The organism is Rhizobium sp. FG96 (assembly GCF_057808655.1).
The window spans coordinates 115,344-201,953 of sequence record NZ_JBMDIL010000015.1; the positions used below are offsets into that span (position 1 = coordinate 115,344).

Annotated in this window: 80 protein-coding genes and 2 pseudogenes (1 of these 82 cut by a window edge); 33 read left to right on the plus strand and 49 right to left on the minus strand. The window is 61.9% G+C overall.

Going from position 1 to position 86,610, the window contains the following annotated elements:
- From xylB to ACODR6_RS25910, 5 genes are all read right to left on the minus strand, one after another.
- A protein-coding gene (gene xylB / locus ACODR6_RS25890; RefSeq protein WP_489025169.1) for a xylulokinase crosses the window boundary here: on the minus strand, nt 1–583 show its start. Its footprint begins 872 nt before the window's first position; only the first 583 of its 1,455 coding nucleotides appear in the window; its start codon is at nt 581–583; its stop codon lies off the left edge, out of view.
- An 18-nt stretch (nt 584–601) separates the two neighbouring features.
- On the minus strand, nt 602–1,627 hold the full coding sequence (locus ACODR6_RS25895; protein WP_489025171.1) for a LacI family DNA-binding transcriptional regulator: 1,026 nt from the start codon (nt 1,625–1,627) through the stop codon (nt 602–604).
- Between the two features lie 100 nt (nt 1,628–1,727).
- Nucleotides 1,728–2,720: an alpha/beta fold hydrolase gene (locus ACODR6_RS25900; protein WP_489025173.1), complete on the minus strand. Its 993-nt coding sequence runs from the start codon at nt 2,718–2,720 to the stop codon at nt 1,728–1,730.
- 91 nt (nt 2,721–2,811) lie between these two features.
- Nucleotides 2,812–4,401: a DHA2 family efflux MFS transporter permease subunit gene (locus tag ACODR6_RS25905; RefSeq protein WP_130282259.1), complete on the minus strand. Its 1,590-nt coding sequence runs from the start codon at nt 4,399–4,401 to the stop codon at nt 2,812–2,814.
- A gap of 22 nt (nt 4,402–4,423) precedes the next feature.
- Nucleotides 4,424–5,644: an HlyD family secretion protein gene (locus tag ACODR6_RS25910; protein WP_112719770.1), complete on the minus strand. Its 1,221-nt coding sequence runs from the start codon at nt 5,642–5,644 to the stop codon at nt 4,424–4,426.
- 155 nt (nt 5,645–5,799) lie between these two features.
- Between ACODR6_RS25910 and ACODR6_RS25915 the strand changes: the two genes are divergently transcribed.
- Complete coding sequence (locus ACODR6_RS25915) at nt 5,800–6,477, plus strand: TetR/AcrR family transcriptional regulator (protein WP_112719771.1); 678 nt, start codon at nt 5,800–5,802, stop codon at nt 6,475–6,477.
- A 149-nt stretch (nt 6,478–6,626) separates the two neighbouring features.
- A complete protein-coding gene (locus tag ACODR6_RS25920) occupies nt 6,627–7,376 on the plus strand; it encodes a TerC family protein (RefSeq protein WP_489025175.1) in 750 nt (249 codons plus the stop codon).
- A gap of 30 nt (nt 7,377–7,406) precedes the next feature.
- On the opposite strand, the gene ACODR6_RS25925 is transcribed toward ACODR6_RS25920, so the two are convergent.
- The gene (locus ACODR6_RS25925; protein ID WP_489025177.1) at nt 7,407–8,330 is read right to left on the minus strand and encodes a phytanoyl-CoA dioxygenase family protein; all 924 of its coding nucleotides are present in this window, start codon (nt 8,328–8,330) and stop codon (nt 7,407–7,409) included.
- A gap of 93 nt (nt 8,331–8,423) precedes the next feature.
- Between ACODR6_RS25925 and ACODR6_RS25930 the strand changes: the two genes are divergently transcribed.
- Nucleotides 8,424–9,254 (plus strand): helix-turn-helix domain-containing protein, encoded by an 831-nt coding sequence (locus ACODR6_RS25930; protein ID WP_489025179.1) that lies wholly within the window; start codon nt 8,424–8,426, stop codon nt 9,252–9,254.
- Here ACODR6_RS25930 and ACODR6_RS25935 read toward each other — a convergent pair whose 3' ends face one another.
- A complete protein-coding gene (locus ACODR6_RS25935; RefSeq protein ID WP_199628930.1) occupies nt 9,255–9,800 on the minus strand; it encodes a glutathione peroxidase in 546 nt (181 codons plus the stop codon).
- A 134-nt stretch (nt 9,801–9,934) separates the two neighbouring features.
- Here ACODR6_RS25935 and ACODR6_RS25940 point away from each other — a divergent pair, with 134 nt between their 5' ends.
- From ACODR6_RS25940 to lysS, 4 genes are all read left to right on the plus strand, one after another.
- Nucleotides 9,935–10,690 carry a bestrophin-like domain gene (locus ACODR6_RS25940; RefSeq protein WP_162708769.1) on the plus strand — a complete coding sequence of 252 codons (756 nt, stop codon included), beginning with the start codon at nt 9,935–9,937 and terminating at the stop codon, nt 10,688–10,690.
- Between the two features lie 92 nt (nt 10,691–10,782).
- Nucleotides 10,783–12,552 (plus strand): SLC13 family permease, encoded by a 1,770-nt coding sequence (locus ACODR6_RS25945; RefSeq protein ID WP_489025181.1) that lies wholly within the window; start codon nt 10,783–10,785, stop codon nt 12,550–12,552.
- A 191-nt stretch (nt 12,553–12,743) separates the two neighbouring features.
- Nucleotides 12,744–14,201 carry a glutamate--tRNA ligase gene (gene gltX, locus ACODR6_RS25950; protein ID WP_199628929.1) on the plus strand — a complete coding sequence of 486 codons (1,458 nt, stop codon included), beginning with the start codon at nt 12,744–12,746 and terminating at the stop codon, nt 14,199–14,201.
- A gap of 16 nt (nt 14,202–14,217) precedes the next feature.
- Nucleotides 14,218–15,714, plus strand: coding sequence for a lysine--tRNA ligase (lysS, locus tag ACODR6_RS25955; protein WP_449098060.1), 1,497 nt, complete (start codon nt 14,218–14,220; stop codon nt 15,712–15,714).
- Between the two features lie 73 nt (nt 15,715–15,787).
- Here lysS and ACODR6_RS25960 read toward each other — a convergent pair whose 3' ends face one another.
- Nucleotides 15,788–16,588, minus strand: a complete 801-nt coding sequence (locus ACODR6_RS25960; protein ID WP_199628928.1) for a hypothetical protein — start codon at nt 16,586–16,588, stop codon at nt 15,788–15,790.
- 179 nt (nt 16,589–16,767) lie between these two features.
- Between ACODR6_RS25960 and ACODR6_RS25965 the strand changes: the two genes are divergently transcribed.
- From ACODR6_RS25965 to ACODR6_RS25995, 7 genes are all read left to right on the plus strand, one after another.
- Nucleotides 16,768–17,679 (plus strand): LysR family transcriptional regulator, encoded by a 912-nt coding sequence (locus ACODR6_RS25965; RefSeq protein ID WP_489025184.1) that lies wholly within the window; start codon nt 16,768–16,770, stop codon nt 17,677–17,679.
- A gap of 119 nt (nt 17,680–17,798) precedes the next feature.
- Nucleotides 17,799–18,959: an ABC transporter substrate-binding protein gene (locus ACODR6_RS25970; protein WP_449098062.1), complete on the plus strand. Its 1,161-nt coding sequence runs from the start codon at nt 17,799–17,801 to the stop codon at nt 18,957–18,959.
- Nucleotides 18,960–19,153: 194 nt separating this feature from the next.
- Nucleotides 19,154–20,137, plus strand: a complete 984-nt coding sequence (locus ACODR6_RS25975) for an ABC transporter ATP-binding protein (protein ID WP_489025186.1) — start codon at nt 19,154–19,156, stop codon at nt 20,135–20,137.
- On the plus strand, nt 20,134–21,096 hold the full coding sequence (locus tag ACODR6_RS25980; RefSeq protein ID WP_489025188.1) for an ABC transporter permease: 963 nt from the start codon (nt 20,134–20,136) through the stop codon (nt 21,094–21,096). The genes ACODR6_RS25975 and ACODR6_RS25980 overlap by 4 nt, the downstream gene beginning before the upstream one ends.
- Nucleotides 21,086–21,901 carry an ABC transporter permease gene (locus ACODR6_RS25985; RefSeq protein ID WP_413710331.1) on the plus strand — a complete coding sequence of 272 codons (816 nt, stop codon included), beginning with the start codon at nt 21,086–21,088 and terminating at the stop codon, nt 21,899–21,901. Before ACODR6_RS25980 ends, ACODR6_RS25985 begins: the two co-directional genes overlap by 11 nt.
- 49 nt (nt 21,902–21,950) lie before the next feature.
- Nucleotides 21,951–23,378, plus strand: coding sequence for a gamma-aminobutyraldehyde dehydrogenase (locus ACODR6_RS25990; protein WP_489025191.1), 1,428 nt, complete (start codon nt 21,951–21,953; stop codon nt 23,376–23,378).
- Nucleotides 23,379–23,550: 172 nt separating this feature from the next.
- Nucleotides 23,551–24,648 carry a helix-turn-helix transcriptional regulator gene (locus ACODR6_RS25995; RefSeq protein ID WP_130282283.1) on the plus strand — a complete coding sequence of 366 codons (1,098 nt, stop codon included), beginning with the start codon at nt 23,551–23,553 and terminating at the stop codon, nt 24,646–24,648.
- On the opposite strand, the gene ACODR6_RS26000 is transcribed toward ACODR6_RS25995, so the two are convergent.
- Entirely contained in the window at nt 24,645–25,277 is a 633-nt protein-coding gene (locus ACODR6_RS26000; protein WP_489025193.1) for a YjbE family putative metal transport protein, read from the minus strand. The genes ACODR6_RS25995 and ACODR6_RS26000 overlap by 4 nt on opposite strands.
- A gap of 276 nt (nt 25,278–25,553) precedes the next feature.
- Here ACODR6_RS26000 and ACODR6_RS26005 point away from each other — a divergent pair, with 276 nt between their 5' ends.
- Nucleotides 25,554–25,727, plus strand: coding sequence for a DUF1328 domain-containing protein (locus tag ACODR6_RS26005; protein ID WP_112719786.1), 174 nt, complete (start codon nt 25,554–25,556; stop codon nt 25,725–25,727).
- A 25-nt stretch (nt 25,728–25,752) separates the two neighbouring features.
- Here ACODR6_RS26005 and ACODR6_RS26010 read toward each other — a convergent pair whose 3' ends face one another.
- Nucleotides 25,753–26,418 carry a DUF1345 domain-containing protein gene (locus ACODR6_RS26010; protein WP_489025195.1) on the minus strand — a complete coding sequence of 222 codons (666 nt, stop codon included), beginning with the start codon at nt 26,416–26,418 and terminating at the stop codon, nt 25,753–25,755.
- 92 nt (nt 26,419–26,510) lie between these two features.
- Nucleotides 26,511–27,476, minus strand: coding sequence for a transaldolase (gene tal, locus ACODR6_RS26015; protein WP_112719788.1), 966 nt, complete (start codon nt 27,474–27,476; stop codon nt 26,511–26,513).
- Between the two features lie 435 nt (nt 27,477–27,911).
- Between tal and ACODR6_RS26020 the strand changes: the two genes are divergently transcribed.
- A complete protein-coding gene (locus ACODR6_RS26020; RefSeq protein WP_489025197.1) occupies nt 27,912–28,892 on the plus strand; it encodes a sugar-binding transcriptional regulator in 981 nt (326 codons plus the stop codon).
- Here ACODR6_RS26020 and ACODR6_RS26025 read toward each other — a convergent pair.
- From ACODR6_RS26025 to ACODR6_RS26035, 3 genes and pseudogenes are all read right to left on the minus strand, one after another.
- Nucleotides 28,878–29,064, minus strand: a pseudogene (locus ACODR6_RS26025) (hypothetical protein); the annotation flags it as partial. The gene ACODR6_RS26020 and the pseudogene ACODR6_RS26025 sit on opposite strands and share 15 nt — an antisense overlap.
- The gene (locus ACODR6_RS26030; protein WP_489025199.1) at nt 29,039–29,911 is read right to left on the minus strand and encodes a methylated-DNA--[protein]-cysteine S-methyltransferase; all 873 of its coding nucleotides are present in this window, start codon (nt 29,909–29,911) and stop codon (nt 29,039–29,041) included. The pseudogene ACODR6_RS26025 and the gene ACODR6_RS26030, both read right to left, overlap by 26 nt.
- A gap of 69 nt (nt 29,912–29,980) precedes the next feature.
- On the minus strand, nt 29,981–30,478 hold the full coding sequence (locus tag ACODR6_RS26035; protein ID WP_489025201.1) for a DUF2244 domain-containing protein: 498 nt from the start codon (nt 30,476–30,478) through the stop codon (nt 29,981–29,983).
- Here ACODR6_RS26035 and nth point away from each other — a divergent pair.
- On the plus strand, nt 30,477–31,280 hold the full coding sequence (gene nth, locus ACODR6_RS26040) for an endonuclease III (protein WP_489025203.1): 804 nt from the start codon (nt 30,477–30,479) through the stop codon (nt 31,278–31,280). The two genes, ACODR6_RS26035 and nth, sit on opposite strands and share 2 nt — an antisense overlap.
- Here nth and ACODR6_RS26045 read toward each other — a convergent pair.
- The gene (locus tag ACODR6_RS26045; protein ID WP_489025205.1) at nt 31,245–31,820 is read right to left on the minus strand and encodes a TetR/AcrR family transcriptional regulator; all 576 of its coding nucleotides are present in this window, start codon (nt 31,818–31,820) and stop codon (nt 31,245–31,247) included. The two genes, nth and ACODR6_RS26045, sit on opposite strands and share 36 nt — an antisense overlap.
- Before the next feature lie 81 nt (nt 31,821–31,901).
- On the opposite strand from ACODR6_RS26045, the gene ACODR6_RS26050 reads away from it, so the two are divergent.
- On the plus strand, nt 31,902–32,339 hold the full coding sequence (locus ACODR6_RS26050; RefSeq protein ID WP_489025207.1) for a VOC family protein: 438 nt from the start codon (nt 31,902–31,904) through the stop codon (nt 32,337–32,339).
- On the opposite strand, the gene ACODR6_RS26055 is transcribed toward ACODR6_RS26050, so the two are convergent.
- The gene (locus ACODR6_RS26055) at nt 32,329–33,042 is read right to left on the minus strand and encodes a sulfate transporter family protein (RefSeq protein WP_489025209.1); all 714 of its coding nucleotides are present in this window, start codon (nt 33,040–33,042) and stop codon (nt 32,329–32,331) included. The genes ACODR6_RS26050 and ACODR6_RS26055 overlap by 11 nt on opposite strands.
- 237 nt (nt 33,043–33,279) lie before the next feature.
- Here ACODR6_RS26055 and ACODR6_RS26060 point away from each other — a divergent pair, with 237 nt between their 5' ends.
- A complete protein-coding gene (locus tag ACODR6_RS26060; protein WP_130282295.1) occupies nt 33,280–34,137 on the plus strand; it encodes a MurR/RpiR family transcriptional regulator in 858 nt (285 codons plus the stop codon).
- Here the strand turns inward: ACODR6_RS26060 and ACODR6_RS26065 are convergent.
- The 9 genes from ACODR6_RS26065 to ACODR6_RS26105 all read right to left on the minus strand — a co-directional run bounded on the left by ACODR6_RS26065 (nt 34,134) and on the right by ACODR6_RS26105 (nt 44,066).
- On the minus strand, nt 34,134–35,720 hold the full coding sequence (locus ACODR6_RS26065) for an FGGY-family carbohydrate kinase (protein WP_112719796.1): 1,587 nt from the start codon (nt 35,718–35,720) through the stop codon (nt 34,134–34,136). The two genes, ACODR6_RS26060 and ACODR6_RS26065, sit on opposite strands and share 4 nt — an antisense overlap.
- The gene (locus ACODR6_RS26070) at nt 35,720–36,403 is read right to left on the minus strand and encodes an HAD family hydrolase (protein ID WP_489025212.1); all 684 of its coding nucleotides are present in this window, start codon (nt 36,401–36,403) and stop codon (nt 35,720–35,722) included. The genes ACODR6_RS26065 and ACODR6_RS26070 overlap by 1 nt, the downstream gene beginning before the upstream one ends.
- Nucleotides 36,404–36,492: 89 nt before the next feature.
- Nucleotides 36,493–37,974 carry a mannitol dehydrogenase family protein gene (locus ACODR6_RS26075; protein WP_489025214.1) on the minus strand — a complete coding sequence of 494 codons (1,482 nt, stop codon included), beginning with the start codon at nt 37,972–37,974 and terminating at the stop codon, nt 36,493–36,495.
- Nucleotides 37,975–38,077: 103 nt separating this feature from the next.
- Nucleotides 38,078–39,076, minus strand: coding sequence for an ABC transporter ATP-binding protein (locus ACODR6_RS26080; protein WP_112719799.1), 999 nt, complete (start codon nt 39,074–39,076; stop codon nt 38,078–38,080).
- Between the two features lie 18 nt (nt 39,077–39,094).
- Nucleotides 39,095–39,925, minus strand: a complete 831-nt coding sequence (locus tag ACODR6_RS26085) for a carbohydrate ABC transporter permease (protein ID WP_112719800.1) — start codon at nt 39,923–39,925, stop codon at nt 39,095–39,097.
- A 1-nt stretch (nt 39,926) separates the two neighbouring features.
- Nucleotides 39,927–40,799, minus strand: a complete 873-nt coding sequence (locus ACODR6_RS26090) for a carbohydrate ABC transporter permease (protein WP_112719801.1) — start codon at nt 40,797–40,799, stop codon at nt 39,927–39,929.
- A gap of 139 nt (nt 40,800–40,938) precedes the next feature.
- On the minus strand, nt 40,939–42,249 hold the full coding sequence (locus tag ACODR6_RS26095) for an ABC transporter substrate-binding protein (protein WP_199628914.1): 1,311 nt from the start codon (nt 42,247–42,249) through the stop codon (nt 40,939–40,941).
- A gap of 145 nt (nt 42,250–42,394) precedes the next feature.
- Nucleotides 42,395–43,348 (minus strand): sugar-binding transcriptional regulator, encoded by a 954-nt coding sequence (locus ACODR6_RS26100; protein ID WP_130282301.1) that lies wholly within the window; start codon nt 43,346–43,348, stop codon nt 42,395–42,397.
- Nucleotides 43,349–43,487: 139 nt separating this feature from the next.
- A complete protein-coding gene (locus tag ACODR6_RS26105; protein ID WP_489025270.1) occupies nt 43,488–44,066 on the minus strand; it encodes an exopolysaccharide biosynthesis protein in 579 nt (192 codons plus the stop codon).
- A 267-nt stretch (nt 44,067–44,333) separates the two neighbouring features.
- Here ACODR6_RS26105 and ACODR6_RS26110 point away from each other — a divergent pair, with 267 nt between their 5' ends.
- Genes ACODR6_RS26110 through ACODR6_RS26120 form a run of 3 tightly spaced genes read left to right on the plus strand, consistent with a single transcriptional unit; the run spans nt 44,334 to nt 47,295 of the window.
- Nucleotides 44,334–44,993, plus strand: coding sequence for a response regulator (locus ACODR6_RS26110; protein ID WP_130282305.1), 660 nt, complete (start codon nt 44,334–44,336; stop codon nt 44,991–44,993).
- A complete protein-coding gene (locus ACODR6_RS26115; RefSeq protein WP_449098075.1) occupies nt 44,990–46,324 on the plus strand; it encodes a sensor histidine kinase in 1,335 nt (444 codons plus the stop codon). Before ACODR6_RS26110 ends, ACODR6_RS26115 begins: the two co-directional genes overlap by 4 nt.
- 59 nt (nt 46,325–46,383) lie before the next feature.
- Nucleotides 46,384–47,295: an ROK family protein gene (locus ACODR6_RS26120; protein WP_112719806.1), complete on the plus strand. Its 912-nt coding sequence runs from the start codon at nt 46,384–46,386 to the stop codon at nt 47,293–47,295.
- Between the two features lie 41 nt (nt 47,296–47,336).
- Here the strand turns inward: ACODR6_RS26120 and ACODR6_RS26125 are convergent, their stop codons facing one another.
- The 9 genes from ACODR6_RS26125 to ACODR6_RS26165 all read right to left on the minus strand — a co-directional run bounded on the left by ACODR6_RS26125 (nt 47,337) and on the right by ACODR6_RS26165 (nt 58,171).
- A complete protein-coding gene (locus ACODR6_RS26125) occupies nt 47,337–50,477 on the minus strand; it encodes an efflux RND transporter permease subunit (protein ID WP_489025219.1) in 3,141 nt (1,046 codons plus the stop codon).
- 24 nt (nt 50,478–50,501) lie between these two features.
- A complete protein-coding gene (locus ACODR6_RS26130; RefSeq protein ID WP_112719808.1) occupies nt 50,502–51,638 on the minus strand; it encodes an efflux RND transporter periplasmic adaptor subunit in 1,137 nt (378 codons plus the stop codon).
- Between the two features lie 49 nt (nt 51,639–51,687).
- Nucleotides 51,688–52,293, minus strand: coding sequence for a TetR/AcrR family transcriptional regulator (locus tag ACODR6_RS26135; protein WP_112719809.1), 606 nt, complete (start codon nt 52,291–52,293; stop codon nt 51,688–51,690).
- Between the two features lie 143 nt (nt 52,294–52,436).
- Nucleotides 52,437–52,868, minus strand: a complete 432-nt coding sequence (locus ACODR6_RS26140) for an OsmC family protein (RefSeq protein WP_112719810.1) — start codon at nt 52,866–52,868, stop codon at nt 52,437–52,439.
- Between the two features lie 121 nt (nt 52,869–52,989).
- Entirely contained in the window at nt 52,990–53,769 is a 780-nt protein-coding gene (locus ACODR6_RS26145) for an SDR family oxidoreductase (RefSeq protein ID WP_489025222.1), read from the minus strand.
- A 10-nt stretch (nt 53,770–53,779) separates the two neighbouring features.
- Nucleotides 53,780–54,649, minus strand: a complete 870-nt coding sequence (locus tag ACODR6_RS26150) for an aldose 1-epimerase (RefSeq protein ID WP_489025224.1) — start codon at nt 54,647–54,649, stop codon at nt 53,780–53,782.
- Nucleotides 54,646–55,596, minus strand: a complete 951-nt coding sequence (araH, locus tag ACODR6_RS26155; protein ID WP_489025226.1) for an L-arabinose ABC transporter permease AraH — start codon at nt 55,594–55,596, stop codon at nt 54,646–54,648. Before araH ends, ACODR6_RS26150 begins: the two co-directional genes overlap by 4 nt.
- 16 nt (nt 55,597–55,612) lie before the next feature.
- Nucleotides 55,613–57,118: an L-arabinose ABC transporter ATP-binding protein AraG gene (araG, locus tag ACODR6_RS26160; protein ID WP_489025228.1), complete on the minus strand. Its 1,506-nt coding sequence runs from the start codon at nt 57,116–57,118 to the stop codon at nt 55,613–55,615.
- Nucleotides 57,119–57,187: 69 nt separating this feature from the next.
- Complete coding sequence (locus ACODR6_RS26165) at nt 57,188–58,171, minus strand: arabinose ABC transporter substrate-binding protein (protein ID WP_489025230.1); 984 nt, start codon at nt 58,169–58,171, stop codon at nt 57,188–57,190.
- A gap of 212 nt (nt 58,172–58,383) precedes the next feature.
- Here ACODR6_RS26165 and ACODR6_RS26170 point away from each other — a divergent pair, with 212 nt between their 5' ends.
- Complete coding sequence (locus tag ACODR6_RS26170; RefSeq protein WP_489025232.1) at nt 58,384–59,139, plus strand: FadR/GntR family transcriptional regulator; 756 nt, start codon at nt 58,384–58,386, stop codon at nt 59,137–59,139.
- Nucleotides 59,140–59,193: 54 nt separating this feature from the next.
- Nucleotides 59,194–60,342 (plus strand): galactonate dehydratase, encoded by a 1,149-nt coding sequence (gene dgoD, locus ACODR6_RS26175; RefSeq protein WP_489025234.1) that lies wholly within the window; start codon nt 59,194–59,196, stop codon nt 60,340–60,342.
- A gap of 29 nt (nt 60,343–60,371) precedes the next feature.
- On the opposite strand, the gene ACODR6_RS26180 is transcribed toward dgoD, so the two are convergent.
- The 3 genes from ACODR6_RS26180 to ACODR6_RS26190 all read right to left on the minus strand — a co-directional run bounded on the left by ACODR6_RS26180 (nt 60,372) and on the right by ACODR6_RS26190 (nt 63,443).
- Nucleotides 60,372–61,037, minus strand: a complete 666-nt coding sequence (locus tag ACODR6_RS26180; RefSeq protein ID WP_489025236.1) for a methyltransferase family protein — start codon at nt 61,035–61,037, stop codon at nt 60,372–60,374.
- A gap of 105 nt (nt 61,038–61,142) precedes the next feature.
- Nucleotides 61,143–62,366, minus strand: coding sequence for an adenylate/guanylate cyclase domain-containing protein (locus tag ACODR6_RS26185; protein WP_130282321.1), 1,224 nt, complete (start codon nt 62,364–62,366; stop codon nt 61,143–61,145).
- A gap of 15 nt (nt 62,367–62,381) precedes the next feature.
- Complete coding sequence (locus ACODR6_RS26190) at nt 62,382–63,443, minus strand: LacI family DNA-binding transcriptional regulator (protein WP_489025238.1); 1,062 nt, start codon at nt 63,441–63,443, stop codon at nt 62,382–62,384.
- A 94-nt stretch (nt 63,444–63,537) separates the two neighbouring features.
- Here ACODR6_RS26190 and ACODR6_RS26195 point away from each other — a divergent pair, with 94 nt between their 5' ends.
- The 3 genes from ACODR6_RS26195 to ACODR6_RS26205 all read left to right on the plus strand — a co-directional run bounded on the left by ACODR6_RS26195 (nt 63,538) and on the right by ACODR6_RS26205 (nt 66,648).
- On the plus strand, nt 63,538–64,725 hold the full coding sequence (locus ACODR6_RS26195; RefSeq protein ID WP_489025240.1) for a phytanoyl-CoA dioxygenase family protein: 1,188 nt from the start codon (nt 63,538–63,540) through the stop codon (nt 64,723–64,725).
- An 88-nt stretch (nt 64,726–64,813) separates the two neighbouring features.
- Nucleotides 64,814–65,635 (plus strand): SDR family oxidoreductase, encoded by an 822-nt coding sequence (locus ACODR6_RS26200; RefSeq protein WP_489025242.1) that lies wholly within the window; start codon nt 64,814–64,816, stop codon nt 65,633–65,635.
- Nucleotides 65,636–65,736: 101 nt separating this feature from the next.
- The gene (locus ACODR6_RS26205) at nt 65,737–66,648 is read left to right on the plus strand and encodes an SMP-30/gluconolactonase/LRE family protein (RefSeq protein ID WP_489025243.1); all 912 of its coding nucleotides are present in this window, start codon (nt 65,737–65,739) and stop codon (nt 66,646–66,648) included.
- A gap of 3 nt (nt 66,649–66,651) precedes the next feature.
- Here ACODR6_RS26205 and ACODR6_RS26210 read toward each other — a convergent pair whose 3' ends face one another.
- The 6 genes from ACODR6_RS26210 to ACODR6_RS26235 all read right to left on the minus strand — a co-directional run bounded on the left by ACODR6_RS26210 (nt 66,652) and on the right by ACODR6_RS26235 (nt 72,063).
- Nucleotides 66,652–66,945, minus strand: a complete 294-nt coding sequence (locus tag ACODR6_RS26210) for a MurR/RpiR family transcriptional regulator (protein WP_489025245.1) — start codon at nt 66,943–66,945, stop codon at nt 66,652–66,654.
- Nucleotides 66,946–67,016: 71 nt separating this feature from the next.
- On the minus strand, nt 67,017–67,763 hold the full coding sequence (locus ACODR6_RS26215; RefSeq protein WP_489025247.1) for a ThuA domain-containing protein: 747 nt from the start codon (nt 67,761–67,763) through the stop codon (nt 67,017–67,019).
- Between the two features lie 14 nt (nt 67,764–67,777).
- Nucleotides 67,778–68,863: an ABC transporter ATP-binding protein gene (locus ACODR6_RS26220; protein WP_489025248.1), complete on the minus strand. Its 1,086-nt coding sequence runs from the start codon at nt 68,861–68,863 to the stop codon at nt 67,778–67,780.
- Nucleotides 68,864–68,882: 19 nt separating this feature from the next.
- Complete coding sequence (locus ACODR6_RS26225) at nt 68,883–69,794, minus strand: carbohydrate ABC transporter permease (RefSeq protein WP_489025250.1); 912 nt, start codon at nt 69,792–69,794, stop codon at nt 68,883–68,885.
- Nucleotide 69,795: 1 nt separating this feature from the next.
- On the minus strand, nt 69,796–70,683 hold the full coding sequence (locus tag ACODR6_RS26230; protein WP_489025252.1) for a carbohydrate ABC transporter permease: 888 nt from the start codon (nt 70,681–70,683) through the stop codon (nt 69,796–69,798).
- 87 nt (nt 70,684–70,770) lie between these two features.
- Nucleotides 70,771–72,063: an ABC transporter substrate-binding protein gene (locus tag ACODR6_RS26235; protein ID WP_489025253.1), complete on the minus strand. Its 1,293-nt coding sequence runs from the start codon at nt 72,061–72,063 to the stop codon at nt 70,771–70,773.
- Between the two features lie 199 nt (nt 72,064–72,262).
- Between ACODR6_RS26235 and ACODR6_RS26240 the strand changes: the two genes are divergently transcribed.
- The 3 genes from ACODR6_RS26240 to ACODR6_RS26250 all read left to right on the plus strand — a co-directional run bounded on the left by ACODR6_RS26240 (nt 72,263) and on the right by ACODR6_RS26250 (nt 76,719).
- Nucleotides 72,263–73,267 carry a Gfo/Idh/MocA family protein gene (locus ACODR6_RS26240; protein ID WP_489025254.1) on the plus strand — a complete coding sequence of 335 codons (1,005 nt, stop codon included), beginning with the start codon at nt 72,263–72,265 and terminating at the stop codon, nt 73,265–73,267.
- Nucleotides 73,268–73,380: 113 nt separating this feature from the next.
- On the plus strand, nt 73,381–74,370 hold the full coding sequence (locus ACODR6_RS26245) for a LacI family DNA-binding transcriptional regulator (RefSeq protein ID WP_112719830.1): 990 nt from the start codon (nt 73,381–73,383) through the stop codon (nt 74,368–74,370).
- 105 nt (nt 74,371–74,475) lie between these two features.
- Nucleotides 74,476–76,719 carry a glycoside hydrolase family 2 protein gene (locus tag ACODR6_RS26250; protein WP_489025256.1) on the plus strand — a complete coding sequence of 748 codons (2,244 nt, stop codon included), beginning with the start codon at nt 74,476–74,478 and terminating at the stop codon, nt 76,717–76,719.
- 4 nt (nt 76,720–76,723) lie between these two features.
- Here ACODR6_RS26250 and ACODR6_RS26255 read toward each other — a convergent pair whose 3' ends face one another.
- The 4 genes from ACODR6_RS26255 to ACODR6_RS26270 all read right to left on the minus strand — a co-directional run bounded on the left by ACODR6_RS26255 (nt 76,724) and on the right by ACODR6_RS26270 (nt 81,077).
- Nucleotides 76,724–77,839 carry an ABC transporter ATP-binding protein gene (locus ACODR6_RS26255; RefSeq protein ID WP_203427929.1) on the minus strand — a complete coding sequence of 372 codons (1,116 nt, stop codon included), beginning with the start codon at nt 77,837–77,839 and terminating at the stop codon, nt 76,724–76,726.
- 3 nt (nt 77,840–77,842) lie between these two features.
- Nucleotides 77,843–78,787, minus strand: coding sequence for a carbohydrate ABC transporter permease (locus ACODR6_RS26260; protein WP_199628891.1), 945 nt, complete (start codon nt 78,785–78,787; stop codon nt 77,843–77,845).
- Entirely contained in the window at nt 78,784–79,737 is a 954-nt protein-coding gene (locus ACODR6_RS26265; protein WP_112719834.1) for a carbohydrate ABC transporter permease, read from the minus strand. Before ACODR6_RS26265 ends, ACODR6_RS26260 begins: the two co-directional genes overlap by 4 nt.
- Nucleotides 79,738–79,820: 83 nt before the next feature.
- Complete coding sequence (locus tag ACODR6_RS26270) at nt 79,821–81,077, minus strand: ABC transporter substrate-binding protein (protein WP_112537114.1); 1,257 nt, start codon at nt 81,075–81,077, stop codon at nt 79,821–79,823.
- Nucleotides 81,078–81,391: 314 nt separating this feature from the next.
- On the opposite strand from ACODR6_RS26270, the gene ACODR6_RS26275 reads away from it, so the two are divergent.
- Complete coding sequence (locus tag ACODR6_RS26275) at nt 81,392–82,447, plus strand: LacI family transcriptional regulator (protein WP_489025259.1); 1,056 nt, start codon at nt 81,392–81,394, stop codon at nt 82,445–82,447.
- Here the strand turns inward: ACODR6_RS26275 and ACODR6_RS26280 are convergent.
- A complete protein-coding gene (locus ACODR6_RS26280) occupies nt 82,410–83,210 on the minus strand; it encodes an endonuclease/exonuclease/phosphatase family protein (RefSeq protein ID WP_203430055.1) in 801 nt (266 codons plus the stop codon). The genes ACODR6_RS26275 and ACODR6_RS26280 overlap by 38 nt on opposite strands.
- 68 nt (nt 83,211–83,278) lie before the next feature.
- Between ACODR6_RS26280 and ACODR6_RS26285 the strand changes: the two genes are divergently transcribed.
- A complete protein-coding gene (locus ACODR6_RS26285) occupies nt 83,279–84,247 on the plus strand; it encodes a lysylphosphatidylglycerol synthase domain-containing protein (protein ID WP_203427927.1) in 969 nt (322 codons plus the stop codon).
- Here ACODR6_RS26285 and ACODR6_RS26290 read toward each other — a convergent pair.
- Nucleotides 84,197–85,735 (minus strand): phospholipase D-like domain-containing protein, encoded by a 1,539-nt coding sequence (locus ACODR6_RS26290; protein WP_489025261.1) that lies wholly within the window; start codon nt 85,733–85,735, stop codon nt 84,197–84,199. The genes ACODR6_RS26285 and ACODR6_RS26290 overlap by 51 nt on opposite strands.
- Nucleotides 85,736–85,907: 172 nt before the next feature.
- Between ACODR6_RS26290 and ACODR6_RS26295 the strand changes: the two are divergent.
- Nucleotides 85,908–86,564 (plus strand): annotated as a pseudogene (locus tag ACODR6_RS26295) (TIM barrel protein); the annotation flags it as partial.
- Nucleotides 86,565–86,610 lie beyond the last annotated feature (46 nt).

Sequence of the window (86,610 nt, forward strand, 5' to 3'; positions counted from 1 at the left end):
GGCCGGTTGCGGCCAGAAGTTCCGAGGACCAGGCGCGCTTGCCGGTATCAAGCCAGGACGTACCGGCCGAATCCGACATCTCGGAAATATGCTCGCCGGTCAGCCACAGTCGCAGATAATCCTTCGGCAGCAGAACCTTGGCGACCTTGGCGAAGATCTCCGGCTCGTTCTTGGCGACCCAGACGAGCTTCGGTGCGGTGAAACCCGGGAAAACGATATTGCCGGTCAGCTTGCGGAAGCGCGGGTCGGCATCGAGCGCGGCGGCTTCATGATAGCTGCGCGTATCGTTCCAGAGAATGCAGGGCCGCAGCACCTTGTCGTCGGCATCGAGCAGGGTCGCGCCATGCATCTGGCCGGAAAGGCCGATACCCCTGACCGCCGCAAGTTCCTTCGGGTGCTTGGCCTTCAGACCGGCAACCGCTTCTTCGGTCGCGCGGATCCAGTGCGCCGGATCCTGTTCGGACCATCCGGAATGCGGACGCGAAACGTCGAGCGATCCGTTGGCCGAACCGATAATCTTCTGATCGCCGTCGATGAGCATCGCCTTGACGCCCGAAGTTCCGAGATCGAGACCCAGATACATGTCGTTCTCCCTTTGCCGTTACGGCAGGTTGTCTTTCAAAAAGATATCGAGGCGGATGCGCTCCTGCGCATCGATGACGGCAAGCCCGTCGGCCTTCGCCTTCAACACGCGAATGGCGCTGCGCACCTCATGACCGGCATCCTGATTGAGAACTGCGTCAATCGTTCCGTCGATCAATGCCGCCCGCGTATGCGGCGTGAGTTCATGGGCAACGACCGTGACCTGCCGCCCGGCGCCCTTGGCTTTCAGCGCCCTGATCAAACCGCGATTACCGGCGCCCAAGCTGTATATGCCGACAATGCGATCATTCTTCGAAAGCGCATCCGAAACCAGCATATGCGCCATTTCAGGATCGTCGCGCCCCTCGATGACAGGCAGGATGGAGAGGCCCGGAAACTCCTGCGCCATCAGCGCAGCAAAACCTTCCAGACGTTCGCGATGGTCGCGCACGAGCATGGAGCCGGCAAGCACCGCGATCTCTCCCTTGGCGCCACCGAGGAAACGGCCAAGCAGGCGAGCCGCCGTGCGCCCGGCCGCAATGTTGTCGACACCGGCATAGTGGTGGCGCAGCGACCCCGTGAGATCGGAAACTAGGGTGACGACAGGAATGCCATCGCGCACCAGGGCATCGACTGCCTCGGCAACCTCAGGCGCATCGGTCGCCACAAGCGCAATGCCGGCGGGCCGCTCGGCAGCGAGCTTGCGCAGCGCTTCGACCAGCGCCGCCGGATCGAAGGCCGGAACCTCGATCGTCTGGATCTGCGTACGCTCGACTGGAGAGCGGGCAACGGCCTCGCGGATCTCGCCGGTCAGCCCATGCATGAAGGAATTGTCGGATGCCGGAAGGATGAAGACCAGCGGATAGGTGCGGCCCTTGGCGAGGTTGGCAGCCGCCACATCCCTGACATAGCCGATCTCGCGAATGGCGTTTTCCACCTTCTCGCGCGTCACATGGCGCACGCCCGGGCGCTGGTTCAGCACGCGATCGACAGTCGCAAGGCTGACCCCCGCATGCGCGGCGATATCGTGAACCGTAGGCTTCATCGCTCCTCCTGACGAAGCCTTTACCGCCAATTCTGATGTACGTAAATCAGAAAATGCCGGATCGGCCGAAACTCATCTGGTCGCGTTTGAAAAACATGGATTATTTCTTGCCGTCGCCGGCAATACGCGCCTCGATCGCCTGCGCGATCCCTCGCAGATTGGGATGCTCGCCAGCCAGCGTTTCAATGGCGCCGACGGCAAGGTCGCTTGCGACGTAATCCGACTTGTGGCCGAGGTTATGGACGACGATCAGCCGCGCCCCTCGGATATCCTTTGCGAGATGCGCCGAGTGGATCGTCGGCGAAACGACGCTATCGGTATCGCCGGTTATGATGATCGTCGGCGCCTTGATCTGCCGGTAGCGCGGCGAGGCTTTCTTGGTCCATTCAAGCAGGTTGGCGACATCGGCGGCGTTGTTGTGAAACTCGGCCGGGCGCAGGGCGAGAAGCGTTCGCGCCTTCGAGATATACCCAGGAGGCCGCCGGTTCGGCGCAAATACGCTGCGCGTCGCACCATCGACCATCGCAAGGCCGACGGGCGGCACGACCAGCGCGCTGAAGAGCGGGCCGGTCAGCGGCGCCGTCGCGGCGTCATAGTACCAGGCAATGCCGCCCGGCCACGGATAGACGGCCGGCGACAGGAACACCAGACCGGCAACCATATCGGGATGATCGAGCGCAAAAGCGGCCGCAACGGCACCGCCGAAGGAATGGCTGACGATGATCGCCCGCCGGATGCCGCGCTTCTTCATCAACGCCGCAATCGCGTCGGCCTGCCCGTCCGGAAAGGCGTTCTCAGGACCGCCGCGGTCGGAGCGGCCGTGGCCCGGACGATCGACGAACAGCAGATCGACCTTGCCTTCCAGCTTTTCCCGGAACGACAGCATCGGGTCATAGAGATTGGCGCTGGCGCCATGAATGAAGACGATCGGCGGCAGCCTTGCCTTGCCGGAGACCGGGATGAAGACGCTGTTCAGCTTGTAGCCGCCGATGTCTATTCTCTCCTCCTCGGCGGCCGCCCGCGCGGATGCGGATGCAAAGAGGGGCAGGACGATGCAGAGCCAGGCGATTGCCCTGGCGGAAGACTGAAGCATGAAGCGGCATCCGGTCGAAAGAGATGCACGATATACGGAAAACGGCCGGCTTTGGTTTCCCAAGCCGGTCGTTATTTCGAACACCAGACGATCAGTGGCCGCCGCCACCGCCTCCGCCGCCTTGCGGCGCAGGCTTGGCAATCATCGCCACACCGAGAACCATGACCATGAACAGCACGGTCAGCATCAGGAAGATATCGCTGAAGGACAGGATGACTGCCTGCTTGGTTGCCATGCCGACCATCTGCTTGATCGCCACCGATGCGCCGTCCATCCCGTAGGAATTGAAGTTGGCGGTCAGGTTGTTCAATTGGTCGATCGCGGCCGGATGGCCCCAGTCCATATTCTCGCGCAAGCGCTCGTAATGCACGTCCTGGCGGTTGGTCAGAACCGTATTGATGATCGCAAGACCGACGGCACCACCGAGGTTACGGGTCAGGTTGAAGAGACCGGAGGCGCCACGCATACGGGCCGGCGGCATCGTGCCGAGCGCGATATTGTTGATAGGCACCATGCACATCATCAGGCCGAAACCGCGGAACAGCTGCGGGATCAGCAGTTCGTAGAAGTCCCAGTCATCGGTCAGCCCGGTCATGATATAGGTGCCGGCCGCAAAGCTGACGAAACCGATGACCATCATCAGGCGCAGGTCCATCTTCGTCGATAGACGTCCGGCGAGCGGCGCGGTGAAGAACATCGCAAGACCGGAGACGAACATCGTCTCGCCGATCATCAGCGAGTCGTAGCCGCGGATGCGTCCGAGATAGACCGGGTAGATGTAGGTCAGGCCGTAGAGACCGATACCCATGACGAAAGAGAAGACCGAGCCGAAAGCGAAGTTGCGGTTGGCGAAGGCTCTCAAGTCAACGACCGGAAAATCGACAGTGAACGCCCTGTAGAAGAAGACCACGCAGCCGATCGCCGATGCGATTGCACCGATGACGATATAGTTGTCGTTGAACCAGTCGTTCGAATTGCCTTCCTCGAGCACATATTCCAGCGCGCCCAGGAACACGCCCATCGAGATCAGGCCCCACCAGTCGAACTTCTTGAGAAGTGACAGCTCCGGTTTGTCGAAGTCGATGAAGTTCCAGGTAACGGTCGCGACGATGATGCCGGGGATGACGTTGACCAGGAACAGCCAGTGCCAGGAGAAGGCGTGGCTGAGATAGCCGCCGACGGTCGGGCCGATGGTCGGCGCCAGCGTAGCGATCAGGCCGATGATCGGCGAAACGACGCTGCGCTTGGAGGGCGGGAAGATCGTGAAGGCCGCCGCAAAGACCGACGGGATCATGCCGCCGCCGATAAAGCCCTGGATGGCGCGGTAGACGATCATCTGGTCGATATTCGTCGCCGTGGCGCAGAGCACGCTCGACAGCGTAAAGCCCGCCGCCGAGAAGGCGAAGAGGTAGCGCGTCGAGACGATGCGGGCGAGCGTACCCGACAGCGGAATCATGATGACTTCCGCGATCAGGTAGGAGGTCTGGACCCAGCCGATTTCATCCGAGCCGGCGGAAAGGCCGGCCTGGATTTCGGCGAGCGAGGCCGAGACGATCTGAATGTCGAGGATCGACATGAACATGCCGAGCACCATCGCAAAGAATGCGATGAGCTTGCGCGGGTCCATCCGTTCCTCGGCTCCTACGCCGGGAACGGTTCCTGCAGTGGTGGTCGCGGCCATTGGCCTTACTCCGGCTGGCTGATTACTTTGCCTGCTGTGCGTCCGGCGCCGTGCGCGTGTCGACATCGACGACGACGCTCAGGCCTGCACGCAGACGGCCGGTATCAAGCGCATCCTGCGGGAGCGCGATGCGAACCGGCACGCGCTGGATGATCTTGGTAAAGTTGCCCGTCGCATTCTCAGGCGGCAGCAGCGAGAAGACCGAGCCGGAGGCCGGCGAGATCGACTCGACGGTGCCGACGATCGCGTGATCGTCATAAGCGTCAACATGGACATTGACCTTCGAACCCGGAACCAGATGCTGGATCTGCGTTTCCTTGAAGTTCGCGTCGATATAGAGCTGGCGGGTCGGAACGAGCGCCATCAGACGCTGGCCGGGCGATACGAGGTCGCCTTCCTGAACCGAGCGATTGCCGACAACACCGTCATACGGTGCCTTCAGGATCGTAAAAGACAGGTCGCGGGCCGCCTTGTCGCGCTGCAGCTCAAGCGTACGGACCGAACCTTCGGCTTCCTTGCGCTGTGCTTCCAGGATCGTGATGTTGGCTTCCGCCGACTTGATGTTGGCATCGCCGCCAACAAGGTTTGCCTTGGCCTGATCGAGCGCGATGTTGGCGGTGTCAAGATCGGCAGCGGTGCCGACCGACTTTGCCTGCAGATCGCTCTGGCGCTTCTGGGTGATCTCGGCGCCGCGGACGGCGGCATCGAGAGACACCTTCTGGGCCTGTGCCTGGGCGAGAGCCGCCTTGGCGCCATCGACCTGAGCGTCGATGCGGCTCAGCGACAGCTTTTCGGTGGCGATCTGCGCTTCAGCCTGATCGAGAGCGTTCTGATAGTCGCCGTTATCGAGCGTTGCGAGAACATCGCCGGCCTTGACCAGCTGGTTGGCAACGACATTGACCTTGGCAACGTAACCGGTGACCTTCGGCGAGATCGTCGCGATATCGCCTTCGATATAGGCGTCATCGGTCGAGACCATGAAGCGGCCATTCGTCCACCATTCATAGCCGTACCAGCCGCCACCGGCGAGAATGGCGAGGGCGACGATCGGCAGAACGCGGCTGCGCTTCTTTTTCACCGGCGGCTGCTCGGCAACCTTTACCTCGGGTGCCGGCGCCTGCTGGGGAGCACTGCGAGCCTCCGCGGTGGGGGTATCCGCGGAGGCTGCAGTTTCCGGCTGAGCCGCTTCGGCTTCAGCGGAATCGCTTACGATGCGCGCAACATTGGTTTTCTGACTGGACATAGACGAACACCGCTTTGTGAAGTAGATTTAATCGAACTGAACGGTTCGGTTCAGTTGACATAGGCCCTTTTTGCATCCATATCAAGTCATATCGAACCGAGCGGTTCGATTTTAGTAAAGAATCTTCGCAAGTGCGAAAAATGGTTAAGGAGAAGATGACCGAAGTGTCCAAGGTTTCAGCCGCCGAAACGCCCGTGGCCACTGGCCGCTGGGCAGCCGGAGAAGACCCGGCCAAGCGCACGCAAATCCTCGAGGGCGCCAAGAGCGTCTTCATGAAGATGGGTTTCGACGCAGCGAGCATGAACGACGTGACCCGCGAAGCCGGCGTCTCGAAGGGCACTCTCTATGTCTACTTCGCCAATAAGGAAGAGCTCTTCACCGCGATGATCGAGACCGAGCGCGCCGCCTTCGTGGCCGCACTGCGCGTCGCTCTCGAACATCATGACAATGTCGAGGAAGGCCTGCACGATTTTGGCCTGAGCTTCATCTCGCATATCACAAGCGAGAAGGTGATCAGCGCCATGCGCACCGTTCTTGGCGTGCGCGACCGCATGCCGGAGCTCTGTCAGCGCTTCTTCAACGGACCGGAGAACCTGCGCACGGTGCTGCACTCGTATCTGACGCGCTACGTGAATTCCGGCAAGCTCGAGATCGCTGACGTCGATCTGGCAGCCGGGCAGTTCCTCGATCTCGCCAGCGGCAGCTTCTTCAAGTTCCGCCTCTTCGGCAGCATGCCGGAGCCGCCGTCCGAGGCGGAGAGAAAGCGCGTCATCGACGGCGCCATCCGCGTCTTCATGGCCGCCTATGGCGCCAAGCACAACGAGCCCGCCTGAGGGATCGGCGGCGTCCCCACTTCATTCTCCCCATCACCGGCGGAATAAATGCCGTCCGGCTTTCGTATACCCCTTGCGGCGCTTGCATCTCAGCGCCTTCACTCTAGATTTCGGCGTCGGCTGTCTGTGGCGCAAGGGAAAAACAATTCATGCAAGATATCATGATGCTGGTTCAGGACCCGGCTGCCTGGGTGGCGCTGGTGACCCTGGTCGTCATGGAAGTCGTTCTTGGTATCGACAACCTTATCTTCATCTCCATCCTCACCAACAAGCTGCCGCCCGAGCACCGTGAAAAGGCCCGCAAGGTCGGTATCGGCCTGGCGCTGATCATGCGCCTCGCCCTGCTCGGCACCGTCGCCTGGATCGTCAAGCTCACGGCTCCGGTCTTCGAACTCTTCGGCCACGGCTTCTCGTGGAAAGACATGATCCTGATTGCCGGTGGTCTCTTCCTGCTCTGGAAGGCGACGAAGGAGATCCACCACAATGTCGATCCGGCCGATCACAACGAGGATTTCATCGCCAATTCGGCGACAACGACCTTCGGCTCGGCGATCGTGCAGATCCTGATCCTCGACCTGGTCTTCTCGGTCGACAGCATCATCACCGCCGTCGGCATGACCCCGCATCTGCCGATCATGGTCATCGCCGTTCTGGCCGCCGTGACCGTCATGCTGGTCGCCGCGACGCCGCTTGCGAACTTCATCGAGAAGAACCCGACCATCGTCATGCTGGCGCTCGCCTTCCTGATGATGATCGGCACGACGCTGATCGCCGAGGGCATGGGCTTCCATGTTCCGAAGGGCTACGTCTACGCCGCCATGGCCTTCTCGGCACTCGTCGAGGTGTTGAACATGTTCGCCAGAAACGCCCGGAAACGAAAGAAGAGCGGGAGCCACTAGCTTCTGCAAAGGGCGCGGCTCCGGCCGCGCCTACAGCATGTCTCCCAGGCTCCAGTGATTGGCCCAGCGCGCGTCGATCTCGTCATCGACATTCTGGTAGCGGATATCGGTCGACAGACGTATCAGCCGCGCGGCGCTCTCGTTCGCCGTCGAGGCGTGGATCATGTAGGGACTGTGCAGCATCACATCGCCGGCCTCGTAGCCGGCGATCAGCCAGCGGGCGTCGAAGCGCTCGGCCATCTGGGGCAAATCTTTCGACACCCAGCCGCCCTCGGTCATGTTGCGATTATAGGCGCTGATCCGCTCTTCGGCTGAAAGTTCGGCGCTCTGCGCTGCGAACTCCCCTTCCATCTTTCTGCCGATCGCATGCGATCCCTCGAGATAGACAAGCCCGCCCATCTCGACCGGCACATCGCCGAGCGGGATCCATGCCGTGACGATGCGGTTGGTCCCACCGCGCAGATAGACGAGATCATAATGCGCCGGCGTCGCCGTGGCGCTGCCCGGCATCGTGTGGCGCATGATCTTGCGCTTGTGCAGATAGGAAATGCCGGACAGGAACTCATCCATGAAGGCCGCGAGCCGCGGCTGTGAACAGAAGCCCTCATAGGCCACGGATCGAACCAGCGACATGAGGATGCGGTTGGCCTGCTGCGGGTCCCCTCCTCCAGCGGCGGCCAGACCAAGATGCGGATCCGATCCCGGCTCGATCAGCCCTGCCCCGGCCAGATGTCCGAACACCCAGCCGCGAAACGCATTCACGGCATCGGGATCGAGAAACCGCTTCAGCCAGACATAACCATGCTCCTCGTAGCGCTCCCGGATCGCCGCGATGCCGATCGTCGGATCGGTGGGAACGAGATGGCCAAGCCGGTTCTCCGCTGTCGAGAGCACCTTGCCACCTGCCCTCAGCACCGGCATTTCAGTCGCCATCTTCACAGCCAAACTTGACATTTCGATCGCCATTCCCTTCGAATTCATGTGGCGACACTGCAGCTCCGGAGGGCGAATGACCATGGACAGAAAACACAGCTGGACTTTTCGCTCATGACTTCGCCGCCGCTCGCGCTCTACCGGTCGCCGCCATCGGTCAGCCCGCCCGCCTTGTCGGTGACCGGCTTCGGACGGCAGCGGATCGCCGTGCATGTCCGGCAGCGCCGGCTGCCATGCCATGCGGTGGTGCTGGTCGAAACGGGACGCGGCATGTTGGAAACCGAAGCGGCAGGCAGGCTTACGATCGAGGGACCGGCGCTTTTCTGGCTGGCGCCGGGCAGCCTGCATTCCTACGGGCCCACCGAGGGTGAAAGCTGGGAGGAGCAATGGGCGCTGTTCGAAGGGTCCTTCGCCTCGAGTCTCGTCCGGCAGCGCCTGATCTCGGAGACCGCACCGCATGTGGCGCTGAGCAATCTGCGCGAGACGCAGCAGCTCTTTGCCGCGCTCCGCGCCGATTTTACCGATGGCAGTGCATTGGCATTGAGCTCGGCCGCCGCCACGCTTCACCGCATCGTCGTCCAGTCAGCGAGGCAGGCGGATGCTGCCACCGATACTTTGGCTGGCGCCAGGATCGACGCAGCCGTTTCCGCTCTTGCCGAGCGCGCCTTCAGGGAAATCGACATGCAGCAGCTCGCCGCTGAATTCGACATGTCGCCGGCGACCTTGCGCCGCCGGTTCATGGCCGCAACCGGCCTCTCACCGAAAGCATTCCAGCTACGGCTGCGGATCGACCACGCCAAGCAATTGCTGACCACCTCCGATCTCCCGATCGAAACGATCGCGCGGGAGATCGGCATTGATGATGCCTTCTACTTCTCGCGGCTCTTCCAGAACCGCGAGGGACTGGCGCCGAGCGCCTTCCGCAGCCGTTACCGCAGGCAGTGATCAGGCCTTCGACAATTCCTTGTCGATCGCCGTCACCAGCCGCTGATCCTCGGCGGTCACGTCAGGCGCAAAACGCGCGATGATCTTGCCGTCGCGGCCGATCAGGAATTTTTCGAAGTTCCAGAGGATTTCCTTGCCGTCGTCATCGGCCAGACCACGATCGCGCAGCCGGTCACGCATCGGCCCTTCGCCGGTCGTCGGCACGGCTGCAGCCGTCAGCTGGCGATAGAGCGGATGCTTGTCGTCGCCCTTGACCGAGATTTTCGAGTAGATCGGGAATTTCACGTCATAGGTCAGCTGGCAGAACTCGACGATCTCGGCATCCGTCCCCGGCTCCTGGCCCTTGAAATTGTTGGCCGGGAAGGCGGCAATGACGAAACCGCGCTCGCGCTTGTCCTCGTAGAGTTTTTCAAGACCTTCATACTGCGCCGTCAGCCCGCATTTCGAGGCAACGTTGACGACGAGCATCACCTTGCCGCGATGTTCGTTGAGGCTTGTCTCGCGGCCATCGGCGAGCTTCACGGGGATGTCGAGGATCTCGGTCATGTCAGTCTCCATTCACGTCGGGCCGTGAAGCTATACCCGTGCCGCGCTTTGTCCAGCCTTCGAAACCGGCCTGATGCCAAAATCCTCAGCATGCGGTAACGTGCCTCACGGAGAGATGAGAGGGGAAATCTCGGGTGCGTGAGATCGTTGTCGCGGGATCGGTATTTGTGTGTCTGGCCGTCGCCTCGATCGGCACGATGATGATCTATCCACGGCTGCCGGCCCGCCATCGCGAGGAGGAAACGAACACGGTCGTTCGCCTCGTCGCCAACATCTTCGTGGTCATGACCTCGCTCGTCTTCGGCCTGATGATCAACTCCTCGAAGAACACCTTCGCCGGCATCGACGACAGCGTTCATTCCTTCGCCACCGAGATCATCCTGCTCGACCGCACGCTCCGAACCTACGGGCTGGAAGCCGATGACACCCGCGCCAGCCTGCTCCGTTACGTCCAACAGGCCCTGTCGGGCCCGATGCACGTCGTCGACCCCGTGCTGCAGAGCGATCCGAAATCCGAAATGGCACTCAACGCCGTTGGCAACAACATCGCCGTCATGATGCCGACCGATCCCAACCATGTCGCGCTCTGGACCGACGCCCGGCAGCAATACAAGACCATCGTCGAGCGGCGCTGGGTGATCGTCGAGCAATCAGAAGGCGTCATTCCAATGCCGCTGGTCTTCATGCTGATGGCCTGGCTGACGCTGATCTTCGCGAGTTTCGGATTCCGCGCGCCCAAAAACATCATCGTCATGTCGATGTTCCTGGTGGCCGCCTTTCTCATATCCGCATCGATCTATCTCGTGCTCGACATGGATATCCCCTTCGCCGGCATGATCCAGATTTCCGACGCCCCGCTTCGCCGGGCGCTCGCCGAACTGCAGCAATGATGCGCGTGCGGGATTGATAAGCGCAGGCGGCGTTACAGTTATTCCTGTCGCAGAGCATCGTCTGCGTTCGGAATTCCAGCCCCTGGAGCAGCATGACCACCCCGCAGATTCTCGCCTTCGGCGTCATTGGCCTGATGATGGCCGTCTTCATCTGGGACCGCTTCCGTTATGATCTCGTCGCCTGCTGCGCGCTGGTGCTCGCCGTCTGCGTCGGCATCGTGCCCTTCGACAAGGCCTTCTCCGGCTTCAGCGACGATATCGTCATCATCGTCGGCAGCGCGCTTGTCGTCAGCGCCGGCGTCGCCCGCTCCGGCATCGTCGACAGCGCCATCAAGCGCTTCTTTCCGAACCTGAACTCGCTGCATACGCAGCTCGCCCTGCTGCTGATCGTCGTCGCCGTGCTCTCCGCATTCATCAAGAATATCGGCGCGCTGGCGATCATGATCCCGGTTGCCTTCCAGTTTTCCCGCAAGACCGGAAAGTCGCCCTCGCTCTATCTTATGCCGATGAGCTTCGCCGCTCTGCTCGGCGGGCTCATGACCCAGATCGGCACCTCGCCGAACATCGTCGTCTCGCGGCTGCGCGAAGAAATCACCGGCAAATCCTTCACGATGTTCGACTTCACGCCGGTTGGCGCCACGCTGGCGCTGGTCGGCATCATCTTCCTGATCTTCTTTCACTGGCTGGTACCCGAGCGGCAAAACGAAAATCCGTCGCTTGAAGAAGCGCTCGATCTCAAGAACTATTTCTCGGAGGCAACGGTCGTCGAGGGCTCCGGCTTCGACGGCAAGATGTTGAACGAGATCCTGAAGCTCGGCGATGGCGAAGTGGTCGCGACCGCGATCCTGCGCGGCCATTCCCGCCTGTCGCCGATCCCCGACCTCGTCCTGAAAGTGGGCGACACCCTGCTTCTCGAAGGCGGTCCGGAACCGCTCGACCGCGTCGTGACCAATGCCAAGCTGAAGCTCGCCGGCAAGCAGATTCCCGCGGATACGCAGGATGGCGACATCACCTCGATCGAAGCAGTGGTCTCGCCGGAATCGACGCTGATCGGCTGGTCGGCACGGCAGTTGTCGCTCTTCAACCGCCGCCGCGTCAACCTGCTCGCCGTCAGTCGCCAGGGTCATCGCCTGACGGAGCGCCTCAGCGAGGTGACGCTGAAGGGCGGCGATGTGCTCGTGCTCCAGGGCAGCCGCAAAAACCTGCCGGCCTTCCTGCAGGAATTCTCCTGCCTGCCGCTGGCGCAACGCGACATCCTGCTCGGCACCCAACGCCGCGCCTATGTGCCGCTGATCATCCTCGCCGCCGCCATGGGCGCGACCGCCGCGGGTCTGGCGCCTGTGGCCGTCGCCTTTTTCTGTGCCGCGCTCGCCATGGTCGTCTTCCGAGTCATCCCGCTTGCCGATGTCTACAAGGCGCTGGATGGCCCGATCCTGATCATGCTCGCCGCCCTCATTCCCGTATCGGATTCGCTCAGGACAACCGGCGGCAGCGAGCTTATCGCCGGCTGGCTCGGCCATTTCGCAGCGCAGATGCCACCCTTTGGCGCCCTGGCGCTGATCCTGATCACCGCAATGGCGGTGACGCCGTTCCTCAACAATGCCGCGACAGTGCTGGTCATGGCGCCGATCGCCGCAAGCTTTGCGCAGACGCTCGGATATAAGCCGGAAGCCTTCCTGATGGCGGTCGCCATTGGAGCCGGCTGCGATTTCCTCACCCCGATCGGCCACCAGTGCAACACGCTGGTCTTCGGCCCGGGCGGATATCGCTTCAGCGATTATCCCCGCCTCGGCCTGCCGCTCTCCTTCATCATCATTCTCGTCAGCGTTCCCATGCTGCTCTACGTCTGGCCGGTGCGATGAGCGCTGATGCCCATTTTCCTTGACGCAAGCGGCCGAATATGGCCTTAAGGCCAGCCAAATGGACAATCGCTGGGGAAGTGCGCAATTTGCCCTTATCCGGCCGGTTTCCTGATCCAGTTATCTGCATTCTTCCCGCCGCACGCCGCTTTTGCCATCAAAAGCCGTCGGCATTCATTTGACGGGCACATAAAATGACAGCTTCCGGCGTCCGCGTCCGCATTGCTCCCTCGCCGACCGGCGAGCCGCATGTCGGCACCGCTTATATCGCACTCTTCAACTATCTTTTCGCCAAGAAGAACGGCGGCGAGTTCATCCTGCGTATCGAGGATACCGATGCGACGCGCTCGACCCCGGAATTCGAGCAGAAGGTGCTGGACGCCCTGAAGTGGTGCGGGCTCGAATGGAAGGAAGGCCCGGATATCGGCGGCCCCTACGGCCCCTATCGTCAGTCCGACCGCAAGGACATCTACACGCCCTACGGCCAGGAATTGCTGGACAAGGGCCATGCCTTCCGCTGTTTCTGCACCCCCGAGCGCCTGGAACAGATGCGCGAAGCCCAGCGTGCCGCCGGCAAGGCGCCGAAATATGACGGACTCTGCCTGAAATATTCGGCCGAGGAAGTCAGCGCCAAGATGGCAGCGGGCGAAAGCTCCGTCATCCGCATGAAGATCCCGACCGAAGGCTCCTGCGATTTCAACGACGGCGTCTATGGCGACGTGTCGATCCCGTGGGACAGCGTCGACATGCAGGTCCTGATCAAGGGCGACGGCATGCCGACCTATCACATGGCAAACGTCATCGACGACCATCTGATGAAGATCACCCACGTCGCCCGCGGCGAAGAGTGGCTGGCATCGGTACCCAAGCACATCCTGCTTTACCGCTATTTCGGCTGGGAACAGCCGGTGTTCATGCATCTCTCGCTGATGCGCAACGCCGACAAGTCGAAGCTGTCGAAGCGCAAGAACCCGACCTCGATCTCCTACTACTCCGCTCTCGGCTATATCCCGGAAGCGCTGATGAACTTCCTCGGCCTGTTCTTCGTGCAGATCGCCGAAGGCGAAGAGCTGCTGACGATGGACGAGCTCTCCGACAAGTTCGACCCGGAAAACCTCTCCAAGGCCGGCGCCATCTTCGACATCCAGAAGCTCGACTGGCTGAATGGCCGCTGGATCCGCGAGAAGCTGTCGGAAGACGAGTTCCAGGCCCGCGTCCTGACCTGGGCGATGGAAAACGATCGCCTGAAGGCCGGCCTCCGCCTGTCGCAGTCGCGCATTTCCAAGCTCGGCGAACTGCCGGAGCTCGCAGGCTTCCTGCTGAAGTCCGACCTCGGCCTCGACCCGTCGGCCTTCGCCAAGATCAAGTCGCCGCCGGAAGAGATCCTCGAGATCCTCAACACCGTGCAGCCGGACCTCGAAAAGATCCTCGAATGGAACGTCGAGACGATCGAAGCCGAACTGCGCGCCATCGCCGACCGCATGGGCAAGAAGCTGAAGGTCGTTGTGGCCCCGCTCTTCGTCGCCGTATCCGGCTCGTCGCGCTCGCTGCCGCTCTTCGATTCCATGGCGATCCTCGGCCGCTCGGTCGTGCGCCAGCGTCTGAAACTCGCCTCGCAGGCAGTCGCCTCTCTCGTCGGCCCGAAGAACTGAACCGGACATCTGCACCATGACCGAAAAGACCGAAACAGCGACCCTTTCTTCCGACGCAACCGAAGTGCGCGCCCAGAAGCTGAAGCTGCTGCGCGAACAGATCGGCGATGTCTATCCGGCGCATTTCCACCGGACCATCACCAATGCCGAGCTCGCCGAGAAGTACAAGGATCTCGAATCCGACGTCGAGACGACCGATGTCGTGACCGTTGCCGGCCGCGTCTATTCCTCGCGCAATTCCGGCATGTTCATGGATATCCATGACGCCGGCGGCAAGATCCAGATCTTCAGCCACAAGGACGTGACGCCGGAAGAAGCCCGCAACATGCTCGCCATGATCGACATCGGCGACATCATCGGCGTCACCGGCACCGTCCGCCGCACCAAGCGCGGCGAGCTCTCGATCAACGCCCGCGAAATCACCATGCTGACCAAGTCGCTTCTTCCCATGCCGGAGAAGTGGAATGGTATTGCGGATGTCGAGATCCGCTATCGCAAGCGCCACCTCGACATCATGAGCAACGAGGAATCGAAGCTCCGCTTCCAGCAGCGTTCGAAGATTGTCTCCGGTATCCGCCGCTTCATGGAAAGTGACGGCTTCATGGAAATCGAGACGCCGATGCTGCACTCGGTTTACGGCGGCGCGACTGCTGAGCCCTTCAAGACGCATCACAACACGCTGAAGCTCGACATGTACCTGCGCATCGCGCCGGAACTGTTCTTGAAGCGCACGCTGGTCTCCGGCCTCACCGACAAGGTGTTCGAGATCAACCGCAACTTCCGCAACGAAGGCGTCTCCACCCGGCACAATCCAGAATTCACGATGATGGAGTGCTACTGGGCCTATGCCGACTACGAGGACATCATGGACCTCGTCGAGCGGCTGTTCGAGACGCTCGCATTGTCGATCCACGGCAAGACCGAATTTGCCTTCGGCGACAAGGAAATCTCCTTCAAGGGTCCGTTCAAGCGCGTGCCGATGCCCGACGCCGTCAAGGAAGTGACCGGCATCGACTTCCTTGCGATGAAGACCGATGAAGAAGCCCGCACCGCCGCCAAGGCCGCCGGCTTCGAAGTCGAGAAGGACTGGACCTGGGGCGAATGCCTGGCCTTCATCTTCGAAGAGAAGGTCGAGGGCACGCTGATCCAGCCGAGCCACGTCACCCATTTCCCGAAGGACATCTCGCCCTTCGCCAAGGAAGTACCGGGCGAGCCGCGCCTCGTCGAGCGCTTCGAGACCTATTGCAACGCCTGGGAACTCGGCAACGCCTTCTCCGAACTCAACGATCCGGAAGAGCAGCGCCGCCGCATGGTCGAGCAGCTTGAGCAGGCCCATGCCCGCGGCGAAAAGGACAAGCAGCTGGACGACGAATTCCTCGATGCGATCGACCAGGGCATGCCCCCCGCCGGCGGTCTCGGCATCGGCGTCGACCGCCTGATCATGCTGCTCACCAACGCACCGTCGATCCGCGACGTCATCCTCTTCCCGGCCCGCCGCAGCAAGACGGACTGAGACTGACGAACTTCAAATGCAAAAGCGGAGCGCCCGAAAGGACGCTCCGCTTTTTTGTGTCCGGTGATTTTTGTTAGTGGCCGCTCTTGGCGGGCGCGGCTTCCTCGCCGCCACCTTCGGCCGGAGCCTCGGCGGGCGCTGCCTCGCCTTCTCCGCCTTCAGCCTTGGCTTCGCCGCCCTCGGCCTTGGCTTCTCCGCCTTCCGCCTTGGCCTCGCCTTCGCCCTCGCCGCCCTTGGCCTTCTCGGCCTTGGCGCCCTTCTTGCCGCCCTCACCGCCTTCGCCACCCTCGGTCGAGGCAACGGCCGTCGGATCGATGCAGTCGGAATATTCCTTGAAGGACGCGTTCAGCGTCTTGATCTCGTCTTCCGGGAGATCGACGCGCTCGCCGAAGAACAGGCCGTTCTGGCTGGCCTGGCCGTCATAGTAGCGGGCGGTATAGGGCTTGTCGTCGATGCCCTCGATCATCTTTTCGGGATGCGGGATATAGACGACGTCGGCGCCGATCGCCCGGCCGCGAATATCGGAGCGCAGCGTCGGGCCGTTCTGGTCGAGCACCACGACCTGCACCAGATCCGGCTTGCTGTCCGCATAGATCGCCTGCGCCACCCGCAGAGCGGTCCGCACGCGGGTCATCCCGTCGGTGGGTTCGGTCTTGATGTATTTGCGGATCCAGACATGCTCCTGCTTCTTGATCGTCACGAGATTGACGTCGGTGCAGGAGGCACCGTTCACTTCTTCTGCCGGAGGACCAAGGATCGCATCTTTGCCGACATAAAGCGCCGCACCGCCGGAGGCGCCTGCGAAGAGCGCCACACCGCCGATAACGAACGCCAGTTTCCGGGACGGCCGGAATATGCGCAGTAAGGCCTTCACGCCAACTGCTCCGTCATCGGCAAAACTCCAACTCGATACATGCTCGGAAAACTATTCAAGCGACGTTTCGGAATGCTTAAGTGCGGCCAGTAAAAACGCAGGGGTGAGAATAAAAGGCCAAAAAAGGTCCGGTAGTTCACAGACTTGTCAGCGTGTATTTCGGCATGCTCTAAAGCCGCATGGCCTTCACGCTTCGTCAGCTTCAATATTTCGTCGCAGTCGCCGAGCAGGGTTCGGTGACGCGGGCGGCGCAGAACCTCTCCATCTCCCAATCCTCCGTCACCGAGGCGCTGAAGGAGCTTGAAACCGACCTCGGCGTCTCGCTCTTGGATCGCCATCCGCGCGGCCTGACCATCACCCATAACGGCCACCAGTTCCTGCGCCACGCCACGAAGATCCTGGCGACCGTCTCGGACGCGCGCACCAGCTTCTCCGGCCAACAAAGCGCACTGTCGGGAACGCTGAACATCGGCGTCACCTCGCTCGTCGCGGGCTATGTGCTCTCCGATCTCCTCGCCCGCTACCGCCGCGCCTGCCCCGGCGTCGATGTCAGCGCCATCGAGGACAATGGCGGCTATCTCGAACATCTGCTTGTCGGCGGTGAGCTCGATGTCGCCGTCATGGTCATCTCCAACCTGCGCGACCGCATGGCGCTGCAGGCGGAAATCCTGGAAACGTCGCCCTATCGCCTCTGGCTGCCGATGGGCCATCCGCTGGTTTCGGCCGATATCATCTCCGTTGCCGATATTGCCCGCGAACCGCTGATCATGCTGACGGTCGATGAGATCGAGGAGAATACCGGCAAGCTGCTCTCGGCCCTCGGCGCCCGCCCGCATGTAGCGTTCCGCACCCGCTCTGTCGAGGCTGTCCGCAGCCTTGTCGCCACCGGCGCTGGCGTCGCCCTGCTGCCCGATCTCGTCTACCGCCCTTGGTCGCTGGAAGGCGACCGCATCGAAAGCCGCGATGTTTCGGGATCGCTCCCCGTCGTTCAGGTCGGCATGGTCTGGCGCAAGGGATCGAGCCTGCCGCAGGCGGCGCGCGACTTCGTCGGCATTGCCGAAAGCATGCGCTCCGGCCGCGTCCGTTCCTGATATCGGAATTTCCGATAACGTCTTTCTGATAAATGAATTTGCGAAAGCGGATTTTTCATCGCAACTTTTCAACCGGGAACAAAATGCCGCAGCAAGCGGCTCAAACCGGGAGACAGACGATGACGAATCTCTTGAAATCCTGCACGGCCGCGCTCGCGTGCCTGAGCTTTGCAACACAGGTGATTGCCGCCGAACCGCTGAAGGAACTGGGCAAGGGCGAAGGTGCGGTCAGCATCGTCGCATGGGCCGGCTATATCGAGCGCGGCGAAACCGACAAGAATTACGACTGGGTGACCGGCTTCGAAAAGGACACCGGCTGCAAGGTGACCGTCAAGACCGCCGCGACATCCGACGAAATGGTCTCGCTGATGAACGAAGGCGGCTTCGACCTCGTCACCGCGTCGGGCGACGCCTCGCTGCGCCTGATCGCCGGCAAGCGCGTCCAGCCGATCAACACCGATCTGATCCCCGGCTTCAAGAATGTCGATCCTCGCCTGCAGAACGGTCCGTGGTACACAGTCGGTGGCGTTCACTACGGCGTGCCCTATCTCTGGGGACCGAACGTCCTGATGTACAACACCGACGCCTTCAAGGATAAGGCGCCGACCAGCTGGAAGGTCGTCTTCGAGGAAGAAACCCTGCCGGACGGCAAGTCCAACAAGGGCCGCGTCCAGGCCTATGACGGCGCGATCTATATCGCCGATGCCGCCATGTATCTGATGGCGCACAAGCCCGAGCTCGGCATCAAGGATCCCTACGAGCTGAACGAAGACCAGTACAAGGCGGCCCTCGACCTGCTGCGCGGCCAGCGCAAACTCGTCTCCCGCTACTGGCATGACGCGATGATCCAGATCGACGACTTCAAGAACGAAGGCGTCGTCGCCTCCGGCTCCTGGCCGTTCCAGGTCAACCTGATGCAGGCCGACAAGCAGAAGATCGCCTCGACCTTCCCGGAAGAAGGCGTCACAGGCTGGGCTGACACCACCATGCTGCATGCCGACGCCGAGCACCCGAACTGCGCCTATATGTGGATGGAACACTCGCTGTCCGCCAAGGTTCAGGGCGACGCCGCCGCCTGGTTCGGCGCCGTTCCCTCCGTCCCGGCCGCCTGCAAGGGCAACGAGCTGATGACCGACACCGGTTGCGCCACCAACGGCTTCGACCACTTCGACAAGATCAAGTTCTGGAAGACCCCGGTCGCGAAGTGCACGACGCAGAGCGAATGCGTGCCCTATCACCGCTGGGTTTCCGACTATGTCGGCGTGATCGGCGGGCGGTAATTACCCCGCCCCAAACCCCTCCCCACAAGGGGGAGGGGCTAGCAAGCGGCACCGCCTCGCTCCAATCTCAGCGTCTGCGTTCTCCGAGAGGGACAAGGCGGGTTAAGCCCCTCCCCTTGTGGGGAGGGGTTTGGGGCGGGGTCTGAACACCGCAATTGAAATCCAAGACTGAATGCCAAGACTGGAGCCCACCCATGACACCCGCCGTCCGTTTCCAGCAGGTCTCGCGTCATTTCGGCCAGGTTCGCGCCGTTGACGGCGTCGATCTCGAGATCGCGCCCGGCGAATTCTTTGCCATGCTCGGCCCGTCCGGCTCCGGCAAGACGACATGCCTGCGCCTGATTGCCGGCTTCGAACAGCCGACTGGCGGCCACATCCAGATTTTCGGCGAGAAGGCCGAAGGCGTGCCGCCGTACCGGCGCAACGTCAACACCGTCTTCCAGGACTACGCGCTCTTCCCGCATCTCAACATTCTCGACAACGTCGCCTACGGCCTGATGGTCAAGGGAACAGGCAAGGCCGAGCGCCTGCGCGAAGCGGAAAAGGCGCTCGAGCTCGTCAAGCTGCCGGGCTATGGCAGCCGCCGCCCGGGCCAGCTCTCCGGCGGCCAGCGGCAGCGCGTGGCGCTCGCCCGCGCCCTCGTCAACAAGCCGAAGGTGCTGCTCCTCGACGAACCGCTCGGCGCGCTCGATCTGAAACTGCGCGAGCAGATGCAGGAAGAGCTGAAGAGCCTGCAGCGCGCCCTCGGCATCACCTTCATCTTCGTCACCCACGATCAGGGCGAGGCCCTGTCCATGGCCGACCGCGTCGCCGTCTTCAACAATGGCGGCATCGTCCAGGAAGGCACGCCGCACGATATCTACCGCCGCCCGAAGACCCGCTTCGTCGCCGATTTCGTGGGCTCGTCGAACGTCATCGCCCCGGATTTCATGGCCTCGCTCGGCGGCGAGAAGCGCTGGGCGAGCCTGCGTCCCGAGGCGATCCGCCTTGGCGACGGTGCAGAGGCCCGCGTCGAGAATGCCAGCTTCCTGGGTGCTGCGACACGCCTGACGGTCGATATCCGCGGCACGCGCCTGCATGTCATGCTGCCCGCTGGTGCGGACGTGCCTGATGTCGGCTCCAGCGTTCGTCTCGGCTGGCAGCCGGGCGACGTCCACTACATGGATGATGCGGCATGAGCGCCATTGCGATGACAGGCAAGGACACATCGATCCTGCCGGGGCGCGGCGGCTTCTTCGGCCGCCTCTCGGACGCCTTCTGGCGCCATCCGAAACTGCTGCTCTTCCTGATGCTGACCCCGCCGCTGCTCTGGCTCGGCATCATCTATATCGGCTCGCTGATCGCGCTGCTGCTGCAGAGCTTCTTCTCGATCGACGATTTCTCGGGGATGATCAGCTACGAGTTCACGCTGTCGACCTATGCGCAGCTGCTGAACCCGACCAATTTCGACATCATCGTCCGCACCATCCTGATGGCGGCGCTCGTCACTCTCGCCTCCGCCGTCATCGCCTTCCCGATCGCCTATTATGCGGCGCGTTATGCCAAGGGAAAGTGGAAGGTGCTCTTCTATCTCGGCATCATGCTGCCGCTCTGGTCGAGCTATCTCGTCAAGATCTATGCCTGGAAGCTGATCCTCGCCAAGGAAGGCATCCTCACCTGGTTCTTCGGCAAGCTCTACCTTTCCTGGCTGCTCGACGGCATCCTGAACCTGCCGGTGGTCGGCGGCAATTCGCTCTCCGTCAGCTATCTGGGCACCTTCGTCGTCTTCGTCTATATCTGGCTGCCCTACATGATCCTGCCGACGCAGGCAGCGCTGGAGCGCGTCCCCGGCAACCTGATCGAGGCCTCGTCGGATCTCGGCGCCACCCCGCGCCAGACCTTCCGCACGGTGCTCTTCCCGCTGGCGCTGCCCGGCATCGTCGCCGGATCGATCTTCACCTTCTCGCTGACGCTCGGCGACTACATCATCCCGCAGATCATCGGCTCGTCGCGCCTCTTCATCGGCCAGGCCGTCTATACGCAGCAGGGCACGGCCGGCAACGTGCCGCTCGCCGCCGCCTTCTCGGTCGTGCCGATCGTCATCATGGCCATCTATCTCTGGCTTGCCAAACGCATGGGGGCTTTCGATGCGCTCTGATCGCGGACAGAAATCCCCGCTTCTCCTGAAGATTGCCGCCGGTGCCGGATTGCTCTTCCTGCATCTGCCGATCCTGCTGATCTTCGTCTACGCCTTCACGACAGAAGAGAAAAGCTACCAGTGGCCGCCACCGGGTCTAACCCTGCAGTGGTTCGCCATTGCCTGGAACCGCCCGGATGTCTGGAACGCCCTTGGCCTCTCCGTTCAGGTCGCCTGCATTGCAACGGCGATCGCGCTCGTGCTCGGCACGCTCTGCGCCGCCGCTGTCAGCCAGACGAAATTCTTCGGCCGGGAGGCGATCTCGCTGCTCGTCATCCTGCCGATCGCGCTTCCGGGCATCATCACCGGCATCGCGCTGCGCTCGGCCTTCAGCCTGTTCGACATCCCCTTTTCGGTCTGGACGATCGTCCTCGGCCACGCCACCTTCTGCGTCGTCGTCGTCTATAACAACGCCGTCGCCCGCTTCCGCCGCACGCAGGGATCGCTGATCGAGGCCTCGATGGATCTCGGTGCCGACGGCTTCCAGACCTTCCGCCATGTCGTGCTGCCGAATATCGGCACGGCGCTCTTGGCAGGCGGCATGCTTGCCTTCGCGCTGTCTTTCGACGAAGTCATCGTCACCACCTTCACCGGCGGCCAGCAATCGACGCTGCCGATCTGGATGCTGGAAGAGCTAATCCGTCCGCGCCAGCGCCCGGTGACCAACGTGGTCGCCATGGTCGTCGTGCTCGTCACCTTCCTGCCGATCCTGGCAGCCTATTACCTCACCCGCGATGGCGACCAGATCGCCGGGGCCGGAAAATAAACCAGAGTGGGATGCCCCCATCCGCTCGATGAACGAAAGGGAGAACATCATGGACACCAAAATGCTGATCGGTTCACGTTTCGAAGCGGGCACGGAGACGGAAGAACACGTCCTCAACCCCAAGACCGGCGAGAAGGTCGTCGACCTGCCGGAAGCCTCGCTCGGCCAGATCGACAACGCCGTCGATGCCGCCGAGAAGGCCTTCAAGAGCTGGTCGCAGACGACGCCCGGCGAGCGCTCTTCCTATCTCCTCAAGATTGCCGACGCGATCGAGAAGGATGCTGCGGGTTTTGCCGCGCTTGAGGCGCTGAACTGCGGCAAGCCGATCAACGCCGTCCTCAATGACGAAATCCCGGCGATCGTCGATTGCTACCGCTTCTTCGCAGGCGCCGTGCGCAACCTGCATGCCCCCGCCGCCGGCGAATACCTGCCGAGACACACCTCGATGATCCGCCGCGACCCGATCGGTATCGTCGGCTCGATCGCGCCGTGGAACTACCCGCTGATGATGATGGCCTGGAAGCTGGCACCGGCGATCGCCGGCGGCAACACCGTCGTCTTCAAGCCCTCGGAACAGACGCCGCTGACGGCGCTGAAGATGGCAAAGCTGCTCTCCGAAATCCTGCCTGAAGGTGTGGTCAACGTCATCCTCGGCCGCGGCGAGAGCGTCGGCAACGCGCTGATCAACCATCCGAAGATCGGCATGGTCTCGATCACCGGCGATGTCGCGACCGGCAAGAAGGTGCTGCAGGCCGCCGCCAAGACGGTGAAGCGCACCCATCTGGAACTCGGCGGCAAGGCTCCCGTCATCGTCTTCGACGACGCTGATATCGATGCGGTCGTCGCCGGCATCCGCACCTTCGGCTATTACAATGCCGGCCAGGATTGCACCGCCGCCTGCCGCATCTATGCCGATGCAAAGGTCTATGACCGCTTCGTCGCCGACCTGTCTTCGGCTGTCTCGTCGATCAAGTTCAACCAGGCCGACGACACCGAAAACGAGATCGGTCCGCTGATCTCCAAGCGCCAGCGTGACCGTGTCGAGAGCTTCGTCGCCCGTGCCTCCGAGCACAAGCACATGGAGATCACCACGGGCGGCAAGACCTCCGGCGACAAGGGCTTCTTCTACACGCCGACCGTGATTGCCGGCGCCACGCAGGACGACGAGATCGTCCGTCGCGAAGTCTTCGGCCCGGTCGTCTCCGTCACCCGTTTCAGCGATGTCGAGGACGCCGTCACCTGGGCGAACGACAGCGACTACGGCCTCGCCTCCTCCGTCTGGACCAAGGATATCGGCCGCGGCATGAAGACGGCCGCCCGCCTGCAATATGGCTGCACGTGGATCAACACCCACTTCATGCTCACCAACGAAATGCCGCATGGCGGCCTGAAGCAATCCGGCTATGGCAAGGATATGTCGGTTTATGCGCTCGAAGATTATACCGCCGTGCGCCATGTAATGATCAACCACGGCTGAATAACCCAAACGGGTTATTGAGATAACATATTTGTGATTTCAGACCGCTGTAAACAACTACGGCGGTCTTTTTGTGGATATATTTCAATATTGCGTTGAACGAATATATGCTCCATATTTGAGCAAAGCCTTGGCAATAGCCGCGGGGGGCTAAAAAGGCTGATTACTTTCAATGGCATCGCAGATTAATATTCCGGAACTCCAGCGCGCCCTTGGCGGCTTGATGGATTCGGCGCTGATGCCGGAACAGTGGGACGGCACGCTGGAGGCGATCAGCCGGGCCACCGGCTCGGTCGGCACCCACATCATGCCGGTGCGTGGAAAGTTCGAGGCCGGCGTCCTCACCACCCCTAATTTTCTGGAGGCCTTCGACATCTATTTCTCCGAAGGCTGGTACAAGCGGGACTTTCGCGAGCGCGGCCTGCAGATCGGCCTGACCAAGGGCGTCGTCATCGAGCATGACATCGCCACCAGCAGCGATTTCTCCCAGCACGCCTTCTATGCCGACTTCCTGGCGCGCTTCGGCATGCGCTATTCCGCGATGGTGCTGTTTCAGGCCCGCGGCACGACGCTCAGCATCAACTTGCAGCGCGGCATCCATGACGCCCCCTTCGACCGCAATGACGAGGCGGCGCTTCTCGGCATGCAATCGAGCCTGTCATCCGCCGCCGAACTGGTGCGCACGCTGGATGCGGCGAAGGTCGGCGGCATGGGCGAAGCCTTCGACATGACGGCTGCGGCCGCAATCTTCTTCGACCGGAAGGGCCGCATCACCCATCTCAACGCACGCGCCGAAGGCCTGCTCGACGAGGAAATCCGTATCGCCGGGGGAGAGCTTTTCACCCTGAAGCAGAGCGAGGCGGCACAGCTGCAGCGCCAGGTGCTCTCGGCCGCCGACGGCGCGCTGTTCATCGAACTGCCTGCCATTCGCATCACCCGGACGGGAAAGCCGCCGCTCGTGGCCCGCGTTCAGAAGCTGCAGGGCTTTGCGGCCGATCTCTTCGCCCATTCGAGTGTCGTGGCGCTGATCACCGATCTCGGCGAGCGCGACGGCCCGAGCATCGAGCTCTTGCGCAGCACCTTTTCGCTGACGCCCCAGGAGGCGACGGTGGCACGGCTGCTGCTCGACGGATCCTCGCCGCGCGAGATCGCCACGATCTGCGGCCTGCAATATGAGACGGCGCGCGGCTATGTGAAACGCGTGCTCTCGAAAACCGGAACGCAGCGCCAGGCACAGCTGATCGCGCTGCTCTCCGGCCTGAAGCCCTAACCGGCGATCTGCGCCCCATAGAGGGTCCAGACTTCCCAGCCGCCTTCCCAGATCATGTCGAGCGCGACATAGACGATGATCGCCAGCCCGATCCAGCCGATCCAACGGAAGCGGCTGAGCAGCTTCGCCACGAAATTCGAGGCAACGCCCATCAGCACGACGGAGAGAATGAGGCCGAAGATCAGCGCCGTCATGTTCGACTTCGCCGCCCCAGCGACGGCCAGCACGTTGTCCAGCGACATGGAAAGATCGGCGAAGATGATCTGGCCGATCGCCTGGCGCAGCAGCTTCGGCTTGTGGGCATGATGCCCGGCCTCGTCGCCCCCCTCTTCCTCTTCGCCGGCTTCCCGCAGCTCCTTGAACATCGTCCAGCAGATCCAGAGGAGCAGCAGTCCGCCGATCAGGTTGATGCCCTTGATGACGAGCAGTTCCGCGGCAATGACGGCGAAGACGATGCGGATGACAGCGGCAGCCGCGATACCGGACACGATCGCTTTGCCGCGCAGTTCAGGCGCAAGACCGGCGGCAGCCATGCCGATGACGATCACATTATCCCCGGAGAGGATGATGTTGATCATGATGACTTCGAGATAGATGGAAATGACGGAGGGATCAAAGAGGGAGGACATCAAGGCACTTTCGTCGATGGGGCAAATCGATGAAAAATCCCCACGCCTTCAGCCCGCCTGCCGCGCACAAATATGCGGCAGATCGTCATCCTTAGGAATTGGGGGCTCTTCCTGGGCAAAGTTTGAAACAGATCGAAGCCCGGTTGAAAAGCCCCGCAACCCGGCGATGCCGGAACATTAGAAAATCGCCTGTTATTTCAATCGATTTTATTCTGACACGGGAACAAATCGCCGTCTGCCGCGTCATCTTCTGCGTCCAACACAGAGGAAACTTCCATGCTTAAGTGGGCTCTCATATTTTTCGTTATTTCGCTGATCGCCGGCTTCTTCGGCTTCTCCGGCATCTCGGCTGCCACCGCGACGATCGCGCGCGTACTCTTCGGCATCGCGCTGGTGATCTTCCTGATCTTCCTCATCCTCGCGCTGATGGCGGGACAAGCCATTCTCTAGCGCCCACCGCGTCTCACGGGCGGGCCTAAAGCAGGCTCGCCCCGACATTGATCGCCAATGCCAGGATCGTCGTGTTGAAAAGAAACGACAGGATCGCATGCAGCAGGGCGATCTTGCGCATGATCCGCGATGACACCGCCACATCGGCCGTCTGCGCCGCCACCCCGATGGTGAAGGAGAAATAGAGGAAGTCCCAATAGGTGGGCTCCTCTATCTTGTCGGGAAACATCAGCCCCTCGCCCTTGTCCGGCCCACCATAGAAGCGGTGGGCATAGTGGATGGTGAAGAGCGTGTTCAGGAACACCCAGGAAATCAGAATCGTGACGACAGCCGCGATCGCCCGTGCGAAGGCGACGTCAGGGGGAGCATCCTTGACGGAATGCAGTTCCAGGCCGATGCCGGCAATGCTGGCCACAGCCGCAGCGATCGACAGGAACAGCACGAACGTATCGGAAAAATCCAGATCCTCCGAGCGCCGCCGGATATCCGAGACGGTTGCCCGCAGCATCTTGCGCCAGCTGATGCCGATGAAGACGATGGCCGTGACATTCCAGCCAACCAGCACGTTCTTGGTATTCACGTCACGCGATGTCAGCAGCAGGAAAACGGCGAACCCGGCGGCGAAGGCGATGATGAAACTGCCGTGTCTGATTGCGTAGGTCATAAAACCGGAGCGCTTGCTGCCTGCCATTCCGCTTCTCCTGCCTCGGCTGACGATATCACCATGAAAAAGGCCCGGACACCATCGGCGTCCGGGCCTTTTGAAACACTTATCCGGCAGGATCAGGCAGCGGCGAGCTGCAGTTCCTTCTGAACCATGCCGCGCAGCGTGCCGAGGTCCTTGGCGAAGGCGCGGATGCCTTCGGCGAGCTTTTCGGTCGCCATCGCATCTTCGTTCATCATCCAGCGGAAGGTCTTTTCGTCGACGCTGATCTTCGCAGCCGGCTTCACGGTCTCGGGCGAGAGCTTGCGCTCCAGCTTGCCCTGGTCGTTGGACAGTTCGTCGAGCAGGTTCGGAGCGATCGTCAGGCGGTCGCAACCGGCCAGCGCTTCGATTTCGCCGGCGCTGCGGAACGAGGCGCCCATGACGATCGTCTTGATGTCGTTGGCCTTGTAGTAGTTGTAGATGTCGCGCACCGAGATGACGCCCGGATCTTCCTCAGGGGTGAATTCCTTGCCGGTCGACTTCTTGTACCAGTCGAGGATACGGCCGACGAAGGGCGAGATCAGGAATACCTTGGCGTCGGCGCAGGCAACGGCCTGGGCCTTCGAGAAGAGAAGTGTCAGGTTGCAGTCGATGCCTTCCTTCTGCAGCACTTCGGCGGCGCGGATGCCTTCCCAGGTGGAAGCGAGCTTGATCAGGATGCGGTCACGCTCGATGCCGCGCTCCTTGTAGGCGGCGATGATCGAACGGGCCTTGGCAAGCGATGCTTCGGTGTCGAAGGAAAGATCGGCATCGACTTCGGTCGAAACGCGGCCCGGGACGAGCTTCACGAGAGCCGCGCCAACGGAGATCGCCAAGCGATCGGCAACGGCAGCCGAAACGGCCTCGGCATTGCCGCCCTGCTTCTTGCCCCAGGCAACGCCTTCCTTGATCGCATCGGCAAACATCGGCGTGCCCAATGCCTTCAGAACGATGCTCGGGTTCGTGGTGCAATCGACCGGCTTCAGACGGGCAACAGCCTCGATGTCACCGGTATCGGCAACCACCGTGGTTATCTCGCGGAGTTGGTCAAGCTTGGATGTCATGGTCAAAATCCTTTGTGACTGAGCTGCGGACCGGCGCGATCTTCGCCCGGAAAAGAGGTGATCTACGGAATGCTGACGTTCGTGTTGCAGGCGAAAAGGCGCGGCTCCATCACGGCTATTGGGCTAACGTGAGGAACACCCGCAGTGTTCCCGGTGCGGAGGGAAAGAATGGCGCGATAATTCCGCGCAGGCAATGCCCGCGGCACCATGGCCGGTCCTGACTTCCCGCATGCCCGCACACTGTCCTCCTCGGACGGACAAGAACGACTTCTGTCATCGATAATATGGCAATCCAGTTCATCGAAAGTCAAGGACATTTGTGCATTTCAATTGACATAAGTGTCACACCCGTCATTATCGCCGGGGAACAAAGGAATGCCTGCACCCCTTTCGCTTGCTGAAGCAAACTAGGGTGAAATTTTCGCGAGAGAAGATGTGGTCAAGCTGAAGCGCGGCACGCATACCGCCTATTCCGAAGCCTCGTCGCTGCGTCTGCGGGCGGCATGGCTCTATTACAATCAGGGCCTGACCCAGAAGGATGTTGCCGAACAGCTCGGCATCAGCCGCACGACTGTGATCCGCCTCCTCGACGAGGCGATGAAGCGCAGCGAAGTGCAGATCTGGATCAACGATTCCATCGGCGACTGCGTCGAGCTCTCGGTCAAGCTGGAACGCGCCTATGGCCTCGACGAGGCAATCGTCGTTCCCTCGCCCGTCAACAACGACGTCAATGCTCTGGCAAAAAGCGTCGGCCTGGCGCTCGGCCAGTTACTGTCCGAGGCAATCCCCGACGACTATACGATCGGCGTCGGCTGGGGCCGCACGATGACGGCATCGCTTTCAAGCTTCCGCCCGCCCAGGCGCGACAATTGCAAGGTCGTCTCCCTGCTCGGCGGCATCGTCGCAGTGCATCAGACGAACCCGATCGATTATACCTGGCGTCTGGCAAACCAGCTCGGCGCCGAATGCCACATGTTCCTGGCGCCGCTGCTCGTCGACTCCACCGAGACGAAACGGAACCTGATCGACAAATGCGGGCTGGAAACCATCTACCGTCTCGCCGAAAATCTCGATCTCGCCATCGTCTCCTGCGGCGATATCGGCCCGCACTCCACCTCCCTGTCCGAGGGCTGGATTTCCAAGGCCGAACTGCAGGAACTGATCGACGCCGGCTGCGTCTGCGATACGATGTTCAACTTCCTCGACAAGGACGGCAACACCATCGATCACTCGATCAACAGCCGCGTCATGTCCGTCGATCTCGATACGCTGAAGAAGGCCAAGCACATCGTGCTCTCCTCAGGCGGCGCCCATCGCGCCACCGCCATTCGCGCAACGATCAAGCGTATCGGCTGCAACACTCTGATCACCGATGAGAGTGCCGCCAAGGCGCTGCTGGAACTGGCTGAAGGCTAGCTCTGCTGATCTGGCCCCCTCATCCGCCCTTCGGGCACCTTCTCCCCGAGGGGAGAAGGGAAGACCGAAGACCACCGCGAGTCCCCTTCTCCCCAGCGGGGAGAAGGTGGCGGCAGCCGGATGAGGGGGCTGCTCGCGCAAAACTATCAGGCGTGCGCCGACTCCCACCCAAGCATCGCACGCTTGCGCGTCAGACCCCAATGATATCCCGTCAGAGCACCACTCTTGCCGAGCGCACGATGACACGGCACAACAAACGAAATCGGGTTGGCGCCAACAGCAGCCCCGACAGCCCGCATCGCCTTCGGATTGCCGATGTCATTGGCGATATCGCTGTAGGTGACAGCCTTGCCGAACGGGATCTTCAGCAGGCTTTCCCAGACGCGCACCTGGAAGTCCGTGCCGATTAGCACCACCCGCAGCGGCTGCTCCGACGACCACTTGCCCGGCTGGAAGATGCGCTCGGCATAGGGCGCGGTCGCCTGATTGTCCTCGACATATTCGGCATTCGGCCAGCGGCAGGCCATATCGTCGAAACAGGCCGCCTCGTCTCCGAGATCGCTGAAGGCTAGGCCGGCGAGCCCTCGATCGGTGGCCATGACCAACGCAACGCCAAACGGCGAATGGTGGAAGCCGTAGCGAATGGTCAGCCCGCCGCCCCTCGCCTTCCATTCGCCGGGCGACATCGCCTCATGGGTCACGAAGAGATCGTGCAAACGGCTCGGCCCGGACAGGCCGACCTCGAACGCGGTTTCGAGAAGCGGCAACTCCTCCTGCCGCAGCAGGCGCTTGGCATGATCGAGCGTCACTGCCTGCAGGAAAGCCTTCGGCGAAAGCCCGGCCCAGCGCGTAAAGGTCTTCTGCAGCTGCGTCGGCGACTGGTTGAGGCGCGCGGCGATATCGTCCAGCGAAGGCTGGTCGCGGTAATCCTCGGTGATCAATTCGATGACCTGCCGCACGGTCTCGTAGTCGGGACCGTCAGGCGTGATGTCTCTGTTCAGATTTGCGATCATGTTCATCGTATTTCTCCTTGTAACAAGGAGATAATCAAGCGCGATCTCGCGAGCCACCCGTTTCTTGCGCCACTTTCATAACCGCTGCTTGACGGTCGCCAGCGCCCCCTTAAAGGCTTTGGCGAAGCTTTCGCGGTCATCGGGATTGAGGAAGGAGCCGATATCCGTCCGCCGTCCCTGCCCCGAGACATGCATCGACAGAATGCCGATCTCTTCATGCCGTCGCACGAGAAAGCGGGTCCAGAAGGGATTGAAATGATGCTCGACCATCTTGCCCGACGGCGCGAATTTTCGGATCGCCACATCGGTACGCGACACCGTCACTTCCTCGCGTGCCCGCCCCGACCGGTAGTTCTGCCAGAAAGCGCCGTAGAGCAGCGCGAAATCGAGCCCGAAGAAGAAGCCGATCGGCCAAGCGCCGGTGACGATAAAGAACATTCCGTAGAGGCAGCAGATCCCGCCCGATATCGCCAGCATGATACGGAACCCCTTGCGGCCGAGAGAGCGGTAGGGGAAGAGTTCAGCTGCGAAAACAGGCTGTTCGCCTGCGCTGTCGGCGTTGCTTTCCGTCATGGCTGGCGAGTATAGATTGTCCATGGCCGAACCGAAACTCAAATCCGCTTCCCGGACTTCCGCAAACTCAAAAGTGATCGTCCGCCGCAAGAAGACGGCGGTGCGCACCGCCTATACCGAGGCTGAGCGCGAAGAGATCTTCCGCCGCTTTTCGATCCAGCGGCCGGAGCCGAAAGGCGAGCTGGAGCACAGCAATCCTTTCACGCTCGTGGTCGCCGTGGCGCTTTCGGCGCAGGCGACGGACGCCGGCGTCAACAAGGCAACCCGCGCCCTCTTCAGGGCGGCAGACACCCCCGAGAAGATGCTGGCTCTCGGCGAAGAGCAGGTGCGCGACTACATCAAGACCATCGGCCTCTATCGCAACAAGGCGAAGAACGTCATGGCTCTCTCGCAGATGCTGGTCGATGATTTCGGCGGCGTCGTGCCGCAGACGCTCGAAGAGCTCATCCGCCTGCCGGGCGTCGGCCGCAAGACCGCCAATGTCGTGCTCTCTATGGCCTTCGGCCAGGCGACCATGGCCGTCGATACCCATATTTTCCGCATTGCCAACCGCATCAGGCTCGCCCCCGGCAAGACGCCGGATGAGGTCGAAGAGCGGATGATGAAGGTGGTGCCGAAACAGTATCTCTACCACGCCCATCACTGGCTGATCCTGCATGGGCGCTATACCTGCAAGGCCAGACGTCCGGAATGCGAGCACTGTATCATCGCCGATATCTGTAAATCGGCGGAGAAGACCTGGGAAATGCCGGCGCAGCTGGTCGAGCTACCGCCGCAGGTGATCGGCGAGGCCGTCGAGTAGGCTGGCAATCGCCCGCTCGTAATCCTTCCGCACCCCGCCCTGCTCGATCTCGATCGCCGCGCGATCAAAGGCGGCTGACAACAGTGATGTCAGCGGTCCAAGCTGCGCCCCGGCGGCCGGCAGCATCGCCGCCAATCCCCGCCGCAGGCTTTCCTCGGCATTCTCGCGGTCGATCGCCGATGCTTCGGCGCAGAGAACCGCCGGTGCCTCCAGCAACAGAAGCCGCGTGCGCCCCTCCGCCGCCATGGCATCGAAATAGGCTGAAGCGCCCGAGAGCAGCGCATCGCGCGGCGATTGCGCATTCGCCGAGCGGCTCTCGATCTCTTCCGCAACCGTCTCCGCTTCCTGTTCGATGACCGCCCGAAAAAGCGCCCGCTTGTCCTCGAAGTGGTGATAGAGCGCCCCGCGCGTCACACCCGCCGCCGAAACGATGTCCGGCGTCGCGGTCTCGGCATAGCCCTTGTCGACGAAGAGGCGGCGCGCAGCCGCAATCAGCGCCTGCTGTGTCTGTTCGGTTCGTTCGCGATTGGTCCTGCTCATACCCCCTATTTACATACACGCCGCATGTATGTTAAACGAAAAAACATACAAACTGTACGCAAATCAAAGAGGAGCAACGAAATGAAATCGACGAGCTATTATCCGGTGATCATGACCGATGACGTGGCGGCCACGGCGGCCTTCTACATCACGCATTTCCGCTTTCAGGCGCTATTTGAAGCCGACTGGTACATTCATCTCCAGTCCATGGAAAATGAGAACGTCACCCTTGCGATCCTCGACGGCAGCCACGAGACCATTCCCGAGCAGGCGCGCGGCAAGGTCTCCGGCCTGCTTCTGAATTTCGAGGTCGAGGATGTCGATACGATCTATGCCGCATGCAAGACGGCCGGGCTGCCGATCATGCGCGATCTGCGCGACGAGGATTTCGGCCAGCGGCATTTCATCACCGCCGATCCGAACGGCGTGCTGATCGACATCATCAAGCCGATCCCGCCGAGCGCCGAGTTTGCCGCCATGTACGACGCCTCGGCGCTGCCCGCCTGGCCTAGCCTCTGAAGGCCGGATCCTTCTGCGACACCAGCTTGTGCAGGTGCACCATCATGCCGGCGGCAAAGAGCGGCGTGAGGAGATTGAGGAACGGCACCGCAAGAAAGGCCGCGATGACAAGGCCGCCCAGGAAGACCGTCGATCCGTGCTTGGCCCGGAACGCGCGGGCCTCCTCGGGCGGCCGGAAGCGCATCGCCGCAAATTCGAAGAATTCCCGCCCCAGCAGATAGCCGTTGACCATAAAGAAGGCGATCAGGTTGACGCCGGGGATGAAGAGCAGAAACAGCGCGATCAGGTTGCCGACGACCACCACGCCCAGAAATTTGATCGAGCTCACCAGCGCCGGTCCGAACGGCATGGCGTTGCCCGGCCGGTCATTTGGATAGTCCCGCTTTTCCACAACCTCGGCCACATCGTCGAGAAACAGTCCGGCGATCAGCGCCGTGACCGGCGATAGCAGCAGCGCGAGACCAAGCGCCAGCCCGAGACCGGCAAGGATGGCGAAGACGAAGCTCAGCCATCCTGCCCATTCCGGCATCTGCGGAAAGAAGCCCGCGATCCAGGGAAAGAGCAGCGTGGCAAACAGGCTGCGCAGCACGAACCACAGCCCCACCAGCACCAGCAGGGTAAGGCCGAGAACCTTCCAGAAGACCGAGCGCGTCTCGGCGGCGAGAAGATTGCGGAAGGACAGACGAGCGGCGTCAAGGATCATGCTTTGGCGTCTCCATGTGTTGTCCCGGATGTAGGAATCCCCGCGCAGAACGGCAAGCGGAAATAAAATTACATGCAACAATGGAAAACTTGTCTGCAACTAGACACTAATATATACTGCAAACTATTCGATCTAAACTTGAGCCTGAGACGCAGCTTCCGGAAATAGTTGCAAACGGCAAGTCTCGCCTAAGCGCATCGGAAGCCTCCGCGCCTCTGCCAGTGAGGGGATGCCCGCGTGGAAGACTTCGTCCAGAAGCTCAGGCACTACGTGAAATCCGGCACCCCAGCGGAGCGCCGGATCGCGAAATATTTCACCGAGCATCTGAACGATCTACCCTTCGAAACGGCGGCCTCCGTCGCCGACCGGCTGGACCTCAGCCCGATGACCGTCGGCCGCTTTCTGCGCGCGCTCGGCTATCAGGGTCTAGACAGCGTCAAGATCCACATCCGCGAAACCGCGGTCACTTCGCCGGTGCAATTGCAGACCTCGCTCACCGAACTGCAGACCGACGCATCGAGCGGCAAGCCGCTGGCTCTGCTGGTAACCGAGCAGATTCAGGCCCTGCACCACATCTATCATCTCACCGCCCAGCCCCAATGGGCCGAAGCCGTGGCGATGATCTCCGGCGCGCGCGAAGTCTTCATCGCCACGCATGCCCGCATGGCCGGCTTCGCCTCGCATTTCGCCCAGCGGCTGACCCGCGCCCGCGATGGTGTGCGGGCCCTTGATGGCTCCGGCAGCCGTTTCGCCGAATTGTTTGCCCGCCAGACCGGCGAAGGCGCGCTCCTCGTCATCGTCGACAGCCGCCGCTTCGCCCGCGCCCGGCTGCTTGCCAGAACGGCGCGGCGCTACGGCTACAAGGTCGTCCTGATCGCTGCCGAGAACAATGACTGGATGCCGGATCAATCCAATATCATGCTGACGCTGCCGCCCTCCCGCGTCCCCGATGACGACAACCTGCCGCCGCTGATGGCCTTGCTCGATTGCCTCTCGGAAACGGTGATCGCCGCCACCGGCGACGAAGCACAGCAGCGCGAACGCCGCATGGCCGAATTCGGCGCCATCCTGGGCGAGGGCCGCGGCGGAGGTTAATCCATCGCCTCCAGCTCGGCGCGGTGGCGATACATCGCCAGCAGCCGGCGATATTCCCGATCGTACATCGCTCGCTTCCCGGCATTCGGGCTGCGCTCGTCGCCGCCTGGATACATGGCGGTTCCGGCGGCTGCGAGATCACGATGCAGGCCGCAGGCGACAGATGCGGCGATTGCCGTGCCGAGCAGTACCGCCTCGTTCATCTTCGGCACCACCACCTTGCATCCCGTCGCATCGGAATAGAGCTCCATCAGCACCGGATTCTTCACATGGCCACCTGCCACATGCAGCGTATCCGGCACGTAGCCATATTCCTTCATCTTCTCGAGGATATGCCGGATGCCGAGCGCGATCCCGACGGCCGTGCGCCAATAGAGCGCGCAGAGGCCGTCGAAGGACGTGTCGAGCGTCAATCCGCTGACGACGCCGACAGCGTGCGGGTCGGCCAGTGGCGAGCGGTTCCCGTGGAAGTCCGGCAACACGAAAATGCGGGCGCCGAAGGCGTCATCGCCCTCCTCGGCGCGAAGCTGCGCAACGCGGGCGGCGATCTTCTGGTGCAGTGCCGCCGTCGGCTCGCCGCCTGCAGCATGCATGCGCACGATATGATCGAGAAGCGCACCTGTCGCCGACTGTCCGGCCTCGACGAGCCAGGACTGCGGAAACACCGCCTCGTAATACGGCCCCCACATGCCGTGGCTCGGCCGCCGTTCGCGCGAGAAGGAAACGATGCAGCTCGATGTACCGGCGATCAGCGCCAGCTGCCGCTCGAGCGCGCGTGGATCATCGGCAAAGCCGCCGAGCGTTCCGAGCGCTCCGGCATAGGCATCGATCATCCCCGCCGAGACGTGGCATGCCGTCGTCAAACCGAGGGCCGAGGCCGCTTCCTGCGTCAGCGTGCCGACGCTGGAGCCGACCGGAATCGTATCGTCGGGCAGATGCCCGCGCTCCTGCAGATCCTCAAGGCCGATCTTCGCCAGGAAGTCTTTCCGCCAGCCCTGTTCCTCATGGGAGAGATAATTCCACTTGGCCGTCAGCGTGCAGCGCGAGCGGTTTAGCGATCCCGTCGCTTTCCAGGTCATGAAGTCGGCCAGGTCGAAGAAGTAGCCGGCATTCATCCAGGTGCCCGGCAGCTTCTTCTTCAGCCACATCAGCTTCGGCATTTCCATTTCGGGCGACATGAAATGCCCGGAATGCTCCAGCACCGCATGTTCGGTCGCCGTGCAGAAATCAGCCTCCTGTAGCGCCCGGTGATCGAGCCAGACGATCGTGTCGAACCGCTTTTCGCCACCGGTCGAAACGGAAATCTGCCGCCCCTCCACATCGCGCACGACAAGCGAGCAGGTCCCGTCGAAGCCGATCGCGCCGATCGAGGCGGGCGCCACGCCGGATTGCTCCACGGCCTTGCGGACCGAGATGCAGACGGCGGACCAGATATTTTCGGAATCGTGCTCGGCGTGGTTTTCGCGCGGTCTGTTCATGATGATGGGATGCTCGGCCTTGCCAAGCAACCGGCCGGTGGCATCGAAGACACCGGCGCGCGCACTGCCGGTGCCGACATCCACCGCAACCACGTGATCATGCATCAGGGGTGCATCCCATCCAGCTTTTGTTTCTGGATAAGGTGTATCAAATCCGGCATCACGTCAAACACCGCTTCGGGCGAAAGCCGGTCAAGTTCAGCACGATAGCCTTCAAAGTTGGCGTGCGAGCCGCCGGTGAAGGCAAAGACGCGCATGCCCGCGGCCTTTGCCGCCTCGATGCCTGCGGGGCTGTCTTCGATGACGACGCAGTTCTCGGGCGCGACATGCATTTCCCGCGCTGCATGCAGAAAAAGGTCCGGTGCCGGCTTGCCATTCTTGACCATGCTGGCGCTGAAGATGTTCGGCAGCTTGTCGATCAGCCCGGTGACGGAAAGCGAAAGCTTGATGCGCTCGACCTGGCTGGACGAGGCCACGCAGCAGGGCAGATGCAGCGCGTCGATCGTCTCGCCGATGCCCTCGATCGGCTTCAGCTCATTGCGGAACCTGCTATAGAGATCGACCCGCATCCGCTCAAGAAATTCTTCCCCGGCATGGACGTGATAGTCGTTTCTCATGGTTTCGATGACGGTTGCGAGGCTCTTGCCGAGAAAGCGGCCATAGACCTCTTCTTCCGTGATCGGAACACCGAGATCGTTCATCGCCCTGACGAGAACGTTGACGGATATCGGCTCGCTGTCGACGAGCACGCCGTCGCAATCGAAAATGACAAGCCGTGTCTCAGTCATGAAAGACCAACCATGTTCTCGGACGCGTTGCCGGCCCGCTTGCCGCAAGGCGGGTCGATGGCGGCGTCATCCGCCGCCATCGCAATTGCTTACACTGCAAGCTTGCCGTCGAGATAGAGCTGCAGCGTCTCGCGGGTGCCCTTTTCCCACAGCGTTTTCAGGGCATGTGCGAAGCGCTTGCGGAAGACTTCCGATTTCGCCACTTCGCCGAAGATGTCGTCGAAGGCGAGGAACGCCATCGGATCGTCCTTGGCCTTCAGCGCCGCGGCATGCAGACGGTCGGCGCTAGCATCGTTGAAGACGATGTCCTTGCCGCTGTCGGTCTTGCCGGCGAAATAGCGGCACCAGAGCGCCGAGACCAGCGACAGGCCGACGACATCACGGCCCTGGCTGAGATTGTCGAGCGTCGAGGGCAGGATGAACTTCGGCTGACGGTTCGAACCATCCTGCGCCAGGCGCGGAATGGTATCGGCGATCTTCGGGTTGAGCAGGCGCCGCTCGATCAGCTGGAAATAATCCTGCAGCGAAGTGTTCGGCACCGGCGGAACGATCGGGATGATCTCATCCTTTTCGAGCTTCGCCAGGAAGGCGCGGATCAGCGGATCTTCCATCGAGTCGTGCACGAAGTGAATGTCCATCAGAGCCGCCGGATAGGCGATCGCCGCATGGCCGCCGTTCAGGATACGGATCTTCATGTGCTCGTAGGGCGTGACATCGGGAACGAAGGTGACGCCGACCTTTTCGAGGGCTGGACGGCCCGCCGTGAACTTGTCTTCCAGCACCCACTGCTTGAACTCTTCGCAGTAGACGGGCCAGTTGTCCTCGATGCCGAACTGATCCTTCAGAAGATCGATTTCGCGCTGGCCGGTTGCCGGCGTAATGCGGTCGACCATGGCGTTCGGGAAGGCGACATTGGCCTTGATCCAGTCGGCAAGCGCCGGATCGGAAAGCTTCGCGGTGCCGACGACAGCATTGGTGGTGACGACGCCGTTATGCGGAATGTTATCGCAGGACATGACCGTGAACGGCACGATGCCCTTGTCCTTGCGCGCCTTCAGACCGGCAACGATCAGGCCGAAGACGGTCTTCGGCTCCGCCGGGTTCTTGCCGTCGGCGGCAATCGCCGGATGCTCGGGATTGAACTTGCCGGAAGCGTCGATGAAATAGCCGCCTTCGGTGATCGTCATCGAGACGATGCGGATTGCGGGATCGGAGAGCTTGGCGATGATCGCCTTGGCGTCGCCGATCGGCAGAATGTCGGCCATCGGTCCGGTGACCCGGGCCGCGGTCTTGTTGTTGTCCTGCTCGACGACGGTCGTCAGGAAATCCTGGGCCGCGAGCTTCTCGCGCATGGCCGCGTCCGACGGCAGCATGCCCGCGCCGACGATCGCCCAGTCGTGATCCTGCCCCTGGTTGAACAGGTCGTCGAGATAGATCGCCTGGTGGGCGCGATGAAAATTGCCGACGCCGAAGTGCACGATGCCGGCCGTGAGCGACGCCCGGTCATAGGCCGGAATTGCAGCGGTCTTTGCCGCTTCGGTAAGCGTTGCCAGCGATAGTTTGCACGTCATGATCTCAGTCCTCTTGAGGTCTTCCGGAACGGCAGCCGCTCCGGGTATCGGTGAAGCGGACACCCTGCCCGCTTCACATGGCCACCCCGGCCCGGTCGTCGCCTCAGATGGCGAGGCCGCCCTCGTTGAATTTATGGATGCGGGTCTTGTCCGGCGTCAGGTAGACGGTGTCGCCCGCCTTGGCCGCGAACTCGCCACCGCCGCGCGCCGTTACCGGACCAATGCCATCGACGTCGATATGCAGGAACGTATCCGAGCCGAGATGCTCGGCGACCGTGACCCTGCCCTTCCACTCACCGCTCTCGTTCGACAGCATCACATGCTCCGGACGAATGCCGATCGTGTGCGCGCCGAGCTGTGCTGCCGTCTGGCCCTTGACGAAATTCATCTTCGGCGAGCCGATGAAGCCGGCGACGAAGAGATTGCGCGGGTTCTTGTAGAGCTCCAGCGGCGAGCCGACCTGCTCGATATTGCCCTTGTTCAGCACCACGATCTTGTCGGCCATGGTCATGGCTTCCACCTGGTCGTGGGTGACGTAGATCATCGTGGTCTTCAGCTGCTGGTGCAGCTCGCTGATCTCGATGCGCATGTTGACGCGCAGCGCGGCATCGAGGTTCGACAGCGGTTCGTCGAACAGGAAGGCCGACGGCTGGCGGACGATCGCGCGGCCGATGGCGACGCGCTGGCGCTGACCGCCCGAAAGCTGGCGCGGCTTGCGCTCCAGATAGTCGGTCAGGTTCAGCACCCGGGCCGCATCGGCGACCTTCTTGTCGATTTCGGCCTTGTCCATGCCCGCCATCTTCAGCGGGAAGGCGATGTTGTTGCGCACGCTCATATGCGGATAGAGCGCGTAGGACTGGAAGACCATCGCCAGACCGCGTTCGGACGGGGCCCTTTCGGTCGCGTCCTTGCCGTCGATGACGATCTTGCCGCCCGAGACGTCCTCAAGCCCGGCGATCAGCCGGAGCAGCGTGGACTTGCCGCAGCCGGAGGGGCCGACGAAGACGACGAACTCGCCGTCCTTGATATCGAGATCGATCGAAGGGATGACCTTGGCTTCGCCGAAGACCTTCGAGACTTTCTGAAGGGTAATGCTGCCCATGTTTCTCTCCCTGTAGTCTTATTTCACCGCGCCGAAAGTCAGGCCGCGGACGAGTTGTTTCTGCGAGAACCAGCCGAGGATAAGGATCGGGGCGATCGCCATTGTCGATGCTGCCGAAAGCTTTGCGTAGAACAAGCCTTCGGGGCTGGAATAGGAAGCGATGAAGGCCGTCAGCGGCGCCGCCTTTGAGGCAGAGAGGTTGAGCGTCCAGAAGGCTTCGTTCCAGGCAAGGATGATGTTGAGCAGCAGCGTCGAGGCAATTCCGGGAACGGCCATCGGCGTCAGCACATAGATGATTTCCTTGGCGAGCGAGGCGCCGTCCATGCGGGCGGCTTCGAGGATCTCGCCGGGGATTTCCTTGAAGTATGTGTAGAGCATCCAGACGATGATCGGCAGGTTGATCAGCGTCAGCACGATCACCAGTCCGAAGCGGCTGTCGAGCAGGCCGCTGTTGCGGAACATCAGGTAGATCGGGATGAGCGCGCCGACCGGCGGCATCATCTTCGTCGACAGCATCCACATCAGGACATCCTTGGTGCGCTTGGTCGGCGAGAACGCCATGGCCCAGGCGGCCGGGATGGCGATGATCAGGCCAAGCAGCGTCGAGCCGAAGGAGATGATCACCGAGTTCATGAAGTGGCCGAGATAGTTCGACCGGCTCTGCACTTCCGAATAGTTCTCGGTCGTCCAGTGGAAGAACAGGAACTGCGGCGGCGAGGCGATCGCATCGGCTTCCGACTTGAAGCTCGTCAGGAAGGTCCAGAGGATCGGGAAGAAGATCAGGATCCCGAGCGTCCAGGCAATCGCGGTCATGATGACCTTGCGCTGTGTTGTGACTTTGCGAGCCATCTTACGCCTCCAGGTTCTTGCCGACGAGGCGGACAAGGAAGATCGCGACGATATTGGCGAGGATGACAGCGACGATACCGCCTGCCGAAGCACCGCCGATATCGAACTGCAGAAGCGCCTGCACATAGACCAGGTAGGTCAGGTTCGTGCTCTGCGTACCGGGACCGCCATTGGTCGTGACCAGGATTTCGGCGAAGACGGACAGCAGGAAGATCGTCTGGATCAGGATGACCACGGTGATGGCGCGGGCCATGTGCGGCAGCACGATATAGATGAATTTCGAAACGACGCCGGCGCCGTCCATTTCGGCGGCTTCCTGCTGCTCTTCGTCGAGCGACTGCAGGGCCGTCAGCATGATGAGCGTCGCGAAGGGCAGCCACTGCCAGGCAACGATCAGGATGATCGAGAACAGCGGCGCGTTCGCCAGCCAGTCATAGGGCTGCAATCCGAGCGCCTTGGCGAGATGCGCGAAGAGCCCGTTGACCGGGTTCATGAACATGTTCTTCCAGACGAGCGCTGCGACCGTCGGCATGACGAAGAACGGCGCGATCACCAGGATGCGCACGATGCCCTGCCCGTAGATGTCCTGGTTCAGCAGGATGGCGAAGGCAATGCCGCCGATGACGGTGATCAACAGCACCCCAAGCACGAGCAGCAACGTATTGCCAAGCGCCGAGAAGAAGGCCGGGTCCGTGAGGAAGTATTTGTAGTTCAGGAAGCCGACGAAGGTTTCCATGCCCGGGCTGAGCAGATTGTAGTTCAGCAGCGAGAAGTAGATCGTCATCGCCAGCGGGATGAGCGACCAGAGCAGCAGGAGGATGACCGAAGGCGCCATCATCATGCGCGCCGCAGAGCGGGTGTGTAACGTTGCCATGGCAATTACCGATCTTGTCTTGGAGTGGCGAACGGCTGCAGGGCAGCAAAGAAAAAAAGGGGCCGCCGATGCAGTTCGGGCAATTCGGCGGCCCAGTTGAGTGGAATGTCAAGCATTCCAACCCGTTCTCAGGAGGTTATTACTTGATGTAACCAGCCTTGGTCATTTCGCGAGTGGTCAGCTGCTGTGCGCTCTGGAGAGCCTGGTCGACCGAGATCTGGCCGGCAAGCGCTGCGGAGAACTGCTGGCCAACGGCCGTACCGATGCCCTGGAATTCCGGGATCGCCACGAACTGGACGCCAACATAGGGGACCGGCTTTACGGTCGGCTTGGTCGGATCAGCCGAGTTGATCGAGTCCAGCGTCATCTTCGCGAAAGGAGCTGCCTTCTGGTAATCGGCATTCGCATAGAGCGAAGAGCGCGTACCGGGAGGTGCATTCAGCCAGCCTTCCTTCTCGGCGACCAGCTCGGTGTAGTGCTTGCTGGTAGCCCAGGCGACGAACTTCTCAGCCGCTTCGACCTTCTGCGAGCCTGCCGGGATGGCGAGGTTCCAGGCCCAGAGCCAGTTGCCGCGCTTGCCGAGGCCCTTATCCGGAGCCAGAGCGAAGCCGACCTTGTCAGCGACCTGCGATTCCTTCGGGTTGCTGACGAAAGATGCAGCAACGGTCGCGTCGATCCACATGCCGCACTTGCCGGTCTGGAAGAGCGCCAGGTTTTCGTTGAAGCCGTTCGAAGAAGCACCGGGAGGGCCGGCTTCCTTCATCAGGTTGACGTAGAAATTCAGCGTGTCCTTCCACTCGGGCTGATCGAACTGCGGTGCCCACTTTTCGTCAAACCAGCGAGCGCCGAAGGAGTTCGACATAGCCGTCAGGAAGGCCATGTTTTCGCCCCAGCCAGCCTTGCCGCGAAGGCAGATGCCGTAGATTTCCTTGTCCTTGTTGGTGATCTTCTTCGCAGCGTCTGCGATGAAGTCCCAGGTCGGAGCGTCGGGCATCTTCAGGCCGGCAGCGTCGAACAGATCCTTGCGGTACATGACCATGGAGCTTTCGCCGTAGAACGGAGCTGCATAGAGCTTGCCGTCTGCGGTCAGGCCGCTGCGGATAGCCGGCAGCAGGTCGTCGGCATCGTAGTCGGCGCCGAGATTGTCGAGCGGCATCAGCCAGCCCTGCTTTGCCCAGATCGGAACTTCGTAAGTGCCGATGGTCAGAACGTCATACTGACCGCCCTTGGTCGCGATGTCGGTGGTGACCTTCTGGCGCAGCACGTTCTCTTCGAGCGTGACCCATTCCAGATCGATGTCGGGGTTGGATTTTTTGAAGTCGTCCGTCAGCTTCTGCATCCGGATCATGTCGCCGTTGTTCACGGTCGCGATCGTGAGCGTTTCAGCCGAAGCCATGCCCGCAAACGCAAGTGCCGAGCAGGCGCCCAGCAGGAGAGTTCTCAATGTCATATCTTCCTCCCAGAAGATGAGTGTGAGCATTCGCTTTGCTCATGGGCAATTACTCACAAAACATTACAAAATGTCAATCCGCATTCGTTGCTGCATCAGCGAACGGCACACTTAACTATATGATTTAAAACAAAATAATTTTTGCTCAGCCTGTGAGCAAAAACTCGGCAGTTGCCTCATCGGTGATCAAAGCATTGATCTGCCTGCCAACGATCGCCGCCCGTATCGCCTTGAATTTACGCTTTCCCTTGGCGATTCCAATCACCGTCGAAGACTCGCGCGGCGGGATCGGCGCAGACGCCACCCGCTCGTTGATCGGGTTATCAAGAAGCTTGCCGTCACCGTCGAAAATCCAGCCGCAGATCTCGCCCACGGCGCCGTTGCGCATCAGCTCCATCATCTCGTCCTTCTCGAGGAAACCGTCGACGCAGAGCGGGCCGTCGATGCCGAGCTCGCCGATACCGACGAAGGTGACATCCGACTGCGAGCTGATCTCCAGCGTCGAGCGCACCAGCTGCTGGCTGTGCAGCATCTCTCGCTCTTCCGAAGAGGTGACGAGAACCGGCAGCGGCATCGGGAAATGCCGCGCCTTGACGGCATCGGCCATGCTGAAGATGACGTTGTAATAGGCGGCCGACCCGTCGGGCGTGATGTTGCCGGTCAGCGAGACGATGCGGTGATCGGGACATTCGAGCAGCGGCAGCTGATCGACCGCGGCCTTCAGCGTACGTCCGGTGCCGACGGCAAGCACGATCGGCTCCGGCCGCTTCAGCCAGCGCTCGATTTCCGCCGCCGCCGCCTCGGCAATGCCGATCGTCGTCGAGGAGGAGCCGGGATCGCTGGGCACGACCTCCACATAGCGCAGGTCGAATTTCTTGCGCAGCTGGTTGCCGAGTTCGAGGCAGGCGGCGATCGGATGGTCGAGCCGCACCTTGATCAGCTTTTCGGCAACGGCGAGCGAAACCAGCCGCTGCGCCGACTGGCGCGAAATCCCCATGGTGGAGGCGATCTCGTCCTGCGTACGGCCGGCAACGTAATAGAGCCAACCCGCCCGCGCCGCGTCGTCCAGCCGTCCAGGAGTATCGGTTCTCTTTGCCATCTAGCTTCTACCGCGCAAAATAAGCCGGTGCTTTACCGGGTGAAATGACCATGAATCTCTAATGCGCCAGATCAAAACAAAAATGGGCAAATGTCGAGTGCGTTGAAGAAATGCGTGACAGATTTCGTTGTCTGGGCCGTCACGCAAACCAGTTCGCGATGACGAAAGCCGCCGCCTTGACGATCCCGTAGACCATGCCGCCGACAATCGTCGCCGACAGCGCCGTGGCAATTACGCCGAGGATCACAAACAGCCCGTCACGCCCGAGAATGCCGAAGGAGAACAGGCAGATCGCCAGCGCCGGCAGCATGTTCCCGAGCGGGATCGGCAGCGTCAGAATGATCGCCATGACAAGACAGAGGAAGCCCGCGACATATTCCGCCGGAGGCTCGACCAGCACGGAAAGCCGCGGCTTCAGCATCCGCTCTGCAAAGGCCAGCCAGCGATGGATCCGCGAAATGATCGCCTCGAAATCCTCCCGCCGCATCGAGCGGTCGGCAATGACTTTCGGCAGCCATGGCTTCAGGCCGAACGTCAGCTGTGCAGCAAGAAAGAGCAGCGGTGCGCCGAGGATCGCCGAGGTTCCCGGCGGTGTCGGCACGAGATTGGGCAATGCGAAGACCAGCATCAGAGCGCCGATTGCCCGGTCACCCATGGTCTCGAAAATATCCCGGATGGAGATGCGTTCGCGCGAACGGTCGTTCGCCATCTGCCTCAAAATTGCCGACAGGCGGCGCGCCCGCGGACGTGGATTACGCGGCAGGCGCCCCCGCGCCATGTCCATGCTATCGATCGTCATAAAACCCCAGCTTCTCGATTTCGGCTTACTGATACCATCCAAATATGAAGCTTCTCTGTTGAATGTGCCGCCATCATGACGGCAGGGGTTCGCGATCACGGCCATTGCAAGGCCATTTTTCGCCGTCACGCCCCGCTTGACCCGTGCCGCGACCGGGCGTTACTCATTCGCCAAGGAGAAATTTGCGTGCGGATTTTGCTGGTTGAAGACGACGGAATGATCGGCGAAGCGGTGCGCGACCATGTGGCCGCCGCCGGTCACGCGATCGACTGGATGCGCACCATCACCGACGCGCATGTGGCGGCGAAATCCGTCGACTACGGCCTGATTCTGCTCGACCTGCAGCTGCCTGACGGCACCGGCATCGCCTTCCTCAAGGAGATCCGCGGCCGCGGCTCATCGGTTCCCGTCATCATCCTGACCGCCCGGGACCAGATTTCCGACCGCATCGAAGGACTGAACGCCGGCGCCGACGACTATCTCGTCAAACCCTTCAATCTCGGCGAACTGGAGGCCCGCATCATGGCGGTTGCGCGCCGCTATGGCGCCAACCCGCACCCGATCATCAAGATCGCCGACATCGAGATCGACCGCCCGCAGCACAAGCTTGCGGTCGCCGGCGAGCCGATCGTGCTGACGAGCCGTGAATGGGCAGTTCTCGATCTTCTGATCGCAAGGCCGGGCGCCATCGTTCCCAAGGACCGGATCGAGGAGGCGCTCTATGCCTTCGGGTCGGAGATCGAGAGCAATACGGTCGAGGTCTATGTCAGCCGCCTGCGCAAGAAGATCGGCAAGGACCGCATCCGTACCGCCCGCGGCATCGGTTACACACTGGGCGAAGCATGAGACGTGAACCGAGCATCACCCGGCCGCTGATCCTGGCGCTGACGAGCATCCTCGTGCTCTTCTGGCTGATCGCCATCGGCCTCAGCATCCGCGTCATGCAGCACGAGTTCTCGGAGATTTTCGATAGCGCGCAGGAAGAAACGACGCAGCGCCTGCTGGCGCTGATCGTCGACGATCTCGGCGAACGGACCGTCAGCGACCCGCGCAGCATCGCCATGCTGAACACGGCCGCCAGCCGCGAATACCTGACCTATCAGCTGCGCGACAAGACCGGAAAGGTCGTGCTGCGCTCCAACGACGCGCCGTCCGAGCCCTTCAGCGCGCCGCTGACCCAAGGCTTCCACGACACGCAATCCCACCGCATCTACACCGAGGCGACAGCAGATGGCACGCTGTTCATGCAGGTCGCCGACCGCTTCGGCAATCGCCGCGAAGCCGTGCGCGAAAGTGCCGCCACACTTCTCTGGCCGCTAATCGTCCTGATCCCCGCCAGCATCTTCGCCGTCTGGTTCGTGGTCGGCCGCGCGCTGAAACCGATCGAGACGCTGCGGCAGGACATTGCCACCAAGGACGGCGGCAACATGGCGCCGATCGAAAGCGGCCGCCTACCGCGCGAGATCAAGCCGATCGCCCGTTCCGTCAACCTGCTGCTTGCCCGGCTGCGCGCAGCCCTCGAAGCCGAGCGCGAGTTCACCGCCAACAGCGCCCACGAGCTGCGCACCCCGATCGCCGGTGCCTTGGCGCAGACCCAGCGTCTTGCCCAGGAACTGCCGGCCGGCCCGGTGCGGCAGCGCGCGCAGCAGGTGGAAGCATCGCTTGCCAATCTCGGCCGTCTTGCCGAAAAGCTGCTGCAGCTCTCCCGCGCTGAGGCCGGAATCGGCAGAAGCGATACGCCATCCGATCTCAAGGCGATCCTCGACATGCTGATGGTCGACTACGCCCGCGACAGCCGCACCGAAGGCCGCGTCGCCTATCAGGCAGAACCCGGTGCTGCCATGGTGCGCAACGCCGATATCGACGCCTTCGGCATCGTCATCCGCAATCTCGTCGAAAACGCGCTCTCTCATGGTGATCCCGAACAGCCGGTAGAGGTCTCGATCGATGGCAATGGCACGATCCGGGTCGTCAACGACAGCTCCGTCATCGCCGCAGCCGATCTTGCAAATCTGAAGCGCCGCTTCCGCCGCGGCGCGACCAACGCGCCGGGCTCCGGCCTCGGCCTGGCGATCGCCGACCGCATCACTACGCAGATGGGCGGTACGCTGGAGCTGATCTCGCCCGCGAGCGGCAGCCGATCCGGCTTCGAAGCGCGGATCACCCTGCCCGCATAGGACTTGCAAATCACATCAAACGGTGCGAGCAGACGCCAGTAATCGCGAGGCGGCAAGACATGATCATTTCCTTCGATATCGGCGGATCGGCTATCAAGGGCGGCATCGCCCGCTCGGAAGCGGACATCACTCCCATGGGCCGCAAGCCGACCCCGAAGGATGATTTTGCCGCCTTCGTCGAAACCATCCGCAGCTTCATCAACGAAAGCGGCGAACAGCCCTCGCGCGTCGCGCTGTCGATCGCCGGCGTTGTCGATCCCGATACCCAGCGCCTGACCTGCGCCAATATCCCCTGCATTCATGGCCGCGACCTTGCTGCTGATCTTCAGGCCGAACTCGGCCTGCCGGTGCTGATCGCCAATGATGCGGATTGCTTTGCCATGGCCGAAGCCGAACTCGGCGCCGGTCGCGGTCACCGCATCGTTCTCGGTGCCATCCTCGGCACCGGCGTCGGCGGCGGGCTGGTCTCCGATGGCCGCCTGATCAACGCCTCGGGCGGCTTTGCCGGTGAATGGGGCCATGGCCCGATCATCGCGTCGGAAGCCGGAAACCCGCCTGCGAAGATTCCCGCCTATCCCTGCGGCTGCGGCCAGAAGGGCTGCGTCGACACGGTCGGCGGCGCTCGCGGCCTCGAGCGTCTGCACAAGACGCTGCACGATCTCGATTTCTCCAGCGAGGAGATCATCACGCAATGGCAGCAGGGCGATGAGAAAGCGACGCGCACGATCGACGTCTATACCGACCTCGTCGCCTCACCGCTGGCGCTGACGGTCAACATCACCGGCGCGACGATCGTGCCGGTCGGCGGCGGTCTGTCGAATGTCGAGCAGCTGCTTGCCGAACTCGACAAGGCGGTCCGCCAGCGGATCCTGCGCAAGTTCGACCGTCCGCTGGTGGTTCGCAGCGAATGCCGCGTCGAGCCCGGCCTCATCGGTGCGGCCATCCTCGGCCTGAAGGCCGAGGCCGCCTAAAGCCCAAAAGCGAAAACGGCGCGGCCGAAGCCGCGCCATCTTCACTCAGCAGCCATCGCCGGCGGATGATGCTCATCCGCGTCTTCCTGGTCGGCGCTGGCCTGCCCGCTCGTCGCGTCCTTCGGCTCGCGGCCGAAGAACAGTGCGTAACCTGCGGGCAGAACGAAGATCGTCAGCAGGGTGGCAACCAGAATGCCGCCCATCATTGCATAGGCAAGCGGACCCCAGAATACGCCGCGCGAGATCGGGATCAGCGCCAGCACGGCCGTCAGCGCCGTCAGCATGATCGGCCGGAAGCGGCGGACGGCAGCGCCGACGATCGCTTCCTGGCGATGCATCCCCGCCTTGATATCCTGGTCGATCTGGTCGACGAGGATGATCGAGTTGCGGATGATGATGCCGAGCAGCGCGATGACGCCGAGGATCGCAACGAAGCCGAAGGGGGCACCGCTGATCAGCAGCGCGCTTGCCGCGCCGATGATCCCGAGCGGACCGGTCGCGAAGACCAGCATTGCCTTGCCGAAGTGCTGCAGCTGCGCCATCAACAGGATCATGATCACGACCAGCATGATCGGCGCCTTGGCGGCAATCGAATCCTGGCTCTCCGCGGCATCTTCCGCGCCACCCTGGATCTGAACCTGATAGCCGGCCGGAAGGCTGTCACGGAGGCCCTTCATGTCGGCATACATCTTCATCGCCACGTCGTTCGGCTGGACGCCGTCGGGCAACGTGGCGCGAACGGTGATCGTCGGCAGACGGTCACGCCGCCACTCGACGCCCTGCTCCATCACAGGCACGACCTTGGCGATCTGCGAGACCGGCACGAAGCCACCGAAATCCGTCGGCACATAGACCGAATTGACGGCAGACAGCAGCGAGCGGCTGGCATCCGGCTCGCGGGCAACGATCGAAACCGTTTCCTCGCCATCGCGGAAATCGTCGAGCGGTGCACCTGATGTCGCCGTCTGCAGCATCTGGCGGACGCGCTGCGAGGTGACGCCGAGCGAGCGGGCACGATCCTGGTCGATGACCAGCTTCATGGCGGGCACCGGCTCGAGCCAGTCGTCATGGATCGCGCCAAGCTCAGGGTTCTCGGCAAACTTCGCCTTCACCTGATCGGCAATCCGCCGCACTTCCTGGCGATCCGGACCCATGACGCGCATCTGCACGGGCCAACCGGTCGGCGGCCCCAGGAACAGGCGATCGACCTTGCCACGGATATCCGGGAAGTCTTCGGCCAGGATGGTGCGCAGCTTTGTGATAAGCCGCTCACGGGCCGGTTCGTCATTCGCCATGATCAGCAGCTGGGCGAAGTTCGGATTGGCAAGCTGCTGGTCGAGCGGCAGGAAGAAGCGCGGCGCGCCCTCGCCGATATAGGTGGCGATGAACTTCTTGTCCTTGTCGTCCATCATCTTGGCTTCGAGGGCTTTCGCCTTGGTCTCGACATCCTTGATGCTGGTGCCCTCGGGCAGCCAGAGATCGACCAGGATTTCCGGCCGCGAGGACTGCGGGAAGAAGTTCTGCGGAATGAACTGGAAGCTCCAGAGGCTGGTGACGAAGGCACCGACAGTGATCAAGAGCACGATCGCGCGATGGCGCACCGCCCAGCCGACGCTGCCCCGCAGGCCGCGATAGAAGCGGGTATCGAAAACATCGTGATGCTCACCCGCATGGTGGCGCTGCTTCAGGATCATGTAGCCGAGCCACGGCGTGAAATAGACCGCGACGAACCACGAAACGATGAGAGCGATGCCGACGACATAGAACAGCGAGCGCACATATTCACCGGCCGTCGAGGCCGCGAAGCCGACGGGGATGAAGCCCGCCGTGGTGATCAGCGTGCCGGTCAGCATCGGGAAGGCGGTCGACGAATAGGCAAAGCTTGCCGCCTCGATCTTGACGAGCCCTTCTTCAAGCTTTCGCTCCATCATCTCGACCACGATCATGGCGTCATCGACCAGAAGGCCGAGCGCAATGATCAGCGCGCCGAGCGAGATACGCTGCAGATCGATGCCGAGTTCGTACATGATCGCGAATGTCGCCGCGAGCACCAGGGGAATGGCGATCGCAATCACCAGACCCGACCGCCAGCCGATCGACAGGAACGAGACGATGAGAACGATGACAAGCGCCTCGCCGAGCGCATGCATGAACTCGCTGATCGCATCGGTCACGACATCTGGCTGGTTGGAAATCTGGTCGACAGCCACGCCGTAAGGCAGCGACTTCTCGAAGCGCTCATAGGTCGCTTCGACATCCTTGCCGACATCGGTGACCTTGAAGCCCTTGGCCATGACGACGCCGACCTGGACGCTTTCGTGACCGTTGAAACGGTACTTGCGCTGGTAGGGGTCTTCGAGGCCGGAATAGACGGTGGCGATATCGCCGAGGCGGGTGACCTGATTGCCGGAGCGCAGCCGCAGCTCGCGAATATCGTCGAGCTTGCGCACGTCGCCCTCGACGGAAATCCGCACCGAGCGCAGACCGGTATCGACGGAACCGGCGGGATCGACGCTGTTCTGGCCCTTGATGGCGTTCTGCAGGTCGACGACCGTCAGGCCGCGCTCGGCCAGCGCCTTGGAGGACACGTCGATATAGATCTTCTCCGGCTGGTCGCCGATAATAACCGCCTTCTCGACGCCCGGCGTCGTCAGCAGCATGTCACGCGCCTGGATCGCGAATTTCTTCAGCTCCGGATAGGAATAGCCGTCGCCGCTGATCGAATGCAGCGTGATAAAGGTATCGCCGAATTCGTCGTTGAAATAAGGCCCGAGCAGACCCTCCGGCAGCTCGCTGGAGATATCGCCGACTTTCTTGCGCACCTGGTAGAAGGCGTCGGCAACGTCTGCCGCATTGGTATCGCCCTTCACCTGCACGGTGATGATCGAGCTGCCGGCGCGGGTGTAGGACTTCACCCAATCGAGATGCGGGGTTTCCTGGAGCTTGCGCTCGATCTTGTTGGTGACCTGGTCTTCCATTTCCTGAATGGAGGAGCCCGGCCAGACGGCCTGGACGACCATGACGCGGAAGGTGAAATCCGGGTCTTCCTTCTGGCCCATGCGCATCAGCCCGAGCACACCGGTGATCAGGATGAGACCGAAGAGGAAGCGGGCAATGCTCGGATGGCCGATTGCCCAGCGCGACAGGTTGAACGGGCGCTTCTCGGTGGTGTTGGTGTCCATGACCTTGATCCCTCTCCCGGCGCTTTACTCGACGGAGCTCGTCACATCGGCCGAGGCGGCCTGCAATTCCGGCAGCTTGACCTTGAGGTTTTCGCTCATGAACTGCGTGCCGGCCGCAACGACGATGTCGCCAGTCGAAAGGCCTTCCGTAACGTTGACGCCGTCGCCGGTGAAATCGGCAACCTTGATCTCGCGGGCATGAACCGTCGCCGCCTGGCGGTCGACAATCCAGACGATCTTCTTGCCTTCCTTCTCGGCCAGCGCGCTGAGCGGCACGGCGACGTAAGGATTGGCATTGGTGACGTTGGCTTCAACGGTCGCCGTCATCCCCAGGAGCACACGGGGATCGTTCGGCAGGCTGACGCGGACCGAGAAGGTGCGTGACTGCGGATCGGCAGCGCCCGAGACTTCGCGAACCTTGCCCTGGAGAACCAGCTTGTCATCAGACCAGAAGCTCGCCTTGACCTTCTTGCCCGGCTTGAATTCGGCGATGTCGTTCTCCGGCACCGCGATCTGCACTTCCTTTTCGCCATCGACCGCGACGGTGACAACAGGCGTACCGGCCGAGACCACCTGGCCGGTATCGGCGTTGATCGTGGTGACGATACCGTTCTGGTCGGCCTTCAGCTGCGAATAGCTGACCTGGTTCTTGGCCTGATCGAGCGAGGAGAGCGCGGCATCGCGCGTCGAAACCGACTGGTCGTAGCTCAGCGAGGCCTGTTCCAGCTGGGATTTGGAGGCGACGCTCTTGTCGAAGAGCTGCTCGGCACGCTTGTTGGCGAGATCGGCCGTCTGCACGCCCTTTTCGGCGGCGGCCAGATTGGCCTCGGCACTCTTCACGGCAAGTTCGTAATCGGTGGAATCGATGGTGGCGAGGATATCGCCGGGCTTCACCCTGTCGCCGATATTGACGCGGCGCTCGGTGATCTTGCCGGCAACGCGGAAGCCGAGGTTCATCTCGGTGCGCGCCTTGACGGCGCCGGAATAATCAAGGACCCGCGTGTCACCGGCCTTGGCGATCTCAACGACCTTGACCGGACGGATGATCTCCGGAGCCTCGGCTTTCTTCTCGTCGCTGCAGGCGGCAAGCCCGAAGCCGAGCGCGCCAACGAGCGCAATGCTGAGGATGGACGGCACGCGGCGGCTTTCTTGCGAAATCATGTTCGCACTCCCAATCTTTTTTGATGTTCTCAGACGGCCGAGCCGCCTGTTATTTCAGTGCTTTCAGAGAGAATTCGACGAGTTCGTCGATCGTTGCCCGATTGGTCTTTGCAAGACACTGGGCCACGATCTGCGGGTGACACAGGGTCACCGTCGCCGCACCGAAACAACGCGAAGCCGCATCCGCGTCTTGTTCGGCAAACTCACCGGCGGCAATCCCCTCGCGGATCACGTCGGCAGTCAATGCTTGAATGCTGTCGATATGCTTGTCGATGACATGCCAGTCGCGCTCGATCGCGACGACGACCATCTCGTGAACCTTTTCCCGGTCGAGCATGGTGTCCACGGTCATCTGATACTGCCCATGCACGAAGAGCCGTAGCCGCTCGGAAGCGCTGATCGGCATGTGGCAGACGTCGTATGCCTGCTTGTAACTCGCAACCAACATGCGTCCGCAAACCGCCTGGTGGATTTCCACCTTGGAGGCAAAGAAGCGATAGATATTGGCTGGCGACATGCCGAGATCGCGCGCCACATCGGCAACCGTCGTCTTGGCATATCCGTAGTGCCGGAACAGCTTTTCAGCCGAGTCGAGAATGCGGGTGACATTCTCCTGGCGGGTGCTGTCCAATATGTTCTCGGCGGTTTCGATCATATTTTCGGCGGCCTCACTTACGACTGACGGTTTTTGAATTTCGTCAGTCGTAAGATATCACCCGTCAGATGTCAATAGAATTGGCGAATACAAAAATGCCGCGGCCAAAGGCGCGCGGCATTCAACAGGCGGTTTTGAAGCGGTCAGGAGAGCGTGACGTCGAGCGTGATCGGAACCGCCGACAACGCCTTGGAGACCGGGCAGCCGGCCTTTGCCTTGTTGGCAAGCTCGGTGAATTTCGCCTGGTCGGCACCGGGTACCTTGCCGGTGAGAGCCAGATGGATCGCGGTGATCGCAAAGCCGCCCTCGACGCTTTCAAGCGTCACCTTTGCCGTGGTTTCCATGCTCTCCGCCGTCAGCCCGGCTTCGCCGAGGATCAGCGACAACGCCATGGTGAAGCATCCCGCATGAGCCGCGCCGATCAGCTCTTCCGGGTTGGTGCCGGGAACGCCTTCGAAGCGGGTCGCGAAGCCATAGGGCTGCTCCTTGAGCGCGCCGCTCTGCGTCGAAATCTTGCCCTTGCCGTCCTTGAGCCCGCCGGACCATTGGGCTGAAGCTGTACGATTGATCTGCATGCCGTCCTCCGTTGCGATTGAAGCTTAAGGCGGTCAACGCCGCCACCCTGGGAAGGAGAAACCTTCCTGCCCGGCAATATAAGGCTCTATCGCGTGTTGAACACAGCTATACGAAAATCATTCAGGCGGGATGCTGCTGCACACTGAGGCCGCCGTCGACAGTCAGGCAGGTGGCGTTCATGAACGGGCACTCGTCGGAGATCATGAACACCGCCGCCATGGCGATTTCCTGCGGTGTCGCGATCCGCCCGCCCGGATGCAGCTTCATCGTCTCGGCCCTCGCCGCCTCCGGATCGGCAAAGCCGTTCCAGTAATCGATGACCTTCTGCGTCGCGACATAGCCCGGCGCCAGCGCATTCACGCGAACATTCTTCGGCGCATATTCGAGACCGAGGGACTTGGTCATCCCGAGAAGCGCATGCTTGGCGAGCGGATAGGGGAAAGTATGCGGAATGATCGTGAAGGCATGGGTCGAAGCGATATTCAGGATGACGCCGCCACCCTCCCCGATCAATCCCGGCAGAACGGCCTTCGAGCAGTTCCAGGCGCCCTTCAGATTGATATCGAAGCAGCGGTTCCATTCTTCGTCGCTGGTTTCCAGCGGCTCGGCAAAGACGTTGACGCCGGCATTGTTGACCAGCGCATTGATACGACCGATCTCGCGTTCGGCTTGAGCCACGGCTTCGCCGATCGCCTTCGCGTTGGCAATATCAGCCGTCATATGGCCGACCGTCGCGCCCTGCGCCCGAAGCCTGTCGGCCTCGGCAGCGAGCAGAACGCCATCCATATCGATGAGAAAGACGGCAGCCGCTTCGCGAACGAAAGCCTCGGCGATTGCCAGGCCGATACCCTGTGCCGCGCCGGTGATGAACACGCGCTTGCCTGCCAGACGTCCTACCAAAGCTCTCTCCTCAAATTCCCGCAGCCGAAAGGCTAATCGTCATTCGCCCCGCAAGGCTCTCACCGGGCGCCAACAAAACCAGCCCGCCAAAATCCCGCATATGATGGCCGTTCGGCAAGTGGCTCATCGGTTCGAAACAGAAGAAGCCGGCATTGCCCGGCGTATAGATCATGTAGTTGCTGAAGATCCCGTCCATCTCGATGTCGGCACTGATACCAAGCTCCGGCCATCGTATGGAGGCAGCGCCATTCCAACCCTCGAAGGCATTGTTGATCCATCGATCGGGAACCGGCCGCTGGGTCGAGAAATCGAGCTCTGCGGAAATGGCAACCGGCGCATCCGGCAGATAGCCCTGCCGCTCCGTCCACAACCGTGACGCCGGGGCGAGCAGCGTCGCGTTCGGCGTCAGCGGAAAGAACGGATGAAAGCCGAGCCCGAAGGGCATAGACGTGCCACCGCGATTGGTGACGGACAGGACATTCTCGAGACGGCGGCCAGAAACCGAAAAGCCCTGCGATGCCGAATAGCAATAGGGCGAACGCCCCGCCTCCTGCTCGTAGCTCAGTGTCAGAGACCGTTCATCGTGCATCTCGATATTCCAGAGCCCAAGCCACCCATCACCATGCAGGTAAAGCGGATCATCGGTATTCGGCTGGAACGAATAGTCGCGCCCATGAACGGTCATCACGTTGTATTCGACGCGATTGCCGAAGGGCAGCAGCGGAAAGCTCGCCATGCCGCCATCCGGTCCGCCCCGCGGCTTCAGGAAGGCGCGGTCGTGGAACGTGGCGCTGCGTATCGCGCCGCCCTGCCGGGACACGGAGATTTCGAGATCGCCATCGGCGATCCTGATCTCGTCCATGTCCGCGCCCTCGCTCACCCGCGCCGACCCGCCGCCGAAGAGCGGAGATTGTCGAGCAGCACTGCGATCAGCAGGATCAGGCCGCGCACGACATACTGGTAGAAGGCCTGGATGTTCAGCAGGTTCATGACGTTCTCGGCAACGCCCATGATCAGAACGCCGACGATGACGCCGGTCATTGCCGCGCGCCCGCCGGCGAGCGACACACCGCCGAGAACGCAGGCCGAGATGACCGAGAGCTCGAGGCCGGTCGCGGCATTCGGCTGGCCCGACGTGATGCGCGAGGCAAGCAGGATACCGGCGATGGCGCAGACAAGCCCCTGCAGCGCGAAGATCCAGATCCGCATATTGACGACGTTGACGCCGGCAAGCCGCGAGGCCTCCGGATTGCCGCCGATCGCCAGCGTATTCTTGCCGAAGACGGTGCGGTTCAACACGAAGCCGAAGACGATGAACAGGAGGATCATGATCCAGATCGGCGTCGGCACCGTCAGGATGCGCGACAGCGCCAGCTGATAGAATGCCGGATCGTTGATGCCGACAGCGCGGCCATCCGAGGCGATCAGCGCCAGGCCGCGAACGATCTGCATGGTCGCCAGCGTCGTGATCAACGCATTGATGCGGAACTTGGCGATGACCACGCCATTGACGACGCCGACAATGCTGCCGCAGATCAGCGCTGCCAGCAGGCCGAGCGGGATCGAACCCGTCGAGTTTGACACCATGACGGCGATCATGCCGGAGAAGGCGACGGTCGAACCGACCGAGAGGTCGAAGTCGCGCGAAGCAAGGCAGAACATCATCGTGCAGGCGACGATGCCGATTGTCACGACGGACTGCAGCAGGCCCAGCATGTTGCGTTCCGTCAGGAAGCTCGGAACGGTCAGCGAGACGATGACGAAGGCGATCGCGAAGATCACCACGAGGCCCTGTTCGCCGAGAAGGATTTTTTTCAACGAGTTCATCACTACCGTTCCCGAATTAGAGTATGCCGGCGGCATTCTTGTCGGGCAGAGCCGCGGTCAGAATGCTGCGTTCGTCGAAATCGGCGCGCGCCACATTGGCGGCGACGCGGCCCTGGCACATGACCATGATGCGATCGGAAATGCCCATCACCTCGGGCAGTTCGCTGGAAATGACGACGATCGCCATCCCCCCTGCCGCGAGCTCATAGAGGATCTCGTAGATCTCCGACTTGGCGCCGACATCGATGCCGCGCGTCGGCTCGTCGATGACCAGCACCTTGACGCCCTGCTCCGAAAGCCAGCGGCCGAGAATGACCTTCTGCTGGTTGCCGCCGGAGAGATTGATGATGTCCTGTTTGCGCGAGGGCGTGCGAACCCGAAGCTTGGCGATGAACTGGTCGGCGACCGAGGCTTCCTTCTTCGGGTTCAGAATGCCGAAGGGCGAGAAATGGCGGCGCGACGAGATCGCGATATTCTCCTCGATCGACCGCCCCTGAATGATGCCGTCGAACTTGCGGTCTTCGGGGCAGAGCACCATGCCGGCATTGATCGCTGCTTTCGGATTGTCGGCAGAAACGGCGACGCCGTCGATGTCCACCGTGCCCTGATGGCGATGATCCGCTCCGTAGAGCAACCGGGCCATCTCGCTGCGCCCGGCGCCGATCAAGCCGAAGAAACCCAGAATTTCGCCCTGACGGACAGAGAAGCTGATCGGATTGCGCAGCTTCGAGCCGGAAAGGTTTTTGACCTCCAGCCTGATTTCGCCGACCGGCCGCTCGCGCCAGCCCCAGATATTGCTGATCTCTCGCCCAACCATCTCGGCGATGATCTGGTCGCGTGTCGTATCAGCGACCTTGGGATGATGGGCAGCAAGCTTGCCGTCGCGAAGAACGGTGAGGCTGTCGCAAAGCCGGAAGATCTCGTCCAGGCGGTGCGAGACATAGAGAATGACAGTGCCCTTGGCCTTCAGCTTCTCGATCAGCGAGAAGAGGATTTCGCTCTCCCGCGACGACAGCGACGACGTCGGCTCATCGAGCGCTATGACCCGCGCGTCGAGCATGACGGCCTTGGCGATCTCGACCATCTGGCGGGCACCGATCGACAGCGTCGCGACCTTCGCTGACGGATCGACATCGATGCCGATTTCCTCAAGCTTGGCGCGAACGGTCTCGATCAGCGTCTTGCTGTTGATGACGCCGCCCTTGGCGGGGAAGCGGCCGAGCCAGAGATTTTCGGCAACCGTCAGTTCCGGAACCAACTGCAGTTCCTGGTGAATGACGATGACGCCGGCATGGAAGGCATCGCGCACGGAGCCGTATTTCTGCTCCTCGCCATCGATGACGATGCTGCCCTCGTCGGCGGACTGGTCGCCGGAGAGCACGCGGATCAGCGTCGACTTGCCCGCGCCGTTCTCGCCCATCAGCCCGTGGACGGCACCTTTTTCAACGTCGAAGGAGACATTGGAAAGCGCCCGGACGCCGGGATAGCCTTTGGAGATGTTGTTGAATTCGAGGAAAGCCATGCCAGCTCCATGGAGAAAGAGCCCGGCGGCTTTCAAGGCCGCCGGGGTGAAATCACCTTGGGAGGATGATTACTGGATGCCGAGGTCCTTGCGAACCTTTTCATAGTCGCCGCGCAGCGCCAGCGAGCCGGAGGTCAGCGTCAGCTTTGCCGGCTCCTTGTCGTTCGCGATCCAGTCGTACATGTTGAGCGCGGTTTCGTAGCCGTGACGCTTCGGCGAGATGATGACCGTGCCGAAGAAGCCGGTGGCCGAAGGCTTCTTGAACTCGTTGATCGCCGAATCCGCGCCGCCAATGCCAACGCCGATCATGTTGTCGGCGGCAATGCCGACCGATTCAGAGGCGCGGACGGCGCCGAGAACGGCTTCGTCATTGAGGCCGAAGGCAACCCAGTACTTCACGTCGGCATGCTTGTTGAGAACGGTGGTCGCGGCATTGAGGGCCGCTTCCGTATCGGTCTTTGCCTGCGGCGCGTCATAGATGCTCTCGGCCGGGAAGCCGGCAGCCTTCAGCACCGAGATCGCGCCTTCGACGCGATCGACAGCGGTCGGAAGCTGATCGTAGGAGATGCGGATGGCGCCGACATTCTTCATGTCCCAGCCGCGCTTCTTGATTTCGTCGACCAGCGCCTGACCGACGGTTTCGCCGATCTTGGTGGCGGAGATACCCATATGCGGAACGTCTTCCAGCGGCTTGCCTTCGGCATCGACGAGACGGTCGTCGACAGTCATCAGCTTCAGCTGGTTGGCAGCCGCCTTGGCGACGATGCCGGGGCCGAGCTTGACGTCCGGCGTGCAGACGATGAAGCCCTGCGCGCCCTGGGCGCCGAGGTTGTCGATCGCCGACTGAACCTTTTCGCCGTCCTCAGCGCCGATCTTGACGACGGTAAAACCCTTTTCCTTGGCGGCTTGGTCGGCGAACTTCCATTCGTCCTGGAACCACGGCTCTTCCGGCTGCTTGACGATGAAGCCGATCTTGACGTCCTCGGCGAAGGCGGAGCCGGCGGCCAGAATGGCAAACGTGCCAGCCAGGATGGCTGCTTTGAACAAGCGCATGTCTCTCTCCCTAACTCTCAAAAATGAGCATCTGCCTCCCAGGCAGTGCGCTAGAATTAAGTTAAATCATCATACCAGTCAATTGCCTTTGTATGATGATTGGAATAATAAGATAATATCAAGCCTGCCAGGAGGAGGCGTCGCAAAGGCAATCGAATTCAGCTAAGACGGTTCGGTTTGCTTCGCGGGCAGAGAAAGCGGAGAGGTTCATTTTGGATTCCATCGAGCGGCAGAGTGGGGATGCAAATCCACGCACGGGAAGCCGTCCGCGCGTGCGCAAAAGCGTAACGGCAGCCATTGCCGAAGACATCTTCTCGGAGCGCTATCCGGCCGGCTCGCCGCTGCCGCGCGAGAACGATCTCTGCGAGATTTATGGTGTCAGCCGCACCGTCATCCGCGAGTCCCTGAAGGTCCTGGAATCGAAGGGCCTGGTGCGCGGCAAGCCGCGGATCGGTACCTCGGTCTGCGACCGCGACGACTGGAACATCCTCGATGCCGAAGTGCTCGAATGGATGGGCCCCTATATCAAGGACTTCGATCTGCTCGGCTGCATCCTCGAGGCGCGCCGCACGATCGAACCTGCTGCTGCCGAATATGCCGCCGAGCGCGCCACCACCCAGGAGATCGCCGATCTCGACAGCGCCTGGCGCCAGATGCGCGATTCCGCCGGCGATCCCGAAGCCTTCACCGATGCCGACGTGATGTTCCATGCCGTGCTGCTGAAGGCGAGCCACAATCAGGTCTTCCGCCGGCTGCTGAGCGCCATCCATGCCGCACTCAAATATGCGCTGCACGCCTCGAACATCGCCGTCGAGAGCCGCGAGGATGCCGTCGCCGTCCACGGCGAACTCGTCGAGGCGCTGCGGCTGCGCAACCGCGCCAAGGCCCGCGAATGCGCCAACCGCATGCTGGACCTTGCCGTACGCGACCTCGCGGCTGCCGAAAAGGCGATCGGCCGGACCAAATAGACAGACAGGCGGCACCGCCGCAGACGCAACACGACAATAGCGAAAGCCCATTCCATGAAGATCACCAAGCTCACGACCTACATCGTTCCGCCGCGCTGGCTGTTTCTGAAGATCGAAACGGATGAGGGCGTGGTCGGCTGGGGCGAGCCGGTCGTCGAGGGCCGTGCGCTGACAGTCGAGGCCGCCGTCCATGAGCTCGCCGACTACCTGATCGGCAAGGATCCCTTCCTGATCGAAGACCACTGGACGGTGATATATCGCGGCGGCTTCTATCGCGGCGGCGCCATCCACATGTCCGCTCTGTCGGGCATCGACCAGGCGCTCTGGGACATCAAGGGCAAGGCGCTCGGCCAGCCGATCCACTCGCTGCTCGGCGGCCAGGTGCGCGACCGTATCAAGGTTTACAGCTGGATCGGCGGCGACCGTCCTTCCGATGTCGCTCGCAACGCCAAGGACGTCGTCGCCCGCGGCTTCAAGGCGATCAAGCTCAATGGCTGCGAGGAAATGCAGATCGTCGATACCAACGAAAAGATCGACAAGGCGGTCGAGACCATCGCCACCATCCGCGAGGCAATCGGCCCCCATGTTGGCATCGGCGTCGATTTCCACGGCCGCGTCCACAAGCCGATGGCCAAGGTGCTCGCCAAGGAGCTCGAGCCCTACAAGCTGATGTTCATCGAAGAGCCTGTCCTCTCCGAGAACCGCGAGACGCTGAAGGAAATCGCCAATCATTGCTCGACGCCGATCGCGCTCGGCGAGCGGCTCTATTCGCGCTGGGACTTTAAGTCGGTCCTGGCTGACGGCTATGTCGACATCATCCAGCCGGATCTCAGCCATGCCGGCGGCATCACCGAATGCCGCAAGATCGCGTCGATGGCAGAGGCCTATGACGTGGCGCTCGCCCCGCATTGCCCGCTCGGCCCGATCGCGCTTGCCGCCTGCCTGCAGGTTGATGCGATCAGCTACAACGCCTTCATACAGGAACAGAGCCTCGGCATTCACTACAACGAGGGCAACGACATCCTCGATTACATCTCCAACAAGGAGGTGTTCCAGTATGCCGACGGTTTCGTCTCGATCCCCCAGGGGCCCGGCCTCGGCGTCGAGGTGGACGAAGCCTATGTCATCGAGCGCGCCAAGGAAGGCCACCGCTGGCGCAATCCGATCTGGCGCCACGAAGATGGCAGCTTCGCCGAATGGTAAGACAGGAAGGGCCGCGAAAGCGGCCCTTTTCAGTAGATGCCGGGGATGAGCCGCCAGGTGTGGCTGCGATAGGCTCCATACTCTGCACCGAACTGCGATTTCAGAAAGGCTTCTTCTGCACGGATCCGCGCGATCACCGGCCATAGTGTCACAAGCACCAGGATCACCCCAACCATCGAACGGAAGGCCAGCGCCCAGCCGAGTGAGGTGACCAGCAGCCCGACATAGCTCGGATGCCGGATAAACCGGTAAGGCCCTGCCGTTACCAGTTCATGCCCTGGCTGGATGGCCACAAGGCCGCTGAACCTGCGGCCAAGCACAAAGACCGGCCAGAGCCGCAACGAGCCGCCGGCGGCATAGATGATGACGCCGGCCCAACGCACGCCGTCTCCGCCGAATGTCCAGAAATCCAGCCTGTCGGTGTAGGCAGGCAGGTAGCCGAGCAGAAAACCGAGGATAGCAAATGCCACAAGCACCCAGCGGTTCGATCTGTCCTCCCGCTCGCCACCACTGAGATTGCCCTTGCTGAAACCGGCCGCGACCGCCAGCGCGATGGTCACCACCGTCAGCACCACGAGCGGCGGGTGGCTGAAGAACGGTCCAAAGCCTCCGAGCCCAGTGATGGCAAGGATGAGAAAGACAGACGTTCCGAACAGCGACAGAAGCGTCAGTGTCAATGCAGATGAATTTTCCATGGCCTTGCTATGCGATGATCACGAACACCGAACCATTCGCCGCACCGTATTGTTCCCTCTCGCCGCCAGGGAAAAGCGGGCAGGCATGGGCAGAATGGCGATCGCTCAGAGATCGGCGCCGAGCCGCGCCGTCTCCAGCGTATAGAGCGCCTGCGCCCGCTTGACGCCGCGCAGCGCGTAGCGGCCGATGCAGGCAAGCACGTCGCGATCCGCCTGCGGAATGGTCTCGGCGAATTCCGAGGAGATCAGCACGTTGAAATCCACCGACCGGCACATTGATGCGATGCGACTGACTTCGTTGACCGCGGGTCCGATGACGGTGAAATCCAGACGCTCCTGGCTGCCGATATTGCCGTAGAAGACATCGCCGATATGCAAGCCGAGATAAACATCGGTCGTCGGGCGGCCATCGATCTGGCGCGCCGCGTTCAGCGTCGCGAGCTTGCCGCGCAATAGCCGCTCCGCCTCCAGCGCCGCGCAGCAGGCGTCCGATGGATCATCCGCCTTGAAGATCGCCAGCACGCCGTCGCCGATCAGCTTCAAGACGTTGCCACCCGCCTCATGGATCGCCGAAATGACGACTTCGCTATATTCGTTGAGGAAGGGCAGGATTTCCTCGGGCGAGGCGTTGTCCGAAATCTTGGTGTAGTTCAAGAGGTCTGAGAACCACAGCGCCGCCGAAATCCGTTCTGATTTGCCGCGGCTGATCTTGCCTTCCATCACCTGCCGCGCTGCGTCTTCACCGAGATAGACCTCGGCAATCGTCCGGGCGATGCGGCCGAGCCCGATGCATTTGATGGCAAGACCGAGCACCGGCACCAGCTTGCGCAAGATGACGAGATCGTGGTCCGAGAAGCCTTCGGGATGGCGCGTCGAGAAATGCGAGAAGAAGCAGTCCATCTCGCCGATCGTGCCCTGCTTCTCGAAGCGGTGGATCATCGCGACATAGTCGGTATGGCCCAGCTCGGCCATCTTCTCGAGCATCTGGAAATCGGCGGGATCACCAAAACCGAGACGGCGGCGGACCTCATTTTCCGTACCGGCCCAGAGATAATAGAAGGCCGAGCGCTTCCAGCTCTCCAGCGCCTCGCCTTCGCCGGTCGGGCCATATTCGAATTCGGACTCGACCTCCTGCTCGCTGTCGAAGCGGAAGGCGCGCCCCTCGTGAACGGGATGCAGCGTATCCATCAGCGCCATGCCGCGGTCGATCTGCAGGCCCTTCTCGCGGCAGGCGATGCAGAAGCCGTCGAGCAGCTCGGACTCGGTCGCGCCCTTCAACCCCTGCTCCGTCAACCAGGTCGCAATGGTTCCGATGTCGCTATATTCCATCCCATCCACCTCGCTTCAGCCCACCACTACCCCGATTTCATCCTTTGCGGAAGCATGGTGGTCCGGCATGTTGAACGGCGTGACGATCTCGACGGCGGAGAGTGGCCCAGGCCCGCCCCGGGCCGCCTTCGAGACACGGTCGAGAATGGCGCGAAACGCCGAGCGCGCATCGCTGCGCAGATCGTGATGCAGCACGAAATTGATCTTGCCGGATGCAAGCAGCGACCGGTTGTCGGCATCGAGATCATGCGCCACGAAAACGCGGAGCTTCCGGCTGGCCGCCTCGAAGGCCGCCAGCACCGCGCGGTTGCCACCGCCGATCGAATAGACGGCGTCGATGGTCGCATCCGATGCCAGCGCCCTGGCCGCCAGCGAGCCCGTTGCCGCATCGGTGCCATGCCCTTCGCTAATCTCGGTAATACCTATAGCCGGATAATGTTCTCGGATCACACGGCGAAAGCCGATCTCCCGCTCCTCCTCGCCACGGAACCGCCCACTCGAGAGAGTGACCAGCACATGGCCCGGAGTGCCACTGAATATCGAGCCGATCAGATAGGCCGCCGTCTCGCCCGCAGCCCTGTTGTCCGCACCGGTATAAGCAACTCGCGGCGAGTTCGGCAAATCGGTCACCAGCGTCACCACGGGGATACCGGCTTCATCGGCGCGCCGGACGGCGGCAACCACTTCCGGCACATCAGGCGCCTTTAGGACGATGCCATGCGTGCCGCGCAGCCGGATGCGATCGAGCAGCTGCACAAGCTCAGCGGGCTTCATCACCTCAGCGAAATGGAAACGGCAGCGGAAAACGGTCGGCAACAGCGTTGCGACTTCCGCCTCGAAGGCGGCGCGCACGGCATCGCTGAACCGCACCGGCGTTTCCATGACGATATCGATCGCCAGCTTTCGCCCTGCCACTTCGGCACCGGCCTGCTGCTTCTCCAATTCGGCAATCGCCGCCTTCACCCGCTGCTCCGTCTGGCGGCGCACACCGGCCCGTCCATTCAGCACCCGGTCGACAGTTGCTGTGCTGAGACCGGCCTGAAAGGCGATGTCCTTGACGAGAAAGGGATGGGCCATGGCTGCCGTTCTGATGGTTTTTTGATGGATTTCTGATCTATATCAGCAAATCCTGCGGCGTATAGTTCCTTCATCAGATTTGGAGGAGCACCTGATGAAAACCGATAACCTGCAGAAAATGCGCGCCGACCGCGTCTGGCTGACGGAAGATGCCTGCGATCTCGGCGATTTCCGCGCCCTGGCCGAAAAGACCACGGCGCTGGCCGATTACCCGACCGCCGATAGCGTCGAGAAGAACGTCCTGATCTACGACAGCAGCAAGGTGACCGAAGCGATTGCCGATCCCGAAGGCCGCCGCGCCGTGCTGGCGGAGATCTGCGAAGCCTTCGGCGAAGGTCCGGGCGTCGTCGTCTTCAAGCGCGCATACGAGGATACCTCGATCATCGACCGCGCCAGCCAGATTTTCGACGAGATCATTGAGGAGCAGCACCGCACCTCGACCGGCGGCGGCGACCATTTCGCAAAGCCGGGCGCCAACGACCGCATCTGGAACTCGCTCGAGAAGCACTGCCTCGCCGATCCCGAGAATTTCGCGCTCTACTACGCCAACCCGATCGTCGCGATCGCCAGCGAAGCCTGGCTCGGCCCGAGCTATCAGATGACGGCGCAGGTGAACCGGGTCAATCCGGGCGGCGCCGCGCAATCGGCGCATCGCGACTACCACCTGGGCTTCCAGTCCTCCAAGGTGATCGAGCAGTTTCCCGCCCATGTTCACAAGCTCTCGCCGGTGCTGACGCTGCAGGGCGCCGTCGCCCATTGCGACATGCCGATCGAAAGCGGCCCGACGCTTTTCCTGCCGCATAGCCAGACCTATGTGCCAGGCTACCTCGCGCTCAAGCGCCAGGAGTTCCGCGACTACTTCGACAAGCACCACGTCCAGCTGCCGTTGAAGAAGGGCGACGTCGTCTTCTTCAATCCGGCGCTCTTCCATGCCGCAGGCACCAACCGCTCGGCTGACATCAAGCGCGTCGCCAACCTGCTGCAGGTATCCTCAGCCTTTGGCCGCGCCATGGAGACGGTCAACCGCGAGCGGATGAGCGCCAAACTCTTCCCGGCGCTGAAGACGCTGAAAGGCAAGCTCTCGGAAACGGGCATCGCCAACGCCGTCGCCTCCTGCGCCGAAGGCTATTCCTTCCCCACCAACCTCGACCGCGACCCGCCCGTCGGCGGCCTGGCGCCGAAGACGCAGGCACAGCTGATGCATGAGGCGCTGAAGGAAGGCTGGAGCGACGAGGCCTTTACCAAGGCACTCGCCGATCAGGCAGAGAAGAAGCTGACCTGATCAGCTCACAAGAACGACACCATTGAAGCCTCTCGTTTCGACGAGGGGCTTTTGCCGTGAGATCACCGCAACACATCGGAGGAACCATATGAGCACAGATACCAGCCGCCTCGACGGCAAGATCGCCATCGTCACCGGCGGCACCCAGGGCCTCGGCGCAACTATTGCCCGGGTCTTTGCAGAGCGCGGCGCCAAGGGCATCGTCATCTGCGGCCGCAACGAGCAGAAGGGCAAGGCGAAGGCCGAGGAACTTTCGTCGAAGACCGGCGCCAGGGTCGTTTATGTCAAGGCCGATCTCGGCAAGGTCGAGGATGCGCAGAATGTCGTGCGCGCCTGCGACGAGACCTTCGGCCGCGTCGATGCGTTGGTGAATGCCGCAGCGATCACCGACCGCGGTACGATCCTCGACACCAGCCCCGAACTCTTCGACCAGATGTTCGCCGTCAACGTGAAGGCGCCGTTCTTCCTGATGCAGGAGGCCGTCAAGGTCATGCGGCGCGAGAAGATCGAGGGAACGATCGTCAATATCGGCTCGATGTCGGCAAAGGCCGGCCAGCCCTTCATCGCCGCTTACTGCGCATCCAAGGGCGCGCTGGAAACGCTGACGAAGAACACCGCCTATGCCCTGCTGCGCAACCGCATCCGCGTCAACGGCCTCAACATCGGCTGGATGTCGTCAGAGGGCGAGGACCGCATCCAGCGGGAATATCACGGCGCGGCGGAAGACTGGCTGGCAAAGGCCGCCGCAAGCCAGCCCTTCGGCCGCCTTGTCGACCCGGAAGAGGTGGCCCGCGCCTGCGCCTATCTTTCCTCTGCAGAATCCGGCCTGATGACCGGTTCGGTGATCTGCTTCGACCAGTCGATCTGGGGCGCCTATGACGGCTCGCCGCATCCGGTCGCCGCCCTCTAAGTGACTGCCGGAGCCCGGCAATTTTCGGCGCCGGGCTCTGGCACCGCTCACCGTTTGCGTTTACGAAAGACACGGCCAATCGCTTTGGGAGGAGCAATTCAGTGTCCGAAACCCCGCTCTACGACATCCGTGACGAACGTTTCCGTGGCCTGATCGCCGGCAGCGCCCGGCTCGAGGAACTCTATAGCGGCTGCCGCTGGGCCGAGGGTCCCGTCTGGTTCTCCGACATGAACTGCCTGATCTGGAGCGACATCCCGAACGAGCGGATGATGCGCTGGGTTCCGGATGGCGGCGTCTCCGTGTTCCGCTCGGCATCCAACTATGTGAACGGCAACACCAGGGACCGCCAGGGCCGGCTGGTCTCCTGCGAGCACGGCGGACGGCGGGTCACCCGCACAGAGGCCGATGGCCGCATCACCGTTCTCGCCGACAGCTACAACGGCAAGCGGCTGAATTCGCCCAACGACGTCGTCGTCAAGTCGGACGGTTCGGTCTGGTTCACCGATCCGAGCTACGGCATCATGTCCGATTATGAAGGGCACAAGGCGGACGAGGAGCAGGAGACGCGCAACGTCTACCGCATCGATCCGCAGAGCGGCAAAGTCGAGGCCGTGGTGACCGATTTCATCCAGCCGAACGGCCTCGCTTTCTCCCCGGATGAAAAGCAGCTCTTTATCGCCGATTCAGGCTCGTCCAACCACGAGGTTCCGCGCCACATCCGGGTATTCGACGTCATCGACGGCAAGACGCTGGCCAACAGCCGCTTCTTCTGCACGATCGACAAGGGCGTTCCCGATGGCTTCCGCTTCGATGTTTCAGGCAATCTCTGGAGCAGCGCCGCGGATGGCGTTCACTGCTTTGCGCCCGACGGCACCCTGCTCGGCAAGATCCTGATTCCGCAGACGGTCTCGAACATCTGCTTCGGCGGCTTCAAGAAGAACCGGCTGTTCATCACGGCCACCCAGTCCGTTTATTCGATCTACACGACCACCAACGGCGCGCAGTATCCGTAAGGCTCAGGAGGCGCGGCGGGCCGATTGGCGCAGGCCGTGCTGAAAGCCCTGCTTCATCTCGGCGAAACCAGCGAAGCCGAGATGCTGGGCGAACCGCACGACGCTGGTCTGCGAGACCTTGCAGCGCTCGGCGATCTTCTGGCTGCTTTCGAAGGCGAAAACATCAGGCCGCTCGGCCGCGAGACGGGCGAGTGCCGCCAGCCGCTCCGGGACGTTGCGATGCACTGCCGCCCAGAAATTCTTGCTGATCAGGAATTCGTGGACGTCGCTTTCAGCCTTCAGCGAAATCTGCTGCATCGCATTCCTCCTCGATGGATACCGCCCGCGGAGGCCGGGGCGAGACCGCCCCAGCCCCCACGGGAGGAAGCTCAGACCTTGCCGTCAGGGCGCGGATGCAGCGCTTCGGCGCGGTGCCAGTTTTCCAGGATCCGGCCATCCCTGTGCTTCTGCTCGGCCCAGCGGATGCCGTTCGAGATGACCTTGTGGATCGTCTTGTCGTGATAGATCGGATAGGTCTCGTGGCCTGGGCTGAAGAAGAAGATGCGACCGCGGCCGCGCTGCCAGATGCAGCCGCTGCGGAACACTTCACCGCCTGAGTACCAGGAGATGAAGATCAGCTCGTCCGGCTGCGGAATGTCGAATGGCTCGCCGTACATTTCCGAAGCATTGACCTCGAAGAACGGCGGCAGACCCTCGGCGATCGGATGCGAGGGATTGATGACCCACACACGCTCCAGATCGCCCGCCGGCGACTCGCGCCAGGAGAGATTGGCATTGGTGCCCATCAGCCGGCGGAAAAGCTTGGAATGATGGCCGGAATGCAGGATGACCAGGCCCATGCCCTTCAGCACCCGCTGCTGGATGCGGTCGATCAGCCCATCGCTGACCTCCTCATGCGCCATGTGGCCCCACCAGAGCAGCACATCGGTATCGTTGAGCAGAGAATCCGGCAAACCTTCGTCCGGATCATCCAGCGTGCCGCGGCGGATCTCGAAGTCGGGATGTTTGATGCCGGCCGCGATCGCGCCATCGATCCGGTCAGGATAGATATCCTGCACTTCCTTGTGCACCTGCTCGTGCCGGCCCTCGTTCCAGATCGTTACCTTGATCGTCATGATAGTCCTCGATGTTATGAAAGATTGGCCGAGCGGATGACCCGGCCCGACGCGTCGAAGAGGTGGCAGGCAGCCGGATCGGCCGAGAGCGAGACGCGATCCCCGGGCCGGACGGCAATATCGCCATCGGCGCGAACGATGATCGGATCCTGCGTAGTGCCGACGGTGATGTAGGTTTCGACGCCGAGCCGCTCGACGATCGCCACCTCCGCATTGAAATTGCCCTGCCCCTCGCCGACGATCTTCAGATGTTCGGGCCGCACGCCGAGACGCACTTCGCCCTGCGGCACCGATGCGGCATCGGGCATATCCATTCTCAGCCCGATCGGGCTATCGAGCGCGATCCGGCCCGCCTGCCGCGTCGCCGTCGCCGTCGCCGGGATTACGTTCATCTTCGGCGAGCCGATGAAGGTCGCGACGAATTCATTCTCCGGCTGATGATAGAGGCTCATCGGCGCGCCCTGCTGCGCAACCATGCCCTTGTTCAGGACGACGATCCGGTCAGCCATCGTCATCGCCTCGACCTGGTCGTGGGTGACATAGACGACGGTCGCCTTGAGCTCGCGGTGCAGCCGCTGCAGTTCGGCGCGCATCTGCACGCGGAGTGCGGAATCGAGGTTGGAGAGCGGCTCGTCGAACAGGATCAGCGACGGCTTCTTGATGATCGCTCGGCCGATCGCCACGCGCTGGCGCTGACCACCCGAGAGAGCCGCCGGGCGGCGATCGAGGTAATCCGTCAGCTGCAGGATCTCGGCGACGCCCTCGACCTGCTTGCGGATTTCCGCCTCCGGCACCTTCTTCAGGCTGAGCGAGAAGCCGATATTCTCGGCGACCGTCATGTGCGGATAGAGCGCGTAGGACTGGAACACCATGGCGATGCCGCGTTTGTCCGGCGGCACATCGTTGATGCGCTGGCCATTGAGGATCAGGTCGCCCTCGTCGATGCCTTCCAGACCGGCGATCATGCGCAGCAGCGTGGACTTGCCGCAGCCCGACGGGCCGACGAAGACGGCGAACTCGCCGTCCTCGACGGTGATGTCGACGCCCTTGATGACTTCCAGCGCACCGTAGAATTTGCGGACGTTCTTGAGATTGATCATTCGGTTTCTCTTTCTTGTCTCAGCCCTTCACACCGCCAGAGAATGTCTGGACGAGGAAGCGCCGCGCGAAGCCGAAGGCGATGACGGCAGGCAGGAGGTAGATGAAGGCAAGGGCCGCCAGCAGACCGTAATCGATCTCATTGATGCGCAGGAAGGCGCGGAAGAGACCAAGCGGCAGCGTCTGCAGCTCCGGCGACGACAGGAAGATCAGCGGCAACAGGAAATCGCCCCAGGCCGACATGAAGGTGAAGAGACCGGCGGCGGCCAGACCCGGCAGCGCCAGCGGAATCAGCACCCGGCGGATCCGCTGAAGCATGGTGGCGCCGTCCATGACCGCCGCCTCCTCGTAGTCACGCGGCAGCCCATCGAAGAAGGTCTTCATGATCCACAGCGCCAGCGGCAGCTGCATGGTGGCGAGCACCAGCATGATGCCGAGATAGCCGTCGATGAAGCCGGTCCAGCGCATGATGTCGCGGGCAAAGCTGCCGAACTCCGGTCGCAGCACCGCGCCCTCTGCATTGTTCAGCGTCAGCAGGAATTTATAGAGCGGCACGACGAGCGCCGTCGGCGGCAGTACGCGGATCAGTAGGATGGCGTAGAGGAAGGGCAGCTTCCACCAGGCCCGGGTGCGCGACAGCGCATAGCCGCCGAGACCGGCGAGCACCATGACGATGAAGGTCGCGCCGCCAACGACGAAGAGCGAGTTGAACAACCACTTCGCGCCGTCCTCCTTGACGAAGACACGAGCGTAATTGGCAAACGTCCATTGCTCCGGCCAGCGCAGAAAAAGCTGCGCATTGCCATCGAAGGAGGCGAGCAGCACCCAGAAGAACGGCACGGCGCAGAAGATCGAGATCAGCGACAGCGTCGCATACGCGAGAAGGTCGGAACGCGTCTTGTTGGCGCTTTCGCTTGGAGAGATGACGGCCATATCAGATCTCCACCTTCATGGCCCGCACATAGGCAATACCGAGGATCAGCGAGATGACCAAAGCAACCACTGCGACCGCAGCGCCATAGCCGAGCTGGAAGGCCGTGAAGGACTGGTTGTAGATATAGATGCTGACGAGCTCGGTCGCTCCGCCCGGACCACCGCGGGTCAGCGCATAGACGAGACCGAAGACGGCAATCGTCGAGACGGCGGAGATCAGCATATAGAGCAGGATCGTCGGCATCATCAGTGGCAGCGTGATGCGGCGGAACATCTGCGACGGGGTCGCGCCATCCATGCGGGCAGCCTCGTAGATTTCGTTGGGAATGGTGCTGAGACCGGCGGTGAGCAGGATCATCGCCGTCGCGATACCGCGCCAGGTATTGACGATGATGATCATCGCCAGCGGGAACGTGTTCAGCCAGTCGGCGGGCGTGATGCCGAAGAAGCTGACGATGCGCGACAGCGTCGCGTGTTCGCCGCCGGCCAGCATCGAAATCCACATGAAGCCGGCAACGACTTCAGGCGCCGCATTCGGCAGCAGGATGATCGACGAGAAGATGCGCCGGAAACGGATTTCGCGGCGAAGCGCCATGGCGGAGACGAGGCCGAGCACGAACTGCCCGATGATCGCCGAACCCATGACGAAGAAGAAGGTGACGAGCAGCGAGTTCCAGAACTTCGCGTCGTTGAACAGCCGCGCGTAATTGCGGAGGCCGACGAAGCGCGGGCGGAGCGCCGCAGCACCCGTCATGGCCTCGTTGGTGAAGCTCAGATAGAGCGAATAGAGCGCAGGATAGATGACGAACGCCAGCAGCAGCACGAGCGAGGGCAGCAGGATGATGAGAAGCTGGCGCTCGGCGCGGCGTTCATGAGAGTTTCTGATCATCGAAGCTCACAACCTTATCGAATGAACCGGGAAACGCGGCAAGAGCGCCGCGTTCCCCAATCTTGGGCGGGAGAAAGTAACCCAAGCTTACTTTACGGCGTCGTCGCCGAGCGTTTCCTTAACGTAGTCGACCAGGATCTTCTGGGCGCCAGCCGCATCGGTTTCCTTGCGCAACAGCGCTTCGGTTGCGCGGGCAACACCTTCCGAGACGGTACCGAAGCCGGAAGCCTGCTTCAGGAATACACCGTTTCCGGCAGCCGCATGGATCGGAACGAGTTCCGTCAGCTTCTGGAAGTCGGCATTCTTGGCCGCATCCTTGCTGGCCGGAATGTTGCCGATGCGGGCAGCGTAGGAGACCTGCGTTTCGACCGAGCCGATTTCCATCAGCGCCTTGATCGCCAGTTCGGCATTGGCCGACTTGGCATTGACGGCCCACGGGGCGGCAAGGTTGGCGAGAACGTACTGACCGCCGCTCTGGCCCGGAACCGTCCAGGTGCCGACGACCTTGGTCACGTCAGGGATCGGGTTCTTGCTCTCGCGGCCCCAGTCGAAGATGTAGCACCAGGAGCCGCAGGTGGTGGCAGCAAGCTTGCCCTGCGGGAACATCTCATATTTCGGCACGACCCACGGCTCCGGTCCGAGCAGCGGCTGAACTGGCATCAAGTCGTTATCAATCAGCTGCTTGTAGACGTCGAAGACATCCTTGACGCCTTCACCGTTCAGATCGAGCTTGCCGTCGGCATCGACGATCTGCGGCGTCTTGGAGCCGACGATCAAATGCTGGAAGCCTTCATCGAACGCACCGCCGCCCCAGGCGACACCGGCCGGGAAGAGCAGACCGTAAGCGCCGGTCTTCTTCTTGATCTCGGCAGCGCGATCGAGCAGGTCCTTCCAGTCCTTCGGCTGGTCGGTCGAGATGCCGGCCTTTTCGAGAACGTCCTTGCGATAGTAGATTTCCTGAATGCCCAGCATGAAGGGCATCACATAGGTCTCGCCATCGGGGCTGACGGCCAGCTGCTTGGCGACGTCATAGAGACCATTATAGCCTTCCCAGGCCTTGAATTCCTTGGTGACCGGAGCGAGGTAGCCCGCCTCGACCATATCGGCAACGGCCGATGCCGTCGGGATCGAGAACAGGTCGGGCGCATTGCCGGCGCCGAGTTCGGTCAGAAGCTTGGTGAGATAATCCTTGTCCGGCGCCGGATATTCGACGACTTCGACCGTCACGCCATATTTCTTTTCGATGCGCTCGACCGTCGACTTCATGGCGTCGATGCCCGACTGACCATGGTTGGCGATGCGGATCGTTTCAGCATGGGCCAGCGTCGAGACCGCGCTGAGCAAAATGGCGCAAAAGCCACCGATAACCGTCTTCTTCAACGGAAGTCCTCCCTCTTTAAAACATGGCGCCCTCCAGCACCTGCGGAAAATGTACACGCATTCCTATCCCTGACAAGTCGATTTTCACAGCGATCTTCATCCAAATTTTAATGCATTGATTTTCAATCATTATTTATAACTTGCCAGCTGCGATTGCTTTGTGTAATCGTTTGCACAATAAGTTTCGGGAGGATTTTTCATGGTTCAGAAACTGCGCCTCGGCGTCATCGGCGCCGGGCTGAAAGCGGCCGAGTATGCCGCTAGCTGGGCACGCATGCCCGAGATCGAATTCGTCGCTCTCGCCGATACGATCCCGGCCTCGCGTCAGCGGCTGATCGACGTCTGCACGGCAGCCGGCGCACCGGCGCCCGAGGCGTTCGAGGACTATCGCCAGATGCTCGCGACGCGCCGTGATGCGCTCGATATCATCTACATTTCCACGCCGCACGCATTCCACGGCGAACAGGCTGTCGCGGTCGCCGAAGCGGGCCTCGATCTCTTCCTCGAAAAGCCGATGGTGACGACGGTTGCCGAAGCTGAACGGCTGATCGCGGCGCAGAAGAAATCAGGCGTCACCATCGTCACCGCCTTCCAGGGCGGCCTCTCGCCACTGGTCCTCGACACCCGCAAGCGCGCGGTGGCCGGCGAATTCGGCGATCTCATCGCCATCTCCGGCATGATCTGGGAAAGCTGGGCATCGAACTATAGCGGCCACTGGAAGCAGCAGCCGGAAGTCTCCGGCGGCGGCTTCATGTTCGATACCGGTGCGCACATGATGAACACCGTCTGCCTGCTGGCGAACTCGGATTTCGAGAGCGTCTCGGCTTACATGCACAATCACGGCCGGAAGGTGGATATCGCAACCGCAGTCTCCGCCCGGCTGAAGAACGGCGCGCTGGCGACCCTGACGGCCGCCGGCGAAGGCCCTCCCGGCTGCGCCTCCTACATCACCTTCTTCTATTCCAAGGCGATCGTTCGCATCGACGCCTGGGGCGGCTGGCGTGAAATAAGCTTCGGCCGCACCAGCGAAGCCCGTGAAGAGGCCGAAATCCTCGGCAATCCCATGAAGAACTTCCTCGCAATCCGCGCCGGAAGCATGGAAAACTCCGGCTCCGTTGAAATGGGTTTGCGATTCGCTAAGCTCTGGGACGCAATCAAGGAATCGGCAGCGGCGGAGGGAGTGCCCGTCAGGATCGCCGACTAAGGCAATTCCAGCAAAACTGCGCAACGGTTTTGCGTCCGGAATTGCGTAACAAGGGATAGACCGTTCCGCCACTCGAAGAAGAGCGGAACGGGTCTGGACGGGTGGGAACAGGCATGAGCAGGAAACGCATCACCTCCAAGGAGTTGGCAAAGCTCGCCGGCGTATCCTCGGCAACGATCTCGCGCGCCTTCTCGCCGGATTCCCGCATCGGCAGCGCCACGCGCGACCGCATCCTGGCGGTCGCCCGTGAGCACGGATACCAGCCGAACGCCATTGCCCGCTCGCTGAACAACCAGCGCTCGCGGCTCGTTGCCCTCGTCGTCAACGCGATCGGCAACCCCTGCGAGGCGGAAGAGCAGCAACTGCTCGTCCACCGCCTGCAGGCCCGCCAGCTCCTGCCCATCATTCTCTGCTGCGCCGATCACTCGGACCGCCTGCAGCTGATGCGGCTCGCCTCGACCTATCAGGTCGATCACGTCGTCGTTTTCTCCGACATGGTCTCGATGCAGGATGCCGTCGACATCTTCCACACGACCAAGCCGATCATCGTCTCCTTCGAGCCGCTGGAAAACGAGAACGTCTCGAGCATCCGCATCGATGGCGCCGTCGGCGCCGCCGAGATCATCGACAAGATCGTCAAGGACGGGAAGAAGCGCTTTGCTTATCTCTCCGGCACCAAGTCGAGCTGGATCGACAAGCTGCGCCGCAAGTGGTTTGCCGATGCGCTCGCCAAGCACGGTCTCGATTTCGAGGCCGAAGCCTTCGGCGACTATTCCTACGATTCAGGCTTCAAGGAAGCCGTCATGCTGCTGCACCGCTCGAAGGTCGATGCGATCATCTGCGGCAACGACGTCATGGCGATCGGTGCACGCGACGCGGCCCGCCGCGTGCTCGGCAAGAACACGCCCGGCGATATCGCAATCGTCGGCCAGGACGGCATCGCTATGGCCGCCTGGGACTGCAACGACCTGACGACGCTCGGCCTGGACCATGTCGCCTTCATCGACGCCGTGGTCGAGGTGATCGAGCGCCACGAGCAGGACATCGAAGGCCCGCACAACATCACGCTTGCCTGCACGCCCCGCTGGGGCTCCACCGCCTGAGGCAGCGCTTTTCATTGCATCGAGGAGGAATTTCCGTGACCATCATTTCATGCGCGCGCACTTCGCATCGAACCATTGCCCACGGCTGCAGCAAGGAAGTTTGATATGCGTTCCGTCGTCTCCTTCAACGAATCCTGGAGCTTTCACGAGGGCTTCGGCCAGCGCCTGCTCGACGCCTTCGACGGCAACACCACGATCAGCCTGCCGCATACCGCCGTCGAGCTGCCGTTCAACTATTTCGACGAGAAGACCTATCAGCGCGCCTTCACCTATCAGAAGGTCCTGCGCTGGATGCCGGAATTCGACGGCCGCGAAATCTCGATCGTCTTCGATGGCGCCATGGCCGACAGCGTCGTCTATCTGAACGGCGAGGAGATCATTGCCCACAAGGATGGCTACACGCCTTTCGAGGCGCGGCTGACAGGCAAGCTCGTCAAGGGCGACAACCTCATCACCGTCAAGATCGACGGCAGCGAGAACCCCGCCATCCCGCCCTTCGGCGGCCGTATCGATTACCTCACCTATGCCGGCATCTATCGCGACGTGTGGCTGAAAGTCACCGGCGCCGTCTCACTGCGCAATATCAAGATCGAGACGCAGGACGTGCTCGCCGATGTAAAATCGGCAACGGTGCGCTGCCAGCTGTCGAACCCGCAGCATGCCACCTTCCTCGGCACTGTGACGGGCACGATCCGCGACGCCTCGGGCGTGGTGATCGCCACCGCGACGGCCGAGACCACCGGCGAAGACGTGACGCTCGCCTTCGGTAGCCTGACCGGCATCGCGCTCTGGGATATCGCCAATCCGGCGCTCTATGAGCTCACCGTCGATCTGAAGACCAGCCACGGCTCGGATCGCCTCGCTTCGAATTTCGGCTTCCGCACCGCCGAGTTCACGCCCGAGGGCTTCCTGCTGAACGGCCAGCCGCTGAAGCTGCGTGGCCTCAACCGTCACCAGGCCTATCCCTATGTCGGCTATGCCGCGGGCCGCTCCGCGCAGGAGCTCGACGCGACGATCATGAAGACCGTGCTGAAGTGCAATATTGTCCGCACCTCGCATTATCCGCAATCCAAGTGGTTCCTCGATCAGTGCGACCGGCTCGGCCTGCTCGTCTTCGAGGAGATCCCCGGCTGGCAGCATATCGGCGATCTCGAGTGGCAGAAGGAATCGATCGAAAACGTCCGCCGCATGATCGAGCGCGACTGGAACCACCCGTCGATCATCATCTGGGGCGTGCGCATCAACGAGTCGCTCGACAGCCACGATTTCTATGCCGAGACCAACCGCCTCGCCCGCGAGCTCGATACGACCCGCCAGACCGGCGGCGTCCGCTACCTGACGGAAAGCGAGCTGCTGGAAGACGTCTACACGATGAACGACTTCATCCTCGGCAACGAGGAACTGCCGGGTGCCAACCGCCCGCGCACCGCGCTTCGCCCGCAGCAGGAAAACACCGGCCTCGCCCACAAGGTGCCCTACCTGATCACCGAATATAACGGCCACATGCATCCGACCAAGATGCACGATCCCGAGCAGCGCCAGGCCGAGCACGTCCGCCGCCATCTCGAAGTTCTGAACGCCGCCTATGGCGACCCGGATATTTCAGGCGCGATCGGCTGGTGCATGTTCGACTACAACACGCACAAGGATTTCGGCTCCGGCGACCGCATCTGCTACCACGGCGTCATGGACATGTTCCGCGAGCCAAAATTCGCAACCTATGTCTATTCCAGCCAGTGCGAGCCCTCAGATGAAGTCATCATGAAGCCGGTGACCTTCTGGGCACGTGGCGAGCGCAGCATCGGCGGCGTGCTGCCGCTGATCATCCTCACCAACTGCGACGAGGTCGAGCTGAAGTACGGAACGCTGACCAAGCGCATCGGCCCGGACCGCGAGAACTACCCGCACCTGCCGCATCCGCCCGTCGTTCTCGATCACCGGCATTTCACGGCGGACGAGCTCGGCACCTGGGGTCTGGAATGGATCGATGGCGAATTCACCGGCTTTATCGATGGCGAGCCGGTCGCGCATCTGACGCTTGCAGCCGATCCGCTTCCGGCAAGACTGGAGCTTGCGCCTGACAGCACCGTCCTGAAGGCCCGCGAACGCGACAGCACGCGCGTCATCATCCGCGCGCTCGATCAGCGCGGCCAGCGCCTGCCCTTCATGGAAGACAGCATTGGCCTGCGCGTCGAGGGACCGGCAAAGATCGTTGGCCCGACGAGTGTGCCGCTGCAGGGCGGCACGGCCGGCTTCTGGCTGGAGGCGACCGGACTTACAGGCACGATCACGGTGGAAGCGACCTCAAGCCGCTTCCCCGCCATCAGCTTCAGCGTTACCGCCGGCTGAGAGATCAGGCGATCCGCAGCTGGCTCTGCGGATCGAAGAACACCGCCTTGTCGAGATTAAAGGCAAGGCGGGTGTTCTGCCCGGCTTCGATCCCGGCATCGGCGCCGAGGCGCGCGACGACGGACTTTCCGCCAAGCTTGGTAACGGCAAACGTATCCGCGCCCGCGGGCTCGACAACTTCGATCATGCAATCACCATGCGACACCGATTTCGCCTTGCGATCTACGCCGTCGAGATCGGTCAGCGCTTCCGGGCGGATGCCGAAGATCACCGGCTTGCCATTGTAGCTGGTCAGGCTGTTATTGCCCGCCGGAACCGGCAGCTTCAGCGGCTCGCCATTCGGACGGTCGAGCGAGACCTGCAGTCCACCCGAGCCGTTCTCGACGGTGGCGTTCAGCAGGTTCATCGCCGGCGAACCCATGAAATCGGCCACGAACACATTGGCCGGGCTGTTATAGATCTCGGCAGGCGTGCCGAACTGCTGCAGCACGCCATCGCGCAGCACGGCAATCTTGGTCGCCAGCGTCATCGCTTCGATCTGGTCATGGGTGACGTAGACGATCGTCGTGCCCATGCGCTGGTGCAGGCGCTTGATCTCCGTGCGCATGTCGACGCGCAGCTTGGCGTCGAGGTTGGAGAGAGGCTCGTCGAACAGGAAGACCTGCGGATTGCGCACCAGCGCGCGGCCCATGGCAACGCGCTGACGCTGGCCGCCGGAGAGCTGGCTCGGCTTGCGATCGAGCAGATGACCGATCTGCAGCATTTCCGAAACCTGCTTGATCGCCTTGTCGCGCTCGGCCTTCGGCACGCCGCGGATTTCCATGCCGAAGGCGATGTTTCCGGCAACGGTCATGTTCGGGTAGAGCGCGTAGCTCTGGAACACCATGGCGATATCGCGCTTCGACGGATGCAGGTCGTTGATCGCCCGGCCGTTGACGCGGATCTCGCCCTCGGTGATCGACTCCAGGCCGGCGATGGTGTTGAGCAGCGTGGACTTGCCGCAGCCGGAAGGGCCGACGAGCACGAGGAAGCCGCCCTCTTCGAGCTCGAGGTCGATCCCCTTGAGGATGTCGACGGCGCCGAAGCGCTTCTTGAGACCGGAAATTTCAAGGAAAGCCATGGATCACCCTTTGACGGCGCCCGCCATGAGACCGCGCACGAAATAGCGGCCGGCGAGAATGTAAACGATAAGCGTCGGCACGGCGGCGATCATCGCAGCAGCCATGTTGACATTGTATTCGACCACCCCGGTCGAGGTGTTGACGACGTTGTTCAGCGCCACGGTCATCGGCATGGATTCACCGGTGCCTGCGTAAGCCGAGGCGAACAGGAAGTCGTTCCAGATATTGGTGAACTGGTAGATCACCGTGACGACGATGATCGGCAGCGAATTCGGCAGCATGATGCGGCGGAAGATCTGGAAGAAGCTTGCACCATCGACCTGCGCTGCACGCACCAGTTCCGTCGGGAAGGCCTCATAGAAGTTCCGGAAGAACAGCGTCGTGAAGCCGAGACCGTAGACCACATGCACAAAAACCAAGTTCACGGTCGGATTGCCGAAACCGAAACTCATGCCTGTCGCATTCTGCAGCGTCATCCCGAACCGGCCGAAGGCGCCGAGGATCGTTGCCATCGGCAGCAGCACCGACTGGAAGGGGATGAAGCAGGCAAACAGCATCAGCCCGAAGACCAGCGTATGGCCGGGGAAACGCCACTTGGTCAGCACGTAGCCGTTCAGAGCGCCGAGTACAGTGGAGATTGCCACCGCCGGCACCACCATCTTGATCGAGTTCCAGAAGTAGCCCTTGATGCCGGCGCAGGTCAGGCCGACGCAGGTCTCGCCCCAGGCTTTGAACCAGGGATCGAGTGTCGGCGATTGCGGCAGCGACAGCATGTTGCCGTTCTGGATCTCGTCCATGGTCTTGAACGAGGTGACCAGCATGACGAAGAGCGGCATCAGGTAGAGAACCGCAAAGATGATCAGCAGGCCGTAGATGGCCGTACGGCTGATCCACCGGCTGCCGTTACCCTGCGAGACGGCGATTGTCGAGGAGGTCACGCTGCTCATCGCGCCTTCTCCTTCAGTTCGGAATAGAGATAGGGAACGATGATCGCCGAGATCGTCATCAGCATGATGATCGCGCTCGCCGAACCGACGGCCATTTCGTTTCGCTTGAACGTGTATTCATACATGAAGTTGGACGGCAGCCAGGCCGAGCCGCCGGGGCCGCCCGAGGTCAGCGCCACGACAAGGTCGTAGGACTTGATCGCCATATGCGCGAGAACGATGAAGGCCGAGAGAAACACCGGCCGCAGCAGCGGAATGATGATGCGGCGATAAAGCTGCAGCGTCGAAGCGCCGTCGATCTGGGCCGCCTTCATGATCTCGCCGTCGATGCCGCGCAGGCCCGCCAGGAACATCGCCATGACAAAGCCGGACGCCTGCCAGACACCGGCGATGACGACGGTGTAGATGACGAAATCCTTGTTCTTGATCCAGTCGAAATGGAAGCTCGTCCAGCCGAACTGATGCAGCGTCTGTTCCAGGCCGAGACCCGGATCGAGGAACCACTTCCAGGCAACACCAGTGACGATGAAGGACAGAGCCATTGGATAGAGGAAGATCGGCCGAAGAATGCCTTCGCCGCGGATCTTCTGATCGAGAAGGATCGCCAGGAACAGCCCGAGCGCCAGGCAGATACCGATATAGAGGAACCCGAAGATGCCCATATTGGTGATCGACGTGTACCAGGACGACGGCGGATCGCTCTCGAAGGTCCAGCGCCAAAGCCGCTGATAGGCGCGCGGCCCGGTCAGGTCATAAGACGGGAAGGTCTTGGAATTGGTGAAGGACAGATAGGCCGTCCAGACGATGAAGCCGTAGACGAAAATGATGGTGATCAGGAAGCTCGGCGCCAGCACGATCTTCGGCAGGGCATCCTGCAACCGGCCGCGAATGGACGCGCGGGTCGAAGGATTGGACGTCAGGACCGGATCGGTGGTCGCAACAGTGCTCATAAATCAATCTCCTCCCCGCATCATTCCTGCAGGGCGCAAAGGCCTCCCCGCACTGTGCGGGGAGGCCGGATGTCGAACAGGTATTAGCGAGCGTCGTCGATCGCCTGAACGAGCTGGGTCACAGCTTCGTCGGAGGTCTTGATCTGGCCGTGAACGAACTTCGAAACGACGTCCTTATAGGCATTGGCGATTGCCGGAGGCGCGCCGTAACCCTGAGCGAGCGAACCGAACAGCGTGCCGCCGTCGTTTGCCTTCTTCAGGTCGGCGATACCCTTCTTGCCGCAGGCGTCGAAGGCCGTATCCGGAACGTCCGTACGGGCCGGAACCGAACCCTTGACGACGTTGAAGGCCGACTGGAAGCTCTTCGACAGCGTTGCCGTTGCGAGAGCGACCTGGGCTGCCTTGCGGTCTTCAGGAACGTTGAACATGCCGAACATGTCGGAGTTGTAGATCACGCTGCCATCGGTACCCGGGAAGCGGTAGCACAGGAAGTCCTTGTCCGGGGTCTTCTTGGCGGCGACGAATTCGCCCTTCGCCCAGTCGCCCATGACCTGAACCAGCGCATCACCCTTGATGACCATCGCCGTTGCCAGGTTCCAGTCGCGGCCCGAGAAGTTCGGATCGACATACTTGATGATCTTGGCGAGGTTATCGAAGGACTTCTTCATCGTGTCCGACTTCAGAGAGTCTTCGTCGAGATCGTTGAAGGCCTTCTTGTAGAACTCAGGACCGCCGGTCGACAGAACGATCGAGTCGAACATCGTGGCTTCCTGCCAGTTCTGACCGCCGAGAGCGAGCGGGATGACGCCGGCTGCCTTTGCCTTGTCGAGCAGGGCGATCAGGTCGTCGAAGGTCTTCGGCTCGGTGCCGCCGATCTTGTCCATCACGGCCTTGTTGATCCAGAGCCAGTTGACGGAGTGAACGTTGACGGGTGCTGCGACCCACTTGCCGTCATAGACGGAGAATTTCTGCAGAGCCGCCGGAACGGACTTGTCCCAGCCTTCCTTCTTCGCGGTCTCGGTCAGGTCGCCCATGACGCCGGCCTGAGCGTAGTCGAGAACAGTGTAGCCGAGCATCTGGGAAGCGGTCGGATACGTACCGGCAGCAACCATTGCCTTGAGTGCGGTCATTGCAGCGTCGCCGCCGCCGCCGGCAACCGGCACGTCCTTCCAGGCGTAACCTTCCTTGGAAAGGTCGCCCTTCAGCACGTTGAGAGCCGCGGCTTCACCGCCCGAAGTCCACCAGTGCAGCATCTGCACTTCCTTGACGTCGGCAGCATGAGCGCCGAACGCAGCCATCATCACGGCAGCAGCAGCCACCGAGCCCAAAAACTTGCGCATAGTCTTCCTCCCGTTTGCAAGTCGGCAGCGAAAGCCTCCCTCCGCCACCCTGAATGCCTCCCGCCACCCCGGGCGGGAAAACATGCCGAAGCCGATCCGGCCGCGGTTGACAATTTAAAACGATATAAATTACCCGCCGTCAAGTCTTTCTCGACTTCCGAGAAAAAAGATTATTAATGACGCAAGATACTGAAATTATTATGTAATGCCTATTTTTCGTCAGAAATCCCAAAAATTTAAAACGTTTTCATAACTTTATTGCTTGCAATGCATCTGCCCGTTATGTTGATTGCCGCAGCCCCAGGAAGGCCAAGTTGACCGATCCGATAAAGCCGCCCCGCGGCGAAAACCAAGACAACCTGCTGAGACGTGGCAAGCCGACATTGCGCACGATCGCCAACCTGACGGGATTGGCGGTGACGACGGTATCGCGCGCGCTGAGCGATGCGCCGCAGATCTCGCTGGAAACCCGCGAGCGCGTGCACAAGATCGCCCGCGAGATCGGCTACCTGCCGGATCGCGCCGCGCAGCGCCTGAAGACCGGCCGCACCAATGTCATCAGCATCCTGCTCGACTCCCACCAGGAGGTCGTCGGCTTCGGCACCTCGATCATGTACGGCATCGCCAAGGCTCTGAAAGAAACCTCTTACCATCTGGTGGTCGCGCCGAACTTCCTGTCGACGACCGAGCTGGAAGCCGCCGAATACATCGTCCGCAACAATTTCGCCGATGGCGTGATCTTCACCCGCACCGAACCCTTCGATGCGCGCGTGCGCATGCTGATCGAAACGGGCTTTCCCTTCGTCAGCCACGGCCGCACCGAATTCTCGACGCAGCATCCCTATGTCGATTACGACAACTACGCCTTCGCCTATGAGGCAACCGCCCGGCTGATCGCCAAGGGCCGTACGAAGGTGACCATCCTTCTGCCGCCGCGCCGGCTGACCTTCTACCAGCACCTGCTGCATGGCTTCATGACCGCAGTCAGGGAAGCAGGCGCGAGCTACGAAATCTCCGAGGCGATCACGCTCGATTCCTCCGCCAGCGATATCCGAGACTATGTGCGCAGCCGCGCCGCCGGACCTGACGCCCCCGACGGCTTTATCTGTCCCGGCGAAGTCTCTGCTCTCGCCACCATCACCGGCATGAGCGACGCCGGAAAGCAGCTGGCCGAGGACTACGACATCGTCGCCAAGGAGCATTCGCGCCTGCTGACGCAGCTGCAGCCCAAGGTCGAGACGATCTACGAGGATCTGGTCGCCGCCGGCGAAGAGCTCGGCCGGATGCTGATCCAGCGCATCAACGATCCCGAGGCGACCACCGGCATGCAGCTCATGCAGACGCCGCAGATCGCATTCCCGCCCTTGTAAGCGCCGCCGACGGCTCGATCTCCGCCAATAGCGGCAGATGATCGGACGCCCGCCGCGCCAGCGGATCAGCAAGTGCCGCCACCCGCCTGACGCCAAGGCCTTCGGAGACGAAGACATGATCGATCCGCAGCACAGGCAGCCGTGACGGATAGGTCGGCCGCGGCTTACCGCCCGCAAGCAGCTGAACATCGCGAAACTGCCGCGCCAGCATCCGGTAGGCAGGCGACAGGGGGATGGCGTTGAGATCGCCGCAGATGATTGCCGGTGCCGCCTGAAACTCCGGCGAACTGATCCAGTCGCGCCCAAGCAGCGTCGCCACCTGCCTCGACCGGTCGATGCCCCGCAGGCCGAGATGCGTGTTGAGCACATTGAACTGCAGCCCATTTGCAATGACCTGCAGCCATATCGCACCACGGGCTTCACCAACTGACGGCAATGGACCCGCGCTCATTAGCTTGGTCGGAAGCGCCGTCAGGATCGCATCGCCATATCTCTCCTCCTCCACATGCAGGGCCGGATGGAAATGCGCCTCCATCTTCAGGAGCGTGGCGATCAGATGCGCCTGATCGATCCCGCCCGTCCGTCTACGGCCGACATCGAGCTCCTGCAAGGCAATGATATCCGCACCCGATGCGGCAATGACATCGGCAACCCGCTGCGGATCCAGCCGCCGGTCGGTGCCGATGCAGCTATGAACATTGTATGTGAGAACCTTGATGAGTTTGGCGTCTTGAACGGCCACGGGGTCGGAGAATGTGCTCATGCCGTGGGAACCCGTTTTCACGTTGTTTCGTTCCATCAACGGAAACTGCATAGCAAGACGGAAACCTCATGCCGGGCAAGCGCCTCATTATCAACGCCACCCTCGTCCTCGGGCTACTGCTGGCCGCCTACCTGCTCTACAAGGTGTTCAGCCGCTATTCGCTGGACGAGGTGATGCAGTCGATCGCCGCCATCCCGATATCGCGGCTAGCCGCAGGGATCGGCTTTGCCGCCCTCTCCTACCTTTGCCTCACCGGTTTCGACTGGATGGGGTTGCGCTACGCCGGCAAGCCGCTGAGCTACCCGAAGGCAGCGATCGCTTCCTTCACGGGCCTCTCCATCGGCCACAATCTCGGTGTCGCGGCGCTGAGCAGCGGCGCCGTCCGCTACCGCTATTACTCGCGCTGGGGCCTCAGCACGGAGGAGGTCGCCAAGGTCATCCTGTTCTGCGGCGTCACCGTCGGTATCGGCCTTGCTGCCCTCGCCGGCATCGCGCTGCTCGTCAATCCCGAGGATGCCGCCAATCTGCTGAAGCTTAGCCCATCCGGCCTGTTCGGTCTCGGCGTCGCCTGCCTGGCGATACCCGCCGTCTATATCCTGCTATCGGCGACCGTCCGCGCTCCACTCCGGCTCTGGAAATGGAGCTTCGAGATGCCGTCGCTGAAGCTCGCAATCGGGCAGGTGGTCATCGGAACGCTGAATTTCATCTTCGTATCTGCCTGCCTGCATCAGATGCTGGCGGCGCAGGGCGAGGCGAGCTTTGTACAGACGGCAACCGCCTTCGTCCTCGCCAACATCGCCATTCTCATGACCCACGTTCCCGGTGGCCTCGGCGTGCTCGAGGCGACCGTCAGCCACGTGCTGCCGGGTGCGGCCTCGATCGGTGCTCTCGTCGCTTTCCGGGTGATCTACTTCCTGCTGCCGCTCTTCATCGGCCTGCCGATCCTCGGGATCAGCGAGCTGGTGCTCCGCAACCGGAAACCATCGTCAGAAGAACACGCTGACCAGACGGCCAACGCGCAGGCGCAGCCGATGTAGCGGCCAATAAGGACGGCGGGGATCGACGATCGCGGTACCGGGCAACGGCGTCGTGCCACCATGGGCGATATCGACGGCAAAATGGCGCAGACCGCGCTCGCGGCAGTTCAGCACCTCGATCGTCTCGAGCAGCGACCGCTTTTCGCTTTCCATCTGCCGAACATCCTCCGGCGCCGCATCGAGATGCTCGGCAATCAGCCGGTGGCGCAGCGCGGTGATCGCCTGACGATGCCCCTCCGTCTCCGCCTCGATCGCCAGATCGCATTCGGTATCCAGCCCCTCGGAGCGATTGTTGAGATTGGAGGAACCGATGCGGATGAAGGCATCGTCGACGATCATCAGCTTGGAATGAATGACGATTTCCTTCTCGCCACCCTGTTCATCGGGCACCACAGCATACATCACCCGAAGGCGGTCATAGCGATCGATCCGCTTTAGCCGCCGGATCAGCCGGTCGCGATTATTGCCCATCGTCAGCTTCTCGATGAGACCATGCGAACTCTTGGTGACCAGCACCGCGATCTCCGGCCCTTCGATCTCCTTCAGCCGCTTGGCAAGCTCGCGGGCAACGCCGAAGGAAGCGAGATACTGCGTCTCGATATAGATGTGCTTGCGTGCCGCGCGGATCGCATCGCGCGTCAGGCGAAACGCCTCATAGTGACCGCGCTTGCCGATCAGGCCGGGCTCCGTGAGCGCAATGGCCGCTGCCGCATCAGTCATCTCCGCGGCAACAGCAAGCGGCCACGCGGCATCCCGCACCGGCGACGGCTCGATCTTCTGACCGGTCGCCTTCTTCCAGCGGCGACGGGCGACATCGCCGATCAGGCTTGCCGCCTGCCCCGAAACCATCGACTGCATATCATGCACAGGCTCGTAAGGCGTGCCGTCAGGCGAGCGGCGAACCGGATTGCTGACCCGGTGATCCGGTTCGTCCCAGCGCCGCGCCGTCAGGTCGATACCGCCGAGAAAACCGAGACTGTCGTCGATCGACACCAGCTTCTGGTGATGGCAGCCGCGCAGCGGATGGCGGAGGTCAAAACGCATGGTGATCTGCGGATGAGAGGAGAAGCCGCTCTCGCGGAAAAGCCGCAGCGACTTGCCGGAATAGACAGGCCCCATGCCCCAGACGAGAATGCGGATCTGCAGCGCCGGATTCTCGTCGGCAAGCGACAGCAGCAATTCACCGAGCGTTTCCGAGCTCTGCTTCGGCCGCAGCCGGATATCGGGATTGAAATCCCAGCCGACGATCCAGATCGTCTGGCGCGCCTGCCGCAGCGCCTGATCGAGCGCCGAGAAATAAGCAGCACCATCGACAAGGAAGGCAACTTTCGAGGCTTTGCCGGACCGCCAGGCGTTGCGGCCGGTGCGAATGATGCCGCCGGGCACTGCCGGGACGGCAGCCTTCATCGTCCGCCGGGCCGCGCCGGCGATGAATTCCATGGTATTCGCCGTTTTGCGGCTTGCGCCGATCGCCTGAAAATCCGTCATTCCGTGCCCGCTGCCCCACGCTTTTTCGATGCGTCCCTTAACGTGCGAGGCTTCGCCGAAGTTCCGGCGCGAGATGCAAAAAAATCCTGATGTCCAAGAGCTTGCGGCAATCGCGGCCTTGCCCCGGCGATAGATTTCGCCCATCCCTTGAGAAAATCGGGAGGACCACGCTATGCGAAACTATTCAGCCTGCATCGAATGGCTCTTTGCCACGCCGGACGACCGCTTCGAAGACCGCATCGCCCACGCCGCCGCGGCCGGCCTCGGCTTCATCGAATTCTGGCGCTGGACCGACAAGGATCTCGACGCCATCCAGGCCGCGCTGAACCGCACCGGTCTCAAGGTCTCTAGCCTTGTCGCCGAGCCGATGATCCCGCTGACCGACATCAACAACCGCGAAACCTGGCTGGGGGGCCTCACCCAATCCATCGCCGTCGCTAGACGCCTCGGCGCCCCCGTCCTGATCGCCCAGGCCGGTGACGATCTCCCCGGCCTCTCCCGCCAGGAACAACGCGAGGCCCTGATCGACACGCTGCGCGCCGCCGCCGACATCCTTCAGGGCACCGGCGTCCGCCTCGGCGTCGAGCCGCTCAACACCCGCATCGATCATATCGGCTACTATCTCGAGTCAACCCGCGAGGCACTCGACATCATCGACGACGTCAACCGCCCCGAAATCGGCCTCACCTACGACATCTACCATTCCGCCGTGATGGACGAGAAAACCGAAGACGTCATCGCCAACCGCATCTCCCGCATCATCCACGTCCACGTGGCCGACCATCCCGGCCGGAATGATCCGGGCACAGGCAGGATAGACCGTAAGCCCACGGTGAAGGCCGTCTTGCGATGACGGCCTGCTGACTGCGAGTCCT

Bases quoted from the DNA above. Each gene is read 5' to 3' on its own strand.
- ACODR6_RS25895 (WP_489025171.1), bottom strand. From the start codon at position 1,627: ATGAAGCCTACGGTTCACGATATCGCCGCGCATGCGGGGGTCAGCCTT.
- ACODR6_RS25900 (WP_489025173.1), bottom strand. From the start codon at position 2,720: ATGCTTCAGTCTTCCGCCAGGGCAATCGCCTGGCTCTGCATCGTCCTG.
- ACODR6_RS25905 (WP_130282259.1), bottom strand. From the start codon at position 4,401: ATGGCCGCGACCACCACTGCAGGAACCGTTCCCGGCGTAGGAGCCGAG.
- ACODR6_RS25910 (WP_112719770.1), bottom strand. From the start codon at position 5,644: ATGTCCAGTCAGAAAACCAATGTTGCGCGCATCGTAAGCGATTCCGCT.
- ACODR6_RS25915 (WP_112719771.1), top strand. From the start codon at position 5,800: ATGACCGAAGTGTCCAAGGTTTCAGCCGCCGAAACGCCCGTGGCCACT.
- ACODR6_RS25920 (WP_489025175.1), top strand. From the start codon at position 6,627: ATGCAAGATATCATGATGCTGGTTCAGGACCCGGCTGCCTGGGTGGCG.
- ACODR6_RS25925 (WP_489025177.1), bottom strand. From the start codon at position 8,330: ATGTCAAGTTTGGCTGTGAAGATGGCGACTGAAATGCCGGTGCTGAGG.
- ACODR6_RS25930 (WP_489025179.1), top strand. From the start codon at position 8,424: ATGACTTCGCCGCCGCTCGCGCTCTACCGGTCGCCGCCATCGGTCAGC.
- ACODR6_RS25935 (WP_199628930.1), bottom strand. From the start codon at position 9,800: ATGACCGAGATCCTCGACATCCCCGTGAAGCTCGCCGATGGCCGCGAG.
- ACODR6_RS25945 (WP_489025181.1), top strand. From the start codon at position 10,783: ATGACCACCCCGCAGATTCTCGCCTTCGGCGTCATTGGCCTGATGATG.
- gltX (WP_199628929.1), top strand. From the start codon at position 12,744: ATGACAGCTTCCGGCGTCCGCGTCCGCATTGCTCCCTCGCCGACCGGC.
- lysS (WP_449098060.1), top strand. From the start codon at position 14,218: ATGACCGAAAAGACCGAAACAGCGACCCTTTCTTCCGACGCAACCGAA.
- ACODR6_RS25965 (WP_489025184.1), top strand. From the start codon at position 16,768: ATGGCCTTCACGCTTCGTCAGCTTCAATATTTCGTCGCAGTCGCCGAG.
- ACODR6_RS25970 (WP_449098062.1), top strand. From the start codon at position 17,799: ATGACGAATCTCTTGAAATCCTGCACGGCCGCGCTCGCGTGCCTGAGC.
- ACODR6_RS25975 (WP_489025186.1), top strand. From the start codon at position 19,154: ATGACACCCGCCGTCCGTTTCCAGCAGGTCTCGCGTCATTTCGGCCAG.
- ACODR6_RS25980 (WP_489025188.1), top strand. From the start codon at position 20,134: ATGAGCGCCATTGCGATGACAGGCAAGGACACATCGATCCTGCCGGGG.
- ACODR6_RS25985 (WP_413710331.1), top strand. From the start codon at position 21,086: ATGCGCTCTGATCGCGGACAGAAATCCCCGCTTCTCCTGAAGATTGCC.
- ACODR6_RS25990 (WP_489025191.1), top strand. From the start codon at position 21,951: ATGGACACCAAAATGCTGATCGGTTCACGTTTCGAAGCGGGCACGGAG.
- ACODR6_RS25995 (WP_130282283.1), top strand. From the start codon at position 23,551: ATGGCATCGCAGATTAATATTCCGGAACTCCAGCGCGCCCTTGGCGGC.
- ACODR6_RS26000 (WP_489025193.1), bottom strand. From the start codon at position 25,277: ATGTCCTCCCTCTTTGATCCCTCCGTCATTTCCATCTATCTCGAAGTC.
- ACODR6_RS26005 (WP_112719786.1), top strand. From the start codon at position 25,554: ATGCTTAAGTGGGCTCTCATATTTTTCGTTATTTCGCTGATCGCCGGC.
- ACODR6_RS26010 (WP_489025195.1), bottom strand. From the start codon at position 26,418: ATGGCAGGCAGCAAGCGCTCCGGTTTTATGACCTACGCAATCAGACAC.
- tal (WP_112719788.1), bottom strand. From the start codon at position 27,476: ATGACATCCAAGCTTGACCAACTCCGCGAGATAACCACGGTGGTTGCC.
- ACODR6_RS26030 (WP_489025199.1), bottom strand. From the start codon at position 29,911: ATGAACATGATCGCAAATCTGAACAGAGACATCACGCCTGACGGTCCC.
- nth (WP_489025203.1), top strand. From the start codon at position 30,477: ATGGCTGGCGAGTATAGATTGTCCATGGCCGAACCGAAACTCAAATCC.
- ACODR6_RS26035 (WP_489025201.1), bottom strand. From the start codon at position 30,478: ATGACGGAAAGCAACGCCGACAGCGCAGGCGAACAGCCTGTTTTCGCA.
- ACODR6_RS26045 (WP_489025205.1), bottom strand. From the start codon at position 31,820: ATGAGCAGGACCAATCGCGAACGAACCGAACAGACACAGCAGGCGCTG.
- ACODR6_RS26050 (WP_489025207.1), top strand. From the start codon at position 31,902: ATGAAATCGACGAGCTATTATCCGGTGATCATGACCGATGACGTGGCG.
- ACODR6_RS26055 (WP_489025209.1), bottom strand. From the start codon at position 33,042: ATGATCCTTGACGCCGCTCGTCTGTCCTTCCGCAATCTTCTCGCCGCC.
- ACODR6_RS26065 (WP_112719796.1), bottom strand. From the start codon at position 35,720: ATGCATGATCACGTGGTTGCGGTGGATGTCGGCACCGGCAGTGCGCGC.
- ACODR6_RS26070 (WP_489025212.1), bottom strand. From the start codon at position 36,403: ATGACTGAGACACGGCTTGTCATTTTCGATTGCGACGGCGTGCTCGTC.
- ACODR6_RS26075 (WP_489025214.1), bottom strand. From the start codon at position 37,974: ATGACGTGCAAACTATCGCTGGCAACGCTTACCGAAGCGGCAAAGACC.
- ACODR6_RS26080 (WP_112719799.1), bottom strand. From the start codon at position 39,076: ATGGGCAGCATTACCCTTCAGAAAGTCTCGAAGGTCTTCGGCGAAGCC.
- ACODR6_RS26085 (WP_112719800.1), bottom strand. From the start codon at position 39,925: ATGGCTCGCAAAGTCACAACACAGCGCAAGGTCATCATGACCGCGATT.
- ACODR6_RS26090 (WP_112719801.1), bottom strand. From the start codon at position 40,799: ATGGCAACGTTACACACCCGCTCTGCGGCGCGCATGATGATGGCGCCT.
- ACODR6_RS26095 (WP_199628914.1), bottom strand. From the start codon at position 42,249: ATGACATTGAGAACTCTCCTGCTGGGCGCCTGCTCGGCACTTGCGTTT.
- ACODR6_RS26100 (WP_130282301.1), bottom strand. From the start codon at position 43,348: ATGGCAAAGAGAACCGATACTCCTGGACGGCTGGACGACGCGGCGCGG.
- ACODR6_RS26115 (WP_449098075.1), top strand. From the start codon at position 44,990: ATGAGACGTGAACCGAGCATCACCCGGCCGCTGATCCTGGCGCTGACG.
- ACODR6_RS26120 (WP_112719806.1), top strand. From the start codon at position 46,384: ATGATCATTTCCTTCGATATCGGCGGATCGGCTATCAAGGGCGGCATC.
- ACODR6_RS26125 (WP_489025219.1), bottom strand. From the start codon at position 50,477: ATGGACACCAACACCACCGAGAAGCGCCCGTTCAACCTGTCGCGCTGG.
- ACODR6_RS26130 (WP_112719808.1), bottom strand. From the start codon at position 51,638: ATGATTTCGCAAGAAAGCCGCCGCGTGCCGTCCATCCTCAGCATTGCG.
- ACODR6_RS26135 (WP_112719809.1), bottom strand. From the start codon at position 52,293: ATGATCGAAACCGCCGAGAACATATTGGACAGCACCCGCCAGGAGAAT.
- ACODR6_RS26140 (WP_112719810.1), bottom strand. From the start codon at position 52,868: ATGCAGATCAATCGTACAGCTTCAGCCCAATGGTCCGGCGGGCTCAAG.
- araH (WP_489025226.1), bottom strand. From the start codon at position 55,596: ATGAACTCGTTGAAAAAAATCCTTCTCGGCGAACAGGGCCTCGTGGTG.
- araG (WP_489025228.1), bottom strand. From the start codon at position 57,118: ATGGCTTTCCTCGAATTCAACAACATCTCCAAAGGCTATCCCGGCGTC.
- ACODR6_RS26165 (WP_489025230.1), bottom strand. From the start codon at position 58,171: ATGCGCTTGTTCAAAGCAGCCATCCTGGCTGGCACGTTTGCCATTCTG.
- dgoD (WP_489025234.1), top strand. From the start codon at position 59,194: ATGAAGATCACCAAGCTCACGACCTACATCGTTCCGCCGCGCTGGCTG.
- ACODR6_RS26180 (WP_489025236.1), bottom strand. From the start codon at position 61,037: ATGGAAAATTCATCTGCATTGACACTGACGCTTCTGTCGCTGTTCGGA.
- ACODR6_RS26185 (WP_130282321.1), bottom strand. From the start codon at position 62,366: ATGGAATATAGCGACATCGGAACCATTGCGACCTGGTTGACGGAGCAG.
- ACODR6_RS26190 (WP_489025238.1), bottom strand. From the start codon at position 63,443: ATGGCCCATCCCTTTCTCGTCAAGGACATCGCCTTTCAGGCCGGTCTC.
- ACODR6_RS26195 (WP_489025240.1), top strand. From the start codon at position 63,538: ATGAAAACCGATAACCTGCAGAAAATGCGCGCCGACCGCGTCTGGCTG.
- ACODR6_RS26200 (WP_489025242.1), top strand. From the start codon at position 64,814: ATGAGCACAGATACCAGCCGCCTCGACGGCAAGATCGCCATCGTCACC.
- ACODR6_RS26210 (WP_489025245.1), bottom strand. From the start codon at position 66,945: ATGCAGCAGATTTCGCTGAAGGCTGAAAGCGACGTCCACGAATTCCTG.
- ACODR6_RS26215 (WP_489025247.1), bottom strand. From the start codon at position 67,763: ATGACGATCAAGGTAACGATCTGGAACGAGGGCCGGCACGAGCAGGTG.
- ACODR6_RS26220 (WP_489025248.1), bottom strand. From the start codon at position 68,863: ATGATCAATCTCAAGAACGTCCGCAAATTCTACGGTGCGCTGGAAGTC.
- ACODR6_RS26225 (WP_489025250.1), bottom strand. From the start codon at position 69,794: ATGGCCGTCATCTCTCCAAGCGAAAGCGCCAACAAGACGCGTTCCGAC.
- ACODR6_RS26230 (WP_489025252.1), bottom strand. From the start codon at position 70,683: ATGATCAGAAACTCTCATGAACGCCGCGCCGAGCGCCAGCTTCTCATC.
- ACODR6_RS26240 (WP_489025254.1), top strand. From the start codon at position 72,263: ATGGTTCAGAAACTGCGCCTCGGCGTCATCGGCGCCGGGCTGAAAGCG.
- ACODR6_RS26245 (WP_112719830.1), top strand. From the start codon at position 73,381: ATGAGCAGGAAACGCATCACCTCCAAGGAGTTGGCAAAGCTCGCCGGC.
- ACODR6_RS26250 (WP_489025256.1), top strand. From the start codon at position 74,476: ATGCGTTCCGTCGTCTCCTTCAACGAATCCTGGAGCTTTCACGAGGGC.
- ACODR6_RS26255 (WP_203427929.1), bottom strand. From the start codon at position 77,839: ATGGCTTTCCTTGAAATTTCCGGTCTCAAGAAGCGCTTCGGCGCCGTC.
- ACODR6_RS26260 (WP_199628891.1), bottom strand. From the start codon at position 78,787: ATGAGCAGCGTGACCTCCTCGACAATCGCCGTCTCGCAGGGTAACGGC.
- ACODR6_RS26265 (WP_112719834.1), bottom strand. From the start codon at position 79,737: ATGAGCACTGTTGCGACCACCGATCCGGTCCTGACGTCCAATCCTTCG.
- ACODR6_RS26270 (WP_112537114.1), bottom strand. From the start codon at position 81,077: ATGCGCAAGTTTTTGGGCTCGGTGGCTGCTGCTGCCGTGATGATGGCT.
- ACODR6_RS26280 (WP_203430055.1), bottom strand. From the start codon at position 83,210: ATGAGCACATTCTCCGACCCCGTGGCCGTTCAAGACGCCAAACTCATC.
- ACODR6_RS26285 (WP_203427927.1), top strand. From the start codon at position 83,279: ATGCCGGGCAAGCGCCTCATTATCAACGCCACCCTCGTCCTCGGGCTA.
- ACODR6_RS26290 (WP_489025261.1), bottom strand. From the start codon at position 85,735: ATGACGGATTTTCAGGCGATCGGCGCAAGCCGCAAAACGGCGAATACC.